Origin of the sequence: Cohnella lubricantis, assembly GCF_014212015.1 — a bacterium.
Taxonomy (GTDB): domain Bacteria; phylum Bacillota; class Bacilli; order Paenibacillales; family Paenibacillaceae; genus Cohnella; species Cohnella lubricantis.
The window spans coordinates 1-115,343 of the sequence record NZ_JACJVN010000057.1 but is presented as its reverse complement, the minus strand read 5'-3'; the positions used below and the strand labels follow the sequence as shown (position 1 = coordinate 115,343).

The 115,343-nt window shown below is 57.1% G+C and carries 102 protein-coding genes, 1 other RNA gene and 1 pseudogene (1 of these 104 running past the window's edge); 32 read left to right on the top strand and 72 right to left on the bottom strand.

Features of this window, described 5'->3' with window-relative positions; genetic code table 11:
- The 5 genes from H4Q31_RS15125 to H4Q31_RS15105 form a co-directional block, all read right to left on the bottom strand.
- Positions 1-1,141 carry the 5' portion of a DUF445 domain-containing protein gene (locus tag H4Q31_RS15125; RefSeq protein WP_185179884.1) on the bottom strand. 104 nt of this gene lie to the left of the window's left edge, so 1,141 of the gene's 1,245 nt are visible here — the first part of the coding sequence; the start codon lies at positions 1,139-1,141; its stop codon lies off the left edge, out of view.
- 106 nt (positions 1,142-1,247) lie between these two features.
- Complete coding sequence (locus tag H4Q31_RS15120; RefSeq protein ID WP_185179934.1) at positions 1,248-1,970, bottom strand: amino acid ABC transporter ATP-binding protein; 723 nt, start codon at positions 1,968-1,970, stop codon at positions 1,248-1,250.
- A gap of 12 nt (positions 1,971-1,982) precedes the next feature.
- Complete coding sequence (locus H4Q31_RS15115) at positions 1,983-2,633, bottom strand: amino acid ABC transporter permease (RefSeq protein WP_185179883.1); 651 nt, start codon at positions 2,631-2,633, stop codon at positions 1,983-1,985.
- Positions 2,634-2,702: 69 nt separating this feature from the next.
- The gene (locus H4Q31_RS15110; protein ID WP_185179882.1) at positions 2,703-3,521 is read right to left on the bottom strand and encodes a basic amino acid ABC transporter substrate-binding protein; all 819 of its coding nucleotides are present in this window, start codon (positions 3,519-3,521) and stop codon (positions 2,703-2,705) included.
- A gap of 209 nt (positions 3,522-3,730) precedes the next feature.
- Positions 3,731-5,125, bottom strand: coding sequence for a hypothetical protein (locus H4Q31_RS15105; RefSeq protein ID WP_185179881.1), 1,395 nt, complete (start codon positions 5,123-5,125; stop codon positions 3,731-3,733).
- 260 nt (positions 5,126-5,385) lie between these two features.
- On the opposite strand from H4Q31_RS15105, the gene H4Q31_RS15100 reads away from it, so the two are divergent.
- Positions 5,386-5,601, top strand: a complete 216-nt coding sequence (locus H4Q31_RS15100) for a hypothetical protein (RefSeq protein WP_185179880.1) — start codon at positions 5,386-5,388, stop codon at positions 5,599-5,601.
- 204 nt (positions 5,602-5,805) lie between these two features.
- Here the strand turns inward: H4Q31_RS15100 and deoC are convergent, their stop codons facing one another.
- The 3 genes and pseudogenes from deoC to H4Q31_RS21990 form a co-directional block, all read right to left on the bottom strand.
- A complete protein-coding gene (deoC, locus tag H4Q31_RS15095) occupies positions 5,806-6,495 on the bottom strand; it encodes a deoxyribose-phosphate aldolase (protein ID WP_185179879.1) in 690 nt (229 codons plus the stop codon).
- Positions 6,496-6,519: 24 nt separating this feature from the next.
- A complete protein-coding gene (locus tag H4Q31_RS21995; protein ID WP_376698254.1) occupies positions 6,520-6,801 on the bottom strand; it encodes a sugar-binding domain-containing protein in 282 nt (93 codons plus the stop codon).
- A 169-nt stretch (positions 6,802-6,970) separates the two neighbouring features.
- A pseudogene (locus H4Q31_RS21990) lies at positions 6,971-7,063 on the bottom strand (sigma factor-like helix-turn-helix DNA-binding protein); the annotation flags it as partial.
- 296 nt (positions 7,064-7,359) lie between these two features.
- Here H4Q31_RS21990 and H4Q31_RS15085 point away from each other — a divergent pair.
- Positions 7,360-8,178 carry a hypothetical protein gene (locus H4Q31_RS15085; RefSeq protein WP_185179878.1) on the top strand — a complete coding sequence of 273 codons (819 nt, stop codon included), beginning with the start codon at positions 7,360-7,362 and terminating at the stop codon, positions 8,176-8,178.
- Positions 8,179-8,293: 115 nt separating this feature from the next.
- Here the strand turns inward: H4Q31_RS15085 and H4Q31_RS15080 are convergent, their stop codons facing one another.
- From H4Q31_RS15080 to H4Q31_RS15065, 4 genes are all read right to left on the bottom strand, one after another.
- On the bottom strand, positions 8,294-9,088 hold the full coding sequence (locus H4Q31_RS15080) for an ABC transporter ATP-binding protein (protein ID WP_185179877.1): 795 nt from the start codon (positions 9,086-9,088) through the stop codon (positions 8,294-8,296).
- Positions 9,081-10,019 carry an ABC transporter permease gene (locus H4Q31_RS15075; RefSeq protein ID WP_185179876.1) on the bottom strand — a complete coding sequence of 313 codons (939 nt, stop codon included), beginning with the start codon at positions 10,017-10,019 and terminating at the stop codon, positions 9,081-9,083. Before H4Q31_RS15075 ends, H4Q31_RS15080 begins: the two co-directional genes overlap by 8 nt.
- A gap of 72 nt (positions 10,020-10,091) precedes the next feature.
- Positions 10,092-11,162 carry an ABC transporter substrate-binding protein gene (locus H4Q31_RS15070; RefSeq protein ID WP_185179875.1) on the bottom strand — a complete coding sequence of 357 codons (1,071 nt, stop codon included), beginning with the start codon at positions 11,160-11,162 and terminating at the stop codon, positions 10,092-10,094.
- Between the two features lie 234 nt (positions 11,163-11,396).
- Positions 11,397-11,603 carry a DUF1657 domain-containing protein gene (locus H4Q31_RS15065; RefSeq protein WP_185179874.1) on the bottom strand — a complete coding sequence of 69 codons (207 nt, stop codon included), beginning with the start codon at positions 11,601-11,603 and terminating at the stop codon, positions 11,397-11,399.
- Between the two features lie 180 nt (positions 11,604-11,783).
- Here H4Q31_RS15065 and spoVAC point away from each other — a divergent pair, with 180 nt between their 5' ends.
- The 3 genes from spoVAC to H4Q31_RS15050 are packed head-to-tail and all read left to right on the top strand — an operon-like array spanning position 11,784 to position 14,167.
- Entirely contained in the window at positions 11,784-12,260 is a 477-nt protein-coding gene (gene spoVAC / locus H4Q31_RS15060) for a stage V sporulation protein AC (protein ID WP_185179873.1), read from the top strand.
- A 9-nt stretch (positions 12,261-12,269) separates the two neighbouring features.
- Complete coding sequence (spoVAD, locus tag H4Q31_RS15055; RefSeq protein ID WP_185179872.1) at positions 12,270-13,301, top strand: stage V sporulation protein AD; 1,032 nt, start codon at positions 12,270-12,272, stop codon at positions 13,299-13,301.
- A 5-nt stretch (positions 13,302-13,306) separates the two neighbouring features.
- Positions 13,307-14,167, top strand: a complete 861-nt coding sequence (locus tag H4Q31_RS15050) for a DUF421 domain-containing protein (RefSeq protein WP_185179871.1) — start codon at positions 13,307-13,309, stop codon at positions 14,165-14,167.
- Between the two features lie 101 nt (positions 14,168-14,268).
- Here the strand turns inward: H4Q31_RS15050 and H4Q31_RS15045 are convergent, their stop codons facing one another.
- The gene (locus tag H4Q31_RS15045) at positions 14,269-14,589 is read right to left on the bottom strand and encodes a winged helix-turn-helix transcriptional regulator (RefSeq protein WP_185179870.1); all 321 of its coding nucleotides are present in this window, start codon (positions 14,587-14,589) and stop codon (positions 14,269-14,271) included.
- A 341-nt stretch (positions 14,590-14,930) separates the two neighbouring features.
- Here H4Q31_RS15045 and zwf point away from each other — a divergent pair, with 341 nt between their 5' ends.
- The 7 genes from zwf (at position 14,931) to H4Q31_RS15010 (ending at position 23,292) form a co-directional block, all read left to right on the top strand.
- On the top strand, positions 14,931-16,424 hold the full coding sequence (gene zwf, locus H4Q31_RS15040) for a glucose-6-phosphate dehydrogenase (protein ID WP_185179869.1): 1,494 nt from the start codon (positions 14,931-14,933) through the stop codon (positions 16,422-16,424).
- Positions 16,425-16,490: 66 nt separating this feature from the next.
- Positions 16,491-18,482: a transketolase gene (tkt, locus tag H4Q31_RS15035; RefSeq protein WP_185179868.1), complete on the top strand. Its 1,992-nt coding sequence runs from the start codon at positions 16,491-16,493 to the stop codon at positions 18,480-18,482.
- A 54-nt stretch (positions 18,483-18,536) separates the two neighbouring features.
- Positions 18,537-19,445, top strand: a complete 909-nt coding sequence (gene gnd / locus H4Q31_RS15030; protein ID WP_185179867.1) for a phosphogluconate dehydrogenase (NAD(+)-dependent, decarboxylating) — start codon at positions 18,537-18,539, stop codon at positions 19,443-19,445.
- A 689-nt stretch (positions 19,446-20,134) separates the two neighbouring features.
- Positions 20,135-21,085, top strand: a complete 951-nt coding sequence (locus H4Q31_RS15025) for an NAD(P)/FAD-dependent oxidoreductase (protein ID WP_185179866.1) — start codon at positions 20,135-20,137, stop codon at positions 21,083-21,085.
- Positions 21,086-21,415: 330 nt separating this feature from the next.
- Complete coding sequence (locus H4Q31_RS15020) at positions 21,416-21,940, top strand: L,D-transpeptidase (RefSeq protein ID WP_185179865.1); 525 nt, start codon at positions 21,416-21,418, stop codon at positions 21,938-21,940.
- 333 nt (positions 21,941-22,273) lie between these two features.
- Complete coding sequence (locus H4Q31_RS15015; RefSeq protein WP_185179864.1) at positions 22,274-22,711, top strand: hypothetical protein; 438 nt, start codon at positions 22,274-22,276, stop codon at positions 22,709-22,711.
- 158 nt (positions 22,712-22,869) lie between these two features.
- The gene (locus tag H4Q31_RS15010; protein ID WP_185179863.1) at positions 22,870-23,292 is read left to right on the top strand and encodes a hypothetical protein; all 423 of its coding nucleotides are present in this window, start codon (positions 22,870-22,872) and stop codon (positions 23,290-23,292) included.
- Between the two features lie 251 nt (positions 23,293-23,543).
- Here the strand turns inward: H4Q31_RS15010 and H4Q31_RS15005 are convergent, their stop codons facing one another.
- Both H4Q31_RS15005 and H4Q31_RS15000 read right to left on the bottom strand, forming a co-directional pair.
- Entirely contained in the window at positions 23,544-23,987 is a 444-nt protein-coding gene (locus tag H4Q31_RS15005; RefSeq protein WP_185179862.1) for an SRPBCC family protein, read from the bottom strand.
- On the bottom strand, positions 23,971-24,393 hold the full coding sequence (locus H4Q31_RS15000; protein WP_185179861.1) for a (deoxy)nucleoside triphosphate pyrophosphohydrolase: 423 nt from the start codon (positions 24,391-24,393) through the stop codon (positions 23,971-23,973). The genes H4Q31_RS15005 and H4Q31_RS15000 overlap by 17 nt, the downstream gene beginning before the upstream one ends.
- A gap of 114 nt (positions 24,394-24,507) precedes the next feature.
- On the opposite strand from H4Q31_RS15000, the gene H4Q31_RS14995 reads away from it, so the two are divergent.
- Positions 24,508-24,636, top strand: coding sequence for a DUF4023 family protein (locus H4Q31_RS14995; protein ID WP_185179860.1), 129 nt, complete (start codon positions 24,508-24,510; stop codon positions 24,634-24,636).
- A gap of 1,335 nt (positions 24,637-25,971) precedes the next feature.
- On the opposite strand, the gene rocF is transcribed toward H4Q31_RS14995, so the two are convergent.
- From rocF to wrbA, 13 genes are all read right to left on the bottom strand, one after another.
- Positions 25,972-26,859 carry an arginase gene (gene rocF / locus H4Q31_RS14990; RefSeq protein ID WP_376698257.1) on the bottom strand — a complete coding sequence of 296 codons (888 nt, stop codon included), beginning with the start codon at positions 26,857-26,859 and terminating at the stop codon, positions 25,972-25,974.
- A gap of 827 nt (positions 26,860-27,686) precedes the next feature.
- Entirely contained in the window at positions 27,687-28,886 is a 1,200-nt protein-coding gene (locus tag H4Q31_RS14985) for an ornithine--oxo-acid transaminase (RefSeq protein WP_185179858.1), read from the bottom strand.
- 276 nt (positions 28,887-29,162) lie between these two features.
- On the bottom strand, positions 29,163-29,363 hold the full coding sequence (locus H4Q31_RS14980; RefSeq protein WP_185179857.1) for a cold-shock protein: 201 nt from the start codon (positions 29,361-29,363) through the stop codon (positions 29,163-29,165).
- Positions 29,364-29,582: 219 nt separating this feature from the next.
- On the bottom strand, positions 29,583-29,795 hold the full coding sequence (locus H4Q31_RS14975; RefSeq protein WP_311771740.1) for a DUF2568 domain-containing protein: 213 nt from the start codon (positions 29,793-29,795) through the stop codon (positions 29,583-29,585).
- A 139-nt stretch (positions 29,796-29,934) separates the two neighbouring features.
- Entirely contained in the window at positions 29,935-31,119 is a 1,185-nt protein-coding gene (locus H4Q31_RS14970; RefSeq protein WP_185179855.1) for a PdaC/SigV domain-containing protein, read from the bottom strand.
- Between the two features lie 97 nt (positions 31,120-31,216).
- A complete protein-coding gene (locus H4Q31_RS14965; protein ID WP_185179854.1) occupies positions 31,217-31,702 on the bottom strand; it encodes a hypothetical protein in 486 nt (161 codons plus the stop codon).
- Positions 31,703-31,833: 131 nt separating this feature from the next.
- A complete protein-coding gene (locus H4Q31_RS14960; RefSeq protein ID WP_185179853.1) occupies positions 31,834-32,313 on the bottom strand; it encodes a hypothetical protein in 480 nt (159 codons plus the stop codon).
- A gap of 19 nt (positions 32,314-32,332) precedes the next feature.
- Entirely contained in the window at positions 32,333-33,229 is an 897-nt protein-coding gene (locus tag H4Q31_RS14955; RefSeq protein WP_185179852.1) for an ABC transporter ATP-binding protein, read from the bottom strand.
- Positions 33,216-34,247 (bottom strand): ABC transporter ATP-binding protein, encoded by a 1,032-nt coding sequence (locus tag H4Q31_RS14950; RefSeq protein ID WP_185179851.1) that lies wholly within the window; start codon positions 34,245-34,247, stop codon positions 33,216-33,218. The genes H4Q31_RS14955 and H4Q31_RS14950 overlap by 14 nt, the downstream gene beginning before the upstream one ends.
- Positions 34,248-34,286: 39 nt before the next feature.
- Positions 34,287-35,132, bottom strand: coding sequence for an ABC transporter permease (locus H4Q31_RS14945; RefSeq protein WP_185179850.1), 846 nt, complete (start codon positions 35,130-35,132; stop codon positions 34,287-34,289).
- A 4-nt stretch (positions 35,133-35,136) separates the two neighbouring features.
- Positions 35,137-36,087 (bottom strand): ABC transporter permease, encoded by a 951-nt coding sequence (locus H4Q31_RS14940; RefSeq protein ID WP_185179849.1) that lies wholly within the window; start codon positions 36,085-36,087, stop codon positions 35,137-35,139.
- 131 nt (positions 36,088-36,218) lie between these two features.
- The gene (locus H4Q31_RS14935) at positions 36,219-37,838 is read right to left on the bottom strand and encodes an ABC transporter substrate-binding protein (RefSeq protein ID WP_185179848.1); all 1,620 of its coding nucleotides are present in this window, start codon (positions 37,836-37,838) and stop codon (positions 36,219-36,221) included.
- 218 nt (positions 37,839-38,056) lie between these two features.
- Positions 38,057-38,671, bottom strand: coding sequence for an NAD(P)H:quinone oxidoreductase (gene wrbA, locus H4Q31_RS14930; RefSeq protein WP_185179847.1), 615 nt, complete (start codon positions 38,669-38,671; stop codon positions 38,057-38,059).
- A 298-nt stretch (positions 38,672-38,969) separates the two neighbouring features.
- On the opposite strand from wrbA, the gene H4Q31_RS14925 reads away from it, so the two are divergent.
- Complete coding sequence (locus H4Q31_RS14925) at positions 38,970-40,055, top strand: ParB/RepB/Spo0J family partition protein (RefSeq protein WP_185179846.1); 1,086 nt, start codon at positions 38,970-38,972, stop codon at positions 40,053-40,055.
- Between the two features lie 488 nt (positions 40,056-40,543).
- Here H4Q31_RS14925 and H4Q31_RS14920 read toward each other — a convergent pair whose 3' ends face one another.
- Positions 40,544-41,140 carry a thioredoxin family protein gene (locus H4Q31_RS14920; protein ID WP_260440168.1) on the bottom strand — a complete coding sequence of 199 codons (597 nt, stop codon included), beginning with the start codon at positions 41,138-41,140 and terminating at the stop codon, positions 40,544-40,546.
- A 118-nt stretch (positions 41,141-41,258) separates the two neighbouring features.
- A complete protein-coding gene (locus H4Q31_RS14910; protein ID WP_185179845.1) occupies positions 41,259-41,651 on the bottom strand; it encodes a MerR family transcriptional regulator in 393 nt (130 codons plus the stop codon).
- 148 nt (positions 41,652-41,799) lie between these two features.
- Between H4Q31_RS14910 and H4Q31_RS14905 the strand changes: the two genes are divergently transcribed.
- The 7 genes from H4Q31_RS14905 (at position 41,800) to H4Q31_RS14875 (ending at position 50,314) form a co-directional block, all read left to right on the top strand.
- Positions 41,800-42,033 carry a hypothetical protein gene (locus H4Q31_RS14905; RefSeq protein ID WP_185179844.1) on the top strand — a complete coding sequence of 78 codons (234 nt, stop codon included), beginning with the start codon at positions 41,800-41,802 and terminating at the stop codon, positions 42,031-42,033.
- A 6-nt stretch (positions 42,034-42,039) separates the two neighbouring features.
- Complete coding sequence (locus H4Q31_RS14900) at positions 42,040-42,741, top strand: hypothetical protein (protein ID WP_185179843.1); 702 nt, start codon at positions 42,040-42,042, stop codon at positions 42,739-42,741.
- Complete coding sequence (locus H4Q31_RS14895) at positions 42,738-43,937, top strand: glutathionylspermidine synthase family protein (RefSeq protein ID WP_185179842.1); 1,200 nt, start codon at positions 42,738-42,740, stop codon at positions 43,935-43,937. The genes H4Q31_RS14900 and H4Q31_RS14895 overlap by 4 nt, the downstream gene beginning before the upstream one ends.
- Positions 43,938-44,657, top strand: coding sequence for a hypothetical protein (locus H4Q31_RS14890; protein ID WP_185179841.1), 720 nt, complete (start codon positions 43,938-43,940; stop codon positions 44,655-44,657).
- Entirely contained in the window at positions 44,654-45,043 is a 390-nt protein-coding gene (locus H4Q31_RS14885) for a DUF350 domain-containing protein (protein ID WP_185179840.1), read from the top strand. The genes H4Q31_RS14890 and H4Q31_RS14885 overlap by 4 nt, the downstream gene beginning before the upstream one ends.
- A gap of 394 nt (positions 45,044-45,437) precedes the next feature.
- Positions 45,438-47,036 carry an SWIM zinc finger family protein gene (locus H4Q31_RS14880; RefSeq protein ID WP_185179839.1) on the top strand — a complete coding sequence of 533 codons (1,599 nt, stop codon included), beginning with the start codon at positions 45,438-45,440 and terminating at the stop codon, positions 47,034-47,036.
- Positions 47,033-50,314 carry a DEAD/DEAH box helicase gene (locus H4Q31_RS14875; protein ID WP_245347397.1) on the top strand — a complete coding sequence of 1,094 codons (3,282 nt, stop codon included), beginning with the start codon at positions 47,033-47,035 and terminating at the stop codon, positions 50,312-50,314. The genes H4Q31_RS14880 and H4Q31_RS14875 overlap by 4 nt, the downstream gene beginning before the upstream one ends.
- A gap of 210 nt (positions 50,315-50,524) precedes the next feature.
- Here H4Q31_RS14875 and H4Q31_RS14870 read toward each other — a convergent pair whose 3' ends face one another.
- From H4Q31_RS14870 to H4Q31_RS14855, 4 genes are all read right to left on the bottom strand, one after another.
- Positions 50,525-51,082 carry an ATP-binding protein gene (locus H4Q31_RS14870; RefSeq protein ID WP_185179931.1) on the bottom strand — a complete coding sequence of 186 codons (558 nt, stop codon included), beginning with the start codon at positions 51,080-51,082 and terminating at the stop codon, positions 50,525-50,527.
- Between the two features lie 169 nt (positions 51,083-51,251).
- The gene (locus H4Q31_RS14865) at positions 51,252-52,109 is read right to left on the bottom strand and encodes a hypothetical protein (RefSeq protein WP_185179838.1); all 858 of its coding nucleotides are present in this window, start codon (positions 52,107-52,109) and stop codon (positions 51,252-51,254) included.
- 287 nt (positions 52,110-52,396) lie between these two features.
- Complete coding sequence (locus H4Q31_RS14860) at positions 52,397-52,606, bottom strand: helix-turn-helix domain-containing protein (protein WP_185179837.1); 210 nt, start codon at positions 52,604-52,606, stop codon at positions 52,397-52,399.
- A 9-nt stretch (positions 52,607-52,615) separates the two neighbouring features.
- Positions 52,616-53,092 carry a DUF2975 domain-containing protein gene (locus H4Q31_RS14855; protein WP_185179836.1) on the bottom strand — a complete coding sequence of 159 codons (477 nt, stop codon included), beginning with the start codon at positions 53,090-53,092 and terminating at the stop codon, positions 52,616-52,618.
- A 220-nt stretch (positions 53,093-53,312) separates the two neighbouring features.
- Here H4Q31_RS14855 and H4Q31_RS14850 point away from each other — a divergent pair, with 220 nt between their 5' ends.
- Complete coding sequence (locus H4Q31_RS14850) at positions 53,313-53,519, top strand: hypothetical protein (protein ID WP_185179835.1); 207 nt, start codon at positions 53,313-53,315, stop codon at positions 53,517-53,519.
- 111 nt (positions 53,520-53,630) lie between these two features.
- On the opposite strand, the gene H4Q31_RS14845 is transcribed toward H4Q31_RS14850, so the two are convergent.
- The 7 genes from H4Q31_RS14845 to H4Q31_RS14815 form a co-directional block, all read right to left on the bottom strand.
- Positions 53,631-55,400: an ABC transporter ATP-binding protein gene (locus H4Q31_RS14845; RefSeq protein WP_245347398.1), complete on the bottom strand. Its 1,770-nt coding sequence runs from the start codon at positions 55,398-55,400 to the stop codon at positions 53,631-53,633.
- Positions 55,384-57,138, bottom strand: a complete 1,755-nt coding sequence (locus H4Q31_RS14840; protein ID WP_185179833.1) for an ABC transporter ATP-binding protein — start codon at positions 57,136-57,138, stop codon at positions 55,384-55,386. The genes H4Q31_RS14845 and H4Q31_RS14840 overlap by 17 nt, the downstream gene beginning before the upstream one ends.
- Positions 57,139-57,275: 137 nt before the next feature.
- On the bottom strand, positions 57,276-58,652 hold the full coding sequence (locus H4Q31_RS14835) for a dipeptidase (RefSeq protein WP_185179832.1): 1,377 nt from the start codon (positions 58,650-58,652) through the stop codon (positions 57,276-57,278).
- Positions 58,653-58,696: 44 nt separating this feature from the next.
- Complete coding sequence (locus H4Q31_RS14830) at positions 58,697-59,335, bottom strand: RNA polymerase sigma factor (protein ID WP_185179831.1); 639 nt, start codon at positions 59,333-59,335, stop codon at positions 58,697-58,699.
- Between the two features lie 162 nt (positions 59,336-59,497).
- Entirely contained in the window at positions 59,498-60,760 is a 1,263-nt protein-coding gene (locus H4Q31_RS14825) for an ATP-binding protein (RefSeq protein WP_185179830.1), read from the bottom strand.
- Between the two features lie 167 nt (positions 60,761-60,927).
- Positions 60,928-61,590 carry a response regulator transcription factor gene (locus H4Q31_RS14820; protein WP_221626851.1) on the bottom strand — a complete coding sequence of 221 codons (663 nt, stop codon included), beginning with the start codon at positions 61,588-61,590 and terminating at the stop codon, positions 60,928-60,930.
- Positions 61,587-62,774: a sensor histidine kinase gene (locus tag H4Q31_RS14815; protein ID WP_185179829.1), complete on the bottom strand. Its 1,188-nt coding sequence runs from the start codon at positions 62,772-62,774 to the stop codon at positions 61,587-61,589. The genes H4Q31_RS14820 and H4Q31_RS14815 overlap by 4 nt, the downstream gene beginning before the upstream one ends.
- A gap of 193 nt (positions 62,775-62,967) precedes the next feature.
- Between H4Q31_RS14815 and H4Q31_RS14810 the strand changes: the two genes are divergently transcribed.
- Positions 62,968-63,789: a CPBP family intramembrane glutamic endopeptidase gene (locus H4Q31_RS14810; RefSeq protein WP_185179828.1), complete on the top strand. Its 822-nt coding sequence runs from the start codon at positions 62,968-62,970 to the stop codon at positions 63,787-63,789.
- Between the two features lie 68 nt (positions 63,790-63,857).
- Positions 63,858-64,910, top strand: coding sequence for a bifunctional transcriptional activator/DNA repair enzyme AdaA (locus H4Q31_RS14805; RefSeq protein ID WP_245347399.1), 1,053 nt, complete (start codon positions 63,858-63,860; stop codon positions 64,908-64,910).
- A gap of 197 nt (positions 64,911-65,107) precedes the next feature.
- On the opposite strand, the gene H4Q31_RS14800 is transcribed toward H4Q31_RS14805, so the two are convergent.
- The 10 genes from H4Q31_RS14800 to H4Q31_RS14755 form a co-directional block, all read right to left on the bottom strand.
- Positions 65,108-65,725 carry a glycerol-3-phosphate acyltransferase gene (locus H4Q31_RS14800; RefSeq protein ID WP_185179827.1) on the bottom strand — a complete coding sequence of 206 codons (618 nt, stop codon included), beginning with the start codon at positions 65,723-65,725 and terminating at the stop codon, positions 65,108-65,110.
- A complete protein-coding gene (locus H4Q31_RS14795) occupies positions 65,722-66,822 on the bottom strand; it encodes a glycosyltransferase (protein ID WP_185179826.1) in 1,101 nt (366 codons plus the stop codon). The genes H4Q31_RS14800 and H4Q31_RS14795 overlap by 4 nt, the downstream gene beginning before the upstream one ends.
- 149 nt (positions 66,823-66,971) lie before the next feature.
- Positions 66,972-68,363 (bottom strand): MATE family efflux transporter, encoded by a 1,392-nt coding sequence (locus H4Q31_RS14790; protein ID WP_185179825.1) that lies wholly within the window; start codon positions 68,361-68,363, stop codon positions 66,972-66,974.
- Between the two features lie 164 nt (positions 68,364-68,527).
- Entirely contained in the window at positions 68,528-71,104 is a 2,577-nt protein-coding gene (locus tag H4Q31_RS14785; protein WP_245347400.1) for a LamG-like jellyroll fold domain-containing protein, read from the bottom strand.
- A 282-nt stretch (positions 71,105-71,386) separates the two neighbouring features.
- Positions 71,387-72,199, bottom strand: coding sequence for a hypothetical protein (locus H4Q31_RS14780; protein ID WP_185179824.1), 813 nt, complete (start codon positions 72,197-72,199; stop codon positions 71,387-71,389).
- A 16-nt stretch (positions 72,200-72,215) separates the two neighbouring features.
- On the bottom strand, positions 72,216-72,833 hold the full coding sequence (locus H4Q31_RS14775) for a class I SAM-dependent methyltransferase (protein ID WP_185179823.1): 618 nt from the start codon (positions 72,831-72,833) through the stop codon (positions 72,216-72,218).
- Between the two features lie 105 nt (positions 72,834-72,938).
- Complete coding sequence (locus tag H4Q31_RS14770) at positions 72,939-73,457, bottom strand: acyl-CoA thioesterase (RefSeq protein ID WP_185179822.1); 519 nt, start codon at positions 73,455-73,457, stop codon at positions 72,939-72,941.
- A gap of 260 nt (positions 73,458-73,717) precedes the next feature.
- Positions 73,718-74,665 carry a cell wall hydrolase gene (locus tag H4Q31_RS14765; protein ID WP_185179821.1) on the bottom strand — a complete coding sequence of 316 codons (948 nt, stop codon included), beginning with the start codon at positions 74,663-74,665 and terminating at the stop codon, positions 73,718-73,720.
- Between the two features lie 197 nt (positions 74,666-74,862).
- Complete coding sequence (locus tag H4Q31_RS14760; protein ID WP_185179820.1) at positions 74,863-76,533, bottom strand: ATP-binding protein; 1,671 nt, start codon at positions 76,531-76,533, stop codon at positions 74,863-74,865.
- Between the two features lie 163 nt (positions 76,534-76,696).
- Positions 76,697-77,929, bottom strand: coding sequence for an aminopeptidase (locus H4Q31_RS14755; RefSeq protein ID WP_185179819.1), 1,233 nt, complete (start codon positions 77,927-77,929; stop codon positions 76,697-76,699).
- A gap of 180 nt (positions 77,930-78,109) precedes the next feature.
- Here H4Q31_RS14755 and H4Q31_RS14750 point away from each other — a divergent pair, with 180 nt between their 5' ends.
- Positions 78,110-78,682: an RNA polymerase sigma factor gene (locus H4Q31_RS14750; RefSeq protein WP_221626850.1), complete on the top strand. Its 573-nt coding sequence runs from the start codon at positions 78,110-78,112 to the stop codon at positions 78,680-78,682.
- Positions 78,669-79,487: a hypothetical protein gene (locus H4Q31_RS14745; protein WP_185179818.1), complete on the top strand. Its 819-nt coding sequence runs from the start codon at positions 78,669-78,671 to the stop codon at positions 79,485-79,487. Before H4Q31_RS14750 ends, H4Q31_RS14745 begins: the two co-directional genes overlap by 14 nt.
- Before the next feature lie 55 nt (positions 79,488-79,542).
- Here the strand turns inward: H4Q31_RS14745 and H4Q31_RS14740 are convergent, their stop codons facing one another.
- The 9 genes from H4Q31_RS14740 to H4Q31_RS14700 all read right to left on the bottom strand — a co-directional run bounded on the left by H4Q31_RS14740 (position 79,543) and on the right by H4Q31_RS14700 (position 92,219).
- Complete coding sequence (locus H4Q31_RS14740; RefSeq protein WP_185179817.1) at positions 79,543-81,420, bottom strand: monovalent cation:proton antiporter family protein; 1,878 nt, start codon at positions 81,418-81,420, stop codon at positions 79,543-79,545.
- 151 nt (positions 81,421-81,571) lie between these two features.
- Positions 81,572-81,871, bottom strand: a complete 300-nt coding sequence (locus H4Q31_RS14735) for a hypothetical protein (protein ID WP_185179816.1) — start codon at positions 81,869-81,871, stop codon at positions 81,572-81,574.
- Positions 81,868-82,611 (bottom strand): hypothetical protein, encoded by a 744-nt coding sequence (locus H4Q31_RS14730; RefSeq protein WP_185179815.1) that lies wholly within the window; start codon positions 82,609-82,611, stop codon positions 81,868-81,870. The genes H4Q31_RS14735 and H4Q31_RS14730 overlap by 4 nt, the downstream gene beginning before the upstream one ends.
- A 3-nt stretch (positions 82,612-82,614) precedes the next feature.
- Positions 82,615-85,353: an alpha/beta fold hydrolase gene (locus tag H4Q31_RS14725; protein ID WP_185179814.1), complete on the bottom strand. Its 2,739-nt coding sequence runs from the start codon at positions 85,351-85,353 to the stop codon at positions 82,615-82,617.
- A gap of 16 nt (positions 85,354-85,369) precedes the next feature.
- Positions 85,370-86,095: a hypothetical protein gene (locus tag H4Q31_RS14720; RefSeq protein ID WP_185179813.1), complete on the bottom strand. Its 726-nt coding sequence runs from the start codon at positions 86,093-86,095 to the stop codon at positions 85,370-85,372.
- A gap of 25 nt (positions 86,096-86,120) precedes the next feature.
- Positions 86,121-86,429, bottom strand: coding sequence for a hypothetical protein (locus H4Q31_RS14715; protein WP_185179812.1), 309 nt, complete (start codon positions 86,427-86,429; stop codon positions 86,121-86,123).
- Between the two features lie 104 nt (positions 86,430-86,533).
- Positions 86,534-86,947: a hypothetical protein gene (locus H4Q31_RS14710; RefSeq protein WP_185179811.1), complete on the bottom strand. Its 414-nt coding sequence runs from the start codon at positions 86,945-86,947 to the stop codon at positions 86,534-86,536.
- Positions 86,948-87,218: 271 nt separating this feature from the next.
- Positions 87,219-90,707 carry a glycoside hydrolase family 2 TIM barrel-domain containing protein gene (locus tag H4Q31_RS14705; RefSeq protein WP_185179810.1) on the bottom strand — a complete coding sequence of 1,163 codons (3,489 nt, stop codon included), beginning with the start codon at positions 90,705-90,707 and terminating at the stop codon, positions 87,219-87,221.
- Positions 90,708-91,370: 663 nt separating this feature from the next.
- On the bottom strand, positions 91,371-92,219 hold the full coding sequence (locus H4Q31_RS14700; protein ID WP_185179809.1) for a copper amine oxidase N-terminal domain-containing protein: 849 nt from the start codon (positions 92,217-92,219) through the stop codon (positions 91,371-91,373).
- Positions 92,220-92,405: 186 nt separating this feature from the next.
- Between H4Q31_RS14700 and H4Q31_RS14695 the strand changes: the two genes are divergently transcribed.
- On the top strand, positions 92,406-93,275 hold the full coding sequence (locus H4Q31_RS14695) for an AraC family transcriptional regulator (RefSeq protein ID WP_185179808.1): 870 nt from the start codon (positions 92,406-92,408) through the stop codon (positions 93,273-93,275).
- A 202-nt stretch (positions 93,276-93,477) separates the two neighbouring features.
- Here H4Q31_RS14695 and H4Q31_RS14690 read toward each other — a convergent pair whose 3' ends face one another.
- The 3 genes from H4Q31_RS14690 to H4Q31_RS14680 all read right to left on the bottom strand — a co-directional run bounded on the left by H4Q31_RS14690 (position 93,478) and on the right by H4Q31_RS14680 (position 96,302).
- A complete protein-coding gene (locus H4Q31_RS14690; protein ID WP_185179807.1) occupies positions 93,478-93,774 on the bottom strand; it encodes a hypothetical protein in 297 nt (98 codons plus the stop codon).
- An 18-nt stretch (positions 93,775-93,792) separates the two neighbouring features.
- Positions 93,793-94,134 (bottom strand): helix-turn-helix domain-containing protein, encoded by a 342-nt coding sequence (locus H4Q31_RS21985; protein ID WP_376698256.1) that lies wholly within the window; start codon positions 94,132-94,134, stop codon positions 93,793-93,795.
- A 194-nt stretch (positions 94,135-94,328) separates the two neighbouring features.
- A complete protein-coding gene (locus H4Q31_RS14680; RefSeq protein ID WP_185179805.1) occupies positions 94,329-96,302 on the bottom strand; it encodes an S-layer homology domain-containing protein in 1,974 nt (657 codons plus the stop codon).
- A gap of 255 nt (positions 96,303-96,557) precedes the next feature.
- On the opposite strand from H4Q31_RS14680, the gene H4Q31_RS14675 reads away from it, so the two are divergent.
- Positions 96,558-97,808, top strand: a complete 1,251-nt coding sequence (locus H4Q31_RS14675; RefSeq protein ID WP_185179804.1) for an MFS transporter — start codon at positions 96,558-96,560, stop codon at positions 97,806-97,808.
- 74 nt (positions 97,809-97,882) lie between these two features.
- Here the strand turns inward: H4Q31_RS14675 and H4Q31_RS14670 are convergent, their stop codons facing one another.
- Positions 97,883-103,120 (bottom strand): rhamnogalacturonan lyase family protein, encoded by a 5,238-nt coding sequence (locus H4Q31_RS14670; protein WP_185179803.1) that lies wholly within the window; start codon positions 103,118-103,120, stop codon positions 97,883-97,885.
- A 454-nt stretch (positions 103,121-103,574) separates the two neighbouring features.
- Between H4Q31_RS14670 and H4Q31_RS14665 the strand changes: the two genes are divergently transcribed.
- On the top strand, positions 103,575-107,846 hold the full coding sequence (locus tag H4Q31_RS14665) for an endo-1,4-beta-xylanase (RefSeq protein WP_185179802.1): 4,272 nt from the start codon (positions 103,575-103,577) through the stop codon (positions 107,844-107,846).
- 118 nt (positions 107,847-107,964) lie between these two features.
- On the opposite strand, the gene H4Q31_RS14660 is transcribed toward H4Q31_RS14665, so the two are convergent.
- The gene (locus tag H4Q31_RS14660; RefSeq protein WP_185179801.1) at positions 107,965-108,174 is read right to left on the bottom strand and encodes a cold-shock protein; all 210 of its coding nucleotides are present in this window, start codon (positions 108,172-108,174) and stop codon (positions 107,965-107,967) included.
- 77 nt (positions 108,175-108,251) lie between these two features.
- Complete coding sequence (locus H4Q31_RS14655) at positions 108,252-108,452, bottom strand: cold-shock protein (protein WP_185179800.1); 201 nt, start codon at positions 108,450-108,452, stop codon at positions 108,252-108,254.
- Between the two features lie 336 nt (positions 108,453-108,788).
- Between H4Q31_RS14655 and H4Q31_RS14650 the strand changes: the two genes are divergently transcribed.
- Positions 108,789-109,382, top strand: coding sequence for a spore germination protein (locus H4Q31_RS14650; RefSeq protein WP_185179799.1), 594 nt, complete (start codon positions 108,789-108,791; stop codon positions 109,380-109,382).
- Here the strand turns inward: H4Q31_RS14650 and H4Q31_RS14645 are convergent.
- Both H4Q31_RS14645 and H4Q31_RS14640 read right to left on the bottom strand, forming a co-directional pair.
- Entirely contained in the window at positions 109,310-109,813 is a 504-nt protein-coding gene (locus tag H4Q31_RS14645; protein ID WP_185179798.1) for a spore germination protein, read from the bottom strand. The two genes, H4Q31_RS14650 and H4Q31_RS14645, sit on opposite strands and share 73 nt — an antisense overlap.
- 18 nt (positions 109,814-109,831) lie before the next feature.
- On the bottom strand, positions 109,832-110,161 hold the full coding sequence (locus H4Q31_RS14640; protein ID WP_245347401.1) for a spore germination protein: 330 nt from the start codon (positions 110,159-110,161) through the stop codon (positions 109,832-109,834).
- 16 nt (positions 110,162-110,177) lie between these two features.
- On the opposite strand from H4Q31_RS14640, the gene H4Q31_RS14635 reads away from it, so the two are divergent.
- Together H4Q31_RS14635 and H4Q31_RS14630 are read left to right on the top strand one after the other, a co-directional pair.
- On the top strand, positions 110,178-111,212 hold the full coding sequence (locus H4Q31_RS14635; RefSeq protein WP_185179796.1) for a GerAB/ArcD/ProY family transporter: 1,035 nt from the start codon (positions 110,178-110,180) through the stop codon (positions 111,210-111,212).
- Entirely contained in the window at positions 111,209-112,303 is a 1,095-nt protein-coding gene (locus H4Q31_RS14630) for a Ger(x)C family spore germination protein (RefSeq protein ID WP_185179795.1), read from the top strand. Before H4Q31_RS14635 ends, H4Q31_RS14630 begins: the two co-directional genes overlap by 4 nt.
- A 137-nt stretch (positions 112,304-112,440) precedes the next feature.
- Here the strand turns inward: H4Q31_RS14630 and H4Q31_RS14625 are convergent, their stop codons facing one another.
- The 4 genes from H4Q31_RS14625 to smpB form a co-directional block, all read right to left on the bottom strand.
- Positions 112,441-112,836: a hypothetical protein gene (locus H4Q31_RS14625; RefSeq protein WP_185179794.1), complete on the bottom strand. Its 396-nt coding sequence runs from the start codon at positions 112,834-112,836 to the stop codon at positions 112,441-112,443.
- 3 nt (positions 112,837-112,839) lie between these two features.
- Positions 112,840-113,043, bottom strand: a complete 204-nt coding sequence (locus H4Q31_RS14620) for a helix-turn-helix transcriptional regulator (RefSeq protein WP_185179793.1) — start codon at positions 113,041-113,043, stop codon at positions 112,840-112,842.
- Positions 113,044-113,825: 782 nt separating this feature from the next.
- Positions 113,826-114,189, bottom strand: a transfer-messenger RNA (tmRNA) gene (gene ssrA / locus H4Q31_RS14615).
- 264 nt (positions 114,190-114,453) lie between these two features.
- Positions 114,454-114,951, bottom strand: coding sequence for an SsrA-binding protein SmpB (smpB, locus tag H4Q31_RS14610; protein WP_185179792.1), 498 nt, complete (start codon positions 114,949-114,951; stop codon positions 114,454-114,456).
- Positions 114,952-115,343: the final 392 nt, after the last annotated feature.

Here is a 115,343-nt window from a genome sequence, read left to right as displayed (position 1 = left end):
TCATCTTGATCAGCGTCGCATTGTCCAGCTTGTCCAGATTCTCGCGCACCAGCTGCCCGATCCGGGAATGATTCTCGTCCACGATACCCGCGATTCGCTCCTGCAGCCATGCCAGCGCGGGAACGAGCGAATCGGGACCGTTCTTGTACCGCTCAACCAGCGAGGCGAGCGCCGGACGGACGACCTTGTCTGCGAACCGGCCATCCTCAATGTACGCCAGCGTTCGGCTGCGCAGCTCCTCGCCCCATCTGAGCAGATGCACCTCCAGATTGAGCCGATCCGGCAGCTGCTCCTTCGCCGCGTTCAGCTCGCGAAGCGCCGTCTCGTTCGCCGGCAGTCCTTCGATCGCCCGGCGCAGCTCGGCGAGAATGAGCTGCCGCAGCGGATGGTCCGGATAGGCCTGCATGCTCCGCAGGTTGGACAGAAGCGCGTTCTGCAGCATGTCGCCCAGCTTCTCCTCGCTCATGAAGCCGGCGAACGCGCCGACGGCGAAGCCCATGAAGCCCTTCGCCTGAACATTGGCGAGCGATTGCGCAGCCATCGCGCCGAGCTGCCGCCGCACGGAATCGCTGGCGGCGAACCCCTCCGCCTTCGCGAGCAGGAACAGCAGCGCCTTCTCGTCCAAGCCGCGGGAGATCGTCGCCTCGCTCGCAAGCCGCAGCAGCGCCGCCGTATCCAGCCTGCCAAGCAGGCCGCGCAGCTCCCGCGCCAGCACAGGCACGATGCGCTCCAGAGGCAGCTGCCGCAGCGCGTAGTCGCTTATTTGAACCGCCGCTCGCACGCCGTCGTCCAGATGCCGCTCCGCCAGCCCGAGCATCCGCTCCGGCGTCAAATAGCCGTTCACCTTGGACTTAATGCTGTCCTTGGTCAGGAATTCGTTCTCCATCACGTTCACGAGCGAACGAACGACCTTGTCGCGGTTGCGCGGCAGCAGCGCGGTGTGCGGAATCGGCAGGCCGAGCGGCCGGCGGAACAGCGCCGTCACGGCGAACCAGTCGGCCAAGCCGCCGACGAGCCCCGCCTCGAACCCGCCATGCAGCAGCTTGCCCGCGACGAAGTCCGCAATAGGAAAAGTCAAAGCAAATCCTGCCGCCATCACGCCAAGCGACAGGATTGCCGTATGCTTCGGTTGTCTAGCCATCGTTAGCTCCTTCGACTCTGGGGTAGTCTCTCTATCTCTTATTCTACCCCGAAGACGGGTACGCGATCAAAGGATGGTTTCTAGCCTTGCCTTGCGTTGCGCAGTTCTACCTCACCTTGGACAGGAACAGCCTCGTCCGCTCCTGCTTCGGAGACTCGAACAGCTCCTGCGGAGCGCCTTCTTCCACGATGCCGCCTTGTTCCATGAACAGCACGCGGTCGCCGACTTCGCGGGCGAAGCCCATCTCGTGGGTGACGATCACCATCGTCATCCCCTCTGCCGCGAGCTCCTTCATGACCGCCAGCACTTCCCCCACCATCTCGGGGTCAAGCGCAGACGTCGGCTCGTCGAATAGCATGATCTTTGGCTCCATCGCAAGCGCCCGGGCAATCGCCACGCGCTGCGCCTGGCCGCCGGACAGCGAATCGGGGCGGGCATCCGCCTTCTCCTCCAGGCCGACCTTGCGCAGCAGCTCCCTCGCGATGCTCTCCGCCTTGTCCTTCGGCCGCTTGCGCACGCGGATGGGGGCCAATGTAATGTTGTCCAGCACCGACATGTGCGGGAACAAGTTGAACCGTTGGAACACCATCCCGACTTCCGTGCGAATCTCGTACAGCTTGGACTTGCTCTCCAAGAGCGATTGTCCTTCGATCTCGATATCCCCGCCGTCAGGGTGCTCCAGCAGGTTCAGGCAGCGAAGCAAGGTGGACTTGCCAGAGCCGGAAGGGCCGATGACGACGACCACTTCCTGCCGGGCCACATCCAGATCGATGCCGCCGAGCACGACGTTCGAGCCGAACGACTTCGAGAGGCCTCTTACTTTAATGATCGGTTCCGCCACTTACTTCATCCTCCTCTCCACGTACTGCAGCAGCTTGCTGAGCGAATACGTCAGAACGAAGTAGATCGCGGCAGCCGTCAGATAAGGCTCCCAAACCTTGTAATACTGGCCTTTGATGGCGTTGCTCCAGTACATGATCTCGGGAACCGCGATATAAGCGACCAAGGAAGAGTCCTTCACGAGCACGATGAACTCGTTGCCGAATGCCGGGATCATCCGCTTGACCGCCTGCGGCAGGATGACGTGACGCATCACTTGCCAAGGTCTCATCCCAAGCGACTGCGCGGCTTCGCGCTGGCCCGCGTCAATCGATTGGATGCCGGCCCGGTAGATCTCCGCCGTGTAAGCCGCCGAATTGAGCGACAGCGCGACGACCGCTGCGACGATCGCGTTGGACTGTCCCAGAATGGCGGGTATGAGGCCGAAATGCACGATCATGATTTGGACGAGCAGCGGCGTTCCCCGGAAAAAGTTGATGTATGCGCTGACCGGCCATGAGATGAGCGCATAACGCGACATTTTCCCGAATCCGATCCCTAGCCCGAGAATCGCTCCCAGCACGATCGAAGCCAGCGAGATGCCGACCGTTATTCCCGTCCCTCTCAAGATCAAAGGCGCATAATCCCAGATGATGTCGAATCTAAATCCCATAGCACCTTCTCCTCCGCACCCTATGCGTGTGACGTCTTGTCCTTGCTTCGCACGACGCTAGAGCCGGAATTACTTCTGTTGCAAGAGGGTCGTCGTGTCCGGCTCTGTACCCAGCCACTTCTTGTAGATCTCTTTGTACGTATCGCTGGACCGCACCTTCTCAATCGCCGGATCCAGCTTCGCCTTCAGGTCGCTGCCCTTCGGGAAAATGATGCCGTAATATTCCGGAGCGAAATTGGTCTTATCTTCGATCGTCTTGAACTTCTGGTCCGGATTGTTCTTCACGTATTCCAGTACGATGGCGTTATCGGCAACGACCGCGTCAACGCCTTTGTTCTGCAGCTCCATCAGCGCCAGCGTATTGCTGTCGAAGCGCTTCAGGTTCGTATTGGTCTCGCCCATGATGCTCTTCATCAGATCGTCTGCCGTCGTCGCCCCTTGAACCGCGACCTTCTTGTCCTTCAGGTCCAGAGCGCTCTGAATCGTGCTGTCTTCCCGGGTCAAAATCATGTTGCGCGATTCGTAATACGGAATGGAGAAGTCATATGTCTGCTTGCGGTCATCCGTGATCGAGACAGCGGAGATCCCGGCGTCGTAAGCGCTGCTGCTGCCTTTGTCCAGCTCGATGAAGAGCGGGTCCCAGCCCGAGTTCTCCAGCTTGTACGACAGTCCCGCTTCCTTCATGACCGCGTCCAGGAAGTCCACGTCGAAGCCGACGATCTTGTCCTTGTCCATGTTCTCCATCGGCGCGTAGCTGGCATCGGTGCCGACCCTGATGACGACGTCGGAGTCCCCGCCGGAAGCGCCCGACTCGCTATTCTTCTTGCCGCAGCCGGCAGCTACCAGAATGAGCGCCAGCGCAATTAATAGAATCGAAAATTTCTTCATCGCTTTACCCCCATAAATGTGTGAATAATTTTAACATTATACTATCAGTCAGCCACCATTCCGGCAATCAAAAAATGCAAGAATAGCGATATTTCGCCAATTCGGCGGTACTATATGTAACACGCCAAAGACGGCAAGCAGCTTATAAGCTCTCGCCGTCTCTGTATTGCTATAGGAGTTGGAAAGCCTGAAAGTCTGGAAGCTCCCGCTCAGACGAGGAACATCGCCGCGATCGTCGTGACGCCAAGCCCGATCAGCACCGGCTTCAGGTTCCGTCTCGCCAGCTCGAACGGGCTGACGCCGCAGATGGCCGCCGCCGGAATGAGCGCCCAAGGGATGAGCGTCCCCCCGCCTACCCAGATCGCCGCCACTTGGCCCAGCGCCGTCAGCGTCGCCGCGCCCGATCCGATGGCTGCGGCGAACATCTGAGCGACCGATCCCGCCAGCGAGATGCCGGAGAAGCCGGAGCCGTCCAGCCCGGTAATCGCGCCGGTGACGGTGAGCGTGATAGAGCCGACGACTCCATTAACCGGGACGGTATTGGCGAGCGCCACGCCGAGGTCATTCACGATGCCGTTCGACCCTTCCGGCAGATGGCTGCCCAGCAATTCGGTGAACGCCGCGTCTCCCAAGTAGAAGAAGGCGGCGATCGGAATGACCGGGCCGAATATTTTGAAGCCGAATTGGAGGCCTTCGATGAAGTAGGAGGTCACTTCCTCGATGCCTTGGTTGCGATGGGCGATCAGCGTGAGGACGACGAGGATCAGAATGGCGGTGCCGCCGACGAGCGCGGTGGCGTCGCCGCCCGTCAGGTTGAAGACGAACATCGCAACGACATCCAAGAGGAACAGAATCGGGATGATCGCGGCCGCCCATTGCTTGACCCGCAGCGGAAGGGCGATGGAATTGGCGTCCGAGGCGAGCGTCGCCCCGCCCTCAACGAGACCGTCGCGCCAAGTCCCCTTCTTGCGATCCCGCTGCATCATCCAGAAGGCAACGGCCGTCGTGACCGCGCCCATCACGATGACGAGCGGAACGCTCGCATTCATCACCTCGGACACAGGCAAGCCCGCCGCGTCCGCCGTCAGCTTCGGCGCTCCCTGGATGATATAGTCGCCGGAGAGCGCAATGCCGTGGCCGAACAGGTTCATCGCGATGGCAGCGCCAAGCGCCGGCAATCCGGCTCGAACAGCGGCGGGCAGCAGCACCGCTCCAATCAAGGCGACACCCGGCGATGGCCAGAAGAAGAACGAGGAGACCATCATGATGAGGCCAATGCCCCAGAAGGCGAGTGCAGGCGTTCGCATGAAGCGGGTTAGCGGCGCAACCATGATCTCGTTGATGCCCGTACGGATCATGACGCGGCTCATCGACACGACGATCGAGATGATGAAGATCGTGCCAAGCAGTTCTTTGGTCGCATAGATGAAGCTGTTGAAGATGCCCGATACCGATCCGCTCAAGCTCTCGGTGGCGATGAGCGCAAGTACCAGAATGCCGGCGATGCACACCATCGTCGTATCCCGGCGCCTGATCAGCGTAATGAGAACGAAGACGATGAACGCCAGATAGACCCAATGCAGGGAAGTTAACTCGATGTTCATCCCTTAACCCTACCCTTCCTCAGAAGTTATACATTGTATGTAGGCAGAGGCATAGGGATGAATGTCGCCGTCGAACGATGCCAGTCAGCGGCTGCTGGCGGTCTGTTCTCCACCGTTATGTGTGGGGGCTGTCGATGGATGTAGATGCCTGCTGCCGCCGAGACACCTCGTCGATCGTTCTTGTGCGATAGGCGCGTATTTGATATAGTCCTCTTATTTGAAGGCGTGGATCATAGGGAATAGGTTAGGGGGAGAATAGGTTGGCGATCAATCGCAAGCTGTTGACTGACCGGGACTTCGAGGAAGCCGCAGCGAACCGGACCCGTCTGCGGGTGTTCAAGGACGATCACTTGGTGGAGAGCGGCAGCATCATCGTGCGCTTCGACGAGACGACGGTCGTACTGCAGTCCAACGTCAGCGACCTGACGTACTACTCGCGCGGGGAGTGCGAATTCTTCGAGCTTCGGCGGGGTTGAGGCTTGGCCGAGACGATGTTAGCCAGATTTGGTGCGAGGTTGAGCTGCGCTGAGTCGGAGTTGGCGCGAGGTTGTAGCGCGAGCTGCGGCGGGGTTGCGACTTATACCAAGGGGATGCTCTCTGATCGAGCATCCCCTGATTTGTTTAAGACAAATACCTCAGCGCACGGCGCACGCCACCTACTTTTGCCGCGCTCCGCCGGCTTAGTAGCCCGAGCCCTCGCCGCCGCTGACGATCGCGACGCCGGAGCTTGCGCCGATGCGCGTCGCGCCTGCGGCGATCATCGCGCGGCACGCGGCTGCATCGCGCACGCCGCCGGACGCCTTGACGCCGATGTCCGGGCCTACGGTCCGGCGAATCAGCGCGATGTCTTCCACCGTCGCCCCGCCGGGACCGAAGCCGGTCGACGTCTTCACGAAGTCTGCGCCCGCAGCCACGCTCAGCTGGCAAGCCTTCACTTTCTCCTCGTCCGTCAACAGCCCCGTCTCCAGAATCACCTTCACCGCTGCGCGCCCGCGGCTGGCTTCGACGACGGCCGCGATATCCTTCTCGACCAGATCGTCCATTCCCGACTTCAGCGCGCCGACGTTCAGCACCATATCGATCTCGGTCGCTCCGTTATCAAGCGCGTCCAGCGTCTCCGCCGTCTTCGACTTGGTCGTCGTCGCGCCCAGCGGGAACCCGATAACCGTCGTAATGCCGACACCGCTTCCCTTCAACTGCTCCGCCGCCAAGGAGACCCAGCCCGGGTTGACGCATACGGTAGCGAAATGGTGCGTCTTCGCCTCTTCGCACAGCTTCACCACCGCATCCTTCGCCGCCTCCGGCTTCAGCAGCGTGTGGTCGATATAGCCCGCCAATTGTTGATTCGTCAGTTGTCCTTGTTCCGTCATGTTCTTCCATCCTCGCTATTCGTCTTATTCTTGCTCCAACAAGTATTTTGCCGTGAACAGATCGGTAATCAGCACGTTCGCGTATTTGCCGCGAAGCGCGCCGGCGATGCCGGCCACCTTCTCCGCCCCGCCGGCCACCAGAATCGATTGGTCCTTGCGCCGCAGCTCCTCCAGGTCGATGCCGATCGCGCGTTGGTTCAGGTGTTCCGCAATAATGTTGCCGTTCGAATCGATATAATGGGTTGCCCAAGTCCAAAATGTTGCGGATGTGCCAGTCCGATTCAATCGCTTGCTTGACGGCCGCAATGCCCAGGTACTTCTTAATGATCGCATCCTCGTATTGAGGCGCGGAGACGATCAACGCTTTGCGAAGACCGAATTTCCGTTCGATCTGGGAAGCCAGACTCCAGTTGTTCCAATTGGGATCCAGTATTCGAATCTGAACGTATCCCTCATCCTTCGCTTGCTGCAGGAACCGGGACACGGTCGGACGGGAGACCCCGAATTTATCGGCGATCTCTTGCTGGCTGTAGTTCTCGAGCCAGCCGGCCGTCTGAGCGTTCCTCAAATATTAGTTTCTTTCGAAATGCACAATTTTTCATTCATTATAGCCCCATCAATACGAGAGAGCAATCGACGCGTTAAAGCACTCCATCGCATGCATCGTCAACCACGCCCGACCTAAGCGATTCGCCGGCCGCAATTTTGGACTTGACGGAAGGAAGCTCAAAGCGTAGAATCAAGAACAAGAGTTCCCATATCCAAATCAGGAAGCACCTGTCAAGAAGGGCCCTAGCGGCTTTTCTTGCAGGTGCTTTTTTTGTCGGTTGTGTCGATTAACAAATTCGATTGGAGGAATGAAGTATGAAGAACTACCGTGGATTCGCCGCGCTATTGCTCGTTGTTATGCTGACGCTGTCGCTCCCCCTCGAAGGGTACGCGGCTGCATCGGTCTCGTGGACCTCGACGACGAAGAAGTCTTGGGACAAGCTCGTGGCGGGCTTAGACAGCACGCAGCGAATGAAGCTAAAGGGACTGTACAACGATCTCGCAGAGCTGCAATACAAAGAGAACCGCTTGGATATGCAGACGAAGGCATTGCACAACAACAACGCGGCAACGCTTAGCGCCGCGAACAGCAGCATCAAGCAGATCGACGCCGCCAAGCTTGACTCGCTGTCCGCGCAAGCGAAGCAGACTCGCGACCGTTATCAGCCGATGCTGGACAAGTATTCGATGTTAACCAAACAGATCAGCGCAGCCAAAGCCCTCAAGAGCAAGGAGCTTGCGAAGCTGCTTCAGACGCAGGCTGATCTGCTGAAGCCTGGCGTTCAAGCCGCCAAATCGGAGATCAAGAAGCGCGATGACGAGTACAAAGCCGCGAAGGACGCCGCTTCGAAGAAGGGCAAGACGGTCCGCGCGACGCTGGACGGCATCACGGCAGTCAATGTCAGGATGAGAGCCTCAAAGAGCTCCGTCACAGCGAGCAAGAACGCCCTATCGACAGCTAACAAGACGTTCGCTCAGGTTGTCAAGAATGGGGATGCCAAGACAGTAGCAAGCTCACTGTCCAACATGCTGACCCTCTATCGCCAGCTAATCGCGTACAAGGAGAAGGTATACGGCTACGAACGGGATATTACGGACATTATCGCCAAGGCGAAGTCTCAGCTGCCCAAATAACTTGAGTCCCTCGCGAGGCGCGAGCCTCCCGCCACCATTTACCCGAACTTTCGCTCGTCAAGACAAGAAAGCCTGCCGCTGCCGGCAGGCTTTCTCCCACTTGCTTATAGATGCGCTAGCCCAAGACGATTCGATCGTCAGCCAGCTTGTGGCCGCTGATCTGCTCGAATTCGCCTAGCAGCTGATCCACCGTCAGATGCTCCTTCCGTTCCTCCGGAATATCGAGGATGATGCGGCCCTTATCCATCATGATCAGGCGGTTGCCGAGACGAATGGCCTGCTCCATGTTGTGCGTGACCATGAGCGTCGTCAGCTTCATCTCACGGACGACCCGCTCGGTCAGCTTCGTGATCAGTTCGGCGCGCGCAGGGTCAAGCGCAGCCGTGTGCTCGTCCAACAGCAGAATCTGCGGCTGCGTGAACGTCGCCATGAGCAGGCTGAGCGCTTGCCGCTCGCCTCCCGACAGCAGGCCCACCTTCGCCTTGAGGCGATTCTCCAAGCCGATGCCCAGCCGCTCGAGCTGCTCGCTGAACAGCTTGCGCTTCGCGGCATTCACGCCCCAAGACAGCCCTCGTCTGCGGCCGCGGCGATAAGCGATCGCCAGATTCTCCTCGATCGTCATATGCGGCGCCGTGCCCGCCATCGGATCTTGGAACACTCGTCCGATCCAGCGGCTTCTCTGATATTCGGATGAGGAAGAGACCTTCGTCCCGTCGATGCTCACTTCGCCGATATCCGGCTTCATGACGCCGGAGATGATGTTCATCAGCGTCGACTTGCCGGCGCCGTTGCTCCCGATAACAGTCACGAAGTCGCCTTCCTTCAGCGAGAGCCGGATGTCGACAAGCGCAGCCTTCTCGTCCGGCGTACCCGGATTGAACAGCTTCGTGACGTTCTTGATGTCAAGCATCCACTTGTCCCCCTCTCCGGCCCATAACCTCTGCCGCCAACTCAACGGAACGCTTGCGCGCGAGACTTCTCTGCTTGAGTGCCCGGCGCGCCGTTGGAATGACGAGTGCGATAATAACGATAATGGCGGTGATCAGCTTCAGATCGGAAGCATTCAGATGCAGCCAGTCGGCTCTGAGCGCCAGCGCGATGACGATCCGGTATACGATCGAGCCGAGCAGAGCGGCCAGCGTCGCACGAACGACGTTCTTCGCCCCGAAGATCGCTTCGCCAATAATGACAGAAGCAAGTCCAATCACGATCATCCCGATGCCCATCGAATTATTGGCATATCCGCCGTCTTGGGCGATCATAGCGCCGGACAAGGCGACCAGCCCGTTCGACAAGGCGATGCCGATGATCTTCGTCCGGTCCGTATTCGCGCCGAAGCTGCGGATCATCCGATCGTTGTCTCCGGTGGCCCTCAGCGCCAGGCCGAGGTCGGTATGCAGGAAGGCGTTGAGCAGCAGCATGAACGCAACCGCAACTGCGAGCAAGACGACAATATACAGCCATGTCGTCGAAGCGACCGACGAGAAGATCGTCGATTCGCCGATCAGCGAAGTGTTTGGCTTGCCCGTAATGCGCAAGTTGATCGAATAGAGAGCGATCATCATCAGAATACCGGAGAGGAGCCCGTTGATCTTCCCCTTCGTATGCAGCAAGCCGGTGCAGACGCCCGCCAACAGACCGCCGCCGAAAGCTGCCAACGTCGCGATCAGCGGATGATAGCCGTGCGTGATCATCACCGCCGCGATGGCGGCTCCCGTCGCGAAGCTCCCGTCGACAGTCAGATCGGGAAAGTCGAGAATGCGGAACGTAATATAGACTCCCAGCGCCATCAGCGCGTACATTAACCCTAGCTCAATCGCTCCATAGATCGAATCCAGCATCTGCAAGCCTCCTTCATAAGCGACAAGCGGTGTGAACGATAACCGTTCACACCCGCTTGTGATCGTGCGGTTCTACTGAATGATGTTGTTGTCCGGATCCTGCACCTTGCTCTTCATGGCGTCGGTCACTGTAATGCCCTGCGCTTCGGCTGCCTTCAGGTTCAAGATCAGATCCAGCTTCTCCTGCATCTTAACCGGCAGATCGCCGACGTTCTTGCCGTTCTTCAAGATCTCGACCGCCATCTGGCCTACTTGGTAGCCGTGGTCGTAATACTTGAACCCGACCGTCGCGAAGGCGCCCTTCTCGACCGTATCCCGGTCGCTGGAGAAGAACGGAATCTTCTTCTCGTTCGCGATCTGGATGATCGTGTCCGCGGAGCCGACGACCGTATTGTCAAGCGTAATGTAGATCGCGTCCGCCTTGCCGATCAGCGACTCCGTCGCCTGCTTCACTTCGGACGTATTAGAGACCGCCGCCTTCACCAGCTTAATGTCGTGAGCCGCCAGCGCTTCTTCCGCCTGCTTCGTCATGATAACGGCGTTCGGCTCGCCTTCGTTGATAACGACGCCTACCGTCTTCACGTTCGGGAAGTCGGAGGCGATGAAGTCCATCAGCTGCGTGATCGCCGCCGGGTTCGTGTCCGAAGCGCCGGAGACGTTGCCGCCCGGATGCTCCAGATCCGTCACGACCTTCGCGTCCAGCGGATCGGTAACGGCTGCGAACAAGATCGGCGAATTCTTGACGTTCTGCACGACCGCCTGCGCGGACGGCGTGGCGATCGCGAGCACCACATCGTACTTCTCCGAAGCGATCTTCTGCGCGATCGATGTATTGTTGCTCATGTCGTTCTGGGCATTGTTGTAGTCGATCTTCAAGTTCTTGCCTTCCTCGATGCCGGCATCCTTCAACGCGGCGATGAAGCCGTCACGTGTAGCATCTAGCGAAGGATGCTCCAGAATTTGAGAGATCGCGATCGAATACGTCTTATCCGCCGACGCGGGAGCGCTTGCAGAAGCCGATGCGGATGGGCTGGAACTTGGGCTCGAGCTCGCTCCTGAACTGCTGTTATCCGTCTTCCCGCATCCCGCCATGGCCAGCATAGCGATCGACAGCATCAGCGGAGCCAATATTCTTTTCTTCATTTGTCTACCCCTTCTCTATCAATTCTTAATTTTTTGACTATTATTCTATAGTTTAAGGTTCCTCTCTAACGCTCGTCAACGAGAATCTTCATTCAATCGACGCGCCAAAGCTTAAATCTTGTAAACAAACAAAGAAACCTAGCAGACATATTGCGCTGCTAGGTTCTTCATTATATTCGCTATGTATAGAGAGTCCTGCGTCGCCGCAGGACCCGTTACTCATAGACCTCTACATTAGAACCCCTTGTACTGAGGCTCCTCATTCTCCAACTGCGTCACCCTGGATTCGACTTGAGTTACGATCTGCTGCGTCTGCTGCGCGGCGTTCGTGAACAGATTCTTGGCTTCCTGGTTCTGCGTGTTCAGGGCGAATTGCTCCAGGCTTGCTTGCGCGCTCTTCAAGGAAGCTACGCAGGTCTTAACTTGAGAAGCGACCGTCATCCTTTGTTCTCACCTCTGTCATCGGAATATCCTTAGGCAGGACAAGAGATAACATGCCCGAACCCCGGCGAGTTCATGACCTTAAACCGCTGCCAGAAAGCCGAAATTTTGTGTCGTAAAAATCAGCCGTCGTGGAACGCTAATGCCAAATTGGCAAACGACATGCAGGAGGAGCAAGGAATGGTCAGCAAGAAGACAATCAAGAAATTGACGCCTACTCAACGGGAATACCAGCGTCTTGCCTTGGACCGCATGCCGAAGCGGCCGGTCGCGGCCAACTCGCTGAAGGCCTTCCTGTGCGGCGGGCTGATCTGCGTGGTCGGCCAAGGCATTCAGCAGATGCTCATTCATTGGGCGGGCATGACGGAGCGGCAAGCGGCCGACCCGACCGTCGCCATCCTTATTATCGCATCGGTCGTATTAACCAGCTTAGGGGTCTACGACAAGCTCGGCCAATGGGCCGGCGCCGGCTCCGCCGTTCCGGTCACCGGCTTCGCCAACTCCATGGCGTCTACCGCCATCGAGCATCGCAGCGAGGGCCTCGTGCTGGGCGTCGGCGGCAACATGTTCAAGCTGGCCGGACCGGTTATCGTGTTCGGCACGGTCGCGGCGTTCATCATCGCGATCATTCGCTTCATTTTCACCCAAGGAGGTTGACCGGCGCTCATGCTGAAGGGTCATCAAAGCTGGGTATTCCGCAATAAGCCTGTCATCGTCTCCACGGCCGCGGTCGTCGGACCGTTCGAGGGCAGAGGGCCTCTAGCCGAAGACTTCGATATCATCCACGGCGACAGCTTCATCGGACAGGACAGCTGGGAGAAGGCGGAGCGCACCTTGCTGGAGGAAGCATCTACGATCGCGATCGAGCGGGCGGGGATTACGAAGGAACAGGTGCAATTCCATATCGGCGGCGATCTGCTGAACCAGATTATGAGCAGCAGCTACGCCTCCCGCACGCTGACGATTCCATATATCGGCGTATTCGGCGCTTGCTCGACTTCCATGGAGAGCTTGGCGCTGGCTTCGTACCTAATCGACACCGGCGGGGCGAAGCATGTCCTGGCCGCCACCTGCAGCCATAACTCAAGCGCGGAGAAGCAGTTCCGGTATCCGACCGAATACGGGTCGCAGAAGCCGCCGACCGCACAATACACCGCGACGGGCTCCGGCGCCGCCGTCGTTGCGGGTTCAGGCAGCGGACCGGTCGTCGTCGCCGCCACGATCGGCCGCGTCGTCGACATGGGCATCAAGGATCCGTTCAACATGGGAGCCGCTATGGCGCCTGCCGCCGTCGATACGATCACCGCCCACTTCCGCGACCTGCAGGTCGGTCCGGACCACTACGACATGATCGTTACGGGCGACCTTGCCAAAGTCGGGCACGATATCGCCAGCGAGCTGTTCGACAAGCACAACATTCCGATGCACAAGACCCGGTTCCGCGACTGCGGCATGATGTTGTACGACTACGACAAGCAGATGGTGCAGGCCGGCGGGAGCGGATGCGCTTGCTCAGCCGTCGTCACATACGGGCATCTGATCCGCAAGCTGCGCAAGGGCGAGCTGAAGCGCATCCTCGTCGTCGCGACGGGATCACTGCATTCGCCGCTCGCCATTCAGCAGGGCGAGTCGATCCCCGGCATCGCCCATGCTGTGGCTATCGAAGCAGTGCCTGAATCGCCCGTGGAAGGAGGATGAACGCCATGCCAGGATGGTTAGAGATCGTTATGCGAGCTCTAAGCGCTATGATCATGCTCATCGTGATCACCCGGATTCTCGGCAAGAAGCAAATATCGCAGCTCACGTTCCTCGAATTCGTCATCGGGATTACGCTAGGCGAGTTGGTCGGCTTCATCTCGACGGACGTCGAGTCCAACTTCTGGTACGGCGTCATCTCGCTGCTGGTCTGGTTCATCGTGCCGCTCGGACTGGAATACTTGGCGCTCAAGAGCAAGAAGATTCGCGGTTGGCTGGAAGGCAGCGGGCGCGTCATGATCAAGGAAGGCAAGGTGCTCGAAGACAACCTGAAGAAGGAGCGCGTCTCCGCGGACGAGCTATTGGAACAGCTGCGGAGCAAGAGTGTATTTAACTTGGCGGATGTGGAATTCGCGGTCATGGAGACGAACGGCGATCTCAGCATTCTGCTGAAGAGAGACAAGCAGCCGCTCACGCCAAGAGACATGAACATGAAGCTGGTCAATGAGGTCGAACCGCAGACCGTCATCATGGACGGCGAATACTTGGATGAGCCGTTGGCCACGATCGGCCTTAGCCGGGGATGGCTCAATACCGAGCTGGAGAAGATCGGCGTGACGGTCGACAACGTGTTCCTCGGTCAGGTGGATGCTTACCAGCAGCTGTATGTCGATCTCTATGACGACAAGCTGAAGGTGCCTGCGCCGCAAGGCAAAGCGCTCGTGTACGCTACGCTGAAGAAGTCGCAGGCGGATCTGGAGCTGTTCGCGATGTCCACGCGAGACCCGGCCGCCAAGCAGCTGTTCGAGCAGACCTCGCGCGAGCTGACCGGCGTCATTCAATCGCTTCAACCGATGCTCCAGAACTAATGATCGCACCCCCCGCTTCCGACGCGATAAGGGCCGTTCCCGGATGAAGCCTCGAATTCCGTGAACGGCCCTCTTCACCTTGTCCCCGCGCATTTGGCTTTCTAATTCCACTTCTCCGCCCAATCCTCCAGCGCCTGCAGCGCCCTGCCCAGCTCGACGCCCTTGCGGGTTAGCGAATACTCGGTGCGGACTGGCCGAGACGGGATGACGTTGCGAAGCACGATCCCCTCCTGCTCCAGATCCTTCACCCGTTCGTTCAACACCCGCTTGCTCAAATCCGGAATATAGGAGTGAATCTCACTGAATCGCTTCGGTTCGCTCATCAGCGTGTGGATGATTAGGCTGACCCACTTGCGGCTGATTAATTGATGGACCTGTTCAATCTTCGCGCCCAATTGATTTGGATTTCGAACTGGTTCCATATCCGCCTCACCTCAGTTATTCGGTTACTTATTGTTCCTAGGCTCAATGACTTAGATCACGCAAGGAGAGTCTGTATTGAATGTCTCGGCAATCCAAACATTTGGTGCGCTTCCTCTATTTTATCACAGGAAAACGCTCTCATTAAACCTTTTTCGAAATGAATCGAATCTGTGACAGTTTGAAGGTTGACGAAACCTCCTAAACGGGCGTAAGATTGTCACTGTTCATTCACTTGGTGATAAAAAGTAACCTTCTATAAAGAGAGAAGAAGATCACCGGTGATCCATTGCAGTGTGTCATTCGAGCGTAGGCTTGCTAGAAGATCCGGGAGGAATCATCGATGGAATCCATGACGTTTGTTCTGTTTGGCGCAACGGGCGATCTGGCCAAAAGAAAAATTTTCCCCGCCCTGTACAACCTTTACCTGGAAGGCAAGCTGCCCTCCACCTTCTCCGTTATCGGTCTGGGAAGAAGAGAATTAAGCCATGAGACGTTCCAATCTAACGTGGAACGTTCGATTATGGAATTTTCCCGCCGTCAAGCAACTCCGAGCCCCGAGCTCACTAGCTTTCTCTCTGCATTCCGCTATCATCCATTGGACGTTACCCGTCCTGAAGATTACCGCACGCTGCTTCAACTGGTTCAAGAACGCGAGAGCGAACTGGGCATTCCGGACAACCGCATGTTCTATCTGTCGGTCGCGCCGGATCTGTTCGACCTCATCGCTTCGAATATTAAAGCGAGCGGCCTCGGGTCCACGCGCGGCTGGAAGCGCCTCGTCATCGAGAAGCCGTTCGGCCACGACCTGGCGAGCGCGCGCGAGCTGAACGAGAAGCTTAGCAAGTCGTTCGAGGAAGACGAGGTATACCGGATTGATCACTATCTCGGCAAGACGATGGTGCAGAATCTGGAGACATTCGTCCTCGCCAATCCGGTTATCCAAGCCGTATGGAACAAAGAACACATCGCGAACATTCAGATCACGGCCAGCGAGACGGTCGGCGTCGAAGAGCGCGCCGGCTATTACGATCAATCCGGCGCGATCCGCGATATGATCCAGAACCATATGCTGCAGATGCTGATGATGACGGCGATGCACCAGCCGACTCAGATCTCCGCTGCCACGATTCGCGCGCAGAAGAAGCAGATCATGGAGAATCTCCGTCCAGTTCCTCGAGCAGAAGTCGCGAAGAACGTCGTTCGCGGCCAATACGCGGCAGGCTCCATTCAAGGCAAGGCCGTTCCGGCTTATCTCGACGAGCCGGGCATCGAAGCTGCTTCCCGCAACGACACGTTCGTGGCGGCTAGGCTCTGGATCGACGACGAGAAGTGGAAGGGCGTGCCGTTCTATATCCGCACCGGCAAGCGCCTCGCGGCGAAGTCGACCCGCATCGTCGTCGAGTTCAAGAACCCGACAGAGCACTTGTATGCGCATCGTAACGAGCAGACGTCTCCTAACCTGCTCGTCATCGAGATAAACCCGAACGAGAAGATCTCGTTCCTGCTGAACGGCAAGAACGTGCTCAACGAAGGCGTGCTCGATGAAGTCCGGATGGACAGCCAGGGCGATAAGAAGCAGCTGCCGGAAGCTTATGAGCGGCTTATCTACGATGCGCTTCAAGGCGATTCCACCTTCTTCGCCCATTGGAACGAAGTCGAGCTGTCCTGGCAATGGGTGCAGCCGATTCTCGACGCCTTCGCCGCGAATGAAGTTCCGCTGCATACGTACGAAGCCGGCTCGAACGGTCCGGAAGCTTCCGAGCGCCTGCTGAAGGAAGAGGGCTTCGAATGGCTGCTCGATCCGGTGCCGTCCAAGTCGCTGCAGATGGCTTAACGAGCTAAGATTTTCATGCGGCAAAGGATTAACGGGATTTAGCAAAAGAAAAAGGAGTGTTCCCGCATGTCTCAAACGAAGAGCATGGATCAACTCTCGATCGATGCGATCCGCACGCTGTCGATCGACGCGATTAACGCCGCCAATTCCGGCCACCCGGGATTGCCGATGGGTGCTGCGCCGATGGCTTACTCCCTGTGGGCCAACCACTTGAAGCACAATCCGGGCGATTCCAAATGGTTCGACCGCGACCGCTTCGTGTTATCCGCCGGTCACGGCTCCGCCCTGCTGTACAGCCTGCTGCACCTGGCCGGCTACCAGCTGTCGATCGACGACCTGAAGAACTTCCGCAAGCTCAACAGCAAGACGCCGGGCCATCCCGAATTCGGGCATACCGACGGCGTCGAAGCGACGACCGGCCCGCTGGGCCAAGGCATCGCTACAGCCGTCGGCATGGCGATGGCGGAAGCTCATCTCGCCGCGAAGTACAACCGCGAGAACTTCCCGGTCGTTGATCACTATACTTACGCGCTCGTCGGCGACGGCTGCCTGATGGAAGGCATCTCCTATGAGGCAATGTCGATGGCCGGGCACATGAAGCTGGGCAAACTAATTGTCCTGTACGACTCCAACGATATCTCGCTGGACGGCGAACTGAACCTGTCCTTCTCCGAGGATATCCGCAAGCGTACGGAATCGGCACGCTGGCAGTACCTGCGCGTCGAAGACGGCAACGACGTCGCCGCCATCACGAAGGCGATCGCCGAAGCGAAGAGCAACACGGAGCAGCCGACGCTCATCGAGATCCGCACGATCATCGGCTTCGGCAGCCCGAAGGTCGCCGGCACGAACAAGGCGCACGGCAATCCGCTCGGCGAAGAAGAAGCGCGCGCGACCAAAACCGTCTACGGCTGGGAGCACGACAACTTCCACGTGCCGGCGGAAGTGCGCGGCCACTTCGCTCAATTGGCGCAGCAAGGCGCTGCGCGCGAAGAAGCTTGGAAGAAGCTGATGGCTTCCTACAAGGCCGCTCATCCGGAGCTTGCCGCCGAGCTGGAAGCTGCAATTGAAGGCAGGCCGACGCTGGCAGCAGCTGACTTGCTCGCCTTCGACCCTTCGAAGTCGATCTCGACCCGCGTCGCCAGCGGCGAGGCGATCAATCATTATGTGAGCAAGGTTCCGGGCATCTTCGGCGGAAGCGCCGATCTGTCGCACTCGACGATGACCGATATCAAGGGCGAATCCGTCTTCGCGGTTCAGTCCTACGCCGGCCGCAACGTCTACTTCGGCGTTCGCGAGCACGCGATGGGCGCCGCCGGCAACGGAATGGCGCTGCATGGCGGCGTGAAGCCGTTCGTGAGCACGTTCTTCGTGTTCAACGACTACCTTCGTCCGGCGATTCGTCTGGCCGCGCTGTCCAAGCTGCCGGTCACCTATGTTTTCACCCATGATTCCATCGCTGTCGGCGAAGACGGCCCGACGCACGAGCCGGTCGAGCAATTGGCCGCGCTGCGCGCCATCCCGGGTCTCACCGTCATCCGTCCAAGCGATGCGAACGAGACGGCGAACGCATGGGCATACGCGCTGCAGCAGACAGACGGTCCTGTCGCCCTCGTCTTGAGCCGCCAGAACCTGCCGGTGCTGGAGCAGACGAAGGCGAATGTCGAGCAACTGTCCCGCGGCGCTTATGTGCTGGCCGAGACGAATGCTTCCCCGGAAGCGATCTTGATCGCCACCGGCTCTGAGGTATCTCTCGCGCTGAACGCAGCGGCCGAGCTGGAGAAGGCCGGCCGTTCCGTCCGCGTCGTCGCGATGCCGAGCTGGGAGCTGTTCGAGCGCCAGCCCCAAAGCTACAAGGACGAGGTGCTTCCGCCGACGATGGCGGCAAGAGTGTCGATCGAGGCAGGCATCTCGCTTGGTTGGGAACGCTATGTAGGAGCCAAAGGCAAGACGGTCAGCATCGATACGTTCGGCGCGTCTGGATCCGGCAACGCCGTACTGGAGCACTTCGGCTTCAGCGTCGCCAATGTGGTCCGGAGCGTTCAAGAAGTTCTGTAAGGGCAAGCTACATTCATTAATCTAAATAGAGATACATCTTAGGAGGAGAATTCCATGCAAGTAGGTCTGATTGGTCTTGGCAAGATGGGGTTTAACCTGGCTCAAAATTTGATGGATCACAAGCACGAGGTTGTGGCGTTCGATCTGAACGCTGACGCGGTTGCGAATGTTAAGGCGCTGGGCGCGAAAGGCACCACCAACCTGAAGGAGCTCGTGGCACAGCTGTCGTCCCCGAGAATTCTGTGGATTATGGTTCCGCACCAAGTCGTCGACTCGGTTCTCGCCGACATTCAGCCGCTGCTCTCCAAGGGCGACATCGTCATCGAAGCCGGCAACTCCCACTACAAAGAATCCATTGCCCGCTATGAGCAAATGAAGACGACCGGCGTTCACTACCTCGATGCCGGCACGTCCGGCGGCATGGAAGGCGCTCGCCACGGCGCTTGCTACATGGTCGGCGGCGACCCTGAAGCTTGGGCAGTCGTTGAACCGCTCTTCCGCGACACGGCGGTCGAGAACGGCTACCTGTACGGCGGCAAAGCCGGCAGCGGCCACTTCCTGAAGATGGTGCACAACGGCATCGAGTACGGCATGATGGCGGCCATCGGCGAGGGCTTCGAGGTTCTGGAGAAGAGCGACTTCGAGTTTGACTTCGAAAAGGTAGCTCGCGTATGGAACAACGGTTCCGTTATCCGATCCTGGCTCATGGAGCTGACCGAGCGCGCCTTCTCCAAGGACGCGAAGCTCGACGAGCTCATGGGTACGATGCACTCCTCCGGCGAAGGCAAGTGGACGCTCGAGACGGCGCTGGATCTTCAAGCTGCTACGCCGGTTATCGCAATGTCCCTGCTCATGCGCTACCGTTCACTCGAGACCGACACGTTCACCGGCAAGGTTGTCGCCGCGCTGCGCAATGAGTTCGGCGGCCACGCGGTCGAGAAGAAGTCGCCGGTTCTCGTTTAAGACTGAAGCTAGCAGCACGGGTTCACGCTCTAAGCCGGATATTCCCGGTTAGAGCGCGCGCAATGCACTCAATCCGCTCTGTAACCCGGGAAATCCCGGTTAGAGCGCGCGCAATGCGCTCTGTCCGCTCTGTAACCCGGGAAATCCCGGTTAGAGCGCGCGCAATGCACTCTGTCCGCTCTGTAACCCGGGAATTCCCGGTTAGAGCGCGCGCAATGCGCTCAATCCGCTCTGTAACCCGGGAATTCCCGGTTAGAGCGCGCGTAATGCGCTCAATCAGCTCTGTAACCCGGGAAATCCCGGTAAGAGCGCGCGCAATGCGCTCAATCCGCTCTGTAACCCGGGAAATCCCGGTTAGAGCACGCGCAATGCGCTCTGTTCGCTCTGTAACCCGGGAAATCCCGGTTAGAGCGCGCGCAATGCACTCAATCCGCTCTGTAACCCGGGAATTCCCGGTTAGAGCACGTGCAATGCGCTCTGTCCGCTCTGTACCGGTTAGAGCACGTGCAATGCGCTCTGTCCGCTCTGCAACCCGGGAAATCCCGGTTAGAGCGCGCGCAATGCGCTCTGTCCGCTCTGTAACCCGGCTTCTCCGGGCTACAGAGCTTCTATACACTGGAATCACCGCTCCCGAGGCTGGCTTCGCCGGCATCGGGAGTACCTATCATCAGGCAAAGTAGGCGAAACGCATGTATAAATCAGTCGTCATCGGAGGCGGACCCTCCGGATTGTCGGCCGCGATCCATCTGGCCCTTGCCAATCTGGAGCCTCTGGTGATCAAGGGCCATGAGCCAAGCAAATATTTGGCGACCACCAGAGAGCTTGAATCCTATCCCGGCTTCCCGCGGGGAGTAGACGGGCCCGCCTTGCTGGACGACATGAGCAAGCAGGCGGAGCGCTACGGAGCCCGTATCCGCACCGGGAACGTGCACCGCGTAGATCTGTCCCGCCGCCCGTTCCGGATTGAGCTGCTCGGACGCGAGACGATCGAAGCCGAGAGCGTGATTATCGCGACCGGCGCCTCGTTCAAGCTGCTCGGCATCCCCGGCGAAGAATCCAATATCGGGCGCGGCGTCAGCATCTGCGCTCCTTGCAGCGGCTTCTTCGCAACTGGCAAGAAGGTCATCGTCGTCGGAGGCGGAGACTCCGCTCTCGAGGAAGCGATCTACTTGACGCGTTATGCCTCCGAAGTGGTCGTCGTGCACCGCCGCGGCGAGCTCCGCGCCTCCAGGGGCATGCAGGAGCGGGCGCAACGGCACAGCAAGATCAGCTTCGCATACGAGCGGACGCCGCTTGAAGTGCTCAGCGATGAGCGCGGCGTCACCGGTCTGCGGGTCATGAACCACACCTCCGGCCAGGAAGAGTCGATCGAAGCCGAACGCGTGTACGTGGCGATCGGAACGAAGCCGAACACCGAATTCCTGAACGGCCAGCTGCCGATGGACAGCAAGGGCTACCTGCTCTCCAAGCCCGGCACCACCGAGACGGCCATTCCCGGCGTCTTCGTGTGCGGCGACGTGCAGGATCCGCGTTACGGCCAAATCACGAGCGCGATTGGCAGCGGCAGCATGGCCGCGGTCGACTGCGAACGCTACTTGAATGAAGTCGAAGACGCTGTGCCGGCCGGCGCAGGCGTCTAACGCATATCCTATATGCAACAAGCCTCCAGAACCTGCCGAGCGGCGGTTTTGGAGGCTTCTTATTTGTCTAAATATCATACACAATTTAACCCAGAACGAGAAGTCGCCCCGCTCACGATGATGGATCCGAACAAATTTTCACCCAAATGAAGAATCTCATTCGCGCCACGCTAACCAATTGTATGCGATTGCCCGTCCGCCCTCTATCGAGCGCATATCCTATACCTCTCGACATTACCCGTCCTCTCCCGCCTTGAAAAAATGTTTGCCGCACCCTTCATCCGCCTCCATTCGCCGCATATATATGGTAACCACTGGAGGTGTGCAGCTATGAAGAAGCCCGTGGTTATCGCCTTCCTCTTCTCAGCCTTCTTCCTCTTGTCATCCCTCTTCCTTCCCCAGCTCGCCAATGGCGCCGAAGCCGAGCAGTCAACCAAGCTAGACAAGAAGTACGCCGACTACGCTCAATTCATCGTCATCGACAAATCCAAGAACAGACTCTACTACTATGAGAAAGGCAAGCTGATCAAGTCGTTCGCTGTCGCTACCGGCGCGAAGCCCTCTTATACGCCGGAGGGATTGTTCAAGATTCGCGAGAAAATCAAGAATCGCCCCTATTACAAGGAGAATATCAAGGGTGGAGACCCGAAGAACCCGCTCGGCGACCGCTGGCTCGGCCTTGAGGTCAAGCTGAAGGACGGCACGACGTCCTACGCCTACGGCATTCACGGGAACAACAACGAGAGCTCGATCGGCAAATATGTATCCGCCGGCTGCATCCGCATGCACAACAAGTCGATCCGGGCCTTCTATGACGAGATCGAGGTCGGCACGAAGGTGCTGATCCGCAAGTAGGGAAAGCGTAGAGGGAGCAAATAGAGCGGGTGAGGCAGCTGAAGCTGAATGTGTCGCGCGTAACCTGAGCTAGGAGAAAACAAAGCAGCAGCCGGTGTGCAGGCCGGCTGTTGTTCTATTCCGAGGTGTTATCGACGCCACGATTCCCGAAATAATTGACTCCAACCTAACTATCTTCCGTATTAATTAATAGAGGAGGTCTACATATGGGCTTCACTGCCCCTCGATTGGCGCGTCCGCCGCTTAAGAGATATTAATCGAGGTTTAACATTGACTTAAGAAGCGCGAAGTAGACTCAAGACAGGCAGGTTCTAGCAGAAGGAGGACAACCCTATGGATCCGAAAAGATGGCTATTAGTATGCACCGTTGCCCTGATGATGACCCTCTCCGCCGGCTGGCGCGGAGGCGAAGCGAATGCGGCGGCCAAGGACGAGCACTTCGACCGGCAGCCCTCGGAATACGCTTCCGCATCCGCCGCCGACCGTTCCGAAGACGAGACCGGCAGCGACCCGTTCTTAGCGCTGATCGGCGCCGCATGCGAGGAGGACATCTGGAACGCTTTATATAATGGCAAGTCGCTGAGCGATGTCGCGGCAGCCAATGGCAAGGATGCGCAGGCGCTCGTCGATGCGCAGATCGCCGAGCTGACGGAGCAACTGAGAAGCCGCTTGATTAGCGGCAGTATCACTTGGGAGCAGTACCAGGCGTATAAGGCTGAGGTGCCCGATTTGATCGCGGAGAGCGCGATGGCAAGAGCGCAAGAGGGATAGCGGGTAGCGGTATCGCGGGATGAGAGGTGCGGGAGCCAACCGAGAGACGAAGGGGCTCCTTGTGTCCGCACTGGCACGGCCAACCGTGCATGCATAGATGACTCGGCAGGTCGACATCCTATTGGAGGTTGACCACTTTCATTCCCGGGAGGATTCTCATGTACCAGCAGAACATCAGCAATCAGATCCACCAGATCGAGCAAATGTGCCAGCAGATGATGTCCCAAACGCAGCAAGCAAGCGCCAACTACCAACAGATGCTCCAGCAAGAGCAGCAGAACGCGGTTCGTCTTGAAGAGCTGGCTCAGCGCGAGCACAAAGCGTCGCAAATGATCCAAACCGCGCTGCACGGCCATCAGACGGCGATCCAGCAGCTGCAGCAGATGCAGCAGATCGCCCGCCAGATTGAGCAATCCATTCATTCCCTGCAGTCTATCCAATCCACAACCATTGCGCAATCCGGCTGGCAGCAGGCCAACCAGCACCAACCATCCGGCAGCTATGGCTTCAATCAACAGCAGATGCCGGTGTCCCAAAGCAGCAGCTTCGGCGGCTCTTCTCAGTGGAGAAGCTTCCAATAACATTCGGGCAGCGAGGTGAGGTTAATGGGAGGTCGCAACAACAAGCCGGATAATAACGGTCCCGCAGGCGCGCCTTCGCGCCTGGACCAGTTCGGGGACAAGCTATCCGATAACTCGGCGCATATCCCCAAGAAGAGACCGAACAAGGGAACTTGTTAAAGTAAGCTTGCGTCAGACGAAGCAGCCATCGCGATCCGCCGAGGGGCGGGACGATGGCTGCTTTGCTTTTCCGGACTAGATGATGGTCTGCTTCAACGGGACGCCGCCGCTTCCCGCTCCTTCTCCCGTACGAGCTCGACGAACAAGCGCAGCAGCTGCGGGTAGATGCGGTTCGTCCGCCAGCCGATGAGGAGCGCGTACAGCCAACCCAATCCCCCTGTGAAAATCAAATCATGCGTCACGCGCAGCGTACCGTACTCCATCCGCTCGAACGTCCGGTCGAACCGGAGCTGGCCGCCCGGCAAGGGGACGACGCAGGAGTAGCCCTTGTCCCGATGGATCTCGATGATCCGGAACTTGGACCACACCCGGCCCTTCTTCGCCTTCATCTTGCCGATCGTTCCTGTCACGAACGGCCCCTCAAGCCCTGCCTCGGCCAACTCGGTGTCCCAACGCGGCCACGATGGGACGTCCGACCACGCACGCCAGAGCGCCTCCTCGGAGACGTCCGCCACAATGCTATTCGAGAACTTCACGATCCCGCGCTCCCCCTATGCTGTCTATGCGCATAAGCATCTCAACGAACTTCATATCCGCTGGCGCAAAAAGGTACTGGCTCAGTCGGCCAGGCTCGACCCACTCGCATAAATCATGATCCGTCAGCTGAATCTCTCCGCTTATGTATGCGGCCCGAACCGCGATCAGCCGAATGCTGCCGTTCGCGTAATCGTGCTCGTTCTCGCCGAGGATGGCTCCCGGCTCCACTTCGATGTTCATCTCCTCGCGCAGCTCGCGTGCGATGCACGCTTGCGCGGTCTCGCCCGGCTCCAGCTTGCCGCCGGGGAATTCCCACAGCCCCGCTTGGGACTTGCCCTCGCGGCGTCTCGCAATCAGCAGCCTGCCTGCTTCGTCTTCGACGATGGCTGCTCCCACTTCGATCATGCGAACCCTCCTGATGTCGTATCCGATGTCCTTATTTTAACATATCGGCATACTTTCAGCTGTTTCGGTTATTTTAACATCAGTCTGTCCGAGAGTTGAGAGGAGGAACGCGCAGTGGACAATACGCATGAGTTCGTGGAGAAGTTCAAGCAGAACCAGAAGAAGTCGGAGAAGAACAAGCGCAGCGGCCACGGCAACGAGGGCAACGTTCTGCCCGGCAAGCAGCATAGCACGAACAAGTAGTCCGCGGCGAGGCGCGGGGTGCCAACAAGGCACTTTTCGTGCCTTGTTGCGAGCGACCGCGAGGCGCTGGGCGCCGACAAGGCACTTTTCGTGCCTTGTTGCGAGCGAGCGCGGGGCGCTGGGCGCCGACAAGGCACTTTCAGTGCCTTGTTGCGGGCGACCGCGAGGCGCGGGGTGCCGACAAGGCACTTTTCGTGCCTTGTGCGAGCGACCGCGAGGCGCGGGGTGCCGACAAGGCACTTTTCGTGCCTTGTTGCGGCCGACCGCGAGGCGCGGGGTGCCAACAAGGCACTTTTCGTGCCTTGTTGCGAGCGACCGCGAGGCGCTGGCGCCGACAAGGCACTTTTCGTGCCTTGTTGCGGGCGACCGCGAGGCGCTGGGCGCCAACAAGGCACTTTTCGTGCCTTGTTGCGAGCGACCGCGAGGCGCGGGGTGCTGACAAGGCACTTTTCGTGCCTTGTTGCGGGCGACCGCGAGGCGCTGGGCGCCGACAAGGCACTTTTCGTGCCTTGTTGCGAGCGACCGCGAGGCACGGGGTGCCGACAAGGCACTTTTCGCGCCTTGTTGCGAGCGACCGCGAGGCGCTGGGCGCCGACAAGGCACTTTCGGTGCCTTGTCGCGGGAGACCGCGAGGCACGGGGTGCCGACAAGGCACTTTTGGTGCCTTGTTGCGAGCGTTCACGGGGCGCGGGGTGCCGACAAGGCACTTTTGGTGCCTTGTTGCGGGCGACCGCGAGGCGCGGAGTGCCGACAAGGCACTTTTGGTGCCTTGTTGCGAGCAACCGCGAGGCGCTGGGCGCCAACAAGGCACTTTTCGTGCCTTGTTGCGGGCGACCGCGAGGCGCGGAGTGCCGACAAGGCACTTTTGGTGCCTTGTTGCGAGCAACCGCGAGGCGCTGGGCGCCAACAAGGCACTTTTGGTGCCTTGTTGCGGCCGACCGCGAGGCGCGGGGTGCCAACAAGGCACTTTTCGTGCCTTGTTGCGAGCGACCGCGAGGCGCTGGCGCCGACAAGGCACTTTTCGTGCCTTGTTGCGGGCGACCGCGAGGCGCTGGGCGCCAACAAGGCACTTTTGGTGCCTTGTTGCGAGCGACCGCGAGGCGCGGAGTGCCGACAAGGCACTTTTCGTGCCTTGTTGCGAGCGACCGCGAGGCGCTGGCGCCGACAAGGCACTTTTGATGCCTTGTTGCGAGCGACCGCGAGGCGTTGGGCGCCGACAAGGCACTTTCAGTGCCTTGTTGCGGGCGACCGCGAGGCGCGGGGTGCCGACAAGGCTCGCTCATTCTTCACTTTAGCCAGCACGCACCCTCGCGTTCGCGGCCTCTTCGTATGCGCTCACAGAATGCGCTTGCCGAACAGTGAAGAAGCGAGCTCGACTGCAAGCTTCGCCGTCCGTCTGTCGTGGTCCAGCAGCGCATTGACCTCGACGAGATCCAGCGACGTCACGCGGCCGGACTCCGCCAGCAGTTCCATCGCCAGATGGGCCTCGCGATAGCTCAGTCCGCCGCGAACCGGAGTGCCGACGCCGCCGGCTTCCGACGGGTCGAGCGAGTCCATGTCGAAGCTCACATGCATGCCGTCAGTGTCGCGGCCGGCAATGTCCAGCGCCTTCGCAATGACCGCCGCCATACCGAGCCTGTCGATGTCGTGCATCGTGAAGCAGGCGATTCCCTCCGCGCGAATCAGCTCCCGCTCGCCCGGATCGAGATCGCGTGCGCCGACGATGACCAACTTGTCGGGACGCAGCAGCTTCGCACCGGGCAGCTCCGTCAGCTTGAAACGCGCTTTTCCGAGCGCGACCGCCAAGGGCATGCCGTGCATGTGACCGGAGGGCGTCGTCTCCTCCGTGTTGATATCGGCATGGGCATCAATCCAGATGACGCCTAGCCGCTCGTAATGAGCGGTCAAACCGGCTAGTGAGCCGATGGCCGCACTATGGTCCCCACCGAGTACAAGCGAGAAGCGGCACGCCGCCGCAGCGCGATACACACTGGCGGCTACGCGCCGGCTCATCTCCTTCGTCTCGGTCAGATGTTTGACCTTGCCGTCACCGTCACGGAGGTGATCGTCATACAGCGTATTACCTACCCCGTCCTTCTCCTCCAGCTCAAATTGAATCTCCGCTTCCGCCGCCCCTATCTTCCCGTCATTGCGCTTTAGACCCGCTCCATCCGCTCCGTCTCCCCGTGCTGGGAAGCCGCCATCGGCTTCTGCTCCACGCACTTGGCAATCGCCATCTGCTCTAGCCCCCAGAATTGGGCAACCGCTATCCTCGGCTCTCAGACTTGCGCCACCGTCATACGCTTCAGCACCAAGTCCCCGGCAATCGACTTCCAAGTCAACTGCGATCTCCACGCCTAAAGCTTCGAGCTGCGCTATTAGTCCCGCTTCAACAATGCTGTCCGGTCCGAGCTCTGTCCCCCGTCTGCCGCATCCAAGCCAGAAAGGGACCCGAATGAGGTTAATGGTCTGCGCCGGTGTCCCGCCAGTTGTTGACCTTCTATGATGCGCCACCCTGTCCGCCTCCCTTGGATCAGACTGACTGCCCTGTCCGTCTCCCCCACTTGACTGCCTCTTCCGCTCACTCGTCGCGCCCGCCATCTTGTTCCTCGCGCGCCTAACACCCCATCCTCATTCGTCCTGCACATCAGCCATCCTTACGCCGCGCCGTTGTACTTCCGCCCCCGCGTTATGCCGAACTCGCCGCGCCGTTGTACTTCCGCCCCCGCGTTACGCCGCACTCGCCACACCGTCGACTTCCGCCCCCGCGTTATGCCGAACTCGCTGCATCGTCGCACTTCCGCCTCCGTTACGCCGCACTCGCCGCGCCGTTGTACTTCCGCCCCCGCGTTACGCCGCACTCGCCGCGCCGTCGCACTTCCGCCCCCGCGTTATGCCGAACTCGCCATATCGTCGCACATCCGCCATCCTTACGCCGCACTTACCCCTATCGCGACTCCTGCCCTCGCCGACCGCTGCGACTCCTGCCCTCGCCGACCGCTGCGACTCCTGCCCTCGCCGACCGCTGCGATCCCTGCCCTCGCCGACCGTCATACGTCCGCCGCCAGCGCGGCCTCGATCCGCTCCAGCGCCCATTCAAGCTCCGCTTCCGTCACGATGAGCGGCGGCGCGAGGCGAATCGTGTTCGCGTGCGTCTCCTTGCACAGCAGCCCCATGCCCATCAGCCGCTCGCAGAACGGCCGCGCCTCCCGGTCCAGCTCCACGCCGACGAACAGTCCGCGGCCGCGCACCTCCCGCACGTACGGGCTGCGGATCTCCCGCAGCCCCGCCATGAGCCGCGCTCCCAGCCGTTCGGAGCGCTCAATAAGCCGCTCCTCCTCCAGCACGTCCAGCGCGGCAGAAGCGACAGCGCAGGCGAGCGGATTGCCGCCGAACGTCGAGCCGTGCGAACCGGGCTCGAAGACGCCGAGCACCTCCTCGCCGGCTGCCACGGCGGAGATCGGCATGACGCCGCCGCCGAGCGCCTTGCCGAGGATGAGCACGTCCGGCGCCACGCCTTCCCAGTCGCAGGCGAACCGCCGCCCCGTCCGCCCGAAGCCCGTCTGGATCTCGTCAGCGACGAACAGGACGCCGCGCTCCGCGCACAACCGCGAAGCTGCCGCCAAATAGCCGTCCGGCGGCACGATGATGCCCGCTTCGCCCTGGATCGGCTCGATGAGCAGCGCCGCCGTGTTCGGCGTAACCGCCGCCTCCAGTGCAGCCAGATCGCCGTAAGGCACGATCTTAAATCCCGGCGTGAACGGGCCGAATCCGTCCCGATACTCTTCCGCCGAAGAGAACGATGTGATCGCGATCGTCCTCCCGTGGAAGTTCCCCTCGCACACAATCACTTCCGCCTGGTCCGCCGGTACGCCCTTCACTCTATAAGCCCAGCGGCGTACCGCCTTGAGCGCCGTCTCTACCGCTTCCGCTCCCGTGTTCATGACCAGCAACTTGTCCTTGCCCGTGTACGCCGCCAGCTTCTCGTAGAAGCGCCCCAGCGCTTCATTGTGGAAGGCCCGCGAGGTCAGCGTCACGCGGTCGGCCTGCTCCTTCAGCGCGCGCACGATCCGCGGATGCCGATGTCCGTGATTGAGCGCCGAATAGGCGCTTAACATATCCAAGTAACGATGGCCTTCCGGGTCCTCCACCCAGACGCCCTCCGCCTTGGCGATCACGATCGGCAGCGGCTCGTAATTGCGCGCACCGTATCGGTTCGACAGCTCCATTGCCTCAAGAGAACGGTTCATTCGCCGGTCACCGTCCTTCCCAGTATGGTTCATGCTATAAGATATTCGGATGGCGAAGGAATGGACACGCGGGCAAGCAGGTGCGAGCCTCCCAATAGAACCCCCGCTGCAATCAGATCGGATCGCTAATCGCAGCCGATGCCTCTCCGCTCTATTCGCAACTTGCCCCCAGCAATAGGCAACTGCTGACGGCAGCCGCCTTTTCCGACCCATCGACAATAAAAAAAGAAGCCCCTAACCGAAGTTAGGAGCTTCCTTCCGAATTGCGTCTCGCTATTACAGCTTAACGACGTTCTCGGCTTGCGGTCCGCGGTTGCCTTGAACGATGTTGAATTCGACTTGTTGGCCTTCGTCGAGAGTCTTGAAGCCGTCGCCCGTGATCGCGCTGTAGTGCACGAATACGTCGTTGCCGCCTTCAACTTCGATGAATCCAAAACCCTTCTCCGGGTTGAACCACTTAACGGTTCCTTGTGCCATTGGACATTCCTCCAAAAATAAAATATACATGAGCTTTTTTATTCGTGTAGCCGAGATAAAAAAATTCACATATTGGAAAAGGTTCCCGCTGACCAATCGGATAACCCTTTACAATAAGTGAATTCAGGTTTCCTTCGTTGTGCCAAGCTTAACACACCTGTTCCTCAAACACAAATTCTTTTTTTAACTGCTGCTCCGCTCGTCCTCTTGTATTGTTGCCTACAACTTCAGAACATATACACATCCCCAATCAATTACGGCAGCAACGATGAGAGCGGCCGCCCAGCTGTGGCGTCCCGAGAAGTACAATGCCGCTGCCGCCAGCGCGAAGACGATCAGTTGAAGCGCCGCTCGCAGATGAGGAGATACCGGTATGCTCGCTTTGGGCGCGACGAACGTTCCCCAGTAGCCGAACGACAGCAGCGACGCCACTTCAATCAAGAACAGACTAATATCATTAGTTTTGGCAACAATTACATTTCTTGCATCTCGCGTACCAACTAACAAGAAGCCCAACCGAACAGGACGCCGTGCGCGCGCGATTCGATTGGGCTTGCGGTGCTTCCTTAGATCAGTCTTGGAACGCGTTAAGCGGAATGACGAACTCCGGCATGCCGTACGCATACGCGGTGTACTCGTATTGCCCGAAGAAGATGACCAGGCCGTTATGATTCAGGTAAAAAGCGCGGTCCGGCTCGATCGTCTCGAACGGAGCGATCAGCGGGATGTCCTTCTCTTCGATCTGCTTCGCGATCTCCGCGTTGATGATCGACACATAATCGGCATTGCCCTTAGCCGCTTCCTTCAGCGTCAGCGCTTCGCCCGTGGACAAGTCGAACGTGTACGGCACGCGAACCGTCCCGCCGTGCGCTCCGCCGGTGTACTCATAGTAGTCCACATACAGGCTCAGCAGGTTGTTCTCGTTGTAGGTCACATAGTACGAGCCCTGGAATTCGACCGCCGGCAGGTCATCGCCGCTGCCGGCCATATAAGCAGCGATGTCCTTGGCCGCTTGCTCCAGTTCCTGCTTGCCGGCAGCCGCATGCGACTCGGCTTCCGACTTCAGGAAGGCGTTGATCTTGTCTTGGACGGCGGCATCCGAGAAGCCCGAGACGATCGGGTAGTTCACTTCAAGCGACAGCTTCTGCTTCTCGTCGGACTCCGTGATGGTGCCGGTGCCGACCGTCAGCGCGTTCTCCTCAATCTTCTCAATCCCGATCACATGAGCGGCATCGTAGCTAACCGTATAGCCCATTCGCTCCAGCAGGAAGCGAAGCGGCACATAAGTCGAATTGTCCACCAGCATCCCCGGCAAGCCGTAGATCGTCTGGTCGTTCAACTTCGTGGAGCCCGTCGCCAAGTTCAGCTTCAGCGTCCGGCCGTTCCCGCTCACCGTCGCCGTATGCGAGGCTTGGTCCCAGCCCGTCTGCAAGCCCAGCTTGTCGTTCAACATGCGCAGGCCGACGTAGGTCGTGCCGTATTGGTTAAGCACAGAGATCGTCGCGGCGCTGCCGCCGATCTGGAACGGCTGCTGCTTGACCACGTATGCGGGCGCTGCTGCCGATGTTACCGCCGCAGACACGGCTGCGGCAGTCGCTGCGCTGGCCGCCGATGCTTGGCCGGGAGCCCCGCCGATCGCCAGCGGTGCCGCACCAACGGCCGCCGCCAATGTCAATGCCAGCACTCCGCGCTTGCCCAGGCTCTTCGTTCGAGGAGTGTTGGGTTCCTTCGTGAATTGGTGTTGTTCTTGTCTCATGCTGTCGTCCTCCTTCGAATGGTGGTGCCAGTTCTCACCAAATTGGACGATGCATTCCGGAGGCAAGTTGCGTGATCTGTCTAAAAAAAGGAATGGCTCACGTCCGCGCAAAGCCCTCTTCCGCCAAATACGCCTTCGCTTCCTCGTAGCTCTCGAACGCTGCGTCCAGGTTCAAGCCGGCGAAGACGTACCACATGCCGTCTTCCTCCTCGAACTTCAAGGCCAGCTTCTGGTTCGCCGCATTGACCCACGTCTCCTCGGAGCCGGGCTCAGCTTCCGCAAGCGCGCCTCCGGCAGGTCTGCTCAGTTGGCGAATCGCCCGAGCGATGAGGGAGCGCAGCTCTTCTTCGGCGAAGTCGCGTATATTCACGAAGCCCTTGTCATCCGGCTTGTAGGCGGAGCCTTCCGGCGCCTCGCCGACGTATACGAAGCCGTTGCCGTTCGGATGCAGATGGTACAAGACGATTTTCTTATCATAGGCACTCTGTTCATAGTGGTAGTTCACGCGTCCCAAGGACACGGATCTCCGTTCCAGCTCGGGGTAGGAATCGGCGATGGCAAGCTTCTGTTCGAAAGTCAGCATATGGAGCCTCCAAGGAGTCAGGTTGCCCGCATTATACCACTTTTCGGAGGTCCATGAGAGTCGGTCGAGGGGATATCGGCATCCAAAAAAAGGACGAAGACCGGCAAAATCACCGGTCCCGTCCCTTCCGCTTAGCCCCGCGTCGGCTCAATCCGGTACACCCCGGCTCCTGCGGACGCGCCATGGCCGGCGCCGTCCGCCGTCCGTCCCCCGCCGGCCGCAGGCGAGATCGTCCAGCCGTAGGACAGCACGCCGGCGAGCCGCTCCTTCTCCGCGGTTGTCAGCTCCGCCGTCACCGCCTCCAGTCCCGGCTCGCGGCAGACCTCCGGCTCCTTGCCGAGGGCCACGTCGATCCAACTGCGGATGCCGCCGATCGTGTTGTATTTGATCTGGTAGCCCTGCCGGACCGCCGACTCGAACGTCTCCGGCTCGCGCGCCGCGAAGGCCGCCAGTTCCTCGAAGTGGAATTCATAGATGCTGTCGTCCGACGGAAGATCGGTTCCGCGGTTCACCCGTTCGACGATCTCGTCATCCGTCCATCCGAGCTTCCGCAGTCCTTCTACCATCAGCGCTTCCCATTGGGACAGCTTCACCTTCATCGTATGGGACATTCCGTATCCCTCCTTGTCGTTATTCGAATGCCACGAAGTGCCCGGGGCTTGCTTCCTTCAGCTCGGGAACGCCGCCTTCTTCCGGCTGCCACTCGATCCGCTCGACGACGGCATGAGGGTCCGGCACCGGGATGGACGAGAGCAGCGCCTTCGTGTACGGATGCAGCGGGTTCTCGTACAGCTCGTCGCTGTCGGCCACCTCGACGAGCCGCCCGTGATACATGACGCCGATCCGGTCGGAGATATGCCGGACCATCGACAGGTCGTGGGCGATGAACAGGTACGTCAAGCCGAATTCCTGCTGCAGATCCTCCAGCATGTTGACGACCTGCGCCTGAACCGACACATCGAGCGCCGAGATCGGCTCGTCGCAGACGACGAATTCCGGCCGCACCGACAACGCGCGGGCGATCGAGATACGCTGGCGCTGTCCGCCGCTGAATTCGTGCGGATAGCGGTACAGATGCTCGCGCTTCAGCCCGACCTTCTGGAGCAGCGACGCGATCGCTTCCTTGCGCTCCTCCGCCTGCGGGTACAAGCCGTGAATATTCATCGGCTCGCCGATCAGCTCGAGCACGTTCATACCCGGGTTCAGTGATGAATACGGATCCTGGAAGATGCTCTGGATGCGCCGCCGGAACGGCTTCAGCTTCTTCTCGCCGAGAGCGGACATGTCCTGCCCGTCGAATAACACGGCGCCGTCTGTGTAATCGTATAGGCGAAGCAGGCAGCGCCCGACCGTCGACTTGCCGCTCCCGGACTCGCCGACGAGGCCGAACGTCTCGCCCTTGTGGATCTGGAAGCTGACGCCGTCGACGGCCTTCAGCACTTCGGTCCCACGCCCCCAGATGTCTCGGCCCTTCACGAAATGCTTCTTCAAGCCGCGCACGTCGACAAGCACGTTATCTTCCTTCATTCGCAGCGCCTCCTTGCGGCTCCGGACGAGCGGCAAGCTCTTCCTTCACGCTCTCGTCGTTCAGCCAGCACATCGCGCGGTGTCCCGGCCCGATCTCGAACCGCGGCGGCAGCTGCGCGCACTTGGCCATCGCATGCGGGCACCGTTCCCGGAAAGGGCATCCGGCCGGCGGATCGATCAGATCCGGCGGCGAGCCCTCGATCGGGACGAGCCTCTCGCGGTAACCGCTCTTCCGCTGCGGCACGGAACGGAGCAGCCCTTGCGTATACGGATGCTTCGGCCGATAGAAGATCTCCTCGACCGTTCCTTCCTCCATGACCATGCCGCCGTACATGACGGCGACGCGGCTGCACACTTGGGCGACGACGCCCAGATCGTGCGTGATCAGCACCACCGACAGGTTCGACTGATCCTTAAGCTGCTTCAGCAGATCGAGAATTTGGGCCTGAATCGTCACGTCGAGAGCGGTCGTCGGCTCATCCGCGATGAGCAGCTCCGGCTGGCAGGAGAGCGCCATCGCGATCATGACCCGCTGCCGCATCCCGCCGCTGAATTCGTGCGGATATTGGCGCAGGCGCCGCTCCGGCTCGGTAATGCCGACTTCCCGCAGCAGACGAACCGCCTCCTGCCGCGCCTCGGCCTTGCCAAGTCCCCGATGCCGGCGAATCACTTCCGTCAGATGGTCGCCGATCGTCTTCACCGGGTTCAGCGAAGTCATCGGATCCTGGAACACCATCGCGATCCGGTTGCCGCGAATCCGTCTCCAATCCTTCTCTTCAAGACCGGCGAGATCAGTCCCGGCGAACTCGATGCGCCCGCTCTTCATTCGTCCCGGCGGCGCAATGAGCCCCATGATCGACTTGGCGGTGACGCTCTTGCCGCTGCCGGACTCCCCCACGATGCCGAGCGTCTCGCCTTGGTCGATATGCAGGCTGACTCCGCGGACCGCCTGATTCTCTCCGTCCCGGGTCTCGAACGACACGTTCAAATCTTCGACCGTCAGCAATCTTCGGGTCATTGATGACATCCTCCTTCCCGCCGCCCCGGCGGCTGCCCGTCAGCGCTTGACGAGCTTAGGCTCCAAGCCGACGCGCAGAATATCGCCCAGTATATTAAAGCAAAGCACAGTCAATAGAATGAGAGCGCCCGGCAGCAGCGCCAAATACGGAGCGTCCATGATATGTCCCTGGGCGCTGGTCAGCATGCTGCCCCACGTCGCGTTCGGCGGCTGAATGCCGAATCCGAGGAAGCTTAGCGACGACTCCATCAGAATCGCGGAGGCGATATTGTTGGTCGCGCTCACGATAATGACCGGCACGATCCCGGGCAGAATATGCCGGAGGATAATGCCGAAGGCGCCTTGGCCGGAGGCCTTCGCGTACAAGACATATTCCCGTTCCTTCGCCGCGAGCGTCTCGGCGCGGATGATCCGCGCCATATTCATCCACATCAGCAGCCCGATAATGATGACGAGCGTCACGATGCCCGGCTTGAGCAAGACGCTCAGCAGCAGCATTACTAGAAATGAAGGGATCGACATGATAATCTCCAGCAGCCGCATCAGCAGATTGTCCAGCCATCCGCCGAAGTAGCCGCTGACGACGCCGACGACCGTGCCGACGATCGTGGCGACGATCATCGCGGAGAAGCCGACGAGCAGCGATACCCGACCGCCGTAGAGCGCCCGCGCGAAGTAATCGCGGCCGTATTCGTCCGTGCCGAACCAATGATTCGCGCTCGGAGGCTTCAGCTTGCCCAACACGTCCAGCGCATTCGGATCGTTCGGGGACAGGAAGGCGCCGATCGCCCCCAGCACCAAGATCGCGAGAACGACGGAGGCGGCGATTCCGATCTTGTTCGAGAGCCATTCATTCTTTAAATTTCGCCACTTGGTCCGATTCATGATCTCACCTCGTCGTCTTGATTCTCGGATCGGCGAATCCGTACAGAATGTCCGCCAGCAGGTTGCCGATGATGAGCAGCAGCGCGGATAGAAGCGTAATGCCCATAATGACCGGATAATCCAGCCCTTTGACGGCGGTCATGCCGAGCGACCCGATTCCCGGCCAGGAGAATACCGTCTCCGTGACGATCGCGCCTGTCACCAGCTCGGCCATCGACATGCCCAGCAGCGTAATGATAGGCAGCAGGACATGCTTCATGACGTGCCGGAACAGAACGATTCGCTTCGAGGAGCCGAAGGCGTATTGAATCTGCACGTACTCTTCCTTGAGCTGTCCGATCGTGCCGGAACGGATGTAGCGCACATAGGTCGAGAGGAAGCTGAACGCCAGCACGGAGCAGGGCAGAATGCCGTGCTTGATCACGTCCATCGCCGATTCCTTGCCGATCGTGCGCATCCCCATGACCGGAAGCCAGTGAAGCTGGATCGCGAATAGATAGATAAGCATAATGGCAAGCCAGAAGATCGGGATCGAGATCCCGATATAGGAGATCAGATTGATCAGCTTATCCGCCCAGCGGTTCCGCTGCGAACCGGCCGCCAGACCCAGCGGGATGGCGATCAGCACAGCCAAGAGAAGAGCGCTGCCCATCAAGCCCGCGGTTGCGGGAATCCGTTCGATAATCTGATGCGCGACCGGCTGGTGGTTCACGAGCGAATACCCGAGATTGCCCCTGAACATCTCCTTCAGCCACAGCAGATATTGCATGTAAGCCGGCTGATCGAGCCCCAGATGGTGCCGTATGCGCTCGATGTCCTCCGGATGCATATTGGGCGTGACGAAGGAGAGTACCGGGTCGCCCGGCGCCAGCTTGACCAGCGCGAAGCAGGCGATGGAGACGAAGAAGAGCAGCGGGATCGTCTGCAGCAAGCGTCTGACGATGAGTTGTCTCATAGTGAGTTCTCCTAAATGGCATAAAATCTTAACAGCCTAAATCTAGCAAAAAATAAGCTGGACTCGCCAGCTTATTTTGCGAAGTAACATCTAACCCTCTTATCTCTCTGCTCTATAATCTCTCTCTACTCTTACTTCAGGTACAGCTTAGCCGGATTCTCGAAGATCACGACCGGCTTCAGCACCGCATCCTCCAAGCCGCCGAACTGATTGTCGATCGCGACGATCGTCTTCGTGTAAGCGACCGGATAGATGACCGCGTCTTCGGCGATCGTCTTCTGCAGTTCTTGGTAGATCTCGCCGCGCTTGGCCGGATCGCCTTCGCTGCCGCCCTGCACGAACAATTGGTCTACCTTCTCGTTCTTATAGCGCGTGTAGTTGGCGCCTGCGCCGGACTTGTACAGAATGCTGTAGGCATCCGGGTCATAGCCCATGATGTAGCCGCCGAACGCCAGCTCATAGTCCTTCGCCGTCACGTCGCTAAACTTCTGGCCATATGCCGTCGAGTCCATATTCTGCAGCTCAACGTCGATGCCGACCGCCTTCAGCTTCTGCTGAATGTAGAGGGAGGCCGCTTCCTGCGCCTTGTTGCCGCTGGAGACGATGAAGCGCAGCTTCAGGTTGCTGACGCCTGCGGAGGCGAGCAGCTCCTTCGCTTTCTCCGGATCGTTGTCATACGTCGGCACATCGTTCGTGAAGAACAGGCCGTCCGGCGTGACGAACGACTTCGCCGGATCCGCATAGTCGCTGGAGCCGTATACCGCCTGGATCATCTCGTCGCGGTTAAGCGCATAGGAGATCGCTTGGCGGACTTCCTTCTTGGCGAGAGCGCCGGTATCGCTGTCTTCGTTGAAGAGCAGGTAACCCAGGCGGCCTTCGCTATAGGCTTGAATGTCGAACTTGCCGGTCGACTCAATCGTGTTCACATCCGCCGGATCTACGTACGCCACGTTGATCTCGCCGTTCTGCAGCGCCAGATTCGTCGTATTCGCGTCCTTGGCGATGCGGTACGTGATCGAATCGAGGTGCGGCTTGCCGCCGAAGTAGTTGTCGAAGCGCTCCAGCGTCACATACTCGCCGGTCTTGTATTCCTTGAACTTGAACGGGCCGGAGCCGACAGGCGTATTGTTCTTCGTGCTCTTCTGGATATCGGCTTCATTCTCGAAAATGTGCTTCGGAATCGGCGTCAGTTGAACAAGCGTCGCCTCGAAGGCCGGGGAGACTTGCGGCAGCTTGAACTCCACGGTCGTATCGTCGATTTTGGCCACTTCAACCGGCTTGCCGCCGATGATCAGGTTCTCGCGGAAGTAGCTGTTCTGGTTCTCGTCCAGAATCTTGTCGAAGGTGAACACGACATCGTCTGCCGTGAGCGGCTGGCCGTCATGCCAAGTGAGGCCGCTCTTCAGCTTCAGCGTATAAGTCAGGTTGTCCTCCGACACATCCAAGCTGTCGGCCAGGTAGAACGTCTTCTGTCCGTTGTTCACTTGGAACAGCGGCGCGTAGAGCGCTTGGTCGATCGTCAGGCTGACCCGGTCGCCCGCATAGATCGGGTTCAATATTTGAGGGTCGGCTTGCACGCCGAATATCAGATTGCCGCCGTCCTTCGGCTCGCCGCTCGCCGCGGAAGCGGATGGACTTGCCGAATCAGGTGCAGAAGAGGTAGAATTTGTATTATTGCTGTTGCCGGAGCAAGCGGTGATCGCCAATGACACCAGCGCCAGCATCAACAGACCGTATAACCCTTTTCTCATTTCTATCATCCTCCCTATTGTGAAACTCTTGTTTGTTTTCCGAATTATAAATCGGGATACTCGGAATTACAATCTTTTTTTCGACAAAATTTTTAGAATTCGCCAATAAGAGAGGCAACCGAGAGAAATGTCGGATCCACATTATTTTTAACGCAAAGAAAGACTCCCTTAGGCCTAAACCCGAATAGGAGCCTCTCCTGTCTTCATATGGCTGCTTGTTACTTGCCCATTCCTTGATTCACCCAGCCGGCGACGGTAACCGTCCGCTTCGCCTGCGCTTTGACCGCCGCTTGCACGTCCTCCACCATCTTGCCGTCTTGGCCGACGGTCACGCTCGTGCCGTATGGATTGCCGCCCGACGTGTAAGCCGATGGATCCGTATAACCCGGCGGCACCATAATAGCTCCCCAGTGGAAAAAGGTAATGTGCAGCGCGAGCAGCGTCGCTTCCTGTCCGCCGTGCGGGTTGCTGGCGCTCGCCATGGCGCTGACAACTTTGTTCGTGAACTTGCCCTGCGCCCACAGGCCGCCGGTCGTATCGAGGAACTGCTTCATCTGCGAAGGCACGTTGCCGAAGCGGGTGGGCACGCTAAAGATGATCGCATCCGCCCAATCGAGATCGGCCGGCGTCGCGACCGGCACGTTCTTCGTGGCGTCAACGTGCGCCTTCCAGGCCGGATTGCCGTTAATCGCCGCTTCCGGCGCCAGCTCCTGCACCTTCAGCAGCTTCACCTCCGCCCCCGCTTCCTTCGCCGCGTCCGACGCCCATTGCGCCATCTGGTAGTTCGTTCCCGTTGAGCTGTAATAGATAATCGCTAGCTTCACGCTGGCCAAGTCATGACTTCCTTTCTCTTGTGGAATTTACCTCCCATGGTATCTCCACATTGGTCATTCGTTATGCGGCGCGGCGGGATGCAGGTCGTCCGGTGACCCCTAGGGGGAGACGCATAGCCGAGAGTGGATGAAGGTGATCTGGCGATCTTCTTTGGCGGAATAGCGTGCGTTTGGCGCGTTGTAGGTGATCTGGCGATCTTCCTGGGCGGGAATCCAGCTGTTGGAAGTTTTATTTTCACCCGCCGCGCCCTGATATATAATAGAAATAACTTATATGTACGTTAGGAGCCTCGGACGCATGGACATCATCGATATCAAGATTAGTCTGATCGACGAAGATACGGACCAGCCCCGCTACCAATTCGACGATGAGGCGCTGCAGGAATTGATGAACAGCATCGGCGAGCTGGGCCTATTGTCTCCGATCAAGGTGCGGCGGACGGACGGCGGACGCTACAAGATCATCTATGGCAACCGCCGGTATAAGGCCTGCCAGATGCTCGGCAAAGGGACGATTCCCTGCATCGTCTCCGAAGCGACGGACGAGATGGAGATCTACCTCGAGCAGATCGCCGAGAACCTCACGCGCGAAGGCTTCTCCCCGATCGAGGAAGCGGAAGCGTTCCACAAGCTGCTGAACGATCCCAAGTTCAGAAGCTCGACCAAGTTCTTGTCCAGCAAGCTGGGCAAGACGGAGACGTATATCAAGAACAAATGCGAGCTGCTCAAATTCGGCCCCGCGGTGCGCAAGCTGATCGTGAACGGCTCGGAGATTCGGAAGGACAAGCTGACGGAAGAGCAGCTGCTCCCGCTCAAGGACCTGCCGATGGAGTACCGCGACTCGCTCGCGCTGACGTTCGCCCGCGACGAGACGCCGGTCACCGACATCAAGCGGATTGCCAAGATGTTCAAGGACGAGAGCATCTCCGACGGCCTCAAGAGCAAGCTGCTCTACAAGTCGGGCTACGAGCTGCTCGAGACGTGGTCCACGTTCGAGCATAATCGCAAGGAGCGCGCGAAGCAGGAGGCCCAGCGGGCGGAGGAAGCGCGGCTCGCGGCAGAGAGAGCAGCTTCGGAGGCGGAAGACGAGTCGGACGTGGACGAGCCTGCGCCTGGCGCGGATGCAGATGCAGCGGCGGGCTCTGCGAAGGATGCGGATACGAAGCTTGAGCGGACGCTGCGCAAGCTGCTCGCTGCTGTGCCGGAGCATGCCCCTCTCGCGCCGGTCGTCGCGGAGAGCGCGGCTGGCATGACGCCGGAGAGCGGCGAAGCGTTCGTCCGGAACGTCGATGCGCTGATCGACAAGCTGGAGCAGCATCTGGCGGAGTGGCGCGGCATTCGGGAGACGCTCGCGGCCATGGAGCAGGGCTCCGCGGAGGAATAGTCCGGCTAGACTATCTCCCAGCCGGCGCAGGCACTTTTTGGGCCTTGTTCCGTGCGGGGCATCGCCCAGGCGTGGGGACAAGGCACTTTTTGGGCCTTGTTCCGTGCGGGGCACCGCCCTAGCGTGGGGACAAGGCACTTTTTGTGCCTTGTTCCGTGCGGGGCATCGCCCAGACGTGTGGACAAGGCACTTTTTGTGCCTTGTTCCGTGCGAGGCATCGCCCAAGCGTGGGAACAAGGCACTTTTTGTGCCTTGTTCCGTGCGGGGCACCGCCCAGGCGTGGGGACAAGGCACTTTTTGTGCCTTGTTCCGTGCGGGGCATCGCCCAGGCGTGGGGACAAGGCACTTTTTGGGCCTTGTTCCGTGCGGGGCATCGCCCTGGCGTGGGGACAAGGCACTTTTTGGGCCTTGTTCCGCGCGAGGCATCGCCCAGACGTGGGGACAAGGCACTTTTTGTGCCTTGTTCCGTGCGGGGCATCGCACTCTCGCTATTGGCTCGCCCAGCGGTCGATGATCGTCCGGTACACCTGCTTCGGGCGCAGGCCGACCAGCTTGTCGACCGGCTGGCCTCTCTTGAACACGATGACGGTCGGCAAGCTCATGATGCCGAACTGCGACGCCAGCCCGGGCGAGTCGTCCGCGTCCGCCTGCGCGATCACGACGCTAGGCCGGCGCTCTCCCGCAAGCACATCCGCCGCCGTCTGGCCTGCCGATTCCTCCGCTATATCATCCTCCCCCGTCTGGCCTGCCGGTTCCACCGCAAGCACATCCTCCCCCGTCTGGCCTGCCGGTTCCACCGCAAGCACATCCTCCCCAGTCTCGCCTGCCGGTTCCACCGCAAGCACATCCTCCCCAGTCTCGCCTGCCGGTTCCACCGCAAGCACATCCGCCCCCGTCTGGCCTGCCGGTTCCACCGCCAGCACATCCGCCGCCAACTCCCCTGTCAGCTCTGCCGCCAGCTCCTCCAATATCGGCAGCAGCGCCTTGCAAGGCGGGCACCACGCAGCACCGAACTCCAACACGGCGACATCCGCGCCCATCACCAGCTCCGGAAACTTCTGCTCATCTACAAGTTGCAAACTCATTGCCCGATCCCTCCCAAATTTCACCTATATATTCCCATATTTGCCACTCTTCCCTGACTTGTGCTTCCCTAACTCATGCTTCCCTGACTTGCTCTCACTTGATTTGCTTCTCCCTTACTTATCCTTCCTTAACTCGTTCTTGACTGACTCGCTCTACTCCGACCTGATCTTCCTTGATCGCGGCGATCCGCTCGGTCAGATTCGACCGAATCGAAGTCAGCAGCCGCAGCTGCTCGTCAATCTCCGCCAGCTTGCTCTCATATACCGGCAGCACTTCCGCGCAGAATGCCTCGCGGCTCTTCAGCACGCAATGGAGAAACCCGGCGATCTGTTCCGTCGTGAGGCCGAGCGACAAGTATAGACGAATCGTGTCCACTTGTTCGACCGCCAGAGCGTTGTACTCCCTGTAGCCGCTCTTCTGCCGCGAAGCCGTGAGCAGCCCCTTCTCCTCGTAGTACCGCAAGGAGCGCACGCTGACGCCTGTCTTCTTGGCCAATTCTCCTATTCTCACGCCTGCACCTCCGATCGCCCCGTACCCCCATCATAAACCCTGCCGCTGATGTCAGAGTCAACACTTTTTTTTGCAATTCAACGCAACATGAGGCGGAGAAGAAACGTATTTATTCACATGTGCTTTCATTGGAAGAGGAGGATTGCAGTTGGAAAAAGGGTTGGTCGTGCACCTGTTGGAGAAGCAATCGGGCGGCGAGATTCGCAAGATCGACGAGCGGGAATGGAGCCCTCAGCTATTGGAGGCTCTGCATCATGTCAATTTCCTCGTCATCGGGGGCGTGGAATACGAGACGCTCGAAGGACGGCTGAATGTGGATACGCAGGCGGTGGAGCTGCTCCTCTCCGCTGTGCGCCATGCGGCTAAGATTGAAAGGAGTTAACAAGCCATGAGCGAACAAGAATCCAAGAACGGCCCCTCCTTGCCAGTGCGTCTGTTCACGCCGGACGGCAAACCGCTCAAGGTGTTGTCGACGTCGCTGGGCATCGCCTTGCTGGCGAATGCGCTGGCTGTTGCCGGCCCCTCGAACAGCGCTTCGGCGGAGACCGCCACGTCTTCTCCATCGGCGTCCGCTTCCAGCGAGGCGGCAGGTCCCGTGCTGACGGAATGGTCGACGGATGCGGTGAAGGCTTACTTCGATCCGTCCATCGACTGGAACATTCCGATGCTGGACGAAGAGCAGCAACAAGGCGAAGAACCAACCGAGCCGACAGGCGCTGAAGGCGGCTCCGGCGGAGGCGGCGGCACGACGATCGTGCACACCTCGTCCGGCTTCGGCTGGGATGATCTGCTGCTATATCATCTGATTTTCAACGGGGGAAGCTCTTATTCCAGCAGCCGTTATTACGGCAGCCGCCCCGCTTACGATACCCGTACCGGGCAAGCCTACAAGCCGGCTGCCTACGACTCGGAGACGTTCCGCAACAAGCCGGTCGTCGGCTCAACCGTCCGGCCGAAAACATCAAACACAACCGGTTCGATCACCCGCCGCTCCACATCATCCAGCCCAGGCGATATCGGCGGCAAGTCGAGCAGCTTCAGCTCTTCGAGCTCTAGCAGCAAGTCCAGTTCGAGCGGGTTCGGCGGATGACCCAGAATGCATTCGAAGTCATCGGCTCGCCGCATCAAGACCGCGCCGGCCGGGTTCGCGAGCTCCGCGAGCTGGGCTTCGGCTGGGCGGATCTGGACGAGGAACCGTATTGGGTGGACCATCTCGTCGTCATGGACGGCGGCGTGTACGAGGAGCTTGAGCAGGCTAGCTCGAAGCTTTGGCACATTTTCGATAAGGCTGCTCGGTTCGTGAAGGGTCGACGCGACCTGTATGAGATGATCGGCATCCCGCAGGTGCTGTGGGAGAGTCTGGACACGCTGCCACTCGAGCCGGAAGGGCTGATCAGCCGCTATGCCAGGTTCGACTGGGCCGTCTCCGGCACGGGCGAGATCAAGCTGCTGGAGCTGAACTCGGATACGCCGACCGGCTATGCCGAGGCTGCGGCCGCTACGCCGTGGATGTGCGAGCAATACGGCATTCGTTCGGCCAACGGCGGGATGGCGGCGCGGATTCGCGAGGCTTGGTCCGCTTGGCAGCCCGATGCGGCCGCTTGCGTCGCCTTCGGCTCCCACCAGGAAGATACCGGCACGGTGGAGCTGCTAATGCGCCATAGCGGCTTGTCCGGCGTTCGCGGCGTTGACGTTCTGGATCTATGGGTCGACGATGGGGTGCTGAAGGACAAGAACGGCGAGGAGATTCGCCGCCTGTTCGCGCTCTATCCGAAGGAGTGGATGGGCATCGACGACGGCGGAGACGCTCTCGCCTATGCGCTGGAGAAGGAGCGGCTGACGCTGTTCAACAGCCCTCACGCGGTCATCATGCAATCGAAAGGGCTTCAAGCGCTTATCTGGGGCTTATATGAACTGCAGCTCGTATTCGAGCCGGAGGAGCTGGAGACGATCGGCCGCCACATGCTGCCGACGTACAATAAGGCGCTGTTCGACGGCAGCTTCGTCTCGAAGCCGATGTTCGGCCGGGAAGGCGGCGCCGTATCGCTGTTCGACGACAGCGGGCAGCTGGAGCACGTGGATCGGGACGGCTACGATACCGGACGGTTCTTCCCGATGGTCTACCAGAAGCGCGCTGAGCTGGCCAAGATCCAGCTGGAGACGGGCGAATACCACCTCCTGACCGGCATGTTCGTGCTGAACGGCGTTCCGTGCGGCTTGCTCGGACGCGCGGGCGGGCCGATAACGGGGAATACGAGTCATTTTGTGGCGATCGGAGTGAAATGAATGAACGGTTGGGAACCAAGACAGCAACAACGGCAGAACGGGTCTTCGAACGGCGGCCGCCTGATCCAGATGATCGTCGGCGGCATACTGGTCATCGTCTTCATCAGCATCATCGCCAATTCTTGTTCGGATCGGAGCAGCCAGTGGGGCAGCTCCGCGGTGGCGTGGAGCCAGAGCGAATCCTCCTCGGGCCAAGACTCTTCGTCGTCGCTGGCCCCCAATACCGTGCCTTGGGATTATCAGATTGTAGAAGGCACGGTCGGCGATCTGATCGGCGGGGATATGACGGTGCTGCCCGGCAACGAGCTGCTCCCGAACGACGACAACTATGCGACAGGCGACAAGATCTGGACGCTGCAGTTCATGGGAGCCGTCATGAATACGGGAGACGACAACCGGGCGAGCATTACGCTCACCGCCTGGAAGGCCATCAAGTCCTTCAAGTCGCAGGAAGCGGCCGAGAGCGACATGGCGAAGCTGAAGCTGAGCCTGAAGACGGATGTCGACCTTGTCGGCGTCTACAAGACTTCCTACGAGGGGCAGACGAGGGACTTCGCCGTGCTGACGCTTCCTTCCGGCCAGCAGGTTAAGCAGCCGATCGACGACGCGCGCTATGACAGGCTGAAGTCGGAGAAGCAAGCGGCGGTCATTCTCGAAGAAGTGCACGATTACAGCAATTATGACCTGGCTTATGCCAAATTCCGGGGGTGGGCGGATTGATCGTTCTTGATATTTTCATAAGTGTCGTTGTGATTCTCGTATTGCAGCTGCTCGGCATGGTCATCTTCAGTTGGATGACGCCGTTCAACGATATGGATGAGCTTCGCAAAGGCAACACAGCCGTCGGTCTCGCCATGGGCGGCAAGTTCTTGTCGACGGCGATTGTCCTCGGCGTAGCGGCCTACACGAACAGCTCGATCTGGCACATGATGCTGTGGTTCGGCGTCGGTTACGTCTGCCTCGTCGCCGTCTATTGGGTGTTCGAATGGGCGACGCCGGGCCTTAAGGTGGCCGAGCACCTGCAGAAGGGCAACGTCGCAGTCGGCATCCTGCTCAGCTTCGTCTACATCGGCATGAGCTTCGCGATCAGCAGTTTGATTGTTTGATTGCCGATAGGCAAAGAGCAATAGGCGGATGGTATTGGCAATAGGTCGAGCGGCAAGCAGCCGCCTCCTTTGGATCGGTCGATCCGCGGGAGGCGGCTGTTCTGGGTTTGGCGGTATGCGCGCGCACCGGGTCTGCGATACGCCGTGCGCTGTACGCTGTGCGCTGTGCGCTGTACGCTGTGCGCTGTACGTCCTGCATCCTGCATCCTGCCTGGCTGCGGTGGCGGAATGTGTAATATTTTTAATACATAATTGCGCCATTGACAGGGTCGGAGATCCTCTTGACGGGGATGGATCGCCCGCGTTCGCCTGCGGATGCAGTTCGTCGGCGGCAGCGCGACCCAAAAATGCTATAATAGGCACACGAAGATAGATGATGAACGGGGACGGAACGATGAACATACCCACCGAACTTACGCTAACCGACGAACAATGGAGCCGGCTGACGCAATTCGTTGCGGAGCAATTCGACGACCTGACGATCAAGCGCGGCTATCAATATTACAAGCAAGGGCGTGTCGTGGCGTTTCAAGCTGCTGGAGACGGCGAGATGAAGGCAATTGTCAGCGGCTCGGAAGTGTACGACGTCAACATCTTCTTGGACAAGCTGAGCAGGAGCGACTGCGACTGTCCGGTTGGCAGGCCGTGCAAGCATATGGTCGCGGTGCTGATGACCGTTGCAGAGCAGGCCGGAAGATCGGTTCACGTGCTCGCGAATGCAAAAATGAACTTCGCCGCGCGTCCCGCGCTTGAAGGCAGCGCGATAGAGAAGCGCGGCGCGAAGCGAGAGACGCCGCTATTGAAGGCTGAACATCAGGCTGCCCTATTGCCCGGCATGAGCGTGCCGCAGTGGCACGACTGGTTCGAGCTCTGCGTCGAGCCGTTGCTCGATCACACCCGCAATCCGCATTACGTCAAGCAGGCGTGGGCGAACATCCAGCGGTGGAAGCCGGCGCTTACGGCTGCGGCGGACCGGCTGTTCGAGCTGAATGCGTATTTGTTCTTGCTGAGCAAGCTGACTTCGGAAGCGTTCCTCGGCTACTTCACGAATATCGCCGCCTCCGATGTGAAGCAGGCCGCCATGCAGTGTTTGGAAAATGAATTGCCCTTAGCAGCCGAACCCGACCAGACCGCCCGGCTGCTCGAGACGGCGGACTATGTGCGCCGCCGTCTGCTGTTCAAGTCGCCCCACTCGGATCATTTCTCGGCTCCCTACTTCGAGCTGTGGAGCCGCTGGATTCCGCCGCAGGCGGATGGCGCAGATCTGTACGACGCTGAGCTGGCGGCTCTGAAGTCAGCCGCGGACAGCTACGGCGCGGACTTGAACCGCACCGCTTGGCTGACGGCGCGAAGCTGGATCCATCTGCTTCGGGGCGAAGATCGGGAAGCGCGGGATTCGCTCGCGGAAGCCGGCAGCCCGACTCCCCGCGACGTTCTCCGTCTCCTCCGCCGACTGTACGAGCTTCAAGCTTGGGAACGGCTGGCCGATTGGCTGGCTGGTTGCGCGGTTTTTCTCGACGGGTATCGGCGTGATGTGTTGGCGGAATATGCGCAGCTGTGGGAGACGGCCGTCCGGCAGCGTCCGGAAGAAGAGGCTCGGATGTGGCGAGCGATCGTCGGCCTCCTCCCCCGCTCCGGCCAGATCTATGAGGAGAAGCTGCTCGCGTTCGGGAAGTGGCGGCAATGGATCGACTATCAGCTGAGCAGCGGTCACGACCCGCTGGACTTCCGCGCCGCGGACCTGCAGCCGATCGAGAAGGCAGATCCGGAAGCGCTGCTGCCCTTCTATCATCAGGCGGTCGAGCGCTACGTCCTGCTGAAGAACCGGGACGGCTACAAGCAGGCGGTGAAGCTGCTCAAGCGGCTGGCCAAGCTGTATAAGAAGACAAAGCGGGAAGATCGCTGGGCGTACTTCTTCGAGACGTTCGTGGATCGGCACAGCCGGCTGCGGGCGCTCCAGGAGGAGCTGCGGAAAGGGAAGCTGATATTATGAGCATGAATCCGAGCTTGGACTATCATATCGAGCAAGTCACCGTCCGCCTCCGTCTGACCGAGCAAGGGGACGGGCTGTTCTGGGGCGGAGACAATGGCTACCGGGAATCGCCGGGGCGCTTCCTGAAGCATCGGCTGTTCGCTTGGCACGAGCCCTCCTTCTACGGAACGGAGCTGGAGGTGCGTCCGGCCGGCGCCGATGAGGTCGTCATCCTCCCCGCTGAGCAGGTCCTTGCGTTCCTCGCCGCTAATACGCTGCTCGCGCACATCGGCTGGACGTGGGAAGGCGAAGCCGCGCAGCTAACGGCGCTCGCTCCGGCGCTGATGGCGTGTCTGGAGGAGCGGCGCTTCGTGCCGGACTTCCAGGCTTATCAGGAGGGCCGCGGGCTGCAGTGGGTCTGGGACGCGGATGCGCTCAGCGAGGATGTGCGTGAGGCGCTGGCTGGCAGAGGCGGCGGCTTGGAAGCCAACAGCGCCGGACGAGCGCTGACAGAGGGCGCGGGCACGGTTGGCGCGGGGACGCGAGAGGCGCTGGCGCTGGACGGGGCGCGCGGCGAGCGGACCCAAGAGAGTGCCGCGACTGGCGGACCTCTGGATGCGGAGACGCTTCGCGGGCTGCGCGCCGCCTTCTCGGCTGCTGTGCATAGCCGCTATTACGGCACGGAAGAAGCCGCGGCGGACTTGCGCCGCGAGTTCCCGCTGCTGTTCGCCGAGGGCGGCGCAGCCTCCGCTGCGGGGCTCGATGCGCACGCATGGCTCATGCGCGTCGGCTGGACGGCGGATCTCGCGCCGTTCCGCCCCGTGCTGCAGCTGCTGGAGCCGAAGGCCGGCAAGAGCGGCGGGCGCGCGGATGGCGGCGCTGAAGGCAAGGGCAGCGGCGCAAGGCGCGAGGCGCAAGGCGGCGCGGGCAACGGCGAGGACGACGGCGGGGTCGGGGCAGAGCCCCCCGCCGAGTGGAAGCTGCGGCTCGTCCTGCAGGACAAGCAGGACGAGCCGCGGCTCGTGCCAGTGCGGCTAGCCGGCACCGGCGAAGCGTTCGGCACGTGGCCGAGCGGCTGGACGGCCCACGTGCGCGAACGGGCGGGCGGCTGGCTGGAGCAGCTCCGCGCCAGCCTGCCCGCAGGGCTTGTCGCGGACGGCGACGACGCGCTGCGCCGTCCGCTGGACGATCGGGCCGCGTGGCGGTTCCTGACCGCCGACGGCCCGAAGCTGGTGGCGGCCGGCTGGCAGGTGCTGCTGCCGGCCTGGTGGGAAGCGGCGCGGCGCAAGAAGCCGAAGCTGCGCGCCAAGATCGAACAGGAGCAGCCGCAGGGCGGCGGCCGCTCGCTGTTCGGGCTCGATGCGATCCTCAGCTTCGACTGGCGGATCGCGATCGGCGACGCCGAGCTGAGCGAGGCGGAGTTCAAGCGCCTCGTGGCGCGCGGCGAGCGGCTCGTGCGCTTCCGCGACCGGTGGATCGCGCTCGACCCGGAGCTGCTCGCGCAGATCCAGCGCGCGATGGACGGCATGGACAAGTCGCAGGGCTTGTCCTTCCAGGACGTGCTGCAGCTGCATCTGCTCGGTTTGGCGGAGGCGGCAGACGCGAACGGCCAAGGAGCCGGCGATGGCGCGGAGTCGGCCGAGGACGCCGAGCGACAGGCCGTGGAAGCGGCGGCCCGGGTCCAGATCGAGGTCGAGCTGAACGAACATCTCGCCCATCTCGTCTCGCAGCTTCAGCAGCCATCGGAGCTGCCGAAGCCGGCAACGCCCACCGGCCTGCATGCCGAGCTGCGCAGCTATCAGCGCGAAGGCTTCGCCTGGCTCGCCTTCCTCCGGCGCTTCGGGCTTGGCGCGGTGCTCGCCGACGACATGGGCCTCGGCAAAACCGTGCAGCTCATCTCCTATCTGCTCGACATGAAGGAGAACGCGCCGGACGGCAAGCCGCAGCCTGCGCTCATCATCTGCCCCACGTCGGTGCTCGGCAACTGGCAGAAGGAATTACAGCGCTTCGCCCCTTCGCTCAGCGTCATGCTGCACTACGGCAGCGGCCGGCTGAGCGGCAGCGAAGCGTTCGCGGATGCGGCTAGCTCGGCAGATGTCGTGCTGACCTCCTACGCTACCGCATCGCTGGATCAGGAGATGCTGCAGACGTTCCAATGGGCGTCGATCTGCCTGGATGAAGCGCAGAACATCAAGAACGCCCAGACGAAGCAGTCGGCGGCGGTCCGCAGCTTCCGGGCCCGGCATCGCGTCGCGCTGACCGGCACGCCGGTCGAGAATCGGCTGGCGGAGCTTTGGTCGATCTATGATTTTATCGCGCCGGGATATTTGGGCAGCCAGCGCGCGTTCCAGCAGCGGTTCGCCGCCGCCATCGAGCAGGAAGGCGACGCGAAGAAGACGGCGGAGCTGCGCCGGCTCATCAACCCCTTCATGCTGCGGCACAAGAAGAAGGACCCGTCCATTCAGCTCGACCTGCCGGACAAGAACGAGATGAAGACCTACATCCACCTGTCCGCCGAGCAAGCGGCGTCGTACGATCGCATCGTGCGCGAGCTGCTGGAGAAGCTGAACAAGCTCGAGGGCATCGAGCGCAAGGGCGCCGTCCTCGGGGCATTGACGCGGCTGAAGCAGGCGTGCGACCACCCTTCGCTCTTGGAAGGCGAAGCTGCGGATACGGCGGCGGCGACTGCTGGACGAAGCTCAGGCGGCGAACTGGCGGAGGCCGAGCTTGCCGCGGCCGTCGGCCGGTCGTCCAAGCTGGAGCGTCTGCTGGACATGGTGAAGGAGCTGCGCGACGAAGGCGAGAAATGCTTGATTTTCACCCAGTTCATCGGGATGGGCCGCATGATCCAAGCCGTGCTGGAGCAGGAGCTGGGCGAGCCGGTCCTCTATCTGCACGGCGGCACGCCGAAGCTGCAGCGAGACCGGATGATCGAGCGGTTCCAAGCGCGCGATCTGCCGCCGGATGAACAGCCGAACGTGTTCGTGCTGTCGCTCAAGGCGGGCGGCGTCGGGCTTAACCTGACGGCGGCCAACCATGTTTTCCACTTCGACCGTTGGTGGAATCCGGCCGTCGAGAACCAGGCGACCGACCGCGCCTACCGGATCGGCCAGACGAAGGATGTGCAGGTGCACAAGTTCATCTCGCTCGGCACGCTCGAGGAGCGCATCGACGAGATGCTGGAGAGCAAGCAGGCGCTGAGCGACAACGTCGTCTCCAGCTCCGAGGGCTGGATTACCGAGCTGTCGAACGACGAGCTGCGCGATCTGTTCACGCTGCGCCGGAATTGGTCTGCGTAATGCTGGGAGCGGCTCGCGCTGCGGATCTGGCGGGCTTACTGGTGAAGGACGCCGCAACTCGCGCGGAAGCAGCGCAGGCGCTCTTTAAGCTAGTCCAAACGTTGAACGGCTAATCAGGTGCTGGAAAGTATTTGGAGCTATAGCTAGACACAAAATAGGGGTTGTCCCTGAAGGTTAATCCTTCGCGGGGCAGCCCCATTGTCATAGAACTTACAACATAAATTCGTCCCTAATAAGTCGTGCAACTTCCTCAGCGCTTAGATTTGTATTATTGATTCTCAGGTAGTTCTCTCTTGATATTTCGCCTGGGGTTGAGTTCAGCCGATGCCTTTCCATGGTCTTTAATAGATCCTTCTCCGACTGTTCAACATTTCTTTTGGTCGGTTTCTGATCAAGCCTGAATGGCGTTTTATTTCTCTGTAATCTCTCATCAATATCAGCTTCTAATTCAACAAAATAGATCTCTGCACCCTTCGATTCAAAAATATCGCAGGTTTGATTGACGAAATCCCAATCTTCTTGGAGATCAAATCCCCAGACATAGGTGAAGATAAGGCCGTACTGATTACTATTGGCGAAAGATTCAAACAATTCTCTGCGCAAGAGATTCGCCAATCTCCACGTCTCGCTTCCAAAACCAAAGAAGGGATGGAACAGCTCAATCGACATGTGATTATGGAACAGCTTCAGATCCGTCATTTTCGACAATTCATGCCCCACCGTCATCTTGCCGACAGCCTGAGGTCCAAATAATAAGATGAATTTGATTGGCTCCGCCCCCGATCAACTCGGTCCCTTAATATTCGCTCAATGACAAAACCCGCTGCTGAATCCGCTTCATCGAAATGCCCCTTGCAGACCAAGGGGCCGTAAGACCAGCCGCGTGAATACGGTGTTATATGATGCCGGCGACTTCACCGAATACCCTCATAATAATTTAGATCTTTCCATATGATTTGAGTGTCATTATGCTTTTCAAAGTTTTGTATGCTCTCCACTCGAATTTCGCGGTATCTCCTGGGGGCTTCCAATCTATAAGCCATCCACCATCATCATCTTGTTGAGATTCTAAAACGTCCAAATGTTTACTAATAATCTCATCAGAGAATATCGATCTGCAATAAGAAGATGAAGTAGATGCAAACTCTAATGGTGTTAGTCCATATCCCTGAGTTTCAACATCCAAACGAAAGAATTTGGCGGTGTAAAGTTCCTTTGATAATTTGTGAAAAAGACCCTTGATATAGTCTGATTGAGGCATGCTCTCTATAAGACAAAATGCAGTCAAAATAGTATGTGCATCATCATATGTCTTTGAAAATATATCTTTCAAACATATTTCAGCAGCTTCTTCAAGCCATGAATGTTCTATACCTTGCCATTTGAGCAGCCCGACAAGTCCAGTTAGTCTGCTAAATGATGGCTTAGTTGAAAATGGAAGATTCCAATGTTCAGCCTTTGGATAGTTAATTGATGAAGGAAATATTGCTGGAATACCCATGTTCAGATCAGCATGATTCGCAATAAAGTCGCATGCTTTATTTGAAATCTCTTTATCTTTAATACGACAATCATATAAAACCCGTAACCCAAACTCCATAAAGAGAGGTTGACTATTCGGCGCACGCAAATCCGGCTCAATTGCGTTCCCAAAACCACCATCATCATTCTGATAAGCTTTAAGTGCCTTCAAGATATAATCCTTAGATCCGTTGAAGAAAAAGTATTCTAAAATTCTTCTTTCCAGTAATCTTCCATGTTGCCATATGAAATTGGCTGCATGATCAAAGTTCAAACTAATCCCTCCCTTGAATTACTTTCAGTTATGATCATTGCGCTGGTTTCACCTAACATCAAATTAGCGAACTGAACTTCTATATTTTAACATATTCACGTTCCAATTTAACCCTCCTCCCCGCCAACACAACAAGGCTGCCGGCAGCTTCGCCGGCAGCCTTGTCTTTATAATTCGCCGGCTGAATCATGAAGCCTGCGAACTTGCCTCTAATGCGGGCCTGAGCCATGGCCCGCAATCGGGATACGCGGTGGATGCCGCGATCCCGCAACACTTTTTGCCCCACATTAATCTTCGCTTCGATACTCCAAGATGTCCCCCGGCTGGCAATCAAGCGCCTTGCAGATCGCCTCCAGTGTCGACAGTCGGATCGCCTTGGCCTTCCCGTTCTTCAATATGGACAGGTTCGCCATCGTGATGCCGACTCGCTCCGACAGCTCCGTCACGCTCATCTTCCGCTTCGCCAACATCACATCAATATTAATGATGATCGCCATGTCGTCACCTCAGACCGTCAGGTCGTTCTCGGATTTAATGTCGATGGCTTCCTTCAGAAGCATCTGCAGAACGGCGGCGAAGACCCCGATCACGAGCGAAGCGGCAACGATGATCAGGCCGATCGCCAGCAGACCAGGGGCGTCGTCCTGATCCGCCATGTGAAGTAAGAGCGGCGAGATGGCCGCGAACAAGATACTGATCGCGAATGCGCAGTATTTGATCATCTTCAGCGCTCTGACGGATAACTCGGAGAAGGCTATGCTCTTGTCGATGTAGCTAAGCAGCCGCAAAGCCTGATACAACGCGAAGTAGAACGGAACCGCCGCCACATACAGAACGATTAGAACCGGCAAGAACACCGCCGCTGAGAAATACTCCATTCCATCTTGAGCGATCGCCGGCAGCCCGAGCACGCACAGCGCAAGAACCGCAAGTCCAATCACCAACACCGTTATTCTTAGAAAGAGTGTTGTTCCTCGTCTCACCTTTAGGCACCTCACTTGATTGTTGTCACATTGAATTTAACACATCATTTATCGTTTTACAATATGTTTTGTTCGTTAATCAATTCATTTCAATCGTTCCGCACATATTCCTATATTATCTATCGATCTTGCAGTTGATTTTGCTCGCCTCTACTATTAGGATGAATAAGACAAAACGCGCAGGGGGACGATTGAAGTGTTGCAGCCAGGATATCAACTTATGACCGATGCCGAGTTCGATGCGGCGATTGAAGGCGACGTATTGGTTCACATTAAGCAAGGCGATCTGTTGCAGCGGCTTCAGCCTTCGCTGTTGAAGAGCTACTCGATCGACTGCGTCTACACGCGCGACGGCCGGACGTTCCTTCGCCGTGCCAACCAATTCGTCACGCTGACGGAAGAGGAGCTTGCGCAAGCCGCACGGTAATCCGATCGCACAATATGCACGAAGAAAGCGCGCCAACCGGCGCGCTTCTTTGTGTTATATGGCTAATTTATTCTCCGCTTGCTGCACTCCATCCACTCCAGCCACCCCCGCTTACCCCGCGCCCATCTCGGCCATGCCGCGCGAATGACGGTACAGCTCCTCGTAATACCCATGCTGCGCGAGCAGCTGCGTGTGGGTGCCCTGCTCGACGATGCGGCCGGCGCGCATGACGATGATGCGGTTCGCCTGCATGATCGTCGAGATCCGGTGCGCGATGACGAGCGTCGTCCGGTTGGCGGACACCTTCTTGAGCGCGCGCTGGATGAGCTGTTCCGTATGCGAATCAAGGTTCGCGGTCGCCTCGTCGAGGATCAGAATCTTCGGCTGGAACACGATAATCCGCGCGAAGGAAATCAACTGCTTCTCCCCCGCCGACAGCCCGCTGCCCCGCTCCGACAGCTGCGTGTCGTAGCCGTCTCGCATCCGCTCAATGAGCGCATCCGCGCCGACGAACTTGCACGCCCGCACGACCTCCTCGCGCGAGATCGTCTCGTCGAACATCCGCACGTTGTCGACGATGCTGCCCGAGTACAAGTACGGCTCCTGCTGCACGAGCCCGACGATCCGGTGAAGCTTCTCCTGCGGCAGCTCCCGAACGTCGATGCCGTCGATGCGCACGCTGCCTTCCTTCACATCGTAGAACCGGCACAGCAGACTGATGAGCGAGCTCTTGCCCGCTCCCGTCGTGCCGACGATGCCGATCATCTCGCCGGGCGCGACGTGCAGGTCAAGATCGTGCAGCACCGTCACTTCGTCCGAGTAGCCGAACTTGATATGATCGAAGTCCACGCGCCCCTTAACGAGCGCAGGATCAACGTCTATGGGATCCGCCGAATCCTTGACCGTCGGCTCGACAGCGAACAAGTTCCAGATCCGGTTCACCGACACGATCGTTGATTGGAACGTATTCCACTGCTGTGTAATCGCGCTGATCGGCTGGAAGAATTGGCGGATGTACGTGATGAAGGCATACAGCACGCCGAATTCGAGCGCCCTGTCCAGCACCGCGCCGCCGCCGAGCCATGTCACGAACGCAACCGACAAGCTGCCGAGAATATCGAAGGACCGGTTGAACAGCACGTTGGTTCGGATCTCCCGCAGATTGGCCCGCAGATACGTCTGGTTGCGGTCCGTGAATTGCTTCTGCTGCTCCTTCTCTTGGTGGAACGCCTGAATGAGGCTCATGCCGCTTAAGTTCTCCGCCACGAAGGCGATCAGCCGCGACAGCGCGGTGCGCGAAGCCTGGTACGTCTTGCGCATATAAGACCGGAAGCCGATGGCGATCAGCGCGATAATCGGCAGCAGAATGAGGCAGTACAGCGTCAGCCGAACATCCAATTGGAACATAATGCCGATGATGAAGATCAGCGTCAGCCCGTCGCGCACGACGCTTAGCAGCACCTGCGAGAAGAACTGGTTGAGCGTCTCGGTATCGCTCGAGACGTTCGTGATAAGGCTGCCGCTCGGCATCCGATCGAAGAACGGCATCGACTGCTTGGTGATGTGCGTGAACAGGTCTTTGCGGATGCGGGCGATGATGCTCTGCCCGGCGTACTGCAGCAGATTGTTCTGCAGGTAAGTGAATACGAAGCCGGTGATCGACAAGCCGAGATATACCAGGCAGATGATCAGCAGCGAGCGATAGTCATTGTGACCTGCCATGATGTTGTCGTCGATCGCGATCTTCACCAGATACGGCTGCGCCAAGTCTGCCGAGATCGCTAGCACGGTGCAGCAGAACACCAAGAAGAAGGTCAGCCGATGGGCCTTCGTGTAGGCGAACAAGCTGCGCATGACCGAACGGTTACTTGTCTGCTTCATCGCGGCTCCCCTCCTCTTGAATGGCATGAAGGTCGGCGTACAGCCCGCTCTGCTTCAACAGCTGCTCGTGCGTGCCCCGCTGCACGATGCGTCCCTCGTCCAGCACGATGATCTCGTCCGCATGCTTAAGCGCGCTGATGCGGTGGGCGATGAGCAGCGTCGTCTTGTTGCGCCGCTCCCTGCGGATCGCTTCGATAATGCTCTTCTCGGTCACCGCGTCGACGGCGCTGACGCTGTCATCCAAGATGATGATCGGCGAATGCTTGATCAGGCCGCGGGCGAGGCTCGTGCGCTGCCGCTGTCCGCCGGACAGCGTAATGCCCCGCTCGCCGAGCTTCGTCTCGAATTGCTCGGGGAACTCTTGGATGCTCTCGTGGATCTGCGCCTGCCGCGCAGCTTCCTCCACCGGCCCGAGCTCCAAATCCCGCCGATAGAAAGCGATGTTCTCCCGAATGGTCGTGCTGAACAGGAAGCCCTCCTGCGGCACATAGGCGATCTGATCGCGCAGGCTCTCGAGCTTCAGATCGAGAATGTCCTCTCCGCCGATCAGGATCGTTCCCTTAGGCGGATCGTACACCCGCAGCAGCAGCTTCATCAGCGTCGTCTTGCCGCTGCCCGTCTTCCCTAGAATGCCCAATGTCCTGCCAGGCTCCACACGAAGATGAATATCTTCGAGCGCAGGCCGATCCGTGTCGGGATAACGGAACGTCAGTCCGTTGACCTCAATGGCCGCCCGCTCGAAGCTAATTGCCTTGGCATGGTCCGCCTCCCGAATGTCGCCCTTCAGCGACAGCAGATCGCCGATCCGCTCGAGCGAAGCGCGCGACCGCTGCATCGTATTGATGACGTTGCCGATCGCCTGCAGCGGGTTAATCATCATGCGGATGTACAGCGTTAACGCGACGAAGTCGCCGAGCGTGATCCGCCCATGTATCGTCAAATAGCCGCCGTATACGATTGTGATGACAAGCGACAGCGCGCCGAGGAACGGAATGAGCGCTTGGAACATCGAAGATACCCGCACCAGCTTCAGCTGATTGTCGCGAATTGTGTCCACCGCCGCTCCGAAGCGATTGATCATAATCGGCTCGACCGCGAACTTCTTCGTGACGCGGATGCCTCCGAATTGTTCCTCGGCTGATTCCGTCGCGCGGCTGATCGACTCCTGCACCGTCCGCGAACGCGTACGGATGACGGGACCGAACCTCGTGACGATCCACGGAATGAAGATCAAGGGCAGAATACAGACGATGATCAGGTGAAATGGTATTCCGCTCAGCAGCATCATCGCGAACGCCGATAGAATCAGAATCGTGGCGTTCGTCGTCTGGTTGATGCCCATCGAGATGGATTCCCGCACGGCTGTAACGTCGTTCATGACGTAGCTTAACATTTTGCCGACGCCGTTCTTGGAATAGAACCGTTCGCTCAGCGTCGTGAAGTGGGCGAACAGCCTGCGGCGCGTATGGAATTCGAACTGCCGTCCCAGCCGCATAACGACGTATTGCCCCAAGCCGCCAAGCAAGCCGTAGAGCACGCCGACGGCCAGCAGCAGCAAGCTATAATCGACGATCAGCGCATGCGTCAGCTCCTTCGCCTGCAGCCGGTCGGTGAACTGGCCCAGCAGCCGCGGATAGAACGATTGGATGATGTTGCCCGTCACAATGAACAGCACCGCCATCAAATACAAGCGCCATCGGGAGAAAATATAGTCTCTTAGCACTCGCTCGGTTCTCAATCAGCATCCCTTCCTAAGTCTTCGTTGATGATGCAAGCGCATTCAAACAACGGTAATGTACCCCGCTCATGGAAGCGCCCCCGTCCGTCGCCGGACAGGGGCTCGACTTGTCGAGCGGGGGATGGTTCGGCCGCGGCTTATACCGCGGAAGCTCCCGCCGTCTTATGCAGATAGTTCACAAGCGTCAGCAGACCCTTGTCGAAGTTATCCAGGCTGAAGTGCTCATCCGGCGCGTGGAGGTTCTCATCCGGCAAGCCGAAGCCCATCATGACGACAGGCGACTTCAGCACGCTCGAGAACGTCGCGACGACCGGGATCGAGCCGCCGTCCTTCGTGAAGACGGCGCGCGTACCGTACACTTCCTCGTAAGCGTCGGCTGCCAGCTGCAGCATCCGATCGGACGGATCGCAGGTGAAGGCGTTGGCCCGCTCGATGTGCTGGATGTGCAGCTTCGCGCCCGGCTGGAGATGCTTGTACAGATGCGCGTCGATTCGATCCAGCGTACGCTGCGGGTCCTGCGTGCCGACCAGGCGGCACGTAATCTTCGCATGCGCTTCCTTCGGGATGACCGTCTTCGTGCCTTCGCCTTGGAAGCCGCCCCATACGCCGTTCAGCTCCAGCGTCGGACGGGCGCCGGTGCGCTCCGTGAACGTGTAGCCTTCTTCGCCGTACAGCGTGTCGAGACCGAGATCGGCCGCGAGCTTCTTCTCGTCCGGGTTGTAGCTGGCCAGATCCTGCTTCTCCAAGTCCGTCAGCGTCGGCACGCCTTCGTAGAAGCCTTCGACCGTCACGCGGCCCTTCTCGTCATGCAGCGTCGCCACCAGCGAGGTCAGCGCGTGAAGGGCGTTCGGCACGGCGCCGCCGTAGAGGCCGGAGTGCAGATCGGTGCGCGCCGTCGTCACGGTGATCTCCAGCGAGCAGAGACCGCGCAGGCCGGTGCAGATGGACGGCTTGCCCGGCTCCAGCAGCGAGGAGTCCGAGATGACGACCGCGTCGCACTTCAGCTTCTCGCTGTTCTCCTCGAGGAACTTGGGCAGGCTGACGCCGGCGATCTCTTCTTCGCCTTCGACGACGAACTTCACATTAACCGGAAGCTTGCCTTCCTGGCGCAGAATCGCTTCTACGGCCTTCACGTGCAGGAACAACTGTCCCTTGTCGTCGGTCGCGCCGCGCGCGAAGATCTTCCCGTCGCGGATATTCGGCTCGAAAGGAGGCGTCGTCCACAGGTTCAGCGGGTCAACCGGCTGCACGTCGTAGTGGCCGTAGATCAGAATCGTCGGCTTGCCCGGCGCCTTCATACGCTCGGCGTAGACGATCGGATGGCCTTCGGTCTCATGAATCTCGACCGTCTCCATGCCGGCGCGGGTCAGCGCGTCCGCAAGCCACTTCGCGGATGCGAGAATGTCTCCCTTGTGCTCGGACAAGGCGGAGATGCTCGGAATGGACAGCCATTCCTTCAGTTCGTTCAGGTGCTGGTCGCGGCGTTCCGCGAAATACGTCTTATAGTCGCTCATCGATATCGGGTTCCTTTCTCTACGTCAAGCTTCTCTCCCCGATTTTACCACTTCCCGGCCTGGATGCCCAACCCCGATGTTTGAGGCCGCCGAGATCGGCTGGCTTGCTTCGGTTCCCCCCATAGCTTGTCCAATCGCTTCCTCATCGCTGTCCGGGCCCGATGGAGCTTATGCTTAACGGTCTCTTCGCTTGTATTCAGCAGGCAGGCCATCTCCTTGTAGCTAAGCTCCTGCTTCCAGCGCATCTCAAGCAGCGCTTGATGCTCCGGCTTCAGCTCGACCAAGGCGCGCTCGACCGTCTCCGACATCAGCTTGAATTCGATCTGCTGCTCGACGGAAGCCGCCAGCTGGGCGTACGCATGAAGATGTTGGTTTGTCACCGCGCTATCCACATTCATCTCGCCGAAGCGCCGTTTATTCTTTCTCAAGAAGCTGTAGACCGAATTCCGAACAACCGTCTTGATCCAGCTCCTCAGCTTGGCTTCCTCCTCGATCGGAGGCGCATTCAATACGACCTTGAGGAACGATTCCTGGATGAGATCCTCCGTCGCGCCATGATCCCAGACCATATAGTAAATGATGCCGTAGACAAGCTCGTAGAATTCCTGATAGATCTCTTGCTGCACCGAGACAGGGAGAGCTGCGAGCGGACCGGCGGACAGGAGCATTAGCTGGCTAGGCATTGGCCTTCGAGCCCTCCTCCAAATTCCTACACAAACAAACATTTTTCTACAACACCTGTATTATACATGAATTGGCTTGATTTTTGGGGATTTCCTCCAGTTTTGTCTGCCGAACGGCAATAAAAAAAGAGCGAACGCATACGACCGTTCGCTCCTGCTCGCTTATGAATTCGGGAACATCAAGCTGAATTCCGTTCCACGACCCGGATTGCTTGTAACTTCGATTCTGCCGTTCATCTTCTTGATAATGCTGAAGGACACCATCGTGCCAAGCCCGGTCCCCTTCTCCTTCGTCGAGTAATACGGGCTGCCGAGCCGCCTGATCTGTTCCTCGGTCATGCCGACGCCGGTATCCCGAATGGTGACCGCCGAGACACCCAGCCGCTTCTCCGCCCGCAGCTCCAGCGTTCCGCCTCCCGGCATCGCTTCGATCGCATTCTTGCCAATGTTGATGAGCGCCTGGCGGAGCTTGTACCGGTCGCCCTTCGCGCAGAGGCGTCCGTCCCTCGGAAGCTCGACCTCAATCCGGATGTTGTTGTAGTTGGCATAGGTGAGCAGCACGTTCGACAAATATAGGATCTCCTCGTTCAACTCGATCGTCTCGATCCGATCGGGATCCGGGTCCGGCTTCGCCAGCGACAGATAATCGGCGATGATCTGCTCGGCCCGGTCCAGCTCCTCCAGGCACAGCTTCATATAATCGGCCTTCTTCTGCAGACTTAAATCGGCGGTGCCGAACAGTTGGATGAAGCCTCTGACGGTCGTGAGCGGGTTGCGGATCTCGTGGGCGACGGAGGCCGCGATGTCGCTGACAATTTGCATTTTCTCCGTGCGAACGACTTCGTCCTGCAGGCGGTGATGCCGCTTGAGGAATTCGAGCATGTAGACGCAGCCCGCTGCGACCAATGCCTGCAATGTATAAGTGTTCAGCATGGCCTTCGGAGAGGCGAACATGGTCGCAATTGAATCGGTCTGCAAGAAGTAGAGGCTTAACGTCAGGAATTTGATCATAGCGGAGTACAGAATCGTGACGCCTACTCGGCTCATGAACGAGAAGCGGCGGAACGGGGCATGGAGGAACAGCCCGATGATGAAGGCGGGCAGGATCGACACCGCATAGGTCCAGAAGTTCGGCAGGCCCGTTACCGCACGGCAGCCGATAACCGTCACGAAGAGCCCCAGGGAGACGATAGGTCCACTGTATAGCGTTCCGATCGCCAGCGGAACGGCTCTAAGGTCATGAATCGTGCCGTGAATCTCGATTGGGAAGGACATCGTGAGCACGATGGCAGCCGCGAAGAAGAAGTAGAACAAGAAGCGCCGATAGTGTCTTCGTTCTCGGAGCTTATAGATATACGGATATAGGATAAGGGAAAGAAGGATGATGAGAATGTTCAACAAAAAATCCTTGAAGTACGTCAGCATGCACGCCTCGCCTCTGTCTTCTTTGCTATTTTTCGTTGAAGCCTGCTATCAATATATCATGGAATGAAGGCTTGGACTACCAGAAAATAACAAAGTGTGACAAATGCTGCGAATAGCTGCCGCGGCTTTCCACTCCTGGATGTCGCCCGACTGTCGCCTGCGTCTCATCAGAATGCCAGCAGATTCTCATCCTGCGCCTTCAGAACGGCATGGATTCGATCGGGCACCTCCAGCTTCGAATAGATCGTGGAGATGTAGTTCTTAACCGTGCCTTCGGTCAAAAATAACTCCCGCGCGATCTCACGATTATCCTTCCCGCTGACGAGCAGGCGCAGAACGTCCAACTCCCGCTCCGTTAATCCGTAGCCGTCCTTCTTCCGGCGCCCATCCCCTGGCTTGGAGGACGCGGTTCCGCCTGTCCACTCGGCGACCATGATCTTGGCGATCTCCTGCGGAATCAAGGTCTCTCCTCTGTGAACCAAGCGGATGCTCACGGCCAGATCCTCCGGCTGCATCGCCTTCAGCAAGTACCCCGCGGCTCCGGCGGCCAGCGCCTCTCGAACATAATCCATGTCGTGAAATGTGGTCAGCATGACGACATGCGTATTCGGATACAGCGATTTGATCTGCCGCGTGGCCTCTATTCCGTCCATCTCGGGCATATGAATGTCCATTAGCACCACGTGGGGCTCGTGCTGCCGGCACAGCTCGACGGCCTCTCTCCCGTTCGCGGCCAAGCCCACGACGTCGATATCTTCCTCTCCCCGCAATACGATCCGCAGGCTGCCGCGAATCAAATCCTGATCATCCGCTATGAGCACTTTGATCATGCCGATCCAACCTTTCTATTCTTCAGGGGCATCCGGCACTCCACGATCGTGCCTTCGCCCCTATTCGACTTCACCTTCAGCTCGCCTTGGTGCGCTTCGATTCTCTCCTGCATGGCCGATAGGCCGAAGCCATAGCGGACTTCATCCATGCCGCTGCCGTTATCTTGAATGGCCAGCTCCAGCAGCTCCGGACGAACCTTCAGCGCGATCTGAATGCAGCTAGCTCCGCCGTGCCGCACAGCATTGGTCAGCGCTTCCTGCAGGCACCTCACGAGCGTGATCGTAACGGGCAGCGGAGCCGCGATGTCGGGGCCGTCTGCTTCGAACTCCACGGTCGCGCCGGTATGGACGGCGAACTCGCTGGCAATTCTCCTTAACTGAACGGTGAGCGCATCTCCCTCTCGCTCAGGCGCGATATGATGAACCTGCCTTCTCATCTCCTCCAGCCCTTGCCTGCTCACCGTTCGAAGCTGATTGACGCTCGCGGCGGCTTCCTCCGGCGCCCGGGGAATTAAGTAGGCGACGGCATCCAGCCCCATGATGACCGAGGTTAACGTATGCCCTACCGTATCATGCAGGTCCCGGGACAGACGGTTGCGCTCTTCCAGCAGGGTGATCGTCTCCACCTGTCTCGCATATTGCTCCAGCACCCGCCGCTGTTCCTCGTTCTCATCGAGAAGCAGCTGCATTCTTCGCTGCGTATCGATCACCTTCCAGATTCCAACTCCGAGCGCAAAGAAGAAGAACCCTTCGATAATGGAGATGTTGAAGGAAGCTAGCGGAAGAACGACAGCCATCGCGATGGGCGGCGCTAGAGAGAACCAGATCCATAGCGGCACGCGAAGCCGGGTCGACTGAACGGTCGCGGCGGCGCATAGAGCCGGGATCGCGAGATAAGAGAAATATTGTCCAATGAGCGAGCCGCCCGCGACTAGCACAAGCCCGCTGCATAACAGCTCTGTCACCGGATATGCCCAAGCAGAGCCGGACGGACGGGACGCCTCCCTCATCCAGACCAGCTGCGGAATCGCGCCGGCAATCAAGCAGAAGGCTAAGAACCCCCCCCGACCCCAGCCTGGCTCCGGGTACTCGTATCCCAGCAGGACTAGATGAAGCAGCACCCAGATCGTTCGGGTATAAAATAACGCTCTCAATCCCCAGTGATAGCTCGGGGCATGGAACATAGGATCGGGTCTCCTCTTCCGCGCACATTGCTTCCATCTTACTCAATTTGGAATAGGATTCATAGACTCATTCCTGCATGTCTAGTCATATATGACTGGACGAGCATACTCCTTACCGCAGCCACTGGGGGACGTTACAAGTGCGCTGCATAATGAGGATATCCCTAATCGAGAACGAAGGAGATCGATCCTAATGAGAATAGCCGCCTATATGCAAAGCTACTTCCGGAAGCACCCGTTCCTGTTCGCCATCTTCGCTCTGATCGCCAGCCGCATCGTCGGCTTAGGCACAACAGCGCTTATCCAGACGCTAAGGCCGGATCTGTCCATTGAGCAGGAGCTCGGCTGGCTGCTCATGCTCATCTATGCCAGCGTCGTCGCTACGCTGGTCTATTGGACCAATACCGCCGAGGAGACCGGATTGCGCCGAACAGTCTCGGCGAGAGAATGGCTGCTCATGCTGCCGTTCCTGGCGCTTCTGCTCTTCATTGGGTTCGAGAACGGCGTGCAGTCGTGGGGATTCTCCCGCAATCTCGTTCTCGCCATCGCGGCTGTTGGAGTGGCCGTGAACGAAGAGGTGCTGTTCCGCGGAATCTTGCTTCGCGGCTTCATGAGATGGGGTCCTTGGACCGCCATCTTCGTGCCAAGCGCCTTATTCGCGCTTGCTCATTCGACGAACGCGCTAGCCGGCGGCAACGCCAAGCTGGCGATCTACCAGACGGTGTGGACCTTCGCGGCAGGGGTCGCCTTATCGGCGATGCGATTGCGATGCAACAGCCTATACCCGATCATCGCATTCCATGTCCTGCTGGATGGAACCGAATATTTCTCGACGGGAGAATACGGAGTTCATGCCGAGGCTCCCAGCCTTCTCTGGCTGCAGCTGTTCATGCTGGCGAACGCGGCGCTGGCCCTCTACGCTGTATTCCTCTTCTACAGCAAAGCCCGGCAACGCTCTACAAGACCCGGTCGCCCTGCGGACAGATCGTTGCCGAACGGCAATATTGATGCCTGATTTTCGGTTACGCCCTCATAGCGCCTCCTGTATAATTAAGTCAACATGACAGAGCAAGGGTGCGATGGATGATGATACTGGAGCTCGAACGCAAGAAGGAACTATACAAGGCGCTGGTGGAGAAGCGCACGGAGTACGAGGGCATCTTCTACGTCGGCGTGACCTCGACCGGCGTCTTCTGCCGGCCGACTTGTCCAGCCCGCAAGCCGAAGTTTGAGAACTGCGAGTTCTATGAGACGGCTCAGCAAGCGCTTCTGGCCTCTTATAGGCCGTGTCAGCGGTGCCGCCCGCTGTCCCATCCGAATCACGTCTCCGATCTGGTTCGCGTGCTGGTGGAGGCGGTGGAGCAGAATCCAGAGAAGCGGTGGCGAGGACAAGACTTCAAAGCGCTGTCCGTTGACGAATCGACGGCGCGCCGGCAATTCAAGAAGCGCTTCGGCATGACGTTCGTGGAATATGCGAGAGCCCGCCGCATGGGGCTGGCCTTGAAGAGCATTCGATCGGGGGAGAAGATCATCGATACGCAATTGGCAGCCGGTTATGATTCGAGCAGCGGGTTCAGAGACGCCTTCTCCCGCATCATGGGAACGCCGCCTTCTCGGTTGGAGGACGGCCGCATCCTCAAGGCCGCTTGGCTGGATACGAGGCTCGGGCCTATGATCGCTATCGGGGACGAGGACAAGCTCTATCTGCTCGAGTTCGTGGACCGCCGCGGGCTGGAACGCGAAGTGGAGCGGCTTCGCAAACGAACGAAGGCCGCGATTATCCCGGGAGAGACGAAGCCCATTCACTCGATTGAGAAGGAGCTCGCACAATATTTCGACGGCAAGCTGACCGAGTTCAGCACCCCGCTCTATCTCATGGGGTCGCCGTTCCAGCAGAGCGTATGGGAGCAATTAAGGCAGATCCCGCCGGGGGAGACCCGCTCCTATGCCGACATTGCGGGTGCGCTCGGCAAGCCGACGGCCTTCCGCGCCGTCGCACAGGCGAACGGCGCCAATCAGCTGGCGATCGTCATCCCTTGCCACCGTGTCATTAACTCGGACGGCGGACTCGGCGGCTACGGCGGAGGCTTGGTACGCAAGGAATGGCTGTTGACACATGAGAGACAGAGCGGCTAAGCATACCATTCTTCACTTCGACAAGACTGGATTCGTTCAAAAATAGCCTTCGTCCGCCCATCGACGGACAAAGGCTATTGCCAATTTCGAACCGGAGTCCTCGCCGCGTGACCGCAACCACCGGTACGGCGGAGCGTTCAATCCATAGGCATCTCCGCGCACCAATAGCGCAGGAGCGAAGAGAGAAGGGCGCTCTGTCACCCCCCGAGCCCCGTCGGCGTTCCCCTCACCATCACCAGCAGCTCTCTCCGGTGCGTCAGCACGAGCAGGAGCGAGCTGCACAGCCAGAACCATTGGATCTCGGGACCGTAGTCGGCCCAGAATACATAGCCGGAGAGCAGCAGCATGCCGAGCACGACCATGAACGCATCCAGCTGCACGGTGAGCGGCTTACCTCTGAGGAACAAGCGGAACACGACCTGCAGAACCGCCAGGATGACGGCAAGCGCGAGCGAGGCCGAGAAGTGCGTGAGCCCGCTCCAGACGCCGAACGTGACCGCGATCGCCTTGCCGCCCCTCCAGCCGAGGAACGGGGAGAAGGCATGACCGAGAATCGGCGCTGCCGCGACGGCAATGAGCCCGTAACCCGTCACGGTGCCGGTGTTCACGAGCAGCGCGAGCGGAAGATACCCTTTGAGGAAATCCAGAAAGATCCCCGCCAGCCCATACCAATGCCCCGCCGCCCGCCACAGGTTGGCCGCTCCGGGATTGCCATCGCCTTCCGCCCGCAGGTTGTGGCGCAAGACCAGCCCCAGCCAATAGGAGAACATGAAGGATCCGCATAGAAACGACGCCGCCGTCCATAGGATGATCATCGGTCCTGACTGCCTCCCACTTCGACGTGTCTGCCCTTCCAAGCGACCCGCTTCCGGACCGTCACCTGATAAGCCGAATTCAGGATCATGAGCAGGAAGAAGATCGTGCTTAGGAAATGCAGCACCGGAATGATTATCCCGAATCTTCCCGTGTACTTCATGAAATAGAAGAGCTGCGCCGTGTACAGCACATACCCGGCCGCCAGCGGAAGCCCCCAGGACGTCTGCTGGACGAACGGCGCCGTCTCCGAAGCGATCAAGCCGACGAGCCATAGGGCGACGAAGGCGATCGACCAGCCGGTCAGCTTGGCCGCGCCCAGCGCGGCGGACTTGGCGAAGCCCTGCAGCATGCCGATCAGGCCGTTCGGATACATGCGGATGGTCGCAGCGCCGTATCCAATATAAGTCGAGACAGGCACGCCGACTCGCCTGAAGCTCGCTCCCAGGGTCATGTCGTCCAGCACTTCCGATCGGACGCTCTCGTGCCCCCGCGCTTGCTCGTAATCATCCCGAGTGGTCAGAATGCAGGCGCCGTACAGTCCCTTCTCGGGATTGCGCCGCTCGAAGGGGGATGTGAAGGCGAAGACGCTGAGTACGTTCGTAATCAGCGCCAATCGCTCATAGAACTTCTCCGTATGATGGTAGGGGATGACGGAGATCGCGCCGCCGGAACGCTCCCGCGCTTCCAGCAGTTGCTCCAGGGTGCCCGGCTTCAGCCTGACATCGGTATCCATGAACGCGATCAGGTCGCCGGCCGCCTGCTGATAGCCGTTCCACACGGCCCAGTTCTTGCCCGTCCACCCTGGAGGAAGCGGCGTACCCTCCACGACCTTCACGCCGAAGCTCTCGGCTATCGCTCTCGTCCGATCTACTGAACCATCATCTACCACGATAATCTCAAATGGCCGGCAGCTCTGTGACTGAAGGGATTCCAGCAAGTGAGGCAGGTTCACTTCCTCGTTCCGGGCCGGGATAATGACAGAGAGCCGCTCCGCCCTTCGGGAAGCCTGCTCGGTACGAGGAACCGTATTCCGCCGGAACAGAACCAGCCCCGCCGCGCATCCGAGCGCGATCAGCGCCAAGGCCGCTATCTCCATGCCGCTCCCCTCCTTGTATTCTCATCATATGAATGCGGCGCCGATAATACCTCTTCGACTTCATTCGACGATGCCGCCGGATTCTCCTCCCTCTCCATAAATGAACTAAAAAAAGGCCGGAGCCTAAGCCCCAGCCTTCTGCCAAAGTCCTAATCGATTAATCGCTTCCGGTACCACTTCTCCCCGCGGAAGCGAAGCAGGAAGATCAACCCGCGGACGCCCCATTCGCAGTTCATCGCCATCCAGACGCCGATAATGCCGAAGTCCAGCACAATGCCGAGCACGTAACCGAGCACGATGCGGAACAGCCACATCGACAGCAAGGAGACGATGGACGTGAACTTCGAGTCTCCCGCCGCCCGCAGCGCCGACGGCATCAGGAAGCTGATCCCCCAGAGCGGAATCTGCGCGACGGCATTAATTAAGGTAATGGTGAAAATGTCGTCCACGATCTCAGCCGGCGGATGGAACAGCTGAACGATCGGGTAGAACAACGGCAGCATGACGAGCGCCATGACGATGAAGAACATGGACGACAGTCCCAGGAACGACTTCGTGTACTTCCGCGCATCGCGAATGTTCCGCGCGCCCATGCATTGCCCGATGACCGTAATGGTCACGATGGACAGCGCGTTGGCGGGCACCTGGTAGACGGCGGCGAATGTGCTGGAGATCGCGTTCGTCGCCAGCGCATAGGTTCCCATGCTGACGACGAACACTTGGGTCAACAGCTTGCCGCCGTTGAAGAAGATCTGCTCGGCGGCGAACGGAAGGCCTGTCGACATAATCTTGCGAACCATGGCCAGGTTGACGTAGAACGCATCGCGAATGCGGAAGCGGAGTTCCGAATCGATTCTCACCAAGTAATAGATCGCACACGCCGCTCCCAGATACCGAGCCGTATTCATCGCGATCGTCAGGCCGAGCACGCCCATATCGAGCAGGTTGATGAAGACGAAGTTCAGCAGCACGAACGAGAAGTTCATGATCAGAGACAAGAACAGCGACGGGCGCGACCTGCCGATTCCTCTCAGCGCGCCGCACACCGCCTCGAAGATGGCAATCCCGAGATAGGACGTGCAGCTGCCGATCAGATAGGTTCGGCCGTTGGCCAAGACATCCTCCGAAGCCGACCCGAACAAGGCGTTCAACGTCGGCGTGTGGAACGCGATCATCAGCAGGCCGATCGCAGCTGCGAACAAGGCGACCGTCGAGACGGTACTGGCGGCCGCTCGCGTGACCATCTGCGGATTGCCGCTGCCCTTGAACTGGGCGACCAAGACGGTTCCGCCGGTGGAGACGGCTATGAAGATGAAGATTAAGAAAAAGTTCAGCGAGTCGATCATATTGACCGCGCTGACCGCCGCCACGCCCGAAGAGCTGATCATGGCGGTGTTGATCAGATTCAGCCCGACGATGAACGCTTGGTCGATCAGAATCGGTAGGAAGAGAGCGATGATCTGCCGATAATCGAACAATTCGCCCGACAGCCGTCTCTCCAGCATATGGTGAACACGAGTACGAACAAGGGCTTGAGCCATGTCATCACATTCTTCTCTGCAAAGTCTCGTTGATACTAACATCGGCTCCCCAAGCTGTCAAAGGCGTTTCAGGCTCGGAATCGGGGCGCAGAGACTCGCTTTGCCCCTTGCTATTATCTGCGCATTAACAGGTCGATTGATTGCTCCGGATTGCTTCTCTATGCTCAGAGATTCGAAGAGCTGCTTAGCGCCGCGATCTCCTCCGGCGTCAGCGTCCCGTTGTAGACCCGCAGATCGTCGAGCATCCCTTGGAATGGAGGATCCCACCAGTTGACGCCAAGAGCGAAGCTGCCGCCGCTGTTCGAGAAGATGTCCGGGAAGCTCGTGCCGGAGAACCTCTCGACTCCGTTCACATAGACTTTGGCCGCGCCCTTCTCCGCTGTGATGGCCAGATGAGACCATTCGCCGATGCCGATCGTCATCCCCGTCGGCGCATCATACCAAGGATCGCTTCCCGACCAGAGCATCGTGTTGCCGTTCGCCGGCCCTTGGGGAAGAAGGCTGATCCAGTGGTTCGGATCTCGGGCGCCGAAGAAGGTCGTCGTGTAGGTGGACAGCGCTTCAGGCTTCACCCACAGCGATACAGAATAGCTGTCGCCATCAATCAGATCATCCGGCAGCCGAATGCCGGAGCTTCCGTTGAACACGGCCGCCTGGCCGCTGATGCCTGCCGCGTACGTAATCGCGCCGCCGGTATTGTCGATACGGTTACCCGTCACCGTTCCGGCGCCGAAGCTGCCCGTCTGGTCCTGCAGGCCGCCTTCAAATGCGTAGTTGGCCGTTAGACTCGCGGTCTGCCGCGGCAGGACAGTGACTGTGAATGCTCTAGAGTCTGTCACGCTGCCTTTGGCAACAGTTGCTGTCAGAACGGCTGTCGCAGGCTCCGAGCCTGCGGTCGGACGATGCACCGTCCCGTCCGACTCGACCGCTTGATCGTCGGAGGTCTGCCAAGTGATAACGGCATGTCTCGTCCCCTCAGATGGAAGTATCAGATCGGCGCTGACTTGCGCCGTATCGCCCAGATCGATGTCATTCAGCACGTTGGCGACGACTTCGCGGTCCGTGAGGTCCTGCTGCCGGACGCCCCAGACCGATACGCCCTGATCAGACATCGCGGTGAACGTCATGACGAATTGCCGCGCATCCGGGTCCCAGCCCCGGACGAATACGCCCTTGTACGTCTCCCCATCGATCTCAATCTCCGAGTAGGAAGGGCCGCGCTTCTGCCATCTGCCCGTCTTGTCGCCGGTGATGGTGTGATTATTGTTCAGCGTAATGTATACGGAGCGCTCGATGGCCGGGGATGTCGACTTGCCGTGACTGACGAATTTGTACTCCCCGGCGATGTCGGATGTCCCTACAGCCTCAAGCGTCTCGCCGGCGTACCTAAATGGAGCGGCCACCGGCCAATTGTCCTCGTTCATGAACATCTGGTGCACGCGGACCTCGTGATACTCTCCCTGCTGCGGGAACCGCGTATGGAAGATGAGGAACTGCCGGCCGGTCGATTCGTCCTGATAGACGGAATTGTGTCCCGGCGAGACATAGCCGACGCCGATTCCCGTGCCGGGGTCGCCTGCCAGCCGTTCGAATAGGTAGTTGCCCATCAGCTTGTTGCCATATGGATCGTTCGATGTATTGCCTGGCAGCACCGCGCTCTGTCCCTGCGCGTCAACGTACGGCCCCGTCGGCGAAGTCGAGCGGAATTGCCTCATATTGTAGCCGCCGTTCGCCGCCAGCCCTCCGTATGTCATGTACAAGTAGTAATAGCCGCTTCGCCTGTCGTAGACGATATAGGGGCCTTCCCCCGACTTCGTGAACCCGCCGGCGATCAGCGTTCCGAAGTAGCGGTCCACGGGTCGGCCGTCGGCGGTTGTCCCGTCGGAGCCCGGATACTTCGGCAATCCGGTTGCCGGATCGATCTCCAGCGCGAAGATGCCGCCGGACCAGGAGCCGTAGGCCATCCACAGCTTGCCGTCCTTGTCGTAGTAGTGAGCCGGGTCGATCGCGTTGGGATAAGCGCTGTTCTTGTATGAGCCGTCGGCGTTAAACCAATTGCCGGCTCCATCCAAGGTTCCGTTGTCCACCAACGCCTTGATGTTGGTGTTAGTCCATTGCTTGTTGATCGTGCTGTTCGCGTCGTACGCCTCATTCCGGGTGAACCCGGAATAAATAATCGTATCGACATATTCATACGGCCCTTCGATAGTCGGTGAGGAAGCCACGCCGATCGCGGAGCGGATATAAGTGGAAGAAGCCGAATAGTAGATCAAATAAGCGCCGCGGGTGCCGTCCTTATTGACGAAGTCCGGGTTCCAGAACACGTCCGGCGCCCATACCGCGAATCCGCCACTGCTGTCGGAATCGTTCTCGCCGGCCCATGCGAACGAGCCGGCCAGATTGCCGGACAGATCTCCATACAGCGTGTTGCCCGGCGTCGTATAGCCGTTGGTGAACCCCGTCCAGTTCATCAGATCAGTCGACTTCGCCGCCTCGATATGCGAGCCGAAGACGTAGAAGGTGTCCCCTGCCTTCACGATCGATGGATCGTGTACCGACACTTCCGAGAATGTCGGAGTGGTTGGCGCTGACTTGGGCGGTGTTCCCAGTCTTGCCGGATCTGCCGATCCGGCAAGTGTATCCGATCCTCGCGAGTTTGCCAATTCAGCCCACGCGGCCGATGGCAGCATGATGACTAGCGCTAGAAGTCCGAATAAGATGCTCGTTCCTTTCCGTCTCATTCTCCAACGTTCGCCTCCTTCATCATTAACAAGCCGATCAGGTGATACGAAGAATTCCCGTTGCTGCTTCAGTCCCTCCTCTCCCAAACATCAATAGAATAGAACCATCCAGCCTATCGATGATGCCAAATCTAGAATATAGGACTCTGAACCAGAAATCAACGTATTCATTAATATGTTTATATTTTTGTTAACCATATAAAAAACCCCGTTTGCCAGCACAGCAAAGCAGGCGCCGGAGCGGATGCTCCGACGCCTGCCGATTGCTTGCCCGATCGCTATTTACTGCTTCACAATCTTCGACGGATTGTTGATCTTGTACGGCACCGGATGCTTGGTCAGCTTCTTGGCGACGACCTTCGCATCGAAGGCGATCGTATCGCCTTCGGCCAGCTCCAGCTTCTTCAGCGTCGCGCTATAGCTGGACCAAGCATCGCCGAGCTCGATCGCCGGTTCGGCGATGGCGACCGCGTCGTAGATGACCACTTCGTCATCCGTGTCGGAGAAGTGGTTCGGCACCGTCGTGAACGCCTTGACGGTCGCGGTCATTCTCACCTTGTCCTCCGGAAGCTCTAGCTTCTTCGCCTTCGGCTTGGCTGCCTTCGCGGCCGGCTCAACAGGCCTGTGTGCCGCGGCTGCTGCGTTCGCCGCTGTCCCTGCCTCGCTCGGCCTCGTGCCCGCCGAATTCGCCGAGCTCGCTGCCGAATCCGCTTCTGCCTCGGAATCCGCCGACACGGACGCTGCCCCCGCTTCCGCCGCAGACTCCGCCTCGGCCTCCGATTCCGCTCCCGTCTCCGCGCCAGACTCCGCCTTCGCCGCGAAGCGCTGCCCGAAGGTCGACGCCTGCATCTCCTTCAGATAAGACGGGTGAATGCAGTGCTTCTGCTTGTCCGCGAACTCAATGACCGCCGTCAGCTTGTCGACATAGCCGACGATCTCGCAGGCTTCGTTCATGCCGTTGCCCTTGTAGTAGAAGGTCTTCGCCTTGGAAGCCTTCTCCGACAGCAGCCCCCACTCCTTGCACTTGTCCAGCAGCTCCGCCTCATGATCGAAGGCAATATAGGACGGCGGCTCGATGAAGAATGCGTGAACCATCCGTGATCCCTCCTTGTCAGCTTGTCTTCCTGAGCAGCATCGATTGAAAATGCGGTCTCCCCGGCCCCATCTCCACCGTGTGGAAGTCCTCCAGCCCGAACTGCCCCTGCGCGATCCGCTGAATCGCCTCATCTTCGTACATCGCGAAGAAGCGCTTCGGCTCGTAATCGTCCTTCTCCCAGATCCCTTCGGACTCCTCGCCGCCGTAGACGCCGCAGAAGAACAAGCCGTTCGGCTTCAGCACCCGGCGAATCTCCCGCAGCACGCCGTCCAGCTTCGCCTTCGGGACATGCAGCAGACAATTCAGCGCGAAGACGGCGTCGAAGGAGGCGTCCGGGAAGTCCAGCTCATAGAAGTCCATCACCCGCGCGCGCAAGCCCTTCTCCCGGCAGAGCCGAATCATCTCCTCCGACAGGTCGGTCGAAGTGACATCCAGCCCCTGACTCTGCAAGTAGAGGCTGTCCCGACCCGGCCCGGCTCCGATCTCCAGCACAGACTCGCGGCCCTCTTGTTTGGCTTGGAGCAAGAATCGCTCGCGCTCCTCCCATTTCCAAGGCTCGATGCCGCTGCGGTCTCTATGCTCAGCGTGATTGTTGTACGCTTGCTTCAATATCATTTTCTCCACGGATTCCATGGGTACGCATCACCTCATCACTAGATTCGATGCGATCTGACACGTTTCCTGCGCATATGAGCTCGTTATAGCACAAAACCGGCCCTAACAGGCCGGTTCGATCCGTTATTCCCAAGGATACTTCGTCACCAGGTAGTCCGCGAACTTCTTGCTCTCTTCCCGCCGGATCTTCCTCAATTCCTTGCGCTGCGGGGCGGTCTCGAATAGCTTCTTCTCCTCCTCCGTCTCCGGCACCACTTGCGGCACGAAGATCGGCTTATCGTCGTCGCCGATGCCGACGAAGGTGAGGAACGAGGTCGCGGCAATTCGCCGTTCGCCGGTTCTCAGATCTTCACGGATGACCTTCACGAACACTTCCATTGAGCGATTGCCCGTCCAGGAGACGAACGATTCGAGCGATACCGAATCCGTCGTCCGGATCGGCAGCAGGAAGTCGACCGAGTCTGTCGAAGCGGTAACGGCCGTCACTCGGCATAACTTCGAAGCGGTGGTCGAGGCGATATCATCAATCTGGGACATTAGATTGCCGCCGAACAAAGTATTGTGGCTGTTGACATCCGTCGGGAATACGCGGGATATCTTGAAGCAGCGGGTCTCTCTGACAAACTTCTTCTCTTTCTCCAAACCTAACTCACACTCTCTCGAATCTGTATTGGGATTATTGGCACATTGTTCCCTGATTGCAGCGGACTTATGCCCGGCGGCTCCGAACCTGCGCCAACGCCTTAGAAAAGGACAAAAACATTCCAAGGCCGCGCGGCCATCGGAACGTTATGTACTCATTATAACGCGGTTGATTCAATTCCGATAGGGATGCCCCCATATTCGTAATAAACAAAAAACTCTTCATGAAGAAGAGTTTCTTGTCCTTGCGATTTATGCGATTATTTGGCGAACATATGATTGCCGATCTTCTTCACCACGGTTACAAGCTTAACCTTCCCAGGCTCATACTTCGGGTTGAAAAAGTAGACGGCGCCAGGCACGTTATTCTCGCCTGCCAGCGCGGCTAACGCCGCTTTGAGACTATCGCTCGACGCGGTCTCCGTCAATAGCCTGCCCGCCCCTGCCGGCGGGAATTGGCCCGGCGCGTAGATGACGCCGCTCACCGTGTCCGGGAAGCTGTCGCTGCGGACGCGGTTCAAGATGACGTTGGCGACCGCAAGCTTGCCTGCGTATGACTCGTTGCCCGCTTCGATCTCGACCATCTTGGCGATCAGCGCCGCATCCTCGGTCTCGGGATCGAGGAAGTCAGGCACGACCACCTTCAACTGCTGGCCCGCCTCGATCGAGGCGTCCTCTAGTCCGTTGCGAGCCTTCAAGGCTTGGGCGGAAATAGTATACGTTGCGGCTACGACGGATAACGTGTCGCCGCTGGCAACCGTATATGCATCTGCCGCCCTCAGAACGACGGCTTTGTCCTCCGCGTTCCAGCCTACCTTAGCGTGCATCGCCTCCGCTAGTGTGCGAAGAGGGATGTAGGACGTGCCGTCCATAAGCTTCACTGCTTGCGCGATATCATACGTCTTGCCGTTGTACACGATTTGCGACCGGCCGCCTCGGAACACCAGCGTGTCGCCCATCTCATTGCTGACCGTAATCCGGCCCGTATCCGAGTCATAGGACACGCTCCAGCCCATTAATTGCGAGATCTCCTTAACCGGAGCGTAAGTGACTCCATCGTCCAACAGCGTCTCTTGGCTTAGCCGGACTTTCTGATCCTCTATGTACAAAGTGCCATTCGCGCTTGCGAACGCAGCCCCTGCACTCGCCGTCAGCAGCAGTCCAAGAGCAAGAATGGTTATTCGGAGCAGCCTCTTAATACTCGTCATCTCCTTTGGATGGAAGTACTGTACATACCGATTATTCTGTTCGATATTATACAACCATCGCTAAGGAAATTTTTAAATATGAATGTTTTTTCATGGATTCCGCCATATTGTTCCATTATTGAACGATCAGAGGGATCGACGGCTTCTCGCACCAAGATGTCCGCAACCGCTTACGTGCCGGCCTCGTTAACAGTCTTCTACTCCACGACGATAGGGAACAGCGCGCGAATAATGGTGCCCTTGCCTACGGCGCTCCTCACGGTAAGCTCGCCGTTGTGATCTTCAATGATCTTCTTGCTTACCATGAAGCCAAGCCCGGTGCCCGATTCCTTCGTGGTGAAGAACGGATCGCCCAGGTTGTTCAGCTTGTCCGGCGGAATCCCCACGCCGCCGTCGATAAACTCAATCTGAAGCCGATCGCCAACGTTCGCCGTCTGAATCTTCACCGTTCCCCCTTCCGGCATCGCTTCGAATGCATTCTTGAGGAAATTGATAAAGGCCTGCTTCAACTGATTCTCATCGCAGAGAATGTTCGCGCGGTCGGCGGCATAGTTCACCTCGAACGCAATGTTCTGCAGGTTCGCCTGCGGTTCGAGCAGCGTTACGATCTGCTTAAGCGTCTGGGTCATATCGACTTGCTCGATCTGTTCCTTGTTCGGCTTGGCTAACACCAAGAGCTCCGTGAGAATCTCCTCGATCCGATCGATCTCCTCCGAGACTACTTCGAGATATTGCTCTTTGTAGTTCGTTCGAATGAGCTTCAAGAACCCCTTGATCGCCGTCAGCGGATTGCGGATCTCGTGGGCGATTCCAGCCGCTAATTGCCCTGCGACTCGCAGCTTCTCCGCTTGAACGAGGAGCGACTGCTCCTCTCTTCTCTTGGTGATGTCCCGTATGATGGTATGCGCAGCTTGCTCGCCGTGATATCGAGTTGGAATGGAGATCGTCTCAGCATAGAAGGGCTCTCCGTTCAGCTTGAGCAGCACTTGCTCCGCCAGCTCTGCGGTGCCTCCGTTCTCCACGCGGTCCATGCGGGATTTGTTCATATCGCTATAATCCGGATGGACGAAGTCGTAGGACGGCACAGCTAGAAGCTGTTCCTTATTCTCCCCTCCGAACAGATCGACGAGGGATTGATTGATGAATCTCCACTGCCGCCCGATCGAGATTGCGATGGCGTCTGGGGAATCCTCCACCAACCTTCGATAGATCTCCTCGCGCAGCATGATCTCTTCGACGGCTTGATTCTTCTCGACACTGTTCACAATCAGGCGCGCCGCGACGAAGAAAGTAAAATGAAACACGAAGATGTATCCGAGGAAATTCCAGATGTGAATGTCCGTCGGCTGCTTGAACCGGTTAATATAGAGGAAATCCAATATTGAGTAGAGCAGCAGCCCGATCATGAAAGCGATTGCCTTAAAGGAGAAAGAGCGGCGCTTCGTCCATATCGAGCACGCGCACATTATCAAGGCAAATCCGAGAATAATCAGCAGATATTCCGGCATAACGGAAGCCGCAATCTTGATCGCTTCGATGGCAGAACGTCCATGCGAGAAGCGAAGAATGAACACAGCAAGCTGCGCAGCGGTAGAGAGAGTGAGAACGAGCACTCCCCTCTGCCAGGATAACGCAAAGAATCCGATGGTCAGCGGGACAATGCTTAGATTAAGCATAACTTCTTCCGATATACGGAAGTTAAAGAAGCTGCACAAGAATGCCGACGCCGACAAGGTCGCTATGAGTATGATCGTATTCCTCGATGTCTTGAGAACTTGCTTGTCATTGAGATTGCCCCAAATCTCCAAACCGAACAGCGGAATGAACACGCAGAGCAGATTCGCTAGGAAATAGCTTGCATCCAACATCGTCTGGTCTCCCTGAGATTGTTACGGTTAGATCGTGCCTCATTCCATATTATACCTATATATAAAATATATAAAAGTTAAAACATAGCATAATTAGAAGAAAAGCCGACCGCAGGCGGCCGGCTTGGTTGTTAAATCGCACAATATTCGGCGAGAGAACCCTCTAATAAGCCCAGTTCCCTTGGCGGAAGACCGGCTCGATCGTGCCGTCCGGCAGCTCTCCGTCAATATCGAGCTCGGCGCAGCCGATCATAAAGTCCACATGCGTGAGGCTTACGTTCGCTCCCCGCTCCAGAAGTTCCTCGCTGGACAGCTTCGTCCCGCCTTCCAGATTCGTCGGATAAGCGCTGCCCAGCGCGAAGTGGCAGGAGGCGTTCTCGTCTATGCCCGTATTGTAGAACACCCGGTTCAAGTTCGAGATCGGGGAGTCGTGCGGCACTAACGCCGCCTCGCCTAGATACGATGCGCCTTCGTCCGTCTTCAGCAGCGCCTCCAGATGCTCGCGGCCCGAGTCGGCATCATAAGCGATCACTTTGCCGTCTTGGAACGTCATCGTAATGCCTTCAACCAGACGTCCATTCAAGTTAAGCGGGAACGTGCTCTTGACCGTTCCGTTCACGCCCGTGCGGTGCGGCATCGTGTACACTTCTTCCGTCGGCATGTTCGCCACGAAGTAGACGCCCTTCTCATTCTCGCCGCCGCCTCCTCGCCACAGATGGCCTTCCGGCATCTCCACGCGCAGGTCCGTCCCCGGCGCGCGATAATGCAGGCTCTTGTAGCGCTTCGCGTTCAACTGATTCTGCCTCGTCTTCAGATTCGCGATATGCTCCCGCCAAGCGGCGATCGGATCTACCTGATTCACCCGCACCATTCGGAAGATCGCTTCCCACATCGCATCCACCCGCTGCTCCTCCGGCAGGTCGGCGAACACCTTGTTCGCCCATGCGCGTGTCGGCGCCTTGATCAGCGACCAGCTGATTCTGCTGCTTCGTGTATACTTGGAATATTCCTTGTTGGCGACAGCCGCAGCCTTGACGGCCCTCGACACCTTCGCGCCGCCGATGCCTTGGAACAGATCTGGATTCGGCACCTTAATGCGCAGGATCGCCCCGCCCTCTTCGGCGAAATGCACCATGCTGTCCGCCAGCCACTGCGGATAATAATCGAAGGAATCTTCCGTTGCCTTCTGGTAGCGGATGCGAGTAATCTCGTCATCTTCCCACTCCACTAGGACGTATTTGGCTCCCGCCTTATAGGCTTGGGCGACAATTAACCGCGTTAACTCAGCAGTCTCCATCGGGGCGTGCACGATCAGCACTTGTCCCTTCTGAATATTCACGCCGACACGAACGACTAGCTCGGCATATTTATTCAACATCGATTCGAATGATGTCATCGTTGAGCTCCTCTCTAATGGCCTATAGATTAGGATACCAAATGGCCGAATGCTTTGCATCCGAACGGAGGGAATGGCGGATCGTTCTATATGGAAGGCGATGGCTAAAAATAGTTGCGTTGCGAGTAAACTTTTCAACCCTGTGCAAGGTAGTAATAGTGAATCGAGAGGAGGGCAGCGATGGAACCTTTGAACAGCGCGATCGAGAAGCAGCTAATTGATCAGATTCAACAAGGGGATAAGGAAGCGTTCAAGAAGTTATATGACCACTATGCGGAATACGCGCTCCGCGTGGCGACAGCCATTACGAAGAGCTCCGCGTTCGCGGCCGATGCCGTGCAGGAGACGTTCATACGGGTCTATCGGAATATTCATGCTTTCGAGCGGGGGAAGCCGTTCAAGCCATGGTTTTATCGCATTCTGATCAATGAATGCAACCGCTTCTTAGAACAGAAGCGCAAGCTGATTCCGGTCGACTTCCAATGGGATCAAGAACCGAAGCTGGTTCAATCGGACCGCGTGCCGATCGAGCAATACGAGGATCTATACGAAGCCATCGGCAAGCTGCAGGATCTGTATCGAATTCCGATCATTCTGAAGTATTTAAACGAATTAACCGAGAAGGAAATCGCGGACTTAATGGACTTAAATGTGAACACAGTGAAATCAAGACTTCTCAAAGGCCGACAACTGCTGAAGGACGAACTGCAAGAACGAACGGCGAAGGAGGGAACGAGCTGTGGAAGACCATAAGATCGATGAACTGCTATCTGAATCCCTGCGCCACAGCACCGATTCCGCTGCTCGGCTGCAAGCCCAGGTATGGGATAACATTGAGAACGCCCTATTCAAGGACGATCGGGAGACCTATTCGGAGGGAGAAGGAAGGATCATGAGCAGAACGGCAACGCACAGAAGGAAGAGACGCGGCCCGGGGAGTTACATTGCGGCAGCTGCGGCAGCGATTATTCTCGTGGCGGCATGCTTGACCATATCCACAGAGACAGGGCAGGCTTACGTCAGCAAGATTCGCCAGATGTTCGAGCCGGAGAAGAAAGTGGTTGAACATATCGAAGGCTCAGAGGAAGAGACGGATCTGCAGCTTCATGAGAACGAATCGAATGCCGCTCTCGAATCCGACTACGTCATCTATGTGGATGAAGAGCGCTATACCGCCACGAAGTCGAACGGCGTGCAGCGAATTGAGGCCAAGATCGACGGAGATTATCCGGACGTCTACATGGAGATTAGCCAAGTGAAGGACCGCAAGCCGGAAGAGATCGCCCAGGAGCTCCATGCGCAGCTCGCGGCCGAGTACGACGACGTGACGGATGTGACGGAAGTAACCGACCCCGTGAAGGGCTACAACTTCCGGGCGCTGGCCGGCAAGGAGTGGGACTCGGAGAAGATCGTTTATTACATCGTCAGCAATGAGCTGGAAGGCAGCTTCGTCATCAAGCAAGCGTACTTCCTGGAAGCGTCCGAAGGGCACGGCGCCCGCATGTACGAGATGCTGCGCCAGTTCCAGATCGTGCCTCCCGGCGAAGACGCCAAGTAAGATGAGATCAAGGCCGTGACCTTAAGTGGTTACGGCCTTCTTCCGTTAGCTGCGATTACTCCAGCTCCTCCTTGAGCGCTTGAATCGATTCTTTGCTCCCGCTGACCAGCAATCGGTCTTGGCTGTGAAGCTGCGTCATCCCGTGCGGAATGATGATCGATTCGCCCCGATAGATGCGCAGGATGAGGGCATCGCCCAGGAACGGCAGCTCCTTGAGCTGGGCGTTATTGTACTTCGGATTCTGAACCCTGATCTCCTGCAGGGAATCATCCTTCGACATCAGCATGACGGCGCTCGGATATTGAACAAGCCCTCTGAGCAGCATCCGGGAAGCGAATAAGGTCGAGAACACGCTGTACGCCTCGGATTGCAGCGATTGAATGAGCTCCGGACTCTCCGCCCGAACGATGATGTTCTCGATTCCGAAGGACTTGGCCGTTCGGGCCAGCTTCGCATTCTGGACCTCGTCCATCGATCCGAGAACGATGACGTCGGTATGGAATGCGCCTGCCTTCAGCAGAGTATCCTCCTCCAGATCGGAGACAACCGTGAGCGGGAACCGTCCGAAGTCCTCCTCACGGGACTCACCATCCCGGACGGAAGCGTCTGCGCTATAGACGGTAATGTCATAGTCTTCTTTGAGCAGATCCTGCGATACGGGGAGCGTCACGTGATTCGCCCCGATTAAGGAAGCGCGGACGCGAGCGGCTTGCGCCCTAGGCACCTGCTTGTTGAAGAGCACGGGGAACAGCAGGCAGTTAATGACGCAGACCAATACTACCGCACCTTGCAATTCAAGCGTAATAATGCCTAGTTCATAAGCGACCGATGCCGCCGCAATGACAAGACTTAATGTGCTGGCCATTAATAGGCCGCCGGAGGAGGCATACTTGAAGCGGAACCAGAATCCAAGCAGCAAGGTTGGCACATACCGCGCGACGAAGATGAGCCCGATGAGCAGCGGGATCAACAGAACGATTTTCCAATCGGTGATCAATGACGGTATATCCAGATCGACCCCGATCATGATGAAGAAGATGGGGATTAGAAAGCCGTAGCCGAACGACTCCAGTTGGTGGACCAGCTCATGGGACGGACGCAGAAGAGAGACGATGACCCCAGCCAGGAAGGCGCCGAGAATGCTCTCCACGCCAAGCGTCTCACTCAACACGACGAGCATCAGAATGAGGGCGAAGATCGCGCGGGTGCCTATCTGAGAGGTGCCGCCTCCGCTGATCTTGCTGATGAATTTGGAGCGCATGAATCTGGCCGCAAAGCGGTAGATCACGAAGACGAGCACGAAGAACAAGCCGAGCAGCCATAAGCTGCTTGTATTGCCGGACTGGAGACTAATATAGACGCCAAGCAGAATCATGGTGAGGCCATCGGACAGGATGGTGATCAGCAGCAGCGTCTGCCCGTAGGCGTGCTCCAGCAGCTTCTTCTCCTTCAAGACGGGCACGACCACTCCGAGAGAGATCGAAGCGATCATGATGGTGAACAAATACGGCTCGGTTATGTAGTTTAATTGCTGCAAGAATACCGCACAGCCATAGGAGACTGCCACGATCAGAAGGAAGATTAGGCTTGACAGCAGGAGCGGATTGGGCGGCTTACTCTTGCTAAGCTCATCTATATAATGATCCTTCGGAAGATGGTCCAGAAGCGCTTTGGAAGTCTTCTTCGGCTTGAAGAGGGACACGTCCAATTCAAGTCCGCTCAGGAACATGAGGAAGATGAGGCCCAAGGTAGAGAGCTGGCTCACCCATCCCTCCGGCCGAATCAGGTTAAAGCCGGAATTGCCGATGATCAGGCCGACGATAATCTCGGCGACAACGACCGGAATGACGCGCAGCTTAAAATATTGGAGAGCGATCGGGACTAGGAAGGCTAGGGCTACTACGAGCAGGAGGGAACTTAAATCGTTATGCATGATAGCTCCTTTGTCGAATTTTACATAGTAGTATCCCGTTTTATGTTCATTAATGCAAGCAATAGTGAATGCCCTGAACGGAAAGTACCGGCCAGCAACGTCATGGCTTCTCTCAACAAAAACTCTGGCCGATTGAAGCCAGAGTCTTGTCTTATTTCCAAGATAGGTACGCCGCAAGCAGCAGAACGAGATAGAGAATACAGAGCGATAACATGTAGACCATAACCGTAGGCAGCCGTCTACCTTCGGCAGGCTTGCGCATGAAGCGATAGAAGCAATAGACGAACAAGCCGTATAGCACCGCCAACAGCACTCCCGCACCCGGACTGGCCGGCGCATCGGTCGTGTTAAAGAAGACGCCTGCGAGGATTAAGAGCGCTAATACCGGCGTTGCGATCACAATCATAATGTTGCCAATGACATACATGATCTTGCGGATCGACTCGGTCACTCCAGCACTCCTTCTCGAGCTGTCTCTCGCGAGCTGCCCCTCTCGGCCAGCGGCCTGCTGCGCGGCATTACGGCTGCCGCTGCCGTTGCCGCCAGCGGGAACAGCAGGGTGCCCCAATGCGCCTCTAGGAAGGCCAGCGCATCTTCGCGAAGCAACAGCACTCCCTTCAGGATAAACAAATGGATCGCGATATCGTACAGAGCAGCCATGAGGAATGCGCTGAACAGCAGCCTATCGCGGCGTACGACGATGAGCAGAATCAAGATCATGGCCGTACCGCCGTATAGGGACCAGCGCAATCCGCATACGAGAGCTGCGAGCGAACCCGCAAGGATTGAGTAGGGAATCCAATGCAGCCGAAGTCGATCGAATCCCTTGCCGATCTGGCGGTTCATCCCTTGGAGATATATAGAGCCATGCAGCCACTGAAGCCCAAGGATGATCATGATGGGCAACAAATCGCCGAGCAGCCAGCCCGTCAGCTTCTCAAGGTCGAACCGATGGGCTGCGATGAAGCCAATTCCCGTGAAGAGGAATAAGGCTGTCCATCGGCCCCAATAGTGATTCTGATACCAGAGCAGCCAGCCCCCATACAGAAGCAGCAGAAGATCGGATGCGGGATAGCCGAACCAATAGCAGGCTGCCGCAATGATTAATCCTGCCCAGATCGGATCTGCCGGAATCTTCAACAGCAGCTTCGGCAGTGCCTTCAGTTCCAGCCCTTCGATTGTTGTCCGCACGGCTTACCCTCCTTCCTTCATATCGTTAATCAGATCCTTGGCCTTGTCCCACCAGGATTGAATATCCGGAAGCGGAAGCTGAAGCGAATCGTATGGAACAGCCGCTTCGTTGGACCGATCCTGCGTCATCTTCATCGTCATCTCGTTGGCCTTCGTCAGATCGGGCGCCTCATACTCCAGCGTATAGATGTAGTCCTTCTCCGTTGTCACCGTCGAGTACAGCCCGGACAGATCCACCGCCTCGTTGGCAAAGTAGAATTTGCCGCCCGTCTCATCGGCGATTCGCTGCAGCACGTCGACATTCGCATCGCCGAAGCCGAGCAGATAGACCGTAATATTGCGGCTCTTCGCCGATTCGATCGCCTCTTCAATATCGCGGGAGCCTCCCGAATCCTCGCCATCCGTCAACAGAAGCAGCGACTTCTTCCCCTTCTCCCTGGCTAAGATCGACGAAGCGTCAACGATCGCATCGTACAGGCTTGTTCCGCCGGTATCCTCGATATAGACAGCTTTGGCAGCCTTCGCATAATCCGTCGTCAGCCCAGCGAGCAGCCGCACTTGATCCGTGAAGCCAATGACGCCAACCTGCGCCTTCGACTTCTCCATGTTCATGCCGCTCAAGAAGTTGTAGGCGCTCATCATCGAATAATTGCGGGGAACGGTGCCCATGCTCGAGGAATAATCCAGCGCGAGCATGATATTGCCAGCCCTCTCGATATTCACCCCTTCCATCGACAAGCGCGGATACAGGAGCGTCTTGCCGTTCAGCTTAAAGATGAAGTCGCTAGCGTCCAATCCGCTCACGGCTTGATCATTGGCTCGATTGTACACGCGAAAGCGTTGGCGCACCGTGTCGCCCTCCACTGTCGTATCGAGCGGCTGCAGATAATACGGATAACGGCCGACCGGCGCATAGCCCAGCTCATCTTGCTCCGGATCCTCCTCGGAATGGACGGCAGCCGTCAGCTTGTCGTCGGCGCTGGCGCCTACAATCAGATAGTCGGTCACATCCTCGTTAACCGCAATGTCGACTTCCGCCCGATAGCCGGAATAATCGCCCTTTAGCAGCGGCACCGTCTTCATCTTCGTCCACATCTGGTCTTGGTCCCGCTCCATGATCCGAACGGTCGTCTTGTGATTCGAGCTGATCTCCAGCTTATAATCATTGCCCAGAGACTCATTGGCGGGCTTCGCGATGATAATAGAAGAATCGGCCGACCATTCATTGCCGGGCACAATATCCATGGTCACTTCGCTATCATTCGTCCCGGTCAACGGATTGTTGTATTCATTGCGCAGCAGATCGGTAGCGGCCATCTGATCGCCATGGAAGGTGTAGCCGCCCTCGCGCTGGATCGCGTAGGGATCCTTGGAGATCTTGGAGCTGCCGCCGGGGATGATCTTCACATTCCGATCGAGGAACTGATCCTCGCCGTTCGAGAACAACGTCACGCTCTTCAGCGGCACGACGGAGTCATGATCCTCATACTTCCAAGCCGACATGTTCTTCACGAACAGATCCGTCGTCCAACGGCCCATCTTGTTATCGGGATCGTCGACCGTTGCGATCGTGATATATTGCGGATAATAGGTATTATTCCGCAATGCCTGCGCCCGGTAACGCGACTCCTCCTGCGCGAGCCAACTGAGGAACAGATTCGATACGACATACTCGGTCTGGATCTGGTCGTTCTCATAATAATGCAGCTCGAACCGTTCCAGCATCAGCCTGTCCTGTACGATGTTCTTCGCGGTGGCCGGCTGGTCGCAATCCGTGAAGGGGTTGTATGTACAGCCCTTCTTCATCCCTTCCTTAAGCGCGGTTCCCTCGTCGACGAGATCCTTGCCCGTCAATTGCTGCTTGTTCGAGATGTTATCGTCCTCCACGACGAAGGATTCCTTCAAGCTGAAGGGCACGCCCTGCACGATCATGCCCATCTTCGCCTGTCGCTCTTCCCGTTCGAAGGACCGGGCAGCCAATATCTTGGCATAGATGTTGAAAGCCTCGCTATAACGATAATCTAGTCCGCCTGGCAGCACTTCCGCGCCAAGGTCCGTGAGCTCTCCCCCGGCCCCGAGCTGCTGCTTCTCCAGGATCGCATCGATGACTTCGGGATGATGCTCGCTCAGCCACAACTCGTAGGACTGCTCCTCGATCTGGCCGCCCCCGTATGTATCGAACATGTTGTCCGTATATTCGTTATAATAGTCGCGATACTCGACGATCTCAGCATTCTTCATGCCGTCTTCCCAGTAGTCCTTCGGATCGTCGATCATATCGGATACCCGGTTCTGCCACGCGATCGGAGAACCGTGGTTAGGCGTGCCGATCATAATAACCCGGCGCACCCGGCTGCGAACGTCTTCGTTCTGCAGCAAGTAATAGCGCGTGAGAAGTCCGCCCATGCTGTGCGCGACGATGTCGAACTTCGTGTCGCTCGGGAGCTGATCAACGGCTTCGGTGAAAAGGTTGTTGATCTTCGTCGAGGTAATATCATTCCGACTATACTTGTTGTAGTCGACGCTTACGACTTCCGCGCCCAGCGTCTGCACATAATTGTAGAAGTCCGCTTCCTCCCAGCTTGATCCCTTGTCATCGTACCCGTGCACGAACAGGATCGGAAGAGGGACAACAGGCTCATATGGCAGAATGTCAGCATGGGCATTCTGCGAATAAGGAATTGCCGTGCCAATCAAGCTAAGAAGCAGCAACAGCGGAAGCCAGCTTGTCACCAATCGCATGTAGGCCTCCCCCTTCCTATTCCTGCACGACATACGTCATATCGGACGTATCCCACAGCCCATAATTGGTCACTACAATCTTCGAACGTACTTGCAAACCCTGCAGGTCCGCGCTCTCTTCGAACACAGCCGTCTGGCCGGCGGGAACGGTCTGCTGCCGATCTTGGAACGCGACTTCGATCGTCCCTTCTTCATCCGTCTCCCGAATGGTCATCGATTGCCCGCCGAACAAGCGCGCTTCATTCACGAGATAGTAATCCGCATCCTCCGCGCCCGGCTCTTGGAACGGCTCGAAGAAGACCTCCACCGTGTCGCCGCTGCTGCGGTACAGTTGTTCCTGTAGCAGAACTTCCATATTATTCGAATCGCGAACGACGAGCACTCGATCGTCCGCCTGCGGAACCTGATTGCCGCTGTTAAAGTGAATCGTCTTATTCGCCGCATCTATATTCGCGATGCTCTCGCCCACATTCCCGAATCTCTTGCCAAGCAGAACATCCGTGTTAAGCTCGCCGATATGCACGACGGAGACAGGCCTATCGTAAGTCGGACGGCTAATCAACCGCTCATCCTCCTCGCTCCACCAATCGTCGTAAGCCAATTGCTGCTCCTCAGCGGCCGCGCTCTCCGACGGCTGGTTCTGCGCAGCCGGCACGGAGTCGTGCTTGTCCCACTGGAAATAGATGAATGCCCCGATCATAACCGCTGCAAATACGCTAAGAGATACTAGACGAACCCACATGATGCCTTCACTCTCTTCCTATCGATTAGGTCCAGTAATGAACGCAGGTATATCCGAACAGCGCTGCGCCCGCTACCATATAGATCAAAGTGCCGATGCTCCAGAAGGACACCCTCGCCTTCCGGATCGATTCCGTCAGTTCAGCCGGCTCAGTGACGTCGGTTGATCCAACAGTTGGGATCGATTCGATCGATTCAGTTGTCGCTGCCTCGTCCGGCGCTTCCGGCATCGGTTGCGCAGCAGGAGCTTGAGCCTGTGCGGTCTCCGCCAGCGCCGTGCCGCACTGCTGGCAGAACTTCCCCGCTTCTTCCGAACCGCATGTTGGGCATAGCATAGGATCGCCTCCATATGGGAATCCCTCAAATCGTTAACCGACTTGAGGGATCGAGATATAAGCTTTAAGCTTTAAGCTTTAGAATCGCTATCCGCAGCTATGCGCTACTTCCTCGCATACGAAGATGCCGCGAATCGGAACAAGAAGATGCCAAGCACTACGTAGACTGCAGGTCTAATGAGGGAATCGAGCGACAGACCCTCGAACGGGAACAAGTAGACGAAGGCGTAAGCCCACAGCCCGTATGGTGTATACTTGACGTTCGAAGATACGAGAGTCAGCCAGACTCCCAACAGGAACGCATGATAGGCGATCGTGTAGAGCGGAATGGTATGGAAGATTACATTTAACGTATCGAAGCTTGTATACGGCAGACTCTGGTAGAGAATCTCCCTGAGCAGCATGACGCCCAGACTCCCGAACAGCAAGTGCAGCTCGAAGGTGCGAAGCAGCGAATACCAACTGAAGGATTCAAACCAATTACGAAGCGATTGCAGTACCTGCGCGAATTTAGCCACAGTAAACCTCCTCAGACGACATTTGTTGACCCAGAACGAGCGGCGCATGAAGGCAATTAGTCCTATATGCGCGCGAATTTAGTACTAATCTAGTATAATATCGACTATTCGTACAGTGCTTTAATTACTTATTTACCAAAACTTTATAGTTCATGGCCTCGTCATCTCAGGCATCGGCGGAGCAAGAGCGGATCATGACATCGGCAGTTCAGCCTACATGCTCACAAATAAAGCCCGTCCGACGGCCGTCGGACGGGCTTCTTGTAGTCAGTTATGGCCGGAACTGGAACCACTTCAGATCGAATTGGCTGCCCGGCAGGAACACGAAGGTGACCGTACGCAGGCCAACGACCCGCTCCAGTTGGAACTCGCGTTCGCCGTATTCGTCCAAGCCGTCGAACTCTACGATCTGCTTGCTCTCCCCCTGTTCGCCGCTGAATAAGAGATGCAGCGTATTGCGGCTCAGCGGGGAGCGGCCGCAAATGATGAGACTCGTGCTCCCCGAATCCCCAAAGTCCATATTCTCATAGACAAGAGAGACATTGTTGCCGATGTTCTCGACCGCGTCGTCCGATAGCGTGAAGGTATCTCCGTAGATCCGATCGTATTCGAGCGCGCTTAGCCGTTCGAAGGCTTTGAGCGGTTGGTCGAACCGGAAGCCCTTCAAGTGTATCTTCCGCCGCAGCACGAAGGTCAAGCTCCTGATGCCCGTTAAGCGCTTGGGCAGACGGTACGTCTCTTCCTGGTACACATTCCACTTGGACGGCTTCTGGTAGGCCGCCACCGTCAGCAGAGCTGCGCCAGCCTCCCCAGGGACGCCCTCCCAGATCTCGATCGGGAACTCCTCGCCATCCAAGGAGAAGATCGGCAGCGTGATCGTGTCGGCGCCGAAGCTTCCGAAGTCGATGCGCTCGAAGCAGATTCGGCTCTCCCCGTCTCTCGCCGTCGCGACGCCGCGTTCGTTGCCGTTCGTCAGATTGCGGCTTGCCTCGCTATGGTATGCTGCGGATACGAATTCGTACGGGTTAAGGAAGGCTTGCCCGAGGCCCGAGATATGGAATTCCATCTGGGCATAGAGCCGAATGCGGTCCGAACCGTTCGTCGCAGCGCATCGAACGTAGACCTCGCCGTCGCCCAGTCCGGTGATGACGGCTTCGTGCCCGTCGGATTGAATCGAGGCGATATTGGCGTCGACACCGGCCGCATTCGTCACACGCCATTGCACCTCCTGATAAGAGGCGTTGCTCGGATGAATGCGCACCCGGACCGGAATAGAGCGATTCCGTTCATCCAGCTGATTGCCTTGCGGGCAGATGATCTCCAGCTTGCGAATCGGAATCTCGTCTGCCTGTACGGACTGCGCTTCCTTCCGGCAAGCTTCAAGGGCTTGGGCCGGCTCATAGGCATAGAGGTATGGCTCCCCCTCTGGGCTAGAGCCTTCGCTCTCCACCGGGACCGACGATAGAGCAAGCTCGCCGGTTCGAAGACCGGGAGATTCGGCGCGCACACGGATATCTCCAGGCTCCAAGTTAGCCGCGATCACGGCGAGCAGTTTGCCGCTGAACAGCCTGCGGCTCGTCCCCTTGTACGAGTCAAGGTCCGTGCTGTCCCCATTGTCCAGGCCTACCAGTCGGCCTGCCCCTTCAACGGTAACGCGAATGCGATTGTTCGCGTTCTCGACGGGGCGACCCTCGCGGTCCAGAGCGGATATCTCGACGAAGATCAGATCGGAGCCATCCGCTGCCATCGTCCGCTTGTCGGAGGACAGCACGATCGACTCCGCATCGCCGAACGAGGATTTAACATCCGTCGCGATAGGCGCTCCGTTCTCGTCGTACGCGACAGCCCGCAGGATGCCTTCGGCGTAAGGAATCCGCCAATCGCCAACCAGCTTCGTGCCGGCCGCATGATCGATATGGAACTTCCCCTGAGACACGTCGTTCATGAATAGTTCAACGACTGGCGCATTGGAGCAGACACGAACGTCGATGAGCTGCCCCTCGGAGAAATCCCAATAAGGGAATAGGTGAACCATCGGTTTAACTTTGTAATCGGTCCATTCTGCTTGATAAATGTAGAAGGAATCCTTCTTAAACCCGGCTGTATCCAATTGGCCGAAGTAGGAGTTCTTCGTATGATACGGCGTTGGCTCTCCGATGTAATCGAAGCCGCTCCACAGAAATTGGCCAAGGGAGAAATCCGCATCCCGGTCCGCAACGATACAGCTCTCCGTGCTCTTCGCGCCCCAGCTGGTGGAGCTGTTGCCCAGAGAAGAGCACTGCTCATCGTCGTCAGCCAGAATGGCTTGGCTTAACGGGAAGTGATAGATGCCCCGGCTTTGGACGGTCGAGGACGTCTCGCTGCCGTAGATAATCCAATCCGGATGCTCCTCGTGATGCTGGGCGTAGTATTTCTCCGCATAGTTGTAGCCGGCGAGCTTCACGATGTCCGCGCACTTCTGCGCATTCTCCCATGGCATGTAGTTGGAGCCGATCGTCACCGCGGCATTGCCCTTCGGATCGTGAAGCAGCACCGCATCGCGCAGCATCCGGGTCAGCTCCTGGCCGCGCTCGTCGGCATGCGTGTCGTAGATCTCGTTGCCAATACTCCACATCAGCAGGCTGGGATGATTGCGGTCCCGGCGCACCCAGCTGGCCACGTCCTTCTCCCACCACTCCGGGAAGAAGCGGGCATAATCGAAGGCCGTCTTCTTCCGTTCCCACATATCGAAGGCTTCCGACACAATGAGAACGCCCATCTCGTCCGCCAGCTCCATCAGCTCGACGGCCGGCATATTGTGGGCGGTTCGAATCGCGTTGACGCCCATCTCCTGCAGGAGAGCGATCTGTCTTCTCAAGGCGGCCTTATTCACGGCTGCGCCCAGGCAGCCCAAGTCGTGATGCTGGCACACCCCGTTCAGCTTCACGCGCCGCCCGTTCAGGAAGAATCCTTCCTTGCTGTCAAAATGATATTCGCGGAAGCCAAACGATTGTATCTCTTCCTCTATAATAGCGCCGTCCCCGGCAATCAACTCAGTCTGAAGCCGGTAGCAGTATGGCTGATCCAGGTCCCACAGCGTCGGCCGCTCGACCGATAGGCTCATCGGAACGCTCAGTACCGCGCCGGATCCGGCTCCTGCAGGAACAGCCGCTTCCGCTTGGGCGACTGGCGCTCCGTTCATGTCGATAATCCGCTGACGAAGCATCAGCGGGGCGGATATAGCCGGCTCCGCTGCCTGAACCTCGGTATCGACGTCGACCACCCAGCCGCCGCCTTCTCGGCGAGGTGCAATATAGATGCCGTCCGGCGCCAGATGGGTTGCGGGGTACTGCTTCAGCCAGACGCTGCGATAGATCCCCGCGCCGGAATACCAGCGGGTGTTCGGGGATTCGTAGACGACTCGGACGTAGATGTCGTTCGCTCCTGCCTTCACGTAGGACGTAATGTCGAATTCAAAGGTGGAATAGCCGTACTTCCACGTTCCTGCCGGTTGGCCGTTGACGTAGAGGAAGGAATTCATATAGACGCCTTCGAATCGAAGCGACGTCCGGGTTCCCGGTTCCGGCTCGTCCAGAAGCAGCGTTCTGCGGTACCAGCCCTCCCCGCTCTCATATAATCGGCGGGAATCGAAGATCAGCCAATCGTGCGGCAAGGTCACGGGCGACCATTCGATGTCTCCTGCAGCGACAGCCTCAAACTCCGTATGGAGCGGCAGCTTGGCAAATTGCCAGCCGTTGTTCATTCTCTGTTGGCGACTCATTCGTGTGACACCCCTTATCAGACTAATGTTTGGCAAGCTGATGATTTCCTTGCAGATTCTTTTAGGCGTTCTCTAACGGCATAATGGTCTCCGCATCGGTGTGTAGCAAGAAATAAGCAGTGCATCATGACAAAGCCGCTGGAAACGCATTCATATGAAGATAGTAGGATTATATCGCAGGAAATTCAAGCATTTTCAAAAAGCCCGGCTCAACCCTTCTTCGCCGCGTTGGGGGTTATGTGCTTTCCCGTATTCATGCTCGCCGCCAAGAGGTCCAAGGCTGCGCTACCGCAGGCAGCTTCGGCTATGTTAAATTAAGAATATAAGTACGCTATTACTCCAAATGGGGTGATCCTATTCCAAGCTTAGCTAATAAGATCGTTCATCTCTTCGTGTTCTTAGCTATCTATTACATTCTCGTTAAAGTGTTCAAGCTGTTCGCACGGGATGGCTGGTTCCATTCGCTTCCAGTTGCCACAGTCTTCCAAATGGCCGTTCTGTTCGTCCTTGCGATTATCTCATTGATCCTTACGGTGAAGTTAATCCAGTTAAGCAAGAACCGCACGTAATATCGACAGTCCAGTTAGAGCGACAGGATCAGGAACGACAGTAAAGCCCGCCCGATCGTATGATCAGACAGACTTCTTGTTCCATCGGGAACGTTCACACGACTGTATCGCTGATGATTGTCACCAAGCCATTCTCATGCGCCGTGTCCAGCAGTTGGCGGATCTCTTCTCTAGCGGACTCGCTGAATAGATGCCACTGATCCTCCGTACCGTCATAGATCAAATCTGTGGGGTATCCGGACAAAGCGTCAGCGGGGAATGCGTTCACTAAGGAATAAATATCATAACGCTGAATGCTGTTCCCTTGCGCGTCCAAGAAGTCGTACTGCACGTCCTTGTAATACGATCCCGGCACGTCAAGATTCACCATCCATGAGTAACTGGCTGGGGCATCGACCTCGGCGCCTTCGTTCTCTACGATGATATCGTAGATAGACTCGTTGAAGGCGTTCGCTTTGACCTGCTGCACCACGCCGCCCATCGTCATATGGAATTCTTCCTGCAACGCCTTCACTTGCACACCGCCGATAACCAACGGAGGGGTGTTAACCGTTACCGTGGAATCGCTATAATTGACCTTGCAGCCGAACGCCTCTGCGACAAATCGAAGCGGAACGATCACCCGATTATGCTTGAGATACGGCTTCACATCCAACTGGACTATCTCCCCGTTCTTCTCGGCAGCAGCGCTGCTCAGCTTTAAGATTACTGTCATGTCTCCCTTCGTAACGGTCACTTCCGGCTTCGACCAATGAACCTTCGCTCCCAGGATCTCGCTAATTACGCGCAACGGCACCATGGTGCGATTGTCTCTCACCTCAGGCTTCACATCCGACGCGACAGAGACACCGTCAATCTTGATCTGATTGTCCGCTGCATAGGCAGGCGCCGATGACACGGCCAGACTTAGAGCGAGCATAATAGCAGGAATAGCCTTCTTCATCGCTAATCAACCCTTCTTCACAATCTAGGACTGCAGAACCCGTTAATTCCTGTCGCTACTGACGTCTTGCGCTAGGGAAATGTTCCTGAGAATAGTCTCAGAATGGCGAGGTTTCACGTTGACAGGGTATAGCGAGAGACTTATTGTTAGATTGGATAGTCGAATCGATTGAGTGAGGGAAAACATATGAAATCAATGGATAGAATCAATAGCGCGATTGATTATGTTGAAGCCCATATCACCGAAGAGATTGACCTCCAGCAGGTGGCACAAAGAGCGTGCTGCTCCGTTTACCATTTTCAACGAATGTTCTCCTACATCGCTGATATCTCCATATCCGAATACATTCGACGCAGACGGCTTACGCTGGCTGCATTCGACTTGCTTAATAGTGGCGAGAAGGTGATTGATGTGGCGGCCAAGTACCTCTACCAGTCGCCTGAAGCCTTCTCCAGAGCTTTCAAGAGCATGCACGGCGTTAATCCTACGCATGCCCGGAATTCGGGCACTCAGCTGAAGGCGTTCCCTCGGCTCTCCTTCCATTTGTCTCTCGACGGCGATAGCGAGATCAGCTACCAGATCAAACAGAGCCAGGCTTTCGAGGTATGCGGAATGAAGACGGATATCATCTGGGATCCCGATCGGAATAACACCCAGATCACTCAGTTCTGGGATGATAATATTAACAGCGGCGTCATTGCCCAATTCCACCGCGATATCGGACTGGATTTTAACACTCCCTTGAATGCCGCGCTGTTCAATTATACTCCGAGCAAGTTCTCATATATGATCTGCTACGACTCGCCTGCCGGCGGTGCGCCTTCCGGATACTATACACTCCCCGTCCCGCCGCTCACTTGGGCCGTGTTCTTCACGCCGAAGCACCCTGGGCCGGAGACGACCCGAATTGTACGCCGCTTGCGCGAGCGCATCTATCTGGAGTGGTTCCCTACCTCGGGCTACACGCAAGACGTAGGTCCGGAATTCGAGATTTTCAAGAGGGCCAATGATCTCTTCGTTGTGGAGGTTTGGATTCCGATTGCGAGAATAGATTAGGCAGTATGTTTATGGGGGTTTGTTTCTCTATTGGAACGTTATTCCTAAACAAATGATCCTAATTAGTACTATCGGCACTCAAACAGTATAAAATACCTAAACAAAGATAAGATGGTATAAAAAAGAATCAGACGACGAGCGGCCTGCAGCTGCTGCTCAGTGTCTGATTCTTTTTCATTCTCGGACTTCATCAATACGATCTTCAAGACCATCGCACGAGCGCGAATGCAAGCTTGTTCGTTAATACATCTAACAACTCGGGCGCTGTCCCGACATAGGGAAGCGGCTGCCACTTCCCGCGGTGGTTGGCAATGCTGAGTAGGAACATATTATGAGGCAGTAATGTCATCGCCGCTCTGTAGGCCTCGGCAGGTTCTTCATTCTCAGTTGAGTAAATAAAGATGCTGCGACTATGAACACGAACGTTCAAATGGTTAAGCGCAAGCGAATGAAGTTTATTCTGGATGAGTGTACGCGCAATATACACCGCCAGACTCAAGCATGGGCCTCCTCACCGTCAATTATCCTCCCTATAACTGACAATCGGTTTGATTACTTGCACGATCAGTCTGATCTTCTGAGGAGAACAGCCTTCTAGGAGTTCCATAATCTCATTCTTCATATAGTCTTCCGAATCGGTACTCGTACCGCTTAGGATATACTCAGTCGATGTCTCTAGCACTCTGCAAATCTTATCAAGATTATTCAAGTTGACGGGAGTTCGTCCCCGCTCGATCTTACTAATATAGGCATTGGAGACGTCCATCGACTCCGCCAGCAGTTCTTGCGTAATGCCTTTCCTCTCGCGGGCTTTCCGAATTCTATTGCCAATCGCTTGATAATCAAATCCCACTGTCATCACCTAAGCAGACTATACCAAGCCCATCTCCCCCTTTACATGCACGCCTATTCAATATGAACCTATAGGTTTATAGTTACATATTTTCCCTTTATGTATAACTTTATATGCAATGGCTTATAACAAAAACCACATCCTTATCATTCGGATGCGGTTTTTGTGTCAACCCTTTAATCTGCCGGCGGTTGCCGCCCTTACTTCGCCTTGCGCCCGATCCCAACCGTCATGATGCCGGTAAGATGGCTATAAGACACGTTCACCTGTCTCCCGTTCAACGTGAACTGTTCGGGAATATCATTGCGGTTGAAGTAGTCCCAGACCGACTTCCATTTATCCTCGAAATAGAAGCGGAACAGCTGCGCGGAGACAACCGGGATCTTAAACGATTCCGATACCATAGCATCGGGCTTGCCGGGAGGAGTCCCCCATCCCGTAAATTGAAGGATTACCTCCGTGTCTTTGGAATCGCTCTGATCGATGACCGTGATCGCATGATGCGCACCGGTGATGCTATAATAGCGTCCGCCATCTATAAATCCGAGCTCATTCTCGAACGCTTTGAAGTTGTCCGCCGAATTCGACGACCACTTCGAAGTGAGCTGCGGCGCCTTCCATCCGCCTGGATACGGCGTATTCGGATCCAACGGGTTGAAGTCGAAGGTCGAAGGGTACTCACCTTGGGTTCCGAAGTAGTCGGCCGTCGGATGCTCCGGCACGTCCCCGATCAGAATCAGGGTCGTTGCGCCTTCCATCTGCGTAGTCACCGGATAATACTTGGAGATGAAGTCAAGCGGAAGGAAGAGCGAACCATCCATGGAGATCGCCTTCACCGTCTCATTCGAGTCGTCCATCCCGATCGATCTGCCGATGAACGCAGCGCCGTTCTTCTTCGGAACGCCGTCCCATTCGAACACCCACTGATAGCCATCTTTCAACACGACGGTCACGGTGTTCCAATCGGTGCTCATGTCCCAGGACCCGCCCATATCGGACACGACGTCGGTCACAGGGACATAGATCGTTCCATTCTTATCGAATATCGGCTCCAGGAACGTGTTGAACTCCGGTCCCCGCTTCTCCTCTCCATTGACGAACAACGCGTAAGGCTTCGCATTCGCAGCGATCTGCACGTCATTGTTGCGATGCTCTCCCCACTGAATGTGATAGCCGTAGTAGTAGGAAGTGTGGATGGAGACGTTCTCTTTGTTGTACGTTTCCCCGGTTTGACCGTATTCGAGCGCGAGCAGGTCCGTCAGGAGCGCTTGAATCTCCTTCTCGCTCATCGGCAGCCCAAGCTCCTTGAGAATGGAAGTCATCAGCCCGATTCTGCTCTTGTCCAGCTTAACGATCGTCATGTGCCAGTTCTCGCCCAGATCTCCATACGCGAACTCGTCGAATTGGAAGTCCAGCGTAATCCCGCTGCCCTCTACCCGCGTCTGATAATTTTCCGTGTTTGAGGAGGCGGTCACGTCGACTCCAGCCTTCTTGGCGATCGCTTTGATCCGGCTCGCGAGCGTGTCGTCTACTTTAATCGGCGTGCTCGGTTGCTTCACAGCTCCCGCCTTATAATCCTTGATCTTCGTCAGGAAGGCAGCTGCTTGAGCGCGGGTCAGCAATTCCGTCGGACCGTAATTGGCGAAATAATCCCCTCGGTCGCTGTATGAACCGGAGGTCAGATTGTGCTCGTATAAATATTTCACGGCGACTTTCGAAGACAGGTTCTCAACATTGCCGTTGAACAGCATGTAGATGATTCGAGCCGCTTCCGCTCTCGTGATCTGCACCAGTCTCTTGTCGCTGTCCCTTGCCCAGAAGTCTTCCAAGGAGGTGATCCCGTGACTAGCCAATGACTGGTAAGCCCAATCCGACCATCTCGGAGGCACATCGATATCCTCCTCGTTCACCGGAGCCGCAGCGGACTTGCCGTATAAGATCTGGGCCGCCATGGCGATGAATTCCTCCTGCGTAATGTACGCGTTCGGCTTGAAGGAGCCGTCTTCATAACCGTGAACAATGTCTGAATCGACCAGCCTTGTAATGGCCGCGTTCGCCCAATGGCTGGCAGGGACATCGGTGAACCGCTGCTTCGGCGACGCCAGAGCGTCTCCAGTGTAGACAAGGGATGCGGAGAGCATAACAGACAGTGTTACTGCGCTAATCTTTCTCATGTCAGTAGGCCTCATGATGCTGTAACTCCTCTATGTAGTAGAATGGGTGCAGGACAGGTCGGAACGACTTGGTCCTTTTTCCCATCATATCATGGGCTCGAAGCCGCATCATTGTAATATTTGGCAGTTCATCCAAAGCGATGGTCCCGACCTTATATGTGACCGGCAAGGCCCTGGCGCCTTTTTTACGATTGCCATCCGGCGGTCTTCATAGTACTGTTTCTATGATGGAATCGTTAGGGGGACGCCTACACCATGAGATTCGCCGCAGCCACGCTTGCCGACTGGAGAGGTTGGCCCCGCAATGTACGGTTATTTTTCTTAGCTAACTTGCTCTATCAATTCGGAACGGGCTTGTTCTCTGTCTTATATAATTTGTATGTTCAAAAATTAGGTTACGCCGACTCTACGATCGGCAGCGTCGTCAGCGTGCAGTCGCTCGCTACGGCGTTGTGCTTCTTGCCCATCGGACTGCTCGGCGACCGAATGAGCCGAAGGCGGTTGCTTGTGATCGGCACGTTAGGCAGCGGCATCCTGTTAATAGGCCGCTCCTTGATCGAAGCGGAGAGCAGCCTGCTCGCGTTGGCCGTTGTAACGGGATTGTTCGCCACCGTCTTTCAAGTGCTGGCGATCCCCTTCCTGGCTGACAATGTGGCTAAGTCGGAGCGCCTTCGAGTTTTCAGTATCTATTCCGCATTCGTACTCGCTTCGCAAGTCGCCGGCAGTCTCAGTGGAGGTGTCGTCTCCGATCTTCTGCAATATGCCGGCGTAAGCGAATTGCATTCGCTCAGGTTCGTGCTGCTCGCAGGGGGAGTCGCAACCCTATTCGCGTTTCTGCCTCTGCTGACGATGAAGGATTCCAATGCTCCGCGCGCCGCAGCTCCTTCCGAGGCAGTGCGGGAAGCTACCCCTCTGCTATCGGAACGGAATTCCGGGGATCTAGGCTTTATTCTTAAATTCGCCGCTGTACAGCTCCTGATCGGGATCGGCTCCGGATTAGTCGTGCCGTACTTGAACTTGTACTTCACGAATCGCTTCGCCGTCTCGCTCAGCGGCATGAGCCTCTTGCTCGCGCTCGGACAAGTGATGACGATTGTCTCCATGCTCATCGGACCGACGCTAGCCAGACGAATTGGACAGGTGAAGGCAATCGTCGTTTTCCAGACGCTCTCGCTGCCATTCCTGCTCCTCACGGGGTTCACCAATCTGCTGGCTGTCGCTTCGATCAGCTTCCTGTTCAGACAAGCCCTGATGAATGCGGCCAACCCGCTCGTCTCCGCTACGATCATGGACCGGGTCGCTCCGTCCAGACAAAGCTTGGCCAACTCCTGCATGCAGACCGCCTTCATGCTCGGCTGGGCGACGATGGGACCCGTTCAAGCGTATATTGTCACCGCTCACGGCTACTATTGGGGCTATGCGATGACGTTCAGCATCACTGGCGCTTTGTATGTGACGGCGTCTATGCTAATCTTCCTGATGTTCCGGGGGAGGCGGGGGGAGTAACTGCCCCTCCTTGCTCCAAATACAACCAGCCTCCCGGCATGCGCCGAGAGGCTGTTGCTGCAGTTATAGCTGCCTTACAGATCGAGGCCGAGATCAAGCACGATGTTCAGCATCCGCATGAGGATCGCCGCCGACTGATCGCGGGCAGCGGTATCGTTCGGCGCGAACCTACCGTCACTGACACCGTTCACGATGCCAGCTCGGCTGAGCTGTTCAATGTTGTCTGCGGCCCAATGACCGCTAATATCGGAGAACTTCGATGCCCCGTTAGCCGCGCTCATGCTCAGCACGCGAGCCAGGATGGCAGCCAGCTCGGCGCGAGTGATCTCTTGATCAGGCTGGAATGCGCCATTGCCCGTACCGTTCACGATACCTATACGATGCAATGCTCTGATATAGGCATCCGCCCAGTGACCGTTCGTGTCGGAGAAGGAACCATCCTCTCCTGTCGTATCCAGACCTAACGCACGGACGATCATCGCAGTGAATTCTGCGCGCGTTACCTTTTCAGAACCGTTGAACTTACCATCGGGCTTGCCCTCGATAATACCAAGCCGCGAAGCATATTCGATTGCTTTGGCAGCCCAATGCGTCTCGGGTACGTCTGAGAAGCGGATCGGCGGATTCGCTTGCAGCGCTTGCTGTATACTAGCCTTTAACAGCTCTGCATTCGCGATAGCACTGTTCAATATCGGCCTCTCCGGAGTTGGCGTCTGCGGCAAGCCATCGGAATCCGTCGGAGAATCTCCATCCGTTCCGGGGTCAGGGTCCGTCGGGTTTGACGGATTCGGCGCCGGGTTATTCGTCTGCTTCGTCGTCACCGCGATCTTCAGCTCCGCAGGCTCGCCTGCGCTGAACACGAAGGTTAGGACATCCCCATTCGACAGTGTCGCCAAGTAGCTGCTCTTAATCGTAACCGCCTGCTTGCCATCCGAAGTTACCTCAGCGAGGCTGTAGTCGGTATCCGCAAGCGCGGTATCGCCCTTCTTGATTCCCGTGAGCATGTTGCCGTTCAGTGTCACCGTCACCGTAATATCTGCTCTAGCATTCCTATAGAACATTGCCGTCGCTGGCGAGAGCGTAGAATTCTCCGTCGGTTGCTCTTCGCCATCAACCGTATAGAATACGTTCGGCACCGGAAGCTGCATCGCCTGAACTTCATCGCGAATGTCTTCGCCCAAGTAGAAGCTCAAGTGCTCCGGCTGGTTGTACATCGCATTCTGCGAGTTCGCCGCCAGACGATACTGCGGATCATTCATCAGCGTGTAGATCACATGGTCCGTCGGAATATCCGTCGTGTAGATTCTTAACGAATCGTTGTCACTCGTGCGAACCAGAACCTCATCGCGCCAGTCACCGAAGATATCGGCGATCAGGCTCGGATTCGCCTTCGTTCCATTGTTGGAATAGGTCCCGGTCAAGGTCTGAAGCGTTGTAAGCTCGCTCTCCCCGGTCGCCGTATCATAGTTAAACTTCGTGATGGATGGCGCGTCCGTTGAGTTCAAGTTATCGGGCCCGTCGAAGAACTCGCTCAGCAGGTCTCCGTCCCAATACAGAATGAAGTTAACCGGAGCCTTGTTCGCTACGCCAATGCCTCCGACTTCGGTTGTCATAACTTCGCCGTTCACGATATTGTACATAGGCGTCCCTATTCCCCACACCTCGAAGCCTGGCAGAGGAGTTACATTCGCCGCCACGCCGCGCCCAACATCGCCCAGGTTTGCTCCATACGTCCACACAGGCTCTCCTGTAGAGCCGCGAAGCAAGGTCACATTGTTCGGAGGCCCGGCTTCATGCGGTTGGAACACATAGATCTCGTTGCTGCCCGGCACCATTGCGGCTACGTGCAGCGCGTCTCCATGGCCCGCAGCTACGGTCCCTCTGGTTCCGTTTGAGCTCCACACGATCGTTCCATCTTGGTCGATCGTGATGCCGCCAAGCACAACCTCGGTATAGCCGTCATTATCCACATCAGCAACCTGTACATTGTGATTGCCCTGATTATTGCCGGCGTTCCAATCCGCTAGCGCGAACGTCCATATCTCCACAATCTTACCGTCGATGAACTGATAGGCAGCTGCATAATGCGGACCGTAGTGAGCGCGCACCTCGATCACCGTAGGATAAGGCTCCGCGCCATACACGCCGTTCTTCGGCATATAGGCAACCGCTCCGTTGAAGCGATCGCTGCGGTTATTGTTGTTGTCGCCCCAGTTGGAGGTGATGTCGTACGGCGCGAAATAGTCGACCGTATCAACCGGCGTGCCAGTCTCCCCGTTGAATACCGTGAATCGCTCTGGGCCGGACGCCACTCGGCCAAGCGCCGTATTGTTCACCTGGTTATCGTTGGCCGGGTTCTGAAGGCCGCCTACCCATACCGCTTCGGGGTCGCCCAATACCCAAGCCGGGGTGTCTGTCAGATCATCGATCGTCCCATCCGCTTTAGGAAGATAGCCTCTGGTACCGTCGGCTGTCTTCACCGCGAACTCCGCTTTGCCGTCCTGATCCAGATCATAGAAGTTGAACGCGCTGTGATGCGCGCTGGACACGATATTGATGCCCAGGTTGATCCTCCACAGCAGCTTGCCGTCAAGGGTATAGGCGTCGAATATCGTCTCGCCGGTGTGCCGGTTGGCAAGCCCCGGATCCTGAGCCTGAGACGGATACCATTTGACCAGAATCTCATACTGTCCATCCCCATCCACATCCGCTACGGAGGTGTCGTTAGCTGTGTAAGTAATCGGGTCCGCATTGGATGTCGCGCCGTAAGCGAGCGCCGGGTTCGGACGATCCGCCGGCCTCTGCAACGGAATGTCCGTATAATTGTTAGCCCATGCCGTTGCAGGTTTGCTCCTTGCACCTGTGCTTACCGTCTCTACCTCGTATACATCCCCAGTTTGACCGTCAGCGTCAACATAATCCAGCGCAGCGACCGGCGCCTCGTTGACCTTAACGCCGTTTCTGTATACGTTAAAGGTTAAGCCTTGGTTATATTCCGAAGCGAGCAGACGCCACGTTACAAGTACACCTCCACCGCCTTTTGCCGGAACGGCTGCTACTCCTCTGTCCAGCCACTCCATAGAGAACGGCTCGGAAGTCACTTGGTCTCGGTGCCGATTCTCAATGTAGAGCTTCGCTTCCACCCCCATACGGTTGACCGCCGCGTCCGGAACACTCGTCAGCGTCCCGACATACGAGAACACGCCCTGCTTATTCGGGTCATAAACCAAATCCGCGGCCGCCTTCGACCATGGGGCTTCTGTTAACTCCCAGGTTACGCCTACCTCAGCGGTACTGCCGTTCGCCAGCTTAACCTTAACCGTGCCCGGCAAGCCAAGCCCTTCCTCGTCAGCTACGTCCCCGATGTAGACGGTCTTAAACCAGCTCTGCCAGGTATTGCTGTCCGCCGCCCCCGGGCGCTCCGGCAAGAAGTCATACGGCAGTACTTCAATGATGGTGTCCGGAGATAGCTCTTGTGTGAAAAAATACAGGTTATCAACGCCGTTATCTGCCACGTTGATGTTGTTGCCTCCCGCGCGCTCGCCGGTCAGAACGAAGGAGCTGATCTGGCTCCCCTCGAACGGAACCGTCAGCACCGAAGGCTCCGCGTCGGCGTCATCCCTCGGAACAAGGGAGACTGTCGCGATCATCGTATCGAAATCGAACTCGACGCGAACCGTGTACCAAATATTAACCTCGTTAAAAGTAAATGCATGGTAACGGTCGCCGCTCCAGAAATTAGCCGGATCAGGACCGGTCGGCCCCGGTAAAGCCCCCGCGAACGCGCCTATTGTCCTTGCCCCGTTATAGGTGCCTGTTCTTAGGCTAAGCAGAACATTGGCTCCATCCTGGAAGCTTAGGTTAAACGTATTCTGCGCGGTGGACACCGCCGGCACCTTCCAGTCTAAATAAGCATATACCTTGCTGCCGGAGACGGCGTACGGCAGATCCCCCTTGCCGCCTCGGTTGCCGGAACCGGACGCGTCGAATCTGAAGTAGTTATTGATCTGAGGCGCGTCTTCTCTAGCAAGCGTATGGTAAGTGCCGCCGGCGAATATCCACAGCGGGACTTCATCGTCGCCGGCGAAGCTGCTCCCGAACTCCTGCGTGTACCCTTGCGCTAACAGATCGGCAAAGTCCGGAGCAGGCTCCGCGACCGCCGGGACATATTGGACATGGATTGGCACGCTGGCCGTGATGGACCCGTCCATATTGGACACAGCCTTAAGAGTAGCTTCGCCTTCGCCAACCCCGGTAACCGTTACGCTGTGATCATCATTTTCAACGATAGTTGCAATGCTCTCGTCGCTGATCGACCAGGTGAACGTCCTGTCGGTTGCATTAATGGGCATGACAACCGCGCTGAAGGTGGCGGAATGCTTGTCGTCAAGCGAGCCCTCTCCATATTCCAGATCAGCAGAGGTTGGAGATATAGAGATTTCACTTGGATTTATGATCGGTTTCTCTCTGCCGGTCGAAGCAGCCTTGAATAGGATGTTATCCACGCGCATGCCATAGGTGCTCTCATCCCAAGTCACCCCCTCGGCCGCGTTAAACCTGGCCCAATTCTGTCCGCTTGCCCGGCTCGCGCCGATGCTCATGCTGGTCAGCTTATCGGAGCCTATCGCGATTGGCTCCAGCGTCGTGTACGCTATTGAACCGCCGTCTGTCACGCTGATCGAGGCCTCTTGTGCCAGAAGGTCAACGCTTATGGTTGCCGTAAGCTTGGTCAAGCGCGGCACACCGGTTAGCGCTGTAGTGACGGTTCCTGTCGCCGGGGCGTTATTGGCGGCCATATTGCCGGTGTAGAAGGATACGGTCGCCGGGGAGTCCGCGCTCGTTCCGCCTCCGGCCGTTCGAAGCGTTACGACTTGATCCGCACCGTCGTTCAGGCGGACATCAAGCGAGTTGGCGCTAGGGCGTGTAATATCAACCCACCAGTCGAAGGCCACTTCAACCAGATCCTTGCCGGTAAGGTCATATTCGCCGCTATCCAGCGGAAGGCTCCACCAATAGCTAGCTCCTTTGGCGGTATTCGAATCGGTATCGACTCCCGGAGGCTGAACGCGAAGCACATGATTAGCGTCATACACCGCTACTGTAACGGACCCAGGGCCAGTGACGGCCGGAGCGCCGGCAATGGTCCCCACCAGCTCGCCATCCTCGAAGTCCAATACCTCGCCCACTTGTGTCAATTCGGCAGATGACGCGCCGCCGTCTTCCTCTGCGCCCAGAACCACCGATGGCACAAGCATAAATGCCATGGACAATGTGAGAAGTACAGACATGTACTTCTTAAGCCTTCTCTTCATTCATTTCACTCCTCGTGGCCATGAATAGAGTTGCGAGTCCCGCAGCAGAAAGCTCACGTTTCGGCTCCCTGCGATAAAGCGCTTTCAGTTTAGCGTGAGGCGCTACAACTTTTACTCTCACCTCGCTTATTGTAAGGATTGACTCAACCCCATATAGTTGTTCCGCGGCAATGATGTGTCTGCATTGTAAGCCCCCGCCGACTTCTCTGTAAATCATGGCTATTGATTGCCATTGTCATTTTTGATTTTGTATCAAAAGTGATAGGTAGAAGCAAAAATCCACTACCTGATGCGGTAGTGGAATATATACTGTTCCCTTCTACTTGAACATGATAACTATCGTGCATCTACTGCAAGGCTAGCCTTCGATCTTTCTGATATACCTATATTATTACCGCTTGTGTATGCGGTTACAAGATTATGGTACACAAATCTGAGGAAGGGAAGTAACACGATGAACAAACGGCTTAAGCAGATTTTGATGTTAGTGTTTGCGGTTGCCTTGTTCGTGCCGCAGTTTGGGAGCGTGCCAAGAGCGAGTGCGGATGGCAGCTCCGGCAGTGCGGCTGTTCCAGCTGCCGAAGTTATCTATGATATGCAACGGGATAACCAATTAATTGGAAGCGGCGTCGAGGGGACTGAAGCGCTGGTAAACTCCGGCGTTAAGTTCAATGTTGTGGACAATAGCGGGGCTAAGGCTATTGAGATCTTTGGCAGAACAGGCGACTATAATGGCGTTGATATTAAGACTTCGCTATTGAAAGCAGCTGGAGGCGCTTCGTTTGATGTTCAAGTAGAAGGGCGGATTCCTTCTGACGCAGTCGTGCCGGCCGGTTCGCAAATGATACTTGGCGAAAGTAATGGCGAGTATTCCTGGTTAGACAATGTTGCGGTAAATGCTGGCGACAGCTTCACCTTGGAATACACGATAGATTCTGCCAAGGTGGACGCTTATGTTGCCGCAGGCACGAATCTAAGAGTGCAATCCAACAACGTTTCAAACACTTTTATTGATAAGTTCGTTGTTGACAGTATTATCATTACAAGAAATCCTATTGTTATTTACGATATGCAACTAGATAGCCAATTAGTTGGAAGCGGCGTTGAGGGAACCGAAGCGCTGGTAAACTCCGGCGTTAAGTTCAATGTTGCAGACAATAGCGGGGCCAAGGCTATTGAGATCTTTGGCAGAACGGCTGACTATAATGGCGTTGACATTAAGACCTCGCTATTGAAGGCGGCTGTAGGCACTTCGTTTCATGTTCAAGTAGAAGGGCGGATACCTTCTGACGCAAACGTGCCAACCGGTTCGCGAATGATACTTGGCGAAAGTAATGGCGCATATTCTTGGTTAGACAATACTGAAGTAAACGCTGGCGACAGTTTCACCTTAGAATACACGTTATCTTCTGTTACTGTTGCAACTTATGCTGCTGCAGGCACGAATCTGAGAGTGCAAACTAACAAAGGCGCCTCAGATGCAGTTATTGATAAGTTCATTGTTGATAACATCCTCATTACTAGTGATGGAATTTCAACAACCCCAACTGACCCGCCTCCGGCTTCGGATGAAGTTGTTGTAGCCTATGATCTTCAAGAGGACGCTGGGATTACAGACATAGATGACAATGCGGGAACAGTCTATTTAACACGAGCTGGCGGCCCTACACTAACACCGATATCAAATGATGACGGCTCAGTATCCCTTGGAATCTCTAACCGTGCAGAGAACTGGAACGGCATTGATGTTAAAGCCGGCGCGATCGGCTTGGCTAAAGATGCGGAGTATAGCGTTGAATTAGCCGGGCATATCCCTGACGGCGTTACGATTCCAAGCGGCGCTAAGATCGCTTTGGGTCTTGCGAGCGACCCTTATACGGAATTCAAATCCGTTGACGCAACCCCAGACTTCACCTTAAGCTACGAAGGCGTTTGGGATTCAGGCTCGGGACTTCGAATACAGACCAGCGGCGATGAGGTCATAGCTGACTTTGTAATTGACAGCCTAATCATCAAGGTTAAAGGCGGAATTGAAATGCCATCTAAACCGTTACCGACTGTCCCTGGCGTTCATGTATACACATCGACACGTGATGGTTGGTCAGGCGCAAACATTATTTTAGGTTTAGACAAGACTCAATGGCCATTCTCCTCTAGTGCAGAGGGCGACGTTGTCGCTTTCACACCTGTTAAAGACGCGAAATATCACCTTACATTCAATGCTACATCTACAGGCACAACCGGTTATCGCGTGCGCTGGATTACAGGTAACGAGAACGGCGGTTATACTAGCGCAGATGCCGCTGTTGTAAGCGACGCGGCCCATTCATTCGCTGCCGGAACAGTAGCAACGACAGTTCCGGGTTCATTCACAAGCGGCGTAGTTAAGGATGAAACGTTAGACTATGCCGTTGATTTCACCATGAGCGGCAGCGAAGTTGCCGATGGACTGATTGGTAACCTTGCTATTCGCGGAATGTCAGGCAGTGAAGATTTTACAATCAACAGCCTCCAAATTACGGACGACGACGGCAATGTGTTGGTTCAATGGGTAAGCAAAGACGATCCGGTTGTTCCTGATAATTATGTGTGGCTAGCCCCTAAGTGGAATATCAATCTTCCATCCCTGAAAGACGCTTACAGCGATTATTTCTTCATCGGCAACATTCTGGGTTGGGGCGGTAATGCCAGTGCGACGCCTTGGGGGCAAGAGAATGACCAAGCAGACCCCGCATTGAAAGACCCAAGCATTATCTCTCAAACCGAAGCCATGTTTAAGGCTCAATATAACGTTGTTACGCCTGAGAACATCATGAAGCCCGAGAACATTTCCAAAGCGGCTAACACTTACGACTTCAGCGTAGCCGATCAGTTAGTCGATTGGGCAAAGGCTAACAACATAGCTGTTCACGGGCATACACTTGTATGGCATTCACAGTCCCCTGCGTGGTTGAATAAGGACGATGCCGCAAACCGCGCAAGCGCGAAAGCGAACCTTGAGAGCTATATCGCTAACGTAGCAGGACATTTCAAAGGGCAAGTCATCTCATGGGACGTTGTCAACGAAGCGTTCAGCGACGATACCTCAACCTTCGACGGCAGCGACTGGACAACAGGCTTGCGCAAAGATTCGCCTTGGTATATCGCTTATGCCGAGGGCGCTGACGAGAGCAAGGGCGAGAGCGGCGCGGATTATATCTACGACGCGTTCGTAGCCGCTCGCTTGGCCGACCCGGACGCAACGCTTTATTACAACGACTATAACGAGACTTACAAGTACGAGGCAATCGCGCAGATGGCGGAGGATTTGAACGCGAAGTGGGCGACCGATCCCCGAAACGCGGATAAAGACCGCAAGCTTGTCGAAGGCATTGGTATGCAATCGCACTTCTGGGTTGGTCAAGATCCGGATGTTGACGCGACGGAAGTCGAGACCACCATCCAGCGCTTCATTGAAGCGGGTGTGAGAATCAGCGTATCGGAGCTTGACATTCCTTTCGCCAAAAATAGCAATTATCATCTTGACGAAGCGGAACAGGCGTATCAAGCAGAATTGTATGGCACATTGTTCGATATTTATAAGAAATATGCCGACCATATCGACCGCGTTACGTTCTGGGGCAAAGCCGATCTTCAAAGCTGGCGCGGTTCGGGTATGCCGTTGCTGTTCGACAACAGCTACAGACCTAAGGCGGCGTTCTGGAAGGTTATGGGATTAGAGGCGCCATCCTCTACCATCTCACCAGCAACCGTAACGTTCTACAGGAATTCGCAGGCTGACGCTAGAGTGGCCGTTGCATTGAAGGACAACACGCTCATCGCAATCAAGAAGGGCGATGTCGAGCTTGTTCAAGGCCAAGACTACAGTGTACCTGCCGCTGCATCGGCGAACGATACGCTAATTGTTACAATCAAGAAGGACTACTTGGCGACACTGTCGAACAATGATGTCCTGACCTTCGTCTTCAATGCCGGCGACACGGCGGAACTGAAGATCAAGGTAACGACGAAGCAGACGAATGATCCATCGCCGGATCCGGTAACTCCGACGGAGCCAGAGCCGGGAACAGATTCCGATACCCCGACGCAGACACCAACTCCGGAGAAGCCATTGTTGGATAGCAAACTGGTAGACGCAGAGCAAGTGAAAGCCGCTGTGCAACAAGCGCTGCAAGCGAACGAGCCAATCAACTTCTCTGACGTACCTGCTACGCACTGGGCTGCTAAGGCAGTACAACTCGCTTCGCAAATTGGTCTTATCGAAGGCAAGACTGATGGTTCGTTCCACGGTTCTGACAATGTAACGCGAGCAGAATTCGCTACGATGATCGTTCGTGCGCTTGGTCTGGATACGACAGGAGCGGATGGTTCCTTCTCCGACACGGCCGGTCACTCGGCAGATGCTTACATTAGCGCATTGCATCGCGCCGGTATCGTGAACGGCACAGGTGATGGCAGCTTTAAGCCGGATCAAGAGATTACTCGCGCCGAGATGGCTGCCATCTTAGCTCGTGTTCTGAATACGAGCGCAGCTAACGGAACGAAGTACTCCGATCTCGACGGTAACTGGGCTGCTGACTATATCAATCAGCTTAGCCAAGCAGGCATCGTGAATGGTGTCGGCGGCGACAAGTTCGCACCGAACGCCACCGCTACCCGCGATCAGTCGGTAGCCATCATCATTCGGATGCTGAACATCGTGCTCGACCTGGGACTCGACCTGTAAGCTAAATTAGAACACCCTCCCTTTGCTCTGAGTGAGCAAGGGGAGGGTGTTTGTTGTATTGGCTATGTTAAATCGTAATGTTGATTTATGCATTGGCGACTTCTTTGGCTAGCCCTCACTACTTGGAGTGAATCGGACTCGTATTAAGGACTGCTGCCAGCATTCTTTCGCCTTTAACCATCTTAGCCTGACACTGGGAGCATATGGGCGTGCTTGAGAACGTGAAGTTGTCCCGCATCCAGCCTTTGCAGTTCTCATTCGGACATGACCAGATGGCGGTCTGTTCTTGCAGGACATCCTCAAGCGGTCTTTTCTTAGAATAATGCATGTACATCCCTCTTTCATGTTTGAAATGGATGTAAAGATTAAAAACGCCCCAAACGATATGCCTGGGGCCAGAAGTTCTTAGACTTTGACAACATTCTCGGCTTGAGGTCCACGATTCCCTTGAACGATATTGAATTCTACGCGTTGGCCTTCATCCAAAGACTTGTAACCGTCTCCGACGATAGCGCTGAAGTGAACGAATACATCGTTGCCACCTTCTACTTCAATAAAGCCGAAGCCCTTGTCTGCGTTAAACCACTTCACTGTTCCTGATTCCATGAGGATTACCACCTTCTCAGTATTTACATAAACCTCTTTTTTTTACTAATAAAAAAAATCACATATCGTACAAGGTCATTCAAGAATAACCCTCTACGCATGTGAATTAGGTCTTGTATTCTCTGTTCTTGATTATAACATATTTCGGCTTCAATATCGAGGTCTGTTTTTGCCCAATCCAGAAAGGCACTTTCGTCGGTTGCTGCGAATCAGCAAAGCATAACTTCTCTTCGCTAAGTGGGCGGGCCAACTGCGACGCAAATTGCGGCCGCTGGTAATGAATAGCTGCCGGTTCGGGAAGAGTAAGTGGGTAATGTTGGAAAGGAGTTCTCCCACATGGCTACGACTCAAGATTACATCGCCCGGCTGCCGATGACCGAAGAATTCGTCCGTCAAGAGATACAAGCCGAGCCGCCGTTCTTCCTGTACTATTACAGAACCGTATGCGATTCCGGCAAGATCGAGAAGCTCTTGATCTATCCCGTCATGGCGGTTCAGCACCCCCGGGCTTATCTAGCCTCGCTCTGTCTTCGCCAAGACTTCGGATCCGCCGAGGCGTTGTACGCCGAACTCATGAAGGGCAACGTGCTTATCGTGTCGGATGACGAATGCTATCTCTTCCATGCTGGCAAGCCGATCAACGACAAGCCCGGCGAAGCGAAGATCGAAACGACTGTACAAGGCCCTCAATCCACGTTTAGCGAGAATGCGGAGACGAACATCGGCATCATCCGCCATCGTTACCCCGCACCGGGATTTCGCGTAGAACCGTTGGAGTTCGGCTCTGTCACGCGTACGAAGGCTTATCTCTTCTACGATGCTCATGCGGTCAATCCTAAAGTGCTGGACGAACTTCATCAACGAATAAGCAAAGTTGACGCGGCTGTCGTCGACTCGGTCATGAGCAGCATAAACAATACTTCTACATAAGACGGATAAGGAACGCTGCTTCTGCTTCCTGCCAGTGAAAGCGTCATCTGCACGCGGAACAGATCCGGATTGAAGGAGATGACGGATATGTAGATCGCAGGAAACGCAATGGCGATAAACAGCGCCACATACCGGAAGAAGACCAGCAATCGGGTCACGAAGAAAGGCATATACAAATCGTCCAACGCCGACATGAAGTCGTAGAATACGGCTGGGAATATCATCGCGAACGGCGTTCCTTCCAACAGGATGACCGCTTTGCCCTGTGCCAGATTGAGCACGGTACGGTCAGGCCGGTCGGATAGCATAATGACGGGGAACAAGCTGTACTTTTGTCCATTCAACAATTTCGCCAATTGCCCCGTCGATTCGAAAATGATCGTATTGATCAGCATGCACATCATGACCGAGTAATAGAAGTAACGATTCACCCTGAGGAACTCCTTTGGCTAACGGTTGTCGAAGCTTTTGGACGGCTCGCTGACGAACAGCTTCAAATAGGGATGCCCGAAGCTGCGCAGGCGCACCAAATAACAGGTTAGACAGAACAGCCCGACCACTACACCGAATAAACCAAACAGGCTTGAAAGAAGAATAAGGGGGTAACGAACGGCGCGAACCGCGAAGGTCATGGTGTTGATGGGAATGACGAAGTTGCTGATGGTTACAGCTGCCGTCGTAATGATCATCGCGCTGCTCACAAGTCCGGCTTGCTGCGCGGCTTGGCCGAGAATGAGCCCGCCGACCGTCGTTGCCGTCGAACCCATAAATCGAGGCAAGCGGATGCTGGCCTCCATGATGCCCCAAATATTAATTGCGAATCAGCGCAACGGGCTCGTCTTAGGGATTGTCATCAGCACCGTCCTTAGCAGCATCATGACCTTCATGTTCGTAAAGGCGATGCGCAGGTTTAAGAATCAAACGGTGTCCCATATCCTCCTCGCGCATGTTCCCAAATGGATCTCGATCGTTCTGATCATTTATTTGGGTTATATGTGGTTCATCGCAGGCGGTATCGTCTTGATCTCATTCACGAACTTGATCAAGCGTTACATCCTGCCGGACATGCCTGCGCAGCTGCTCTTGACGATCCTGTTGATCGCTGTCTTCTGGTGCGCGTCCCAGCGCACCCGAACGGTCATGTACTTGCTGGAGATCATCCTCATCACGAACATTCCGTTCATCCTGTTGATATTGTACAAATCGGTCATGACGGATTACATGAACTGGCTTGCCGTCTGGAATGTCGTCAGCGATTATTTCGACAGAATGCCGAATCATAAAGTGATCTCGGCCGCCACCTATTTGTTCACTGGCTACATCAACATGGCGGTTTTCAACAAGGAATCGGAAGGCAAGTTCCGCCCCCGGCTGGTGGGTTTAATCCCCATAGTGGGGCTCTTTGCTTTAATGACGACGGCCTTTGTCCCGGTCGGCTTTCACGGCCCGGACGGCGCTCTTCAATATGTCAATGTCTGGGTGTCGACCGCCGATTCGGTTAAGATCGAATTCGGCATCGTCGAGCGCGTCATTTACGTTTTCCTGCTCCTTTATTTGAATCTGTCTCTCATATTTGCAACGGTAACATGGCATGTCGGCAGCCAGATCATCGGGGATGTCGCCAAGAGAAACTGGAAAGTTCACGGATTCGGATTGAAAATCCCCGCCGTGCTTCTTACATTCGCATTATCAACCTATTTCGTCGCGCTTCTTGCGGACGAGAAGCGCTTGATGGCGTTCGCCACTCAGTGGCTGCAGCTGCGTTTCTGGAGCGAGATCTTTCTCGTTCTGCTCGTATTTTTATTATCACGGAAGGCTGTCGCGCGATGAGAATAGCTTGGATTCCTGCCGCCCTATTTATCGTCTTACTTCTCGCCGGATGTACGAACAGAAGCTTCAAAGATATCGATAAGCGCCTGTATGTCATGGCTATAGGCATAGATCGCCCACAAGATTCGGAGGAGCTTTACCGGTTATCGTTCAAACTCGGACTTCCATCTCCAGGAACAGGCGTCGAGCAAAATCGCTCCATCGTCGTCAGCCAAGAATCCGACTCTTTGCCGGAATCCATTCGGCTGCTGAAAGCCAAGTTCGATAAAGAGGTCGATTTTAATCATACGAAGCTGCTGATTTTCGGCGATTCACTAGCCAGAAGCGATATCTCGCAAGTCGTCGACTACTTCGTTCGAAGAAGGGATATTCAAGGGATCGCGCTTCTTGCCGTAGGGTCGCCCAATGCCGAACAAGTATTGAAAGTCTCTCCGAAATCGGAAGTATTCCCGGGCAACTCCCTTTTCCTCAGTTTCGAGGATAACGGAACAAGCTCCGCCTATACCGTTACCGAGTATTTGTTCGATTTCTTCAGAAGAATGTACGAAGATGGGCTGGATCCTTATATGCCGGTCATCGAGCCAGCCAAGGATTATTACGTCATCAACAAGGTGGCCCTGTTCGACAAGTCCAAGATCATCGGCATTCTTCCTCCTCGAGAAACGAAATCCTTCAAAGAGCTGCTCGAGCAAAATCGAAAAATGGACATGATCGTCCGTTCGCGAGAAGAGGACTTTACGATGCAGGTCGATTATTACCGCCGCAGGTTCTCGTTTTATCCGAAGGATAATCATCGGATGATCGTCAAGGTTAAGGTTGGAGGAAACATCGAACAGACGAAAGAACCCGTTTACGACCGAAATTGGGCTGATTACGAACAAGCAGCCGCCCACACGCTGCGCGATCAGTACTTAAAGACGCTCAACCAGTTAAGGGATTGGAGGGTGGATCCTTTCGGTTTCGGCTTGATCTACAAAGCCGTTCATTACCGGGGCGATGCGGATTGGACTCGGTGGGAGCAGATGTATCCTTCCGTGGAATTCGACATTCGACCGGAAGTTAGAATTACCGGAACGGGGATTATCAGGTAGAGACTTGAATCACTGTTAACGTTATGGAGGATTGTGCGCGGTCGAACCCTATCCGAAGACAACGCCGCATAGGCTTCTACGGGTGTAGTGACAGCTTTGATGTCATCCGCGCATCGCCCCAATTTCAAACCTCCTATCTACAGGTATCTCCTGGCGGTCACCAGCTGCAGTAACGGTGACAGCACCAACGATAGACATAATGCAATGAATAGGAATGTATTGCCTAACTCATTATCGGGGTGATACATCCTCCGATCGATAACCCAAAGGACAAAAAGCGCGATAGTCAGAATGCGATAACTAAGTACGGAGCTCTGTTGAATAATTAGTCTGCCCCGCTCATCCTTCTTCGCTCTATCGTCATTTCTCCACGTATAAAGCTGAAATCCGCCGCCGATCAAGATGGCCATCATTAACAAATTACCCTTCGTAAGAAACTGACCGCTTTGAAGATCCGACCAGATCAAGATCACATACAATGTGATGCCTAATAAAAAGATGGCCCACCAAGATTCAAGTACTTTCTTTCCCATCCCTCAATCACTCTCCATTCCAGATATAAACAACTCATCCACAGTGACTTTGAGAACTTTGGCCAAAGAGAACGCCAATAGTAAACTTGGATCATACTTGTTGTTTTCGATGGCATTAATGGTCTGTCTCGAAACGTTACACATGTCAGCCAAGTCTTCCTGCGACAACTTTTTTGCTTTGCGCAGTTCCCTAATGCGGTTATTCATCGCTTCGCACCGCCAATATTATGTCAAAAGAATTTTACATTTAGAATTTACTCCAATCAAAACAAAATGTCAAGAATGTTTTACATATACAGGCCCATGGAGGTCCAGTTTAAGCAAAGAGGACACCCCTTGAGGTGTCCTTCTTCATGGTAGTGGTGGAGGCGAGGGGAGTATATGATTCCTGATTGAACTTGGTCACGAAGCCCACTCGACGAAGTAGAGCGCAGCGGTAGAATCAGATGCCGTGCTCAGCCTGCCCCGGCAGACCTACGCGCGGTCGAACCCCTGTCCTGCCCCGGACCCGGGGCAACGCCTTCCCCTCGCTCCACGCAAAAAAGCCAGCCTCATGCGGCTGGCTTTCATGATGGTGGAGGCGAGGGGAGTATATGATTCCTGATTGAACTTGGTCACGAAGCCCACTCGACGAAGTAGAGCGCAGCGGTAGAATCAGATGCCGTGCTCGTCCGCTTCGCTCCCTGCGCGCGGTCGAACCCCTGTCCTCCTTCGGAATCGGGGCAACGCCTCCCCCTCGCTCCACGCAAAAAAGCCAGCCTCATGCGGCTGGCTTTTATGATGGTGGAGGCGAGGGGAGTATATGATTCCTGATTGAAATTGCTCACGAAGCTCACTCGACGAAGTAGAGCGCAGCGGTAGAATCAGATGCCGTGCTCGTCCGCTTCGCTCCCTGCGCGCGGTCGAACCCCTGTCCTCCTTCGGATTTGGGGAGACTCCCAACTCGCTAACCATGCAAAAAACCCGACCTCATGCGGTCGGGGTTTACATGGTGGAGGCGAGGGGAGTCGAACCCCTGTCCGAAGACAACGCCACATAGGCTTCTACGGGTGTAGTGACAGTTTTGATGTCACCCTAGAGACTCCCCGTCACCGGATTCCCTTCGGGTCAGCCTGATTATCTTCTTCAGCTAGCCCCAGGCGGAGACTAGACAGCGTATCCCACTAAAGGTTGAGCCCCTATCCCGCCACATGGGCGATGGAAGGTAGAAGCCTGGTGACCGTTATTAGGCGGCCAGAGCCAGAGAAGGTTGTTTCTTTGCGATTATTCGCTTTCCGCGTTGTTGAAGCAGCCGCAGCCCTACTACCCGCTACCCATGCTCGAACTATCCCCGTCGAATCCATAAACGCCCCCGAGTGAAAAAGGTGCCGTCATCCCAAGCCGCGAATCGCATGCCGGGATGCTGGACCGCGCGATGCCTATCGCGCTTAACGGTGCCGCCCACCAAGCGGCAGTTCTTGCATCGGTGCTCACTTATTATAACACGTCCCGCGCGGGTTTACCGCACGTTGTTGCTGTTAAATCCGGCAATCTCTGCTTGCCGCGCCAATAGCCAATTGGCCGATCTTGAACAGCCAGCCGAATTATTGCTGCCTGCCATCCAGCTTCGCCGCGCCATCAGCGCGCCGGCACGTAAACCTTCTGCTTCTCGCGAAGCGCCCGCTGGATGTCGCGCTGAGCGTCCTTCTTCGCGGCGGATTCGCGCTTGTCGTAGTTCTTCTTGCCCTTGCCAAGGCCGATTAAGCATTTCGCGTAGCCGTTGCGAACGTACACTTTCAGCGGAACAATCGTGTACCCTTCCTGCTTCGACTGCCCGTACAGCTTGTGAATTTGCGACTTGTGCATCAGCAGCTTGCGCGCGCGCGTCGGATCGCTCGGGTTGAAGCGGTTGCCCTGCTCGAACGGGCTAATATGCATGTTATGCAGGAAAATCTCGCCGTTCCGGATCGTTGCGAACGAATCGCTCAAGTTGGCGCGCCCGTTGCGCAGCGACTTGATCTCCGTCCCGGTCAACACCATGCCCGCTTCGAAGGTTTCCTCGATGAAGTAGTCGTGAGACGCTTTCTTATTCTGGGCAAGCGGCTTGTCGAACTGGTCCTTGTTCTTCGATCCCATGATCTCTCTTCATCTCCTTCGCAACAGCAGTGCGGCGTCAGTCTCCCATTATAGCACGCCGCGAGCAGCGGCAACAACTTCGGCCGTAGTCGCTCCCTCGCGTTCGTACCCATCTGTAACCCGGCCAGGACCGGTTACATCACGCTTCCGCACGCATCCCGTCTCTGTAACCCGGCCAGGACCGGTTACATCACGTTTCCGCACGCATCCCGCCTCTGTAACCCGGCCAGGACCGGCTACGCCATAATTCCGCACGCATCCCGCCCCTGTAACCCGGCCAGGACCGGTTACATCACGCCTCCGCACGCATCCCGCCTCTGTAACCCGGCCAGGACCGGTTACACCACGCTTCCGCACGCATCCCGCCTCTGCAACCCGGCCAGGACCGGTTA

Excerpts from the sequence above, each read along its gene's own strand:
- H4Q31_RS14935 (WP_185179848.1), bottom strand. The coding sequence starts at position 37,838 with ATGAGAAAAGGGTTATACGGTCTGTTGATGCTGGCGCTGGTGTCATTG.
- H4Q31_RS14695 (WP_185179808.1), top strand. The coding sequence starts at position 92,406 with ATGAAATCAATGGATAGAATCAATAGCGCGATTGATTATGTTGAAGCC.
- H4Q31_RS14940 (WP_185179849.1), bottom strand. The coding sequence starts at position 36,087 with ATGAGACAACTCATCGTCAGACGCTTGCTGCAGACGATCCCGCTGCTC.
- gnd (WP_185179867.1), top strand. The coding sequence starts at position 18,537 with ATGCAAGTAGGTCTGATTGGTCTTGGCAAGATGGGGTTTAACCTGGCT.
- H4Q31_RS14665 (WP_185179802.1), top strand. The coding sequence starts at position 103,575 with ATGAACAAACGGCTTAAGCAGATTTTGATGTTAGTGTTTGCGGTTGCC.
- tkt (WP_185179868.1), top strand. The coding sequence starts at position 16,491 with ATGTCTCAAACGAAGAGCATGGATCAACTCTCGATCGATGCGATCCGC.
- H4Q31_RS14680 (WP_185179805.1), bottom strand. The coding sequence starts at position 96,302 with ATGAGAAAGATTAGCGCAGTAACACTGTCTGTTATGCTCTCCGCATCC.
- H4Q31_RS15110 (WP_185179882.1), bottom strand. The coding sequence starts at position 3,521 with ATGAAGAAATTTTCGATTCTATTAATTGCGCTGGCGCTCATTCTGGTA.
- H4Q31_RS21985 (WP_376698256.1), bottom strand. The coding sequence starts at position 94,134 with ATGACAGTGGGATTTGATTATCAAGCGATTGGCAATAGAATTCGGAAA.
- H4Q31_RS14980 (WP_185179857.1), bottom strand. The coding sequence starts at position 29,363 with ATGGCACAAGGAACCGTTAAGTGGTTCAACCCGGAGAAGGGTTTTGGA.
- H4Q31_RS14650 (WP_185179799.1), top strand. The coding sequence starts at position 108,789 with ATGGCTACGACTCAAGATTACATCGCCCGGCTGCCGATGACCGAAGAA.
- H4Q31_RS14835 (WP_185179832.1), bottom strand. The coding sequence starts at position 58,652 with ATGAGCGACTATAAGACGTATTTCGCGGAACGCCGCGACCAGCACCTG.
- H4Q31_RS14955 (WP_185179852.1), bottom strand. The coding sequence starts at position 33,229 with ATGAAGGAAGATAACGTGCTTGTCGACGTGCGCGGCTTGAAGAAGCAT.
- H4Q31_RS15085 (WP_185179878.1), top strand. The coding sequence starts at position 7,360 with ATGAAGAACTACCGTGGATTCGCCGCGCTATTGCTCGTTGTTATGCTG.
- H4Q31_RS14945 (WP_185179850.1), bottom strand. The coding sequence starts at position 35,132 with ATGAATCGGACCAAGTGGCGAAATTTAAAGAATGAATGGCTCTCGAAC.
- H4Q31_RS14670 (WP_185179803.1), bottom strand. The coding sequence starts at position 103,120 with ATGAAGAGAAGGCTTAAGAAGTACATGTCTGTACTTCTCACATTGTCC.
- H4Q31_RS14985 (WP_185179858.1), bottom strand. The coding sequence starts at position 28,886 with ATGAACCGTTCTCTTGAGGCAATGGAGCTGTCGAACCGATACGGTGCG.
- spoVAC (WP_185179873.1), top strand. The coding sequence starts at position 11,784 with ATGGTCAGCAAGAAGACAATCAAGAAATTGACGCCTACTCAACGGGAA.
- H4Q31_RS14750 (WP_221626850.1), top strand. The coding sequence starts at position 78,110 with ATGGAACCTTTGAACAGCGCGATCGAGAAGCAGCTAATTGATCAGATT.
- smpB (WP_185179792.1), bottom strand. The coding sequence starts at position 114,951 with ATGGGATCGAAGAACAAGGACCAGTTCGACAAGCCGCTTGCCCAGAAT.
- H4Q31_RS14635 (WP_185179796.1), top strand. The coding sequence starts at position 110,178 with ATGATGCCCCAAATATTAATTGCGAATCAGCGCAACGGGCTCGTCTTA.
- H4Q31_RS14760 (WP_185179820.1), bottom strand. The coding sequence starts at position 76,533 with ATGTTGGATGCAAGCTATTTCCTAGCGAATCTGCTCTGCGTGTTCATT.
- H4Q31_RS14815 (WP_185179829.1), bottom strand. The coding sequence starts at position 62,774 with ATGTTCCATGCCCCGAGCTATCACTGGGGATTGAGAGCGTTATTTTAT.
- H4Q31_RS14790 (WP_185179825.1), bottom strand. The coding sequence starts at position 68,363 with ATGGCTCAAGCCCTTGTTCGTACTCGTGTTCACCATATGCTGGAGAGA.
- H4Q31_RS14625 (WP_185179794.1), bottom strand. The coding sequence starts at position 112,836 with ATGGGAAAGAAAGTACTTGAATCTTGGTGGGCCATCTTTTTATTAGGC.
- H4Q31_RS15050 (WP_185179871.1), top strand. The coding sequence starts at position 13,307 with ATGCCAGGATGGTTAGAGATCGTTATGCGAGCTCTAAGCGCTATGATC.
- H4Q31_RS14740 (WP_185179817.1), bottom strand. The coding sequence starts at position 81,420 with ATGCATAACGATTTAAGTTCCCTCCTGCTCGTAGTAGCCCTAGCCTTC.
- H4Q31_RS14830 (WP_185179831.1), bottom strand. The coding sequence starts at position 59,335 with ATGCCTAGCCAGCTAATGCTCCTGTCCGCCGGTCCGCTCGCAGCTCTC.
- H4Q31_RS15025 (WP_185179866.1), top strand. The coding sequence starts at position 20,135 with ATGTATAAATCAGTCGTCATCGGAGGCGGACCCTCCGGATTGTCGGCC.
- H4Q31_RS14875 (WP_245347397.1), top strand. The coding sequence starts at position 47,033 with ATGAGCATGAATCCGAGCTTGGACTATCATATCGAGCAAGTCACCGTC.
- H4Q31_RS14845 (WP_245347398.1), bottom strand. The coding sequence starts at position 55,400 with ATGAAGCAGACAAGTAACCGTTCGGTCATGCGCAGCTTGTTCGCCTAC.
- H4Q31_RS14920 (WP_260440168.1), bottom strand. The coding sequence starts at position 41,140 with ATGAGTTTGCAACTTGTAGATGAGCAGAAGTTTCCGGAGCTGGTGATG.
- H4Q31_RS15105 (WP_185179881.1), bottom strand. The coding sequence starts at position 5,125 with ATGAACATCGAGTTAACTTCCCTGCATTGGGTCTATCTGGCGTTCATC.
- H4Q31_RS14755 (WP_185179819.1), bottom strand. The coding sequence starts at position 77,929 with ATGACATCATTCGAATCGATGTTGAATAAATATGCCGAGCTAGTCGTT.
- H4Q31_RS14805 (WP_245347399.1), top strand. The coding sequence starts at position 63,858 with ATGATGATACTGGAGCTCGAACGCAAGAAGGAACTATACAAGGCGCTG.
- H4Q31_RS14715 (WP_185179812.1), bottom strand. The coding sequence starts at position 86,429 with ATGCTATGCCCAACATGCGGTTCGGAAGAAGCGGGGAAGTTCTGCCAG.
- H4Q31_RS15080 (WP_185179877.1), bottom strand. The coding sequence starts at position 9,088 with ATGCTTGACATCAAGAACGTCACGAAGCTGTTCAATCCGGGTACGCCG.
- H4Q31_RS14785 (WP_245347400.1), bottom strand. The coding sequence starts at position 71,104 with ATGAGACGGAAAGGAACGAGCATCTTATTCGGACTTCTAGCGCTAGTC.
- H4Q31_RS14895 (WP_185179842.1), top strand. The coding sequence starts at position 42,738 with ATGACCCAGAATGCATTCGAAGTCATCGGCTCGCCGCATCAAGACCGC.
- H4Q31_RS15070 (WP_185179875.1), bottom strand. The coding sequence starts at position 11,162 with ATGAAGAAAAGAATATTGGCTCCGCTGATGCTGTCGATCGCTATGCTG.
- H4Q31_RS14675 (WP_185179804.1), top strand. The coding sequence starts at position 96,558 with ATGAGATTCGCCGCAGCCACGCTTGCCGACTGGAGAGGTTGGCCCCGC.
- H4Q31_RS14780 (WP_185179824.1), bottom strand. The coding sequence starts at position 72,199 with ATGGTTCACGCATTCTTCATCGAGCCGCCGTCCTATATTGCCTTCGAT.
- H4Q31_RS14800 (WP_185179827.1), bottom strand. The coding sequence starts at position 65,725 with ATGATCATCCTATGGACGGCGGCGTCGTTTCTATGCGGATCCTTCATG.
- H4Q31_RS14725 (WP_185179814.1), bottom strand. The coding sequence starts at position 85,353 with ATGCGATTGGTGACAAGCTGGCTTCCGCTGTTGCTGCTTCTTAGCTTG.
- H4Q31_RS14950 (WP_185179851.1), bottom strand. The coding sequence starts at position 34,247 with ATGACCCGAAGATTGCTGACGGTCGAAGATTTGAACGTGTCGTTCGAG.
- H4Q31_RS14655 (WP_185179800.1), bottom strand. The coding sequence starts at position 108,452 with ATGGAATCAGGAACAGTGAAGTGGTTTAACGCAGACAAGGGCTTCGGC.
- H4Q31_RS14795 (WP_185179826.1), bottom strand. The coding sequence starts at position 66,822 with ATGGAGATAGCGGCCTTGGCGCTGATCGCGCTCGGATGCGCGGCGGGG.
- H4Q31_RS14720 (WP_185179813.1), bottom strand. The coding sequence starts at position 86,095 with ATGTGGGTTCGTCTAGTATCTCTTAGCGTATTTGCAGCGGTTATGATC.
- H4Q31_RS15115 (WP_185179883.1), bottom strand. The coding sequence starts at position 2,633 with ATGGGATTTAGATTCGACATCATCTGGGATTATGCGCCTTTGATCTTG.
- H4Q31_RS14860 (WP_185179837.1), bottom strand. The coding sequence starts at position 52,606 with ATGGCGATCATCATTAATATTGATGTGATGTTGGCGAAGCGGAAGATG.
- H4Q31_RS14765 (WP_185179821.1), bottom strand. The coding sequence starts at position 74,665 with ATGACGAGTATTAAGAGGCTGCTCCGAATAACCATTCTTGCTCTTGGA.
- H4Q31_RS14620 (WP_185179793.1), bottom strand. The coding sequence starts at position 113,043 with ATGAATAACCGCATTAGGGAACTGCGCAAAGCAAAAAAGTTGTCGCAG.
- H4Q31_RS14925 (WP_185179846.1), top strand. The coding sequence starts at position 38,970 with ATGGACATCATCGATATCAAGATTAGTCTGATCGACGAAGATACGGAC.
- H4Q31_RS14630 (WP_185179795.1), top strand. The coding sequence starts at position 111,209 with ATGAGAATAGCTTGGATTCCTGCCGCCCTATTTATCGTCTTACTTCTC.
- H4Q31_RS14960 (WP_185179853.1), bottom strand. The coding sequence starts at position 32,313 with ATGTCCCATACGATGAAGGTGAAGCTGTCCCAATGGGAAGCGCTGATG.
- H4Q31_RS14970 (WP_185179855.1), bottom strand. The coding sequence starts at position 31,119 with ATGAGACAAGAACAACACCAATTCACGAAGGAACCCAACACTCCTCGA.
- H4Q31_RS15010 (WP_185179863.1), top strand. The coding sequence starts at position 22,870 with ATGTACCAGCAGAACATCAGCAATCAGATCCACCAGATCGAGCAAATG.
- H4Q31_RS15065 (WP_185179874.1), bottom strand. The coding sequence starts at position 11,603 with ATGACGGTCGCTTCTCAAGTTAAGACCTGCGTAGCTTCCTTGAAGAGC.
- H4Q31_RS14880 (WP_185179839.1), top strand. The coding sequence starts at position 45,438 with ATGAACATACCCACCGAACTTACGCTAACCGACGAACAATGGAGCCGG.
- spoVAD (WP_185179872.1), top strand. The coding sequence starts at position 12,270 with ATGCTGAAGGGTCATCAAAGCTGGGTATTCCGCAATAAGCCTGTCATC.
- H4Q31_RS15020 (WP_185179865.1), top strand. The coding sequence starts at position 21,416 with ATGAAGAAGCCCGTGGTTATCGCCTTCCTCTTCTCAGCCTTCTTCCTC.
- H4Q31_RS14775 (WP_185179823.1), bottom strand. The coding sequence starts at position 72,833 with ATGGAATCCGTGGAGAAAATGATATTGAAGCAAGCGTACAACAATCAC.
- H4Q31_RS14660 (WP_185179801.1), bottom strand. The coding sequence starts at position 108,174 with ATGCATTATTCTAAGAAAAGACCGCTTGAGGATGTCCTGCAAGAACAG.
- H4Q31_RS14965 (WP_185179854.1), bottom strand. The coding sequence starts at position 31,702 with ATGCTGACTTTCGAACAGAAGCTTGCCATCGCCGATTCCTACCCCGAG.
- H4Q31_RS14810 (WP_185179828.1), top strand. The coding sequence starts at position 62,968 with ATGAGAATAGCCGCCTATATGCAAAGCTACTTCCGGAAGCACCCGTTC.
- H4Q31_RS14825 (WP_185179830.1), bottom strand. The coding sequence starts at position 60,760 with ATGCTGACGTACTTCAAGGATTTTTTGTTGAACATTCTCATCATCCTT.
- H4Q31_RS14900 (WP_185179843.1), top strand. The coding sequence starts at position 42,040 with ATGAGCGAACAAGAATCCAAGAACGGCCCCTCCTTGCCAGTGCGTCTG.
- H4Q31_RS15045 (WP_185179870.1), bottom strand. The coding sequence starts at position 14,589 with ATGGAACCAGTTCGAAATCCAAATCAATTGGGCGCGAAGATTGAACAG.
- H4Q31_RS14850 (WP_185179835.1), top strand. The coding sequence starts at position 53,313 with ATGACCGATGCCGAGTTCGATGCGGCGATTGAAGGCGACGTATTGGTT.
- H4Q31_RS14890 (WP_185179841.1), top strand. The coding sequence starts at position 43,938 with ATGAACGGTTGGGAACCAAGACAGCAACAACGGCAGAACGGGTCTTCG.
- H4Q31_RS14700 (WP_185179809.1), bottom strand. The coding sequence starts at position 92,219 with ATGAAGAAGGCTATTCCTGCTATTATGCTCGCTCTAAGTCTGGCCGTG.
- H4Q31_RS14705 (WP_185179810.1), bottom strand. The coding sequence starts at position 90,707 with ATGAGTCGCCAACAGAGAATGAACAACGGCTGGCAATTTGCCAAGCTG.
- H4Q31_RS14820 (WP_221626851.1), bottom strand. The coding sequence starts at position 61,590 with ATGATCAAAGTGCTCATAGCGGATGATCAGGATTTGATTCGCGGCAGC.
- deoC (WP_185179879.1), bottom strand. The coding sequence starts at position 6,495 with ATGACGGAACAAGGACAACTGACGAATCAACAATTGGCGGGCTATATC.
- H4Q31_RS15075 (WP_185179876.1), bottom strand. The coding sequence starts at position 10,019 with ATGCTGGATTCGATCTATGGAGCGATTGAGCTAGGGTTAATGTACGCG.
- zwf (WP_185179869.1), top strand. The coding sequence starts at position 14,931 with ATGGAATCCATGACGTTTGTTCTGTTTGGCGCAACGGGCGATCTGGCC.
- H4Q31_RS15000 (WP_185179861.1), bottom strand. The coding sequence starts at position 24,393 with ATGATCGAAGTGGGAGCAGCCATCGTCGAAGACGAAGCAGGCAGGCTG.
- H4Q31_RS15015 (WP_185179864.1), top strand. The coding sequence starts at position 22,274 with ATGGATCCGAAAAGATGGCTATTAGTATGCACCGTTGCCCTGATGATG.